This window comes from Planotetraspora thailandica (assembly GCF_016863335.1).
Taxonomy (GTDB): domain Bacteria; phylum Actinomycetota; class Actinomycetes; order Streptosporangiales; family Streptosporangiaceae; genus Planotetraspora; species Planotetraspora thailandica.
The window spans coordinates 1-112,167 of the sequence record NZ_BOOR01000004.1 but is presented as its reverse complement, the minus strand read 5'-3'; the positions used below and the strand labels follow the sequence as shown (position 1 = coordinate 112,167).

The window sequence follows — 112,167 nt, the reverse complement described above, 5'->3', positions numbered from 1 at the left end:
AGGTCGCGAAGCTCGGCGGCGGGCACGCCCAGCACGGCCGGTCCGGTGCCGGGGGAGAACCGGATGCCGACGTAGCGCGCCCCGCCGTCGCCGGAGGTCACGTGCGTTTCGGTGTCGGGCCCGGCGACGAGCAGTTCGCCGTCGGCCCAGATGAGGTCCATGCATCCGTCCGGAAGCACCCGCTGGGGCGCTCCCGACGCCGGTGCGGTGCGCGCCCAGACGGCCGCGCCGGGAACGAGCGAGACCCGTTCCCGGTAGCGGCCGTCGTCAGCCAGCTCGGCGGGCGGCACTGCGGCCGGCACTGTGGCCGTTTCCGTCATGGCGCCTGGAGGCGCGCGGCACGACGCGTCACTCGCACAGCATCTTCTCCACACGCCGTGAGGCCAGCCAGAGCCCGCCCACGGTCATGACCACCAGGTAGGCGGCGTTCACCAGGAGCCCAGGCCCGACGATCCCGGTGCACAGCCCCCGCACGAGCTCGACCGCGTGATAAAGCGGCGTGAGCTGGATGAGGACCTCGACGCCGACCGGGTAGTTCTGCACGGGGGAGAACGTGCCGGAGAACAGGAACATCGCGAACTGGCCCGTGCCCATCAGGTCGAAGTCCTGCCAGCCGCGCATGAGCGTGCTCACCCACATGCCGACGGCCCCGAAGGCCAGCCCGACGAGCACGGTGGCCGGGAAGGCGGCCAGCGCCCCCGCCACGCTGCTCAGCCCCAGCGCGACCATGAAACCCAGGAAGATCGCGGTGTACACCGAGCCGCGCACCACGGCCCAGACGAGCTCTCCCAGGGCGATCTCGAAGGGCCGCACGGGGGTCGCGAGGACCGCCTCGAACGTCTTCATGTACTTGAGCTTGAAGAAGAAGTTGAAGGTGGTCTCGGCCAGCGCGCCCGACATGGCGGACACGGCGAGCATCGCGGGAGCCACGAACGCCGCGTACGACATGGTGTGCCCGTCGACGGTCAGGTCACCGACGAGGGCGCCGACCCCGACGCCGATGGACAGCAGGTACAGCAGCGGCTCGAAGAACCCGGATATCAGGACGACCCAGTAGGCCGGGCCCGACCGCAGCGCGCCCACGTTCCGGTTGATGACGGCGCCCACCCGGCTCGGCGACAGCGAGACCCGGGCGGCCACCAGTGTGGTCATCATCAGTCTTCCAGCCTCCGTTTGAACGCCCGCCGGGCCAGCACCAGGCCGACCACCGCCCACAACACGAGATATCCGACGTGTGCCGCGATCGGCCAGGTCGGTTCACGGCCCAGCGTTGCGGCCCGGCACAACTCCACCGCGTGCCAGACCGGCGACGCGTACGCCACGGCGCGGATCACGACGGGAAGCTGCTCAACGGGGAAGAACACGCCGGAGAACAACGTCGCGGGGATCACGACGAACCGGAACAGCAGCGCGAAATAGCTGTCGCTTTCGATGGACGCCGCGAACGCGGTGACGGGCGTGACGACCGAGGCGACCAGGAGCGCGCAGACGAGCGGAGTGACCAGCGCCCACGGGGAGTGCAATCCGCCGAAGAAGAGGACCACGACCAGGAACGCGACGACGGACACCTCCACCCGCAAGATCAGGGCGATCAGGTGCCCGTGGACGATGTCGGCCGGGCGGATCGGCGCGGCACGCATGGCGTGGTAGGCCCGCACCCACTTGAAGTCGCCCAGGACCGGATAGGTCGACTCCCCGATGCAGATCTGGAACGCCGTCGAGACCAGCACGCCGGGCACGATCCACGACAGGTAGTCGACCCCTTCGATGGATCCGACGTATCCGCCCACGCCGAGACCGATGCTGATCAGGAACAGGATCGGCAGGAGGAACGACGAGAAGACCGACGCGTGCCACAGCCGGCGGTAGAGGAGCACGTATCGCTCGACGACGGCGAGGACGGGGTGCAGGGGGCGCATCGTTTCTGCGGCCATCGTCAGTCCACCAGCGTCCGGCCGGTCAGCTGGAGGAACACGTCTTCCAGGGTCGAGCGGCGCACCAGCACGCTGGCCGGCGCCAGGCCCCGCCGATGCACCTCGGACACGGCGTCGTCGCCGTCGTCGGCGTACAGCAGGATGCGATCGGGCAGCGGGTCGATCCGCTCGCCGATTCCGTCGAGCTTGGCCGCGTAGTCGGCGTTGGCGTCGAGCCCGTCGGCGAATCGCAGTTCGACGACCTCCGCCGTCGAATACGTCTGGATCAGGGACCGCGGGGAACCCTCAGCGACGATCTTGCCGGCGTCCATGACCACCAGCCGGTCGCACAGCTGCTCGGCCTCGTCCATGTAGTGGGTGGTCAGCACCAGGGTCGTGCCGCGCTGCTTCAACCGGAACAGCCGCTCCCACACCAGGTGCCGTGCCTGCGGGTCGAGGCCCGTCGTCGGCTCGTCCAGCAGCACCAGATCGGGATCGTTGACCATCGCCCTGGCGATCGTCAGCCGTCGTTTCATGCCGCCGGACAGCGGCTCGACCTTGCCTTCGGCGCGATCGGCCAGTTGCACGAACTCCAGAAGCTCGTCGGCGCGCTTGCGCGACTCGGCCCTCGACAGGCCGAAATAGCGCGCATACGTCGTGAGGTTCTCCCGCACGTTCAAATCGGGGTCGAGATTGTCGAGCTGCGGGCAGACCCCCAGGCGAGCGCGGATCCTGGTGCCGTCACGCACCGGATCCATGCCGAGAATCCGCAGCTCCCCTTGGGTCGGCGTCGAAACGCACCCGATCATGCGCATTGTCGAGGACTTGCCGGCGCCGTTGGGACCCAGGAAGCCGAACGCCTCACCGGGGGCCACGTCGAGATCGATGCCGGCGACGGCCGTGAAATCGCCAAAGCGCTTGACCAGGCCACGAGCGTGAATTAACGGTTGGTCAGCCACGTGTTGACACTAACCAAAGGTACTGACATTCCCGCAACCGGTTTATCCGCGGCGGCCGTCTCGAACTCACTCCCGACAAGCCATAGGCTCGCCTCATGAACGGCTTCGAGATCGGCACCGACGGCCCTCAGTCGATCGTCGTCGGGATCGACGGCTCCGACACCTCGCTCCGCGCCACCGCCTACGCGTGGGGCCTCGCCCGCCGCCAGGGCTCAAAGCTGATCTTCGTGTACGCCCCGGGCACCGGCAGCACGATCTCCCCGTTCGTGCCGGACGCGACCATCTCGGCCATGTCGGCGGCCGATGAGGTCGCCGCCGATCTGCGCGACCGGATCGCCGGCGCCTCCGACACCATCCACCCTCCGGTCTCGTACACCTTCCGGGTCGAGCCCGGCGACGCCGCCTCGGTCCTCATCCGCGTGGCCGACGAGGTGAGGGCGGACGCCGTGGTGGTGGGCTCGTCGGCGCAGGCCGGCCATCGCCTGATCGGCTCGGTGGCGATCCGCCTCGTCCGCGCCGGTCGCTGGCCGGTCACCGTCGTCCCGTAGCCCGTAGCCCGTAGGCCCGTCGTCCCGTAGGCCCGCAGGCCCGTTGGCCCTCTGGACCGTCCTGGCGGGACTCCGGGGAAATCCTCCGGGCCCCGCCAGGCCCCCAATAATCACGCAGTGTAGTTCAAAGAACACGGAAAGCTTACGCAAAAACACGGGAAAGGCGAAACGCGGGCAAGCATCGGCCGGATCACCCCTCCGATCAGCCCCTGATTATTCCGTGTCGAGGCCGCGCAGCCCGTCGAGCACCCGCAGCAGCGTCGCCTCGTCCGGCCCCTGGGCGCGTGGCGCACACGGGTGATGCCTGACCCGCCGCGGCAGGCCCCGGTGCTGCTCCTCCGTACCGGAGGCCGGTCCCCGGCCGAAAGGGCCGACGGAGACCTGGCTGACCGAGACCGGGACGCGGGACACCCGGGCGGCGGGAAGCGGCGGGGGAGCGAGCGGGGGGAGCGGGATCTCGCACCAGACGATCTTGCCCCGGTCCGGCGCGGTGTAATGCCCCCAGTTCCTGGCCAGGCTGCCGACGAGGGCCAGGCCACGGCCACCCTCGTCGTCGTCGTCGCTCTGCCCGGCCACCGGCTCACGGTCGCTGACGTCCCACACCTCGATGAACAGGCTGCGCGGGCCGGAGGAGACGCGCAGTCGCAACGCCACCATGCGCAACGCGACGGGGAACATCGACGAGGTGATCGGGGCGTTGCGCACGGCGTTGGTCGCGTGCACGGCGTTGGTGACCAGCTCCGACACCAGCAGCTCGGCCGTGTCGAGCAGGGTGGGCAGCTCCCAGGCGCCGAGCTGGTGCCGTACGAACACCCTGGCCTGTTTCGGCGCGGTCAGGGCGGAACCGAAGACCCTGTCGGCGACCCGGCGGTCGTCGTGCGGGTCGACAGGGCGGCGGAAGGGCGGGTTCAGCATGTGCCGGCCCGGTCGGGAAGGGCCCGGCTGCCGCGAACGGCCGTGGGGGACGCGGCCCTGGCGGGCGGCCGAGCAAAACACATGCCTCAGATCATCTGTCATGCAACGCAGTGAAGTGACCCGGTTTTCAGTATTCAGATAAGTTTCTTGTCGGATGCCCCAAAGATGTCACCGTAAAGGGCGCAGGCCGTCGAACATGATGGCGAGAGTCCGATTCCGCACGTCCGGGCCCACCCGTTCCGCCGCCCGAGACGCGCCGATCAGCAGCGCCATGAGCTCCGGCGCGCCGATGTCGGACCGCACGGCTCCCGCCCGCTGGGCGCGCTCGAGCAGCGCCTCGAGCGCCGACGCCAGTTCCGCTCCGACCGGAGAGGCCCCCGGTTCCCGTGGCGACCCTTCGCCGGCAGGCGCGGCGGCTGACGCGGCTTCGGCGAGCACGTCGGCGTAGGCGTTCTGGGTGGCCGCCTGCTCGACCGCGTAGGCGAAGAACGCGAACAACGCCGGGCCCGCCTCGGCCTCCGACAGGGCTTCGGCCTTGGCCGCCAGCGTGCGGACACGCCCCAGGAAGACCGCCTCGATGAGCGCGTCCTTGGTCGGGAAGTGCCGGAAGACGGTGCCGATCCCCACGCCGGCCCGCCGCGCCACGTCCTCGGTGGAGGCCGACAGCCCCTGTGCGGCGAAGACCGCCTCTGCCGCGTCGAGGATCTTCGCCCGGTTGCGCAGGGCGTCGGCGCGCGGCGGCCTCTCCTCAGCCATTGACAAACGGAGTCGCCGCTCCGTATTTTCTAATCGGAGTCACGACTCCGATTATATGCGCCCGCGGCACCTCCCACGGAAGGAAACCGGGACCCATGACCCTCACCCCTCGCGACGCGTTCACGCAATGGCAGCAGAGCATCTTGTCCGGCTCCGCCGGTACGGGCGGCGTCCCACTGGCCGACGACGTGGTCGTCGAATGGCCGTTCAACCCGCCGGAACGTCCCCGGCGGATCGACGGCCGCGCCGCGTTCGAAGCGGTCGCCCGCGCGGGACGCGCGGCGCTGCCCGTCAGATTCGAGGAGTTCAGCGACGTCGTCGTGCACGAGACGAGCGACCCCGAGGTCGTCGTCGCCGAATACCGGCTCGGCGGGACCGTCCTTGCCACCGGCCGCCGGGCGTCGGCCCCCTTCATCCTCGTGCTGAGGGTCCGGGACGGCCAGATCGTGCACGTCCGCGAATACCAGGACGTCGCGGCGATGGAGCGCGCCCTCGGCGGCCCACTGCCGAGCGGCCGAGCCTGAGGAGCACGCGCCCGTACCTGACGCCGGCTGGCAGGAACAGGCACGAGACTTCACGGCATGACCGACACGACCCGGCCCGGAAAGCTCCGCGCAGAAGGCGCGTTCGACCTCACCGAATGGACGGAGGTGGCCACGCACGACAAACCCGGCGCGACGATCAGCCGCGTCCTCATCGGCAAGACCTTCCACGGCGACCTGGACGGCACCAGCACCACCGAGATCATGACGGTGACCACCGCCGCCGGCCCTGCCGCATACGTGGGCGTCGAGCACGTCGACGGCACCCTCGACGGCCGCACGGGAACGTTCGTCCTCCAGCACATCGCGGGCGACGACGGCGAACCGTGGATGCGCTGGCTGATCGTCCCCACCTCCGGCACGGGCCAACTCGAAGGGCTGCGCGGCGAAGGCCGCATCGTCAACCAGGACGGCCACCACACCTACACCCTCGACTACGACCTCGACTGAGAACGCCCGGAAGGGGGGTGCCTGCCCGGAGACAAACACCTACGTCCACGAAAAGAGCTTTACTCGGGGTTGTGACGCTCGAGGTATCTCGTCCTCGAACACCCAGCGTAGCCTGACGACTACCGTCAAGGAGCGTCACCATGCCCGTCGCATCGATGCAGCAACTCGCACGTGAGGCCTTCGCCCGCAGGCAGACCGCGGGCGTCGCCGTCATGCGCGACGCGGCGCTCATCACCCGCGCCGCCGCCGACATGGCGGCGCGCTTCCGCGCGGGCGGCAAGCTCGTCGTCTTCGGCGGCGGGGCGGCGGGCACCGACGCCGCGCACGTCGCCGTCGAGTTCATGCACCCCGTCATCGTCGGCAAGGCCGCCCTGCCCGCGGTGGCGCTCAGCAACGACGCCGCCACCGTCGCGGCGATCGGCTCCGGCGACGGACCCGACGAGACCTTCGCCCACCAGGTGCGCCACTGGGCGGGCCCCGCCGACATCGCCATGGGCGTCTGCCGCGACGGCCGCTGCTCCTCCGTGGCCCGCGCCCTGCAGACCGCACACGAGCTCGGCCTGCTCACCGTGGCACTCACCGGCGCCCTCACCGGAACGGCGTCCCCCGCACAGGCTCTCCCCGCGGCCGACCATCTCATCGCCGTCGCCTCGGCCGACCCCCGGCTGGTCAAGGAAGTCCACGTCACCACCTATCACCTGCTGTGGGAACTGGTCCACGTCTTTCTCGACCAGGCCGGGGAGGGCCTCACATGAACGAGCCGACCGACGGCTGCCACGCCTCCGACACGTGCGTGACATGCTCCGACGAGGCCGTGCCCGTCACGGTCATACGACTGCTGTACCGGGACATGGCCGTGGTGGACGTCGGCGGCCAATCCGAAGAGGTCAGCGTCGCCCTGGTGGAGACCGCCATCGGCGACCGCATCCTCGTCCACGCCAAGGAGGCGATCGCCGTACTCCCGAAGGAGGACGGCGATGGGCGTCCGTGACGAGCCGGCACGGGACGGGCCGCGCCACGCGGGGCTGCGGGGCCTGTACCCGTTCCTGTACGAGGCGCCGCCCGGGGGAACCGGCATGGAGCCCGCGGTGTTCGCCGGCGCGGCACGCTCCTCGGAAGAAAAAGCCATGCAGATCGTACGGCTGCGCCAGGAGATGGCCGAGCTGTCGTGCGAGCGGATCGCCGACTGCGCCGAGGAGATGGCCGCCAGGTTCGCCGAAGGGGCCCGGCTGTTCACCTTCGGCAACGGGGGGAGCAGCACCGACGCCCAGGAGGTGGCCACCACCTTCCTCAGCCCGTGCGCCGGCGACGGCCTGCCGCTGCCCGCCCTGTCCCTGACCAGCGACGTCGCCGTCGTCACCGCGCTGTCCAACGACGTGAGCTTCGACGTCGTGTTCGCCCGCCAGCTCGCCGCGCTCGGCCGCGCCGGCGACATCGCGCTCGGCCTGTCCACCAGCGGCGGTTCCGCCAACGTCGTGCGCGCCTTCGAGGAGGCGTCACGCCGCGGCATGCTCACCGTCGGCCTGGCCGGAGGGCAGGGCGGAAGGCTCACCGAGCTCGCCGAGACCGGCGTGCTCGACCACCTGTTCGTCGTCCCGTCGTCATCGGTGCACCGCATCCAGGAAACCCAGACGACGGTCTACCACGTGCTGTGGGAGCTCGTTCAGCACGCGCTCGAACCCTGGCATCGAGATGGGGAGGCGGCATGACAGCGCCGACGAAATCAGGAGCCGGCAAGACGCGCAAGCAGGAAGAGCCGGTCGTCCACATCCTCTGGATCAACGCCGGCATGAGCTGCGACGGCGACTCCGTGGCCCTCACCGCCGCGACCCAGCCGAGCATCGAAGACATCGTGCTCGGCGCGTTTCCCGGCCTGCCCAAGGTGGCCGTGCACTGGCCGCTGATCGACTTCGAGTCCGGCCCCATGCAGGGCGCCGACGTCTTCATCGAGTGGTTCTTCAAAGGCGCGCGCGGCGAGCTCGACCCGTTCGTCCTGGTCGTCGAGGGGTCGATCCCTAACGAGGCGCTCAAGCGCGAGGGCTACTGGAGCGGTTTCGGCAACAACCCCGACACCGGCCAGCCCATGACGACCCCCGAATGGCTCGACCGGCTCGCGCCCAACGCCACCGCGATCATCGCGGCCGGCACCTGCGCCACCTACGGCGGCATCCACGCCATGGCGGGCAACCCGACCGGCTGCATGGGCGTGGCCGACTACCTCGGCTGGGACTGGCGCTCCAAGGCCGGACTGCCCATCGTCAACGTGCCCGGCTGCCCCATCCAGCCGGACAACCTGTCGGAGACCCTGCTCTACCTGCTCTACCAGCTCGCCGGCCAGGCCCCGATGATCCCGCTGGACCAGGCACTGCGCCCCACCTGGCTGTTCGGCCAGACCGTCCACGAGGGATGCGACCGCGCCGGCTACTACGAGCAGGGCCAGTTCGCCACCGAGTACGGCACGAACGAATGCCTCGTCAAGATCGGCTGCTGGGGCCCGGTCGTCAAGTGCAACGTCCCCAAACGCGGATGGATGGCCGGCCTGGGCGGCTGCCCCAACGTCGGCGGCATTTGCATCGCCTGCACAATGCCCGGCTTCCCGGACAAGTTCATGCCCTTCATGGACGAACCTCCCGGAGCGCTCGTCTCCTCCACCATCAGCGAGGCGTACGGCTCGGTCATCCGCACGCTGCGCGGCATCACCTTCAGAACCGTCGACAAGGAGCCCAAGTGGCGCAAGAAGGGCCGCGAGCTCCTCACCGGATACAAGGCGCCCTGGAGCTGACATGACGACTTCATCGGAGCAAGGCCGCGAACTCGTCGAGATGGCCTGGGATCCCATCACCAGGATCGTCGGAAGCCTCGGCGTCTACTGCAAGATCGACTTCGCGAACCGGCAGGTCGCCGAGTGCTACAGCACCTCGTCCATCTTCCGCGGCTACAGCATCTTCATGAAGGGCAAGGACCCGCGCGACGCCCACTTCATCACCAGCAGGATCTGCGGCATCTGCGGCGACAACCACGCCACCTGCTCGGTCTACAACCAGAACATGGCCTACGGCGTGCGCCCGCCCGCCCTCGCCGAATGGATCATCAACTGCGGCGAAGCCGCCGAATACATGTTCGACCACAACATCTACCAGGAGAACCTGGTCGGGGTCGACTACTGCGAAAAAATGGTCCGCGAGACCAACCCCGGCGTCCTGGCCCAGGCCGAACGCACCGAGGCGCCCCACGCCGCCGACCACGGCTACAAGACCATCGCCGACATCATGCGCTCGCTCAACCCCCTCGAAGGGGACTTCTACCGCGAAGCGCTCGTCATGAGCCGCCTCACCCGCGAGATGTTCTGCCTCATGGAAGGCCGGCACGTCCACCCCTCCACCCTCTACCCGGGCGGCGTCGGCACGGTCGCCACCGTACAGCTGTTCACCGACTACATGACGCGGCTCATGCGCTACATCGAGTTCATGAAACGGGTCGTCCCCATGCATGACGACCTGTTCGACTTCTTCTACGAAGCCCTGCCGGGCTACGAGGAAGTGGGCAGACGCCGCGTCCTGCTCGGCTGCTGGGGCAGCCTCAACGACCCCGAGCACTGCGACTTCACCTACGAGAACATGAGCGACTGGGGTCGCAAGATGTTCATCAGCCCCGGCGTGATCGTCGACGGCCGGCTCGTCACCAACGACCTCGTCGACATCAACCTCGGCATCCGCATCCTGCTCGGCAGCTCCTACTACGACGACTGGGCCGGCGCCACCGAGCCGTTCGTCACCCACGACCCGCTCGGCAACCCCGTCGACGTCCGCCACCCGTGGAACCAGCACACCATCCCGCGGCCGCAAAAACGCGACTTCACCGACAAGTACAGCTGGGTCATGTCACCCCGCTGGTTCGACGGCACCGACATGCTGCCCCTCGACACCGGCGGCGGCCCCCTCGCGCGGATGTGGTCCACCGCGCTCAACGGGCTCGTCGACATCGGCTACGTCAAGGCCACCGGCGACAGCGTGCTCATCAACCTGCCGCGCACGGCCACCAAGCCGGAGACCACGTTCGAGTGGAAGATCCCGCACCACAAGGGCCAGCCCCTGTCCAACGCCATCGAACGCAACCGCGCCCGCTCCTACTTCCAGGCCTACGTCGCCGCCTGCGCGCTCTACTTCGCCGAGCAGGGCCTGGGCGAGGTACGGCAGGGCCACACCCAGACATGGGAACCGTTCACCGTGCCCGACGAGGCCATCAGCTGCGGCTTCTCCGAGGCCGTACGCGGCGTCCTGTCCCACCACATGGTCATCAGGAACGGCAAGATCGCCAACTACCACCCGTACCCGCCGACCCCGTGGAACGCCAGCGTGCGCGACAGCAACGGCACGCCCGGGCCGTACGAGGACGCGGTGCAGAACACGCCGATCTTCGAGGAGAACACCCCGGAGAACTTCAAGGGCATCGACATCATGCGGACGATCCGCAGCTTCGACCCCTGCCTGCCCTGCGGCGTCCACATGTTCCTCGGCGAGGGAAAGCTGCTGCGCACCCTGCACAGCCCCCACGCCTTCAACGGGCGGTGACCGGCACGCGGTGAAAGAAAGGACCACGCGGCACATGCCCGAAGTCAGCGACGCCTCCACGCCGGGAGGCATCCCAGGGACCGACCAGGGTACGGACGTCGACGCCACCGCGGCCCGCGTCGAGGGGCTCATCGCCGACCTCGGCACCCACGCCGCCCGCGCCAAGGCCGAAGAGCTCGTCCGCGTCCTGGTCGGCCTGTACGGCCAGGCCCTGGAACAGGTCATGCGGATCGTCACCGACGCCGGCGCGGCCGAGGTGCTGCGCCGCATGACCGACGACGAACTCGTCTCCGGCCTGCTCATCGTGCACGACCTGCACCCGCTCGGCACGGCCGAACGCGTGCACGCCGCCCTCGAGCAGGTCAGGCCGCACCTCGGGCTGCACGACGGCGGGGTGGAGCTGATCGGCGTCGACCCCGCCGGAGTGGTCAGGCTCCGCCTCGAAGGCACCTGCCACGGCTGCCCCTCATCACGCCTCACCGTCACGGGCGCGATCGAGCGGGCGGTCACCCGCGCCGCACCCGAAGTCACCCGCGTCGATGTCGAAGGCCTCGACCCCGCGCCTGCGGCCGGGCCGCTCCTGCAGATTCAGCGGAGGCCGCCCGGCCCCTGCCCCGCCGACGAGCAGGCCGCGCCGACCGCGATCCGCGACGGCAGCGCGGCGACGGAGGGCATCGCATGACGGCCAAAGGACTGCGCCGGTTCCGCCAACCACCAGGCCAACCAGGCGCCGCACCGGCGTCCGTGTCGACCCCCGCGGACGCACGGTGCGAGTTGTGCGCCGGGCCCGCGGGGGAGGACCACCCCCACGTCGTCGACGTCGAAACCCGAGCGCTCCTGTGCGCCTGCCGCGGCTGCCACCTGCTGTTCGACCCCGCCGCCCAAGGCCGCTACCGCGCCGTGCCGCGCCGCCACCTCCACGCCGCACGCTTCCGGATGACCGCCGCCGACTGGGAGGACCTGCAGATCCCCGTCCGCACGGCGTTCTTCTTCCACAACTCCACGCTCGGCCGCACCGTCGTTTTCTATCCAAGCCCCGCCGGAGCCACCCAGTCGCTGCTCCCGCTCCCGGCGTGGGAACGCGTGCTCGCCGCCAACCCCGAACTGCCCCCGGCCGAACCCGACGTCGAAGCCCTGCTCGTCGACCGCGGCGCCGACGGCTTCACCTGCCACCTCGTGCCCATCTCCACGTGTTACGAACTCGTCGGCCTCGTCCGCCGCCACTGGAAGGGATTCAGCGGAGGCCAGGAAGCCTGGGCCGCCATCGACGGCTTCTTCGCCGACCTCGCCCGCCGCGGCACGCCCACCCCCACCGGCCAGGGAGGCGCGCCCGCATGAACTCCTGCGACCCCACACCCGCCCACGAGCCCGCCTTCGAATGCCTCAACGCACAGCCCGAGCCGTATGCCGCCTCACCCACCATGACCTTCCGGCTGCGCGTCACCGACCCCGAACCCGTCCACGGCATCCTGCTGCACTGCCAGATCCGCATCGAACCCCAACGCCGCAGATACGGCCCCGACGAGGCCCGGCTGCTCAGCGACCTGTTCGGCGAACCGTCCCGCTGGGGGGAGACCCTCAAACCCCTCCAGCTCGCCGCCGTCTCCGTCATGGTGCCCGCCTTCACCGGATCCACCGAGATCGACGTGCCCGTCCCGCTCAGCTACGACCTGGAGGTCGCCGCCGGCAAATACTTCGCCGCACTCGACGACGGCGAAATCCCCCTCCTCCTGCTGTTCAGCGGCACCGTCTTCACCCGCACCCCCGGAGGCTTCGCCGTACGGCAGGTGCCGTGGCACTGCGAGACCCGCCACCGGCTGCCCGTCGCCGCCTGGCGCGAACTCATGGACCGCTACTTTCCGGGCACCGGCTGGCTGATGCTGCGCCGCGACACCCTGCGCGCCCTCCACCGCTACAAAACCGACCACGCCGCCCCGACCTGGGACGACACCATCACCATGCTCCTCAACGAGGCGCGCGGACTCAGGGAGGCCGGCAAATGAGCGTCCCCATGGACATCGCCAGGCGCGTGGCCGACGCCGTCCTCTACGAGGGCTACCTCCTCTACCCCTACCGCGCCTCCGCGGCCAAGAACCAGCTGCGCTGGCAGTTCGGCGTGCTCGTCCCACCCGGATACACCGCCACCTCCGAACCATCCAAAAGCGTCACCGAATGCCTCCTCGAAAACGCCGGCGACGCCGACCTCCACCTGCGGCTGCGCTTCCTCCACCTCAGGTCACGCCAGGTCGAGCAGCACACCGGCGGGGGAGCCCACCAGCCCGTCCACGAACTCACCGACGGCGAGACCGTCTACCTGAGCTTCGACGACGCCACCGAACGCGAAGCCGAAACCGTCCTGCCGATGCGCGACCTGCTCGCCCAGGAACACTCCGTCGACGTCCAGGTCGCCGGAGAACACGCCACCGAACCCATTCCCGCCATGCCCGTCGACCTCGCCGCCGAATACCTCGGCCGCGTCGTCACCGACCAGCAACCCCTCCAGGCACGGCTGCGCGTATCCGCGGCCGAGCAGGCCGGGCCGTACGGACTGATCAAACTCCGCGTCGAGGTCAGGAACGCCACCCGCTGGGACCACCCCGGCGCATCCCGCGACCAGGCCCTGCACCGCTCCCTGATCGCCACACACCTGATCCTCGGCACCACGCACGGCGGCTTCGTCTCCCTGATCGACCCGCCCGAATGGGCCCGCCACGCCGCCGAAACCTGCCACAACCAGCACGTCTGGCCCGTCCTCGTCGGCAACCCCGGCGAACACGACCTCATGTTGTCCTCGCCGATCATCCTCTACGACTACCCCGACATCGCGCCGGAGAGCCAAGGCGACATGTTCGACGCGACCGAGATCGACGAGATGCTCCACCTGCGCGCGATCACGCTCACCGACGCCGAGACCCGCGAGGCCGCCGCGACCGACCCGCGCGCCGCCGAGATCCTCCGCAGAGCTCGCGATCTGCCCCCAGAACTCGTCGAACGCCTCCACGGCGCCATCCGCAGCCTCGGCACACCGCCGACCGGGGGAGTCCTCGCCGGCTTCCCCGGATTCCGCGACCCGCCCGACGGCACTCCCGGCACCCCCTGGTGGGACCCCGGCGCCGACGCCCGCACCTCACCGGAGACCGACACCGTCACCGTCTCCGGAGTGCCCGTCGCCAAAGGCAGCCGCGTCAGGCTCAACCCCGGCGAACGCCGCGCCGACGCCCACGACATGTTCCTCACCGGCAAGGTCGCCCACGTCGAAGCGGTCTTCCTCGACGTCGACGGCTCCCGCCACCTCGCCGTCACCCTCGCCGACGACCCCGCCGCCGACCTGCAGCGCACCCAGGGCCGCTTCCTCTACTTCGCACCCGACGAGGTCGAACCACTCGACGACGAAACCGAGGAGACGACCGCATGAAGATCCTGGTCGCCGGCGTCGGCAACATCTTCCTTCGCGACGACGGCTTCGGCGTCGCCGTCGCCCGCCACCTCGACGGCGCCGACCTTCCCGAACAGGCCACGGTCGCCGACTTCGGCATCCGCGGCATCCACCTCGCCTACGAACTCACCGGCGGCGGCTACGACCTCACCATCCTCGTCGACGCCACCACCCGAGGCGGCCCGCCCGGCACCCTCTACGTCCTCGAACCCGACACCGGAACCCCCGGCCCGGCACCCGGCGCCTCCCACGCCGCCGCCCTGCCCGACGCCCACGCCCTCACCCCCGAGACCGTCCTGGCCCTCGCCGGCACCTTCGGCGACGGAACCGCCGCCAAAGTGCTCATCGTCGGCTGCGAACCCGCCGACATCTCACCCGGCATGGACCTCACCGCCACCGTCGCCCAAGCCGTGCCCAAAGCGGCCGACATGGTCACCGAGCTCATCCACCAGCACCTCGCAGAAACCGGGCCCGTCCACCAGGAGAACCCATGATGAAACGCCTCATCGTCGGAGCCGTCCTCGTCAGCGCCGGCATCCTCATTTACCGCGCCATACCCGACCTCAGGCGCTACATGGTCATCCGCAAGATGTGACCCCGTCACCCGGAAGAAGGCACCCATGCACGAATACGGAATCGCCGAGGCCATCCTGTCCGCGATCGAACACCGCGCCGCCGGCCGCCCCGTACGGCGGGCCCGCGTCCGCGCGGGAGCGCTCCTGCGCGTCACCGAACCCGCGATCAACCAGGCCTTCACCCTGGTCGCCGAAGGGTCGCCCGCCGAAGGCGCCCACGTCGACCTGGTCATCGTGCCCGCACAGCTGACCTGCCGATCCTGCGGCAGCACCACCACGTCACCCGACCCGTACGTCACCTGCCCCAGCTGCGGCGGCACCGACATCGACGTCGACGGCGGCGACGACCTCATCCTCGAATCCATCCAGATGGCGGAGGCCACCCATGTGCCTGGGGATCCCCGGCGAGATCGTGGAAATCCTGCCTGACCGGCCCGACCTCGCCATGGTCGCCGTCAGCGGCGTCCGGCGCGCGATCAACATCGGCCTGCTCGACAAGGAGACCGTCGCCCCCGGCGACTGGATCCTCATCCACGTCGGCTTCGCCCTGTCCAAAATCGACGAAACCGAGGCCAAAGCCGCACTCGACTTCCTCGAAAGCATCGGCCAGGCCTACGACGACGAAATCGCGGCCCTACGCCAATCCATGATCGAACAGGGGTGACGACCATCATGCGATTCGTCGACGAATACCGCGACGCCGACACCGCCAGGGCCCTCGCCGCCCGCATCACCGCACTGTGCGAACCCGGCCGCGCCTACAAATTCATGGAGGTCTGCGGCGGCCACACCCACACCATCTACAAACACGGCCTCGAGGACTACCTGCCGCCCGAAGTCACCCTCGTCCACGGCCCCGGATGCCCCGTCTGCGTCATCCCGATGGGCCGCGTCGACGACGCCATCCACATCGCCCACCAGCCCGGCGTCATCATGACCTCCTTCGGCGACATGATGCGCGTCCCCGGCGGCGACGGATCCTTCCTCGACGCCAAAGCACGCGGAGCCGACATCCGCATGGTCTACTCACCCCTCGACGCCCTGAAGATCGCCAAAGAGAACCCCGGCAAACAGGTCGTCTTCATGGCCATCGGCTTCGAGACCACCGCCCCCTCCACCGCCATGACCGTGCTACGCGCCCACGCCGAAGGCATCACCAACTTCTCGGTCTTCTGCAACCACGTCACGATCATCCCGGCCATCAAGGCCATCCTCGACTCGCCCGACCTGCGGCTCGACGCCTTCATCGGCCCCGGCCACGTCTCCACCGTCATCGGCTGCCGGCCGTACGAGTTCATCGCCCGCGACTACGGCAAACCCCTCGTCGTCACCGGATTCGAACCCCTCGACATCCTCCACTCCGTGCTCCAGATCCTCGAACAACTCGCCCAGGGCCGATCCGAAGTGGAAAACCAGTACGCGCGCGTCGTCCCCTGGGACGGCAATCCCAAAGCCCTGGCCGCCATCGACGAGGTCATGGAGCTGCGACCCCACTTCGAATGGCGCGGCCTCGGATTCATCTCCCACTCCGCACTAAAAGTGGGGGACAGGTACGCCCGCTACGACGCGGAACAGATCTTCGAGATCCCAGGCGGCCGCGTCGCCGACCCCACCTCCTGCCAGTGCGGAGAGGTGCTCAAAGGCGTACTCAAGCCGTGGGAGTGCAAAGTCTTCGGCACCGCCTGCACGCCGGAGACCCCGATCGGCACCTGCATGGTCTCCTCCGAAGGGGCATGCGCCGCCTACTACAACTTCGGGCGCTTCACCCGCGAACGCGTCAAGGAGGCGACCCGGCGATGACCGAGCCGACCCGCACCAGCCTGGAAGAGCAGGTCCTGCTGCGCATCGAACGCACCCGCCGCAGCAGGCCCCGCGTGCGCGACGAGCACATCACCCTCGCCCACGGGGCCGGCGGAAAGGCCACCCACAGCCTCATCGACGCGGTCTTCCTCGACGCCTTCCGCAACCCGCTGCTCGAACCCCTCGGCGACGGCGCGCACATCGGCGAAACGGCCTTCACGACCGACTCCTTCGTCGTCACCCCGCTGTTCTTCCCGGGCGGCGACATCGGCGACCTCGCCGTCAACGGCACCGTCAACGACCTGGCCATGTGCGGCGCCCGGCCCCGGCACCTGTCCGCGGCCTTCATCCTCGAAGAAGGCTTCCCCGTCGCGCACCTGCGCCGCATCACCGCCTCCATGGCCGCCGCCGCCCAGGCCGCCGGCGTGCAGATCGTCACCGGCGACACCAAGGTCGTCGAGAGGGGCAAGGCCGACGGCTGCTACATCATCACCTCCGGCGTCGGCACGCTCGACCGCCCCGCCCGCCTCAGCGCCGCCGCTGCCCGGCCCGGCGACGCGGTCATCGTGTCGGGCCCCATCGGCGAACACGGCATCACGATCATGCTCGCCAGGGGAGAGCTCGACATCGAAGCCGATCTCACCTCCGACACCGCACCCCTGGCCGACCTGGCCGCCGGCCTCCTCGACGCCTGCGACGACGGGCAGGTCCGCTGCCTGCGCGACGCCACCCGCGGGGGAGTGGCCACCGTGCTCAACGAGATCGCCGAGGCATCGAAAGTGGCGATCATCGTTAATGAGGACATAATTCCGGTTCGTCCGGATGTGCGGGGGGCATGTGAACTCCTAGGCATCGACCCGCTCTACGTCGCCTGCGAAGGCCGGATGGTCGCCGTGGTGGCCCGCGAATGCGCGGAGACGGCACTCGCCGCACTGCACGAACACCCGCTCGGCCGCGACGCCGCCATCGTCGGCCAGGTCAACGACGACCCGCCCGGCCTCGTCCTGCTGAAGACCACCTTCGGCGGCACCCGCATCGTCGACCTGCTGGTCGGTGACCCGCTACCGCGGATCTGCTGAGGTAGATCCGCCGACCCGGGGGAGTAGGACATGAAGGACACCAGCAAGCCCGGCCGATTCGAAGGCGAACACCAGCACGGATTCTCACCCGACGTCGGCAGGGCCAGCGAAGAAGTCGTCCGCGCGGGCAACCGCGCCTTCCGTAAACCGCCCCCGGACCAGGGGCCAGGCCGCGAAGTCTCCGACGTGGAACGCCACGGAGTGCCCTCCACCGACCTCACCGCCTCGTCACCCCTCGGCGTCGGCATCAGCACGACCCACCGCGCCGAAGAACTCGCCCTCAAGAAGGAACCCGCGCACGAGCGGGTCGGGCTCCACCGCAGGACCGGCCGGCCGTACGGCAGGCGCAGGTCCGGCCACGGAACCGGCGTCGGCGGACAGAGTTCCGCCATCCCGCCGGGAGACCAGGCCGGATGACACCGGAAGACCACACGAGGAGAGGGCCCCGCGGCGAACCGCGAGGCCCTCTCGAGCATCAACCCTCCACCCGCGTTGCCACCGCTCGGCGACGGCCCGCACTCACCGCGTGGTGAACGCGCCGCCGTTGACATGAATCGTCTGCCCGGTGATGTGCCGCGCCCCCGCCGAGGCAAGAAAGAACGCCGTCTCGGCGACGTCGCCGGTCGAACCCGCCCGCTTGTTGTGCGTCTCCGCCACCAGCGCATCCCTGCGCTCCTCGGTCAGCCCCCCACGGAAGAAGCCAGTGCCGGCGATGTAACCCGCAGCGATGACGTTGCTGGTGATCCCGCGCGGGCCCAGTTCGGCTGACACGAAGGCGTTCCAAGCCCCCAGAGCCGCCTTCGCTGCGCCGTACGAGCCCCCTCGGCGCTCGGCCCCGATCGACCCGACACTGATGATCGAGCCGCCCCGAACCAGCCTGTCCTGCACCGACGCGGTGGTCAGGACCGCGCTGAGCAGGTTCGAATCCAGGTCCGACCGCCACCGCGCCAGCAGCGCCTCCAGCGGCGCCCCTCCCGCCGGCGCAACACCCAGCCCGCCGGCCGCGTTGACAAGGACGTCCAACCTGTCATCCAGCCGCTCCGCGAGCGCCCCGACCTGCGCCGGATCGGTCGCGTCACAGACGGCACCGCGCACACTCAACTCCTTCGCCGTGCTCTGCACGGTGTCGACGTGGCGGCCGGTGACGACCACCTCCGCACCTTCGGCCGCGAACCGCGCGGCGATGGCGCGCCCGATCCCGCTGGTCCCTCCGGTGACGAGCACAATGCGAGTCACAAACCCTCCCGATGGTAATATTTAGCGCTAAATATAGCTGAGGGTGACGAGAGGTCTGCGCCATGGCCGAATCAACCCCCGAGGGGGACACCCCTCCGACGTACCGCGCCGCCGAAATCGCGGCGGCCTGGCGACGGGAACGCCCGCAGACCCCGACCGACTCGATCGAGATCGTCACCCCCATCTGGCAGCTCGCCAAGCTCTTCGCCGACGACCGCGGCCGCGTCCTGCGCGCCGCAGGCATCGACGCGGCCACCCTCGACCTGCTGTCGGTCATCCGCCGCTCCGGCCCGCCGTACACGCTCAGCACGCGTGAGATAGCGCGCCGGACGCTGGTGACCGCAGGCGCCATCTCGCAGCGCGTCGCCAGGGCCGAGCAGCAGGGGCTCGTACGGCGAGCACCCGGGGGAGCGGCACCCCGAACCGTCCTGGTCTCACTGACCCCCGAGGGCCACGCGCTCATCGAGCGCTCGGTCGACCAGGTGCTCGGCCGCGAGGCCACGCTCGTCGAAGGCCTGTCCCAGCCCGAACGCGCCACACTCAGCGCCCTGCTCGACAAACTGCTCACCGACCTCCAGCGGCGCTGCCCACCACCCGGGTCACCCGCCCAGCCCTGACGGCCGCCTCGGCCACCCAGCCGGCACGTGACGCCGGGCGGTTCCCAGGAAGACGAGCGTCACCCGTCCGCTTGCTGAGAATCCTCCGTGCGCGCCTGGCCGGTCATCCCCTCCGGGGCCGCATGCCGGACGTACGCTCCCGCGCGCGCCGCGGCGGCGGCCGCCTCGGCGGCGCGGTCGGCGGCGGCCTGGTCGAGGGGATCGCCGCTGGCGAGTAGGCGGTAGTAGAGGGGAGCGGACACGGCCCGGATCACCTCGTGCGGGTCGGTTCCAGCAGGCACCTCGCCTCGCCCGACGGCCTGGCGCACGCACGGCGCCCATTCCTCGATCCGAGTTCGGTAGAAGTGGTGCAGGGCGTCGGCCGTCCGGGTGTCGCAGGTCGCGGCCGCGATCAGCGCCTTGAACAGCTCTCCCTGGCGAGGGTCGGTCAGCGTGCGATGCACGAGCCGGGCGTTGGCCTTCAGATCGCCGAGCAGGGAGCCCGTCTCCGTTCGCGGCAGCGACTGCTCGGCCATGTCTTTCAGCAGGTCGGCCACCAGGCCGGTCACCGTTCCCCAGCGGCGGTAGACCGTCGTCTTGCCCACGTCCGCGCGCCGCGCGACGTCGGCGAGGTCCAGGTGGGCGAAGCCCTGTTCGGCCAGGGCGTCCCCGGCCGCGCGCAGAACCGCCTCCCGTACCCGCGCGGTGCGCCCTCCGGGCCGCGTGGTCCCAGGCTCCGCACTCTCAACGGCCATAACGGGACTCCAGTTTCATTTAGCGGCTTGCTCTGTTACACTGCGGACCATCTTAACGGGACTGCGGAACCGTTAGTGTCACACAGGAGAGGGTTCGCGATGGAATTCCGACGATTGGGCGTATCCGGGCTCAAGGTCCCCGTGCTGAGCTTCGGCGCCGGCACCTTTGCCGGCCGCGGAGACCTCTTCGGCAACTGGGGGAACACGGATGGCCGCGAGGCGCGCCGCCTCGTGGACATCTGCCTGGACGCCGGCGTCACCATGTTCGATACGGCCGACGTCTACTCGAACGGCGCGTCCGAGGAGGTGCTGGGCGAGGCGATCAGGGGACGGCGCGACCAGGTGATCGTGTCCACCAAGACCGGCCTGCCGATGGGGGAGGGCCCTGATGACGCGGGCGCTTCACGCTCTCGCCTCGTCAGGACGTGCGAGGCCGCCCTCCGCCGGCTGGGCACCGACTACATCGACCTGTTCCAGCTGCACGCCTTCGACGCCGGAACGCCGGTCGAGGAGGTCGTGTCCGCGCTCGACGATCTGGTGCGGGCGGGCAAGGTGCGTTACGTCGGCGCCTCCAACTTCTCCGGCTGGGAGCTGATGAAGTCGCTCGCGATCGCGGATGAGCGCGGCCGCCCCCGTTACATCTCCCATCAGGTCTACTACTCCCTGGTCGGCCGGGACTACGAGTGGGAGCTGATGCCGCTCGGCCTCGACCAAGGCGTCGGCGCGGTTGTCTGGAGCCCCCTCGGGTGGGGGAGGCTCACCGGCAAGGTGCGCCGCGGCAGCGCGCTCCCGGCTCAGAGCCGGCTGCACCGGACCGCCGACTACGGCCCACCGATTGAGGACGAGCACCTCTACCAGGTCGTCGACGCGCTCGATGAGATCGCGGAGGAGACGGGCAAGGCCGTTCCCCAGATCGCGATCAACTGGCTGCTCCAGCGGCCCACGGTGTCGTCCGTCATCATCGGGGCCAGGAACGAGGAGCAGCTCCGCCAGAATCTGGGGTCCGTCGGCTGGAGGCTCACACCCAGCCAGATGGCCAAGCTCGACACGGCAAGCGTCAGGACGGCGCCTTACCCGTACTTCCCGTATCGCCGGCAGGAAGGATTCGCCCGCCTCAATCGGCCGGTGACCGACCACGCGGTCGCGTGATCCGCCTTCCCTCGTGAACGAAGCGTCCTGAGAGCTCAGGAGTCGGGCTGGGGTTCGACCGGGGCGAGCGCTGTCATCGCGGCGTCGAGGCATGCCGCGAAGGCCTGTCTTCCACTGTCGGCCAGCCAGGAGTGCTGCGCGGCGAGAAGGCAGGAGAACGCGGCGCCGACGACGGCACGCGGCCGTGGGTCGGCGGGCGCCACCGGAGCGCCTCGCGCGGCGGCTCGGTCGCGAAGAACGTGGTCACACGCGATCTGTATGCGTTCCAGCTTCTCCAAATAACTGGCGAGCAGGGCCGGCGAGGCAAAAACAATGCGTTGCATGGACTCGGCCATGTCTTGCTTGTCTGGGTCGTCAACGTACGGCACGAGTACGTCGAGCCCCAGCCGCAGTGACCGCCAGACCGCCTCGTCCAGGGGGCGGTCGCGCAGGATGGCAACGATGGTCTCACCGATGAATGCGAACTTGCCGACGATGATGTCTTCCTTGCTGGAGAAGTAGCGGAAGACGCTGCGTCGCGACAGCCCGGCGGCCTCGGCGATGTCGTCGATCGTCGTCGCCTCGTAGCCGCGGTCGACGAACAGCTGCTGCGCGGCCTCGGTGATCTCTTTCTGGATCGCCCGGCGTGCGCGCTCACGGAGACCGGGCTGGGAATCGACCATAACGCCGCAATGGTAATGCACGATGCCGATGTTGGCATTCAGTGCCAACTCTGGCGTATGGTGTCACGCGCGCTTGCCGCATCCGACAGGCGGCGCTTCCCCGAAAGGCCACCCATCCACCATGTCCCGGACCATCGTCATCACCGGCTCCAGCGACGGCATCGGCGCCGCTGGAGCTCGCCAGCTCCACATGGACGGCAACCGCGTCGTCATCGTCGGCCGTTCGCCCGAGAAGACCGCCGCCGTGGCCGCCGAGCTCGGCGCCGACCACTTCATCGCCGACTTCACCCGCCTCGACGACGTCCGCAAACTGGCCGAGGACCTCGACTCGGCCTGCCCGCACATCGACGTACTCGTCAACAACGCCGGGGGAGTGTTCGGCGACCGCGACAAGACCGTCGACGGATTCGAGAAGACTCTGCAGATCAATCATCTGGCGCCGTTTCTGCTGACCAACCTGCTCATGGAGAAGCTCCTGGCCTGCAAGGCGTCCGTCATCCAGACCTCGAGCTCAGGCGCCCGGCTGTTCGGGCAACTCGACATCGACGACCTGGACCACGATGCCCGCTACACGCCGCACAAGGCCTACGGCACCGCCAAGCTGGAGAACATCCTGTTCACCAAGGAGTTGCACACCCGCTTCCACTCCCACGGCCTTTCCGCGGCGGCGTTCCACCCCGGCGCGGTCGCGACCAGCTTCGCGTCCGGCAGCACCAGTTTCATGCGTGCCGTCTACACCAGCCGGGCCGGCCGGCTTTTCATGGCCAGCCCGGAGAAGGGCGCCCGCCAGATGGTCTGGCTCGCCGAGGGAACCCCCGGCAGGGACTGGCAGTCCGGTGTCTACTACGAGGGCGGCAAGCCGGCCCGCCGCAACAACCCCCAAGCCGACGACGCCGACCTCGCGCGCCGGCTCTGGGACCGGACCGCGGAGCTGGTCGTCAAGCGAGCGGCCTGACAGTGCTAACTTGACATAATGTCCCTTATCAAGCATTCCACTATGACCCCCTGGCCATGATCACAATCACGATCACAGGCCACCCACCCCCTTTGGCGTGATCATGCAGAAGTTCGCCGGAGGATGCCCCGAGCTGGCCGTACGCGTTTCGTGATCATGCAGAAGTTCGGCGAAACCCGCGCCGAGCTGGTCACATGTACATCGTGATCATGCACGGCCGGACGACGGCAGGGCTTCGCGATGTGCATGATCACGAAACGCATTCATGCAGGCAGACAGGGTTACATCCGAACTACTGCATGATCACGATACGAGTTTCCGCAGGTCACACGGCATGTCGCCGAACTTCTGCATGATCACGCCCAGGGGGGTTAACGAATGTACGATCACGGCATGTTCGCCCTCGGCTGGCCAGAGATGATGATTTTTCTTCTCATCGCCCTTCTCGTTGTGATCCTGCTCGTAGTTCTGGTCGCCGCCGCCCGGACCGGTGCCCGGCCCGACACCTCGCTCGGCTGGCGTTCGCCCGGCCTGGCCCCGGCCATCTCCGCGGACTTGCAGAAACGGGTACGCGAGCTCCAGGCGGCGGGCAAGAAGATCGAAGCGATCAAAATCATCCGGGCGGAGACCGGAATCGGCCTCAAGGAGGCCAAAGCCGTCGCCGACTCACTGGCCGCCGGCCGCCCCGTCCCGGAGGCCACCCCCTCCCGGCTCGACCTCGCCTCCCGCGTCCGCGAACTCAAGGCGGCCGGCCGTACGGAACAGGCGATCTTCCTCGTGCGCGGCGAAACCGGAATGGGACAAGAAGAGGCAGAAGCCTTCATCAATGCCTTATAGATACCGATACCGGACAGAAGGTGAATTCTGTCCGGTATCGGTACGAGAAGTCGGGAAGCCCGTAGACACGGCATGAGACTTCTGAGCGCCCTCGGAATCGGAGCCGTATCCGGCGCCGCCACCTCGCTGATCAACGGCGTGTCCTCCCCCTACGCCCCCGAACGGTGCCCGCCGGCGCGGTCGTCCAATCGTCACGCGTTTCGTCTTCACGGAACGACGCCGGACGGCGCAGGATTCGTCCGGTCGGTGATCGGTGACGCCCACGGCGGGATGTGCGCGACCGGGGTGAGCGAGGCTCCGGATGTCGGTGGGCGGCGATACGGTTTCGATCATGCTGCCCCCTCAGGTGAACCGGTTGTCCGTGGAGGAGGCCGCCGACCGTTACGTGGATCTGGTCCGGGCCAAGACCGTGACGGGGGGCCTGTCCCCCGCCACCGCCGAGGTCTACGCCCGCGATGTCACCACCTTCGTACGGCTGGCGGGCCCGGGCCGGGTGCTCGACGACCTCACGGGTGAGGACGTGGACGCGGTGTTGCTGGCCTTCGCCCGCAAGCCGGACGAGCGGCGCAGGCAAGATGCCGGTTCGGGGGGCCAGGCCACGCAGAGCGCGGCATCGCAGGCGCGTTTCCGCCGGTCGGTGTCGGCGTTGTTCAAGCATGCGGCGTCGGCGGGGTGGGTGCAGCTGAACCCGATGGCGTCGTCGTCGGTGACGGCCAGAGAGCGGGGCGGGCTGCGGGCCGAGCGGCGGGCGTTGACCAAGGAGCAGGCGGAGGGGCTGATCGGGGCGGCCCGCTCCCCCGTCGCCGCACCGGCGGGCAGGAGGGATCAGCGTACGGATGTGCGTGACGCGCTGGTCGTCTTGTTGCTGGCGACGCTGGGGCCGCGGGTATCGGAGCTGGTCAGGGCCAATGTGGAGGATTTCTACACCAATGACGGGGTGCGTTATTGGCGGATCTTCGGCAAGGGCGGCAAGACGAGGGACGTGCCGCTCCCCCGTGATGTGACCGAGGTACTCGACGCCTACCTCGTCGTACGGCGGGGTGTCGCGCCGAAGGCGCAGGGCGAGAAGGCGCTGTTGTTGTCGTGGCGGGGTCGCCGGCTGGCGCGGGGCGACGTGCAGGCGGTGATCGACCGGGTGCAGGAGCGGGTGGAGGCGGGTCGCAGGCGCAGTGTGACGCCGCATGGGCTGCGGCACACGACGGCCACGCATCTGCTGGCAGACGGGACCGACATGGACGCGGTGCGGCGGGTACTGGGGCACAGCGATCTGTCGACGTTGGGGCGTTATCGCGATGAGCTGCCGGGCGAGCTGGAGGTGGCGATGCGTTCCCATCCGCTGCTGCGGGATCAGGTGGAGCGGGATGAATGATGAATCCGCGAACTGATCCACTCGCGCGTGCGGCGGGCCGTCCCAGGCCGGGTGTCGGTAAGACCGCTCCGCAGGACTCAGCCGCGGGTTCGAAGGCGGTGTTGTCACCGGGCTGGAGGCCGACAGGCTCCAAGCCGTCCTTGCCGAACTGGCCGCCTGAGCCTCGCCCACACCACTCGCCGCGGTGAGTAGGGCGGCGCGGTTCAGAAGTCGTCAGAAGTGACGTCACCCATCGATGTCAAGCGTCCGCCGACTGGGGATACCGGGCGTCGAGAATGGTGGTGACGCGTCCGGTGCCGATGTCATACACGTGGCCGGAGACACTCACTGTGGGCGAGAGCAGAGGCGACGCGAGAAGCCGCTCGACGTCGGTCCTCACGGTGGCCTGTGGGTCGGCGACCTCGGTGGCTCCCAGCGTCGCCTCGGATATGCCAGTCGCCTGCGCGGCGTCACGCCGAAAGGCAGGGTCGGCCAGAAAGCCCGTTCCGCATTGTGTGTGGTGGACGACGGCCACCTCGAAAAGCCTGCCAGTCATGCCGAACACCTTCTCGGCCAGGAAAGCGAGGTAGGCGATGTCCTCAATCACGGCGCGGGTGACGCGTCCGCCCGCGTTGCGGATGACGGGAGCGTCTCCGAGCCGAAGCCCGAGGACGATCGCGGGGTCGACTCGGTGGTCGAGGCAGGTGACGACAAGCAGCTGGGCGGTCGGCGGTGCGAGCGGCACCGGGGTGTGGTCGTGAGCGAATTGCTCGTTGCGTTCAAGCAGCAAGGTCATCCTGGTCATGGTGATGTCCGTTCGGGTGCAAGTGGTCGTCTCATCGTCATGGCCCTGCCGCGACCATGCGCTGGAAGACCCGAAACGCTCCGGGTATCGCGGCGGCCTCACGTCCGTCCGCCCTCTGCCGACTTAGTGGACACCGTCCACTTTAGCTCGGCTGGTGGACACTGTCCACATTGCTATCGTGGCCGAGTGAACACGGGCCGACCAACAGCGGAAAGACCCCCGGCAGGGCGACGGCGACCCCGGGGCGCCGTCCGCGATGGCCTGATCGCCGCAGGGTTCGAACTGGCCCGCACCGGCGGTCCCGACGCCGTGGTGCTTCGCGAAGCGACCCGGATCGTCGGCGTCGTGCCCAACACCGCTTACCGCCACTTCGCAGACCGCGACGAACTCCTCGCCGCGGTCTGCACCGCGGCCATGGCCGAGTTGGGCGACCGCATGGCCGCCGACGTCGCCCGCGTGCCCGGCGAGTACGGCGACCCCATCGCGGCCCGCCATCGTCTCGGCGCGATCGGAGCGGCCTACCTCCATTTCGCTCACGATGAACCAGGCCTGTTCGCAACCGCGTTCGCCCTGCCGCAGCAACACGCCTACAGCGCTACCGGCAACGACACCAGCGAGCCGGACCGCAGCCCTCTCGGCCAACTGCGCACCGCACTGGACGAACTGGTCGCCGCCGGCGTACTCGACCTGCGACGCCGCAACGGCATCGAATATCCCATCTGGTCCGCCGTCCATGGCATGGCGGTCCTCACCGGAAAAGGCCCGCTACGCGACGTCCCCGGCTCCGACCGCCGCAGGTTGGAAGAACTCACCCTCGCCTTCATCAGCGACTGCCTCACGTAGCGCTTTCTCGTGTACCTGCGTGCACGAGTCTTTCTTGACCCTCACGCGACGGGAGGCTCCACGCTGGGTCCTGGAAGGAGGGGTGAGCCGATGAGCTACTCGGTGGGTCAGGTCGCCGCGTTCGCCGGGGTGACCGTGCGGACGTTGCATCATTACGACGAGATCGGGCTGTTGTCGCCGAGCGAGCGGACGAGCGCGGGATACCGGCGGTACACCGAGCCTGATCTCGACCGGTTGCAGCGGGTGCTGTTCTATCGGGAGCTCGGGTTCCCCCTCGAAGAGATCGCGGCCATCGTGGACGAGCCCGGGTTGAACCCGATGACGCATCTGCGGCGCCAGCACGAGTTGCTGCTGCGGCGGATCGACAGGCTCCGGGCGATGGTGGCTGCGGTGGAGACGGCCATGGAGGCGCACACGATGGGAATCTCACTGACCCCGCAGGAGCGGTTCGAGGTGTTCGGAGACTTCGACCCCGACGAGCACGCGCAGGAGGCCGAGGAGCGGTGGGGCGGCACGGAGGCGTTCGAGCAGAGCCGCCGCCGGACGGCCTCCTACACGAAGGAGGACTGGCAGGCCATCGGCGAGGAGGCCGGTGCGGTGTTGCGTGACTTCGCTGCGGCGTTCGCGGCCGGCGTTCCCGCGAGCGGTGAGCCGGCGATGGACGTGGCCGAGCGGCATCGCCTGCACATCACCCGGTGGTTCTACGACTGCTCGCCGGAGATGCACAAGGGCCTGGGCGACATGTACGTGGCCGATCCCCGGTTCGCGGTCCACTACGAGAAGGTGGCCGAGGGGCTGGCCGTCTATGTGCGGGACGCCGTGCACGCGAACGCGGGTCGCCGGCCCTGACAGGGGTTGACGGCCCGGGTCGCGGGCTTTCATGCGCCGGAAATCTCGGCGAAACACCGGCTGGCGACCATGGCGTACGTGATCAGGGCCATTCTGTTCGACCTCGACGAGACCCTTTTCGATCATCGCCGGGCGGTCGCGTTCGCCGCGACGAGCTGGACGGAGTCGCTCTGTCCGGGGCATCCGCTGTCGATGGAGGCTCCGGCGTTGTGGCTGGATCTGGAGAACAAGCACCTCCCGGCCTGGCATGCCGGGGAGTGCTCGTTCTCCGAGCAGCGGCGGCGCAGGCTCAGGGAGTTCTGCGGCCGGATGCAGGTGCCGGTCCCCGCCGACCTCGACGCCGCGTATGCGCGGTTCCTCGTGTGGTACGAGGAGGCCTGGGCCGCATTTCCCGACGCCGGTGAGGCGATCGAGGCGTTGTCGGGGCGGGGGCTGACGCTGGGCGTGCTCACCAATGGCGTGCCCGTGCAGCAGGAGGCCAAGCTGCGCCGCATCGGGTTGATGGACCGCCTCGATCCGGTGCTGACGCCCGATTCGCTGGGCGGCTACTTCAAGCCGTGGGCCGAGTGCTACCTGCGGGCCGCGGCCAAGCTGGGGTTGCGGCCCGAGGAGATCGTGCTCGTCGGAGACAACCTCATGCTGGATGCGGTCGGCCCGGCGCGGGTCGGGATGCGCGGCGTCTGGCTGGACCGTTATTGCGCTGGGTCCGCCTCCCCTGGCGGGGTCGCGACGATCACGACGCTGTCCGAGTTGCCCGGCGTGGTGGACGCTTTCGACGCCCCGGCCGCGCGCGGGGCGCGAGCGCCGTACGGCCCGGCCCGTCAGGCGGAACCGGTGACGCCCGAGGCGGCGACCAGGCGGCGGCTGAACCCCAGGCGTGCGTAGAGGCTGAGCGCGGAGGGGTTCGCATCGTCGACCATGAGGGATGCCCGGTGGTGTTCGGCGAGCAGCGCCGCGGTGACGAACCGGCAGACCCGCTCCCCCAGCCCGCGCCCGCGTGCCTGTACGGCTGTTGCGACCCCGGCGAGCAGGCCGACGGTGGGGGCCGACCAGGCGTCGGCGGCGACGGCGAGAAGTTCGCCTGCGTCGTCGCGGATGCCGGCCCATCGGCGGACCTCCGGGATGCCGGGTACGGCGTAGGAGTCGGGGTTCGCCGTTTTGAGCAGGTCGGTGACGTCCGGGTCCTCGTCCGGGGACAACCATCCGGCTCCCGATCGAGCGCCTTCGGTCAGGCCGGTGGTCGTCATCCATGAGAAGCCGCCGGCGATCTCCAGCCCGTCGACGGCGCCGGTGACCTCGTGGAGGAGCGCGCGGTCGCCGAACGGCCGGAACGACGGCCCCACCTCCGCCAGGGCGTGCCGTACGAGCCGGGCGGCGCGGGCGGCGTCGCCGTGGACGGCGATCCGGTCGCGGCGGGAGGCCCGGGGGCTGGCCACGACCACCGCGTCGCCGTCGGCCCAGGCGCGCACGCCCGGTTTCATGCCTTGGGCGGTCCACACGATCAGGTCGTCGTCGGCGGAGGCGTCCACGACCTCCGCCGTACGGGTGAGTTCTCTCAAAGGATCGCGCCGGGGGCGTAGGCGGCGGCGCCGGGGTGGGCGGCGGCGATCCGGGCGATGTCGTCGGTGATCTGTGCGACCTGGTCGGGTGCGGCGCCGGTGAAGGAGATGCGGTCGGCCAGCAGGGCGTCGAGCTGGTCCCTGCCGAGCGGGAAGCGGGTGTCGGCGGCAAGGCGGTCGAGCAGGGCGTTGCCGGTCCCCTGGGTGCGCATGGCGAGCGCGGAGGCCACGGCGTGCTCCTTGATGATCTCGTGGGCGGTCTCGCGTCCCATCCCGGCGCGCACGGCGGCCATGAGCATCTTGGTCGTGGCGAGGAACGGCAGGTATCGGTCCAGCTCGGCCTCGATGACGGCGGGGAAGGCGCCGAACTCGTCCAGGACGGTCAGCATGGTCTCCACCAGGCCGTCGAAGGCGAAGAACGCGTCGGGCAGCGCGACTCGGCGAACCACCGAGCAGGACACGTCGCCCTCGTTCCACTGGTCGCCGGCCAGCTCGCCCGCCATCGAGGCGTAGCCGCGCAGGATCACGGCCAGGCCGTTGACCCGCTCGCAGGAGCGGGTGTTCATCTTGTGCGGCATGGCCGAGGAGCCGACCTGGCCCTCCTTGAAGCCTTCGGTGACGAGCTCGTGCCCGGCCATCAGGCGGATGGTCTTGGCCAGCGAGGACGGCGCGGCGGCCAGCTGCACGAGCGTGGTCAGCACGTCGTAGTCGAGGGAGCGGGGGTAGACCTGCCCGACGCTGGTGAACCGGCGGGAGAACCCGAGGTGGGCGGCGACGCGGTCTTCCAGCTCGGTGAGGCGTTCGGCGGAGCCGAGCAGGTCGAGCATGTCCTGGGCGGTGCCGACCGGGCCCTTGATGCCGCGCAGCGGGTACCGGTCCAGCAGGTTCTCCAGCCGCTCGTAGGCGGCGATCAGCTCGTCGGCGGCGGTCGCGAACCGCTTGCCGAGCGTGGTGGCCTGGGCGGCGACGTTGTGGGAGCGGCCCGCCATGACGGTGGAGGTGTGCTCGGCGGCCAACCGGCCGAGGCGGGCCAGCAGCGCCACGACACGCTCGCGGACCAGCAGGAGGCTGTCGCGGATCTGCAGCTGCTCGACGTTCTCGGTCAGGTCGCGGGAGGTCATGCCCTTGTGCACGTGCTCGTGGCCGGCCAGGGCGTTGAACTCCTCGATGCGGGCCTTGACGTCGTGACGGGTGACCCGCTCGCGCTCGGCGATGGAGGCCAGGTCGACGTGCTCGACAACCTTCTCGTAGTCGGCGGCCACGCCGTCCGGAACGTCGATCCCGAGGTCGGTCTGGGCCTTCAGCACGGCCAGCCAGAGCCTGCGCTCCAGCACGACCTTGTGCTCGGGGGACCACAGGCGGGCCAGCTCCGCCGAGGCGTAGCGGGCGGCCAGGACATTCGGGATTCGCGGCTTGGCACTCACGTCGGATCAGTCTATTTGCCGCGCCCGATCCCCCGTGCCGTGGACCCCCGGGGGCGAGTCTCCGCGGGCCTGTAAGGTGATCGCGGCACGACTGTTGCGAGGTGCCTCGCGTCGTCGAGGAGAATCGGGAAGCCGGTGAGAGTCCGGCACGGGCCCGCCGCGGTGACCAGGGAGCCGCCGCCCACGCGCGTGAGCGCAGCCACTGGCCGTACGGCTGGGAAGGCGGGCGGACAGGCGTAGATCTGGGAGTCCGAAGACCGGCCTCGCGTCCGTCGCCCCGGGCTGCATTGGGCTTCCCAAGCCACAAGGCCGCTTCGGGGCTTGATCGCAGCGGGAGCCTGCCCATGAACACCCAGTTCTACGACGTCATCCACCGCCGCCGCGACGTGCGCGGCCAGTTCACCGGCGCCCCCATCGCCGCCGACGCACTCACCCGGATCCTTTCCGCGGCCCACGCGGCACCCAGCGTGGGGCTGTCCCAGCCGTGGGACTTCATCGTCGTCCGTGACCGGGCGACCAGGGAGGCGTTCCACAGGCACGTCCAGCACGAGCGGGACACCTTCGCCGCCACGCTCGACGCCGGAGCCGCCGAGCGGTTCGCCGGTATCAAGATCGACGGGGTGCTGGAGTCGACGTTGTCGGTCGTGGTGACCTACGACGCCGATCGAGGCAGCCCCGCGGTGCTCGGCCGGCACGCCATCGCCGACACCGGTCTCTACTCGGTGTGCCTCGCCATTCAGAACCTGTGGCTGGCCGCCACCGCGGAGGGGCTGGGCGTCGGCTGGGTGTCGTTCTATCGGGAGCACTTCCTGCGGGAACTGCTCGGCATCCCGTCCACCGTCCGCCCCGTCGCCTGGTTGTGCCTGGGCCCGGTCACCCACCTGGAGAGGGTGCCCGACCTGGAACGGCACGGCTGGCGTCGCCGCCGGTCTCTCGACGACGCTGTTCACGAGGACCGGTGGACCCCCGGACGAGACCCCGAGGGCACACCCGCCGCGCGCTGAGCGGGCTCCCCCGATCACTGTTGTGGCAGCACCAAAGGACGCAGCCGCGGCCGAAACGGCCGCGGCTGCGTCACAGGATCGTCGGCCCGGTCACTTGGCCGGGGCCAATGCCTCCTTGTCGTACACCGTCACGTCCTCGCCGCCCTTGGGCGCCTTGGGCGTACGGCGCAGCCGCTCCTTGGTCCGCTCGACCATGGTGTAGAGGGTGGGCACCAGCACCAGGGTGAGCAGGGTCGAGGAGATCAGGCCGCCGATCACGACGATGGCCAGCGGCTGGGAGATGAACCCGCCCGAGCCGGTGACGCCCAGCGCCATCGGCGTGAGCGCGCAGATCGTCGCGATCGCCGTCATGAGGATGGGACGCAGCCGGCGCCGGCCGCCTTCGATGACGGCCTCGACGATGCCCAGCCCCTTGGCGCGGTACTGGTTGATCAGGTCGATCAGCACGATCGCGTTGGTGACCACGATGCCGATCAGCATCAGCATGCCGATCAGCGCCGGGACGCCGAGCGCGGTGTCGGTGGCCAGCAGGAGCCCGATCGCGCCGGTCGCCGCGAACGGGACGGACACGAGCAGGATCAGCGGCTGTACGAGGCTGCGGAACGTCGCCACCATGATCATGAAGACGATGGCGATCGCCAGGAGCATCGCCAGGCCGAGGCTGGAGAACGCCTCGTCCTGATCGGAGCTCGCTCCGCCGATCTCGTATTTCACCCCGGCCGGCAGGGTGAGCGTCTTCAGCTTGTCGGTGACCTTGGTGGTGATCGCGCCGAGGTCGGAGGCGTCGGCCGTCCCGGATACGGTCGCGGTCCGTTCGCCGTCCTGCCGGGTGATCTGCGTCGGCCCGTCGGTCCTGGCCACGTCGGCCACGTCGCTCAGCTTGATCAACCCGGTGGCCGTGGGGACCTTCAGGTTCTTGATCGCGTTGATGTCGTCGGGCGCGTCGCCGAGGCGCAGCACGATGTCGCTGGAGCGCTCGTCGATGTCGAGCGAGCCGACCGGGGTGCCCCGGAACGACTGAGCGACGAGCTGGCCGATGCCGGCCTCGTTGAGGCCCCTGGCGGCGGCCTTCTCCCGGTCGACGTGAACCTCGACGCGCGGAGCGCTGGCCTCGAGGTTGGACGACACGTCACGCAGGCCGCCGATCCCGGACATCGCGCCGCTGACGGCGTCGGCGGCCTTCTTCAGCTGGTCGGTGTCAGAACCCTGCAGGATCACCTGAAGCTGGTTGGAGTTGAGGCCACCGCCCCCTCCCCCGCCGACCGTGACGTCGCCCACGTCCGACAGGGTCTTGAGCCGGTCGCGCAGCTTCTGCTCCAGCGCCGGCGTGTCGACGCCGTCGGCGATCGTGATGGAGAAGGAGGCGCGGTCGGCCCCTCCCCCGACGCCCGCGATGAACTGGTTTCCGCCGCCGACGGTGACCTGGTAGGACTCGACGCCCTTGACCGACGAGACGACCGACTCCACCTTCTTGGCCGCGGCGTCGGTGGTGGCCAGGTCGGTGCCGACCGGCATGCGCTGGTTGATCTGGGTGGTGTTGTTGCCGGACGAGTCGAGGAAGTTGGTCCGCAGGTTGGGCGCCAGGCCCATCGTGCCGATGAAGACGACCACGCCGATCAGTACGGTGACCAGCCGCCGCCTGGTGGCGAACCGCAGTACCGGCAGGTAGATCCGCTGCAGCGGGCTGCGCAGCTCCTTGCGCTCGGCGTCCTCGCGGGCGGCCTCGGCCTCCTGCGGGGTCAGGGCGGGCGACTTGAGGAACCAGTACGCCAGGATCGGGATGACCGTCAGGGCGACCAGCAGCGAGGCGAGCAGCGCCACCGTCACGGTGATCGCGAACGGGCTGAACAGCTGGCCGACCAGACCGCCGACGAACGCGATGGGCAGGAAGACGGCCACCGTCGTCAGCGTGGAGGCCGTGACCGCGCCCGACACCTCGCGCACCGCGGCCACGATGGCCTGCCGCTTCGGCTCGCCGTACGTCAGATGTCGTTTGATGTTCTCCAGAACCACGATGGAGTCGTCGACGACCCGGCCGATGGCGATGGTCAGGGCGCCCAGGGTCAGCAGGTTGAGCGAGTAGTCGCCCACCCACAGGGCGATCAGGGCGATGACCACCGACAGCGGGATGGACACCGCCGTCACCAGCGTCGACCGTACCGACAGCAGGAACACCAAGATGATCAGTACGGCGAAGGCCAGGCCGAGCAGGCCCTCGGTGGTCAGGTCCTCGATCGAACGCTCCACATAGGGCGCCTGGTCGAACACCACCGTCATCTGGGAGACGTCGCCCAGGGAGTGGGTGAGCCCGGGCAGCGCGTCACGCACGTCGTGGGAGATCTGCACCGCGTTGCCGTCGGGGGTCATCGTGATGGACACGCCGAGGCTCGCCTTGCCGTTGGTGCGGGTCAGCGCGGTCGCGGGCGCGTCCTTGATGGCGATGGTGGCCACGTCGCCGAGCTTGACCGGCTGGGGCGGCCTGGGAGCCTTGACGGCGCGGGCCGCCCCACCGGGCAGCCGTCCCGCCGCGGCGCCCTGGGCGGCCTGCGGAGCCGGAGGGGCGGGCACGAGGTAGAGGTTCTTCAGGTCGTCGACGGTCTGGATGCGGTCGCCGGTCTGCACTGTGAGCGAGCGGCCGTCCTGGTTGAAGCTGCCCGCCGGGATGAGCGTGCCGTTGGCGCGCAGCAGGTCGGGGATCGCCGCCGCCGACAGACCGTGCCGAGCGAGCTTGTCCTGGTCGGGCGTGATCACGACCTGCTTCTCCGCGGCGCCGCTGACGGACACGTCGCGCACGCCGCTGATGCCCTGCAACTGGGGCACCATGACCTGCTCGAGCTTCTCGTAGGTGCCGTGCGGGTCACCGGCGTCGTCGACCGCGATGACCATCACCGGGATGTCGTCGGTGCTCCCGGCCACCACCTGCGGGTCCACACTGTCGGGCAGCTGCGGCTTGATCCGGGCGACGGCCTGCTGCATCTTGCTGACCATGTCGTCGACGTCGGTGCCGAACTCGTAGGACACCTGGATCTGCGCGGTGCCCTCCTTCGAGGTCGAGGTCACCGAGGTCACGCCGGGAAGGCCCTGGAAGCCGCTCTCGATGGGTTTGGTGACCTGCTCCTCGACGATCTCAGGCGAGGCGCCGGGATAGCTCGCCACAGCGAACGCCGCCGGGAACTCCAGCGAGGGGAAAAGCTGTTGTTTCAGCGAGGGAATCGCGAAGGCGCCTAAAGCACCGAGCACAAGCGCAATCATGATGACGAGACTGCGGTTGGCAAGGCTCAGCCTGGCCAGGGAGGTCATCTGGCAAGCTCCTTAACCGTACACATCGAAGTTGAGACGCTAAGTGTTTCGCCTAACCATAACACTTCGCATCGCACGAACATTTAGCGGGCCATTAACTTCTGGTAACCTCTCCAGGCGAGAGGTGAACGTGAGCGACTGTCGAACAGGGCGGCCCGGCGACGCAGCAGCCGACGTCGGCACGCCGAGCCCCGGTCCGGATCACACCGGCGACCAGACCCCGGCCGATGAGCGGGACGAGATCATCAGCCGCCTCGCCGAGCTGCAACGAGGACTCGGCCGGTTCTTCGCCCGCGACCGGTCGCTGCCCATCATCGCCTCCAACCTGACCATGCAGCAGCTCAAAGTCGTAATGTTCCTGGCATCCCACGGGTCCACAGCCGGCCAGGAGCTCGCCCGCCACCTCCACGTCGGCCTCGGCACCGTCACCGGCATCGTCGACCGCATCGTCGCCCAGGGCCTGGCCGCCCGCAGAGAAGACCCCAACGACCGGCGGATCCGCCGCGTCGAGCTCACCGACGCCGGCAAGAGGCTCACCGCCGAGATCATGGACGCCGGGGCCGCCGGCTACCGCCGGATCCTCCAACGGCTCGACACCGAGACGCTCCGCACCCTGGAGACCGTCATGCGGAAGATCCAGGCGGCGATGCGGGAGATGGCCGCCGAAGACGACGCCGCGCGCTGCCGCCCGCAAGAGACCTCACAACAGACGCCGCAGTAGACACCGCCGTAGACACCGCAACCGACGGCACGGACGGCAGCACGGACGACGACACACGAGGCCGCAGACACACGGCCACACGATTCAGCCGAACATCCCACCAATTCCGGCCCGGCGCCTGGTAACTTCCTGCGACATGTCGGCATATCTTGAGTCCTTGTTCGCCCTCCACGGCCGCGTCGCCCTGGTCACCGGCGGAAGCTCCGGCATCGGCCACGCCATCGCCGAGGCGCTCGGCAGGACCGGAGCCGCCGTGGTCATCGTGGCCCGCCGCGAAGAGGAACTGACCAAGGCCGTCGCCCGGCTCGAAGACCACGGCGTGCGCGCCGCCTCCATCGCCGCCGACCTCGCCGACCGCACGGCCGTCGCCCGCGTCTGCGAGCAGGCCGCCGGCTTCTTCGGCGACATCGACGTGCTCGTCAACAGCGCCGCCAACAACATCAGGCGCCCCATGGGAGAGCTCACCACCGAGGACTACGACCAGACCATCGCGCTCAACCTCACCGCCCCCTACCTGCTGGGCCAGCATTTCGGCCCCCTGATGGCCGAGCGCGGCTGGGGGCGCATCATCAACATCGGATCCCAGCAGTCGATCAGCGCCTTCGGCGACAGCGGCGTCTACGGCGCCTCCAAAGCGGGCATCTGCGGCCTGACCCGGTCGCAGGCAGAGGCCTGGTCGGCCTCCGGCGTCACCAGCAACACGATCATCCCCGGCTTCGTGCTCACTCCCCTGACCGCGTCCACCCAGGCCATCCCCGGACGCGTGGACGCGATGGCGGCGCGCCACATGATCGGCCGCAACGGCGAGCCCGCCGACTTCGCCTCCGCCACGGTCTTCCTCGCCGGGGACGCCTCAGCGTTCGTCACCGGGCAGGAGATCCGCGTCGACGGCGGCATGAGCGTGCACTGATCGCGCGATGCCCGCACTGCCCAAGAGCACCCGGCACCCGGCCCGGACGGCCCCCGCCCGTACAGGGACCTAGGGGCCACAGGCCTGAGGCCGCCCGCAACGAGCGAGGCTACGTGCGCTTCACCACGCGATGCCCGCCGTCCTCGTGCCACATCTCGACCACGAGATGTTTGCCCTCCTCGTCGACCTTCGTCAGCACGACCTCGGTGACGTCGATCCGGAAAAGGTGGAACTCCTGCCCCGGCGGACCCCCGAAGTTCCGCACGACCTCCGGATCGGTGACCTCGACCGCCCGGCCCGCCAGCTTCGCGTCGCCCATCCACGCCCCGGGATTCGACTCGTCCGGGTCGTCCGACTGCGCCTGGATCGCCACCCGCGGGTCGCGCAGCAGGTCGAGCGCCTTCACCGCCCGGGGCATCGAGCCCAGCCAGACCTCGCCGGCCTTGAACTCCACCTCGGTGCCGCTGATCCGCGGCGAACCGTCCTTGCGGACGGTCGCCATCGCCTTGTGCTTGCGCACCCCCATGACCGCCAGCACGCGGGCGGCCAACTCGGGGATCTCCTGCTCTATCTCCTGCCACGAAGCCATGACGCCATGGTGACCGACGCCACCGACAATTCCGCCGCGGCCCACTCCGGCCAGGTCAGGAGGCCCAGGCCGGCATCTCCGGAGAACTTCACGCGTCCGGCGAGCATCACACCTGATACGCGAACGCAAATGGGGCCATCGGGAAACAACAGGGTGACCCACTCGTCGCAACGACGACCTCTCCACATTCACGATTGGAACCGGCCATGACTCACGTCTCCATGCTCAACGCCTGGGCCCCCATGTCCGAAGCTGAGCGGGAGCAGTTCAACAGGGACGGCTACCTGCTCATCCCCGGCGTCCTGAGCCCGCAGGAGGTGGACTTCTACCGCGGCGCGATCGACCGGGCGTACACGAGCTCACCTGAGGGCGCGGCAGGCGTCGCCCTGCACCAGTTGAGCGCCGTGACCCACTGCCCCGAACTGGCCGGACTCCTGGACCACCCTGTCGCCTTCTCCTACATCTGGTCCCTGCTCGGCTGGAACGTGCACGTCTACCACTCGCACTTCGACGTGCACCCCCGGCTGAGGACCGAACGGCCCTTCCGCTGGGAATGGCACCAGGACGGCGGCCGCCAGAACAGGGAGATCGAAACCGACCCGCGGCCCAGGATGTCGGCCAAGCTGGCCTTCTGGCTGTCGGACGTGTCCCAGCCCGGCCGCGGCAACCTGACCGTCATCCCGGGAAGCCACACCACCAACTGGCTGCCCGGCCCGCCCAAGCGCACGATGACCTTCCCCCAGCCCGCGGACGCCGTCGAGCTCACCGTCAACCCCGGCGACGTGCTGCTGTTCGACCGCCGCCTGTGGCACGCGCGCTCGGACAACTACTCCGACTTCACGCGCAAGGTCGTCTTCATCGGCTACACCTACCGGTGGATCACCATCCGCGACGAGGTCGCCGCCCTGCCCGAGCAGGACTGGTTCGCCCACCTGACCCCCGTGCAGCGCCAACTCCTCGGGCACGCGGGCGACGGCTCCGGCGACCACACCTGGGGCCACCACCCCGAGACGACCCCCCTGTACGGCGCGCTCTCCGAGCGTGGCCTGCTCGACTCTTCCCGGCCCTACCTGATCCCCTGAAATGGGCGGCGTCTCCCCCGGGACGGCCCCGGACCACTACGATCCGGGGCCGCTTGACTTGGAGTGCACTCCAAGGAGAAGACTGGACATGTCGATCACCCCGCACCCCGCGTCCCGCGCCGCGAAACCGGCGGACAAGCGGCGATGCGTGACCTTTTCGATCGGCGCCACGACACCACGATGGGGGAGCAATGAAGCAGCGCGCGCTCGGCCAAGATCTGCGCACGTCCGCGCTCGGCCTGGGCTGCATGGGAATGAGCGACTTCTACGGCCCCGCCGACGACGCCCAGTCCACCGCCACGATCCACCGCGCCCTCGACCTCGGCATCACCTTCCTCGACACGTCCGACGCGTACGGGCCGTTCACCAACGAACGGCTCGTCGGCAAGGCCGTCGCCGGCCGCCGCGACGAGGTCGTGATCGCCACCAAGTTCGGCATCGAGCGACTGCCCGACGGCACCCGGCTCGGATCCAACGGCCGCCCCGACTACCTGCGCAAGGCCTGCGACGCCTCGCTCGAACGGCTCGGCGTCGACCACATCGACCTCTACTACCAGCACCGCGTCGATCCCGACGTCCCGATCGAGGAGACCTGGGGAGCGCTCAAGGAGCTGGTCGAGGCCGGCAAGGTGCTCCACCTGGGCGTCTCGGAGGCCGCGCCCGCGACCGTACGGCGGGCCCACGCCGTCCACCCGATCAGCGCGGGACAGTACGAGTACTCGCTGTTCACCCGCGACATCGAAAGCGAGCTCCTGCGGACGTTGCGGGAGCTCGGCATCGGCCTGGTCCCCTACAGCCCGCTCGGCCGCGGTTTCCTGACCGGCGCGGCGGGCGACCTCACCGCCGGCGACGTCCGCCACACCCACCCGCGCTGGCAGGGGGAGAACTTCGCCGCCAACCAGGCGCTCGCCGGCAAGATCGGCGAGATCGCCGCGGGCATCGGCGCCACCCCTGCCCAGGTGGCGCTCGCCTGGGTGCTCGCCCAGGGAGACGACGTCGTGCCGATCCCCGGGACGCGACGCGTCGACCGCCTGGAGGAGAACGCCGCCGCCCTGGAGGTCACACTCGGCGCAGCGGAATTCGCCGCGCTCGAGTCGCTGGCCGCGCAGGTCTCCGGCGGACGCTACAACGCCCAGCAGATGGGCACCGTCAACATCTGATCCCGGCCGGCGGGGTGGCCGACGAGAGGCCACCCCGCCCACCCGGTCACCGGCCCCCCAGCACCGCGTCCAGCCACGGCCGCAGCACGGGAAGCACGTTGGCGGGCTGCATCGCCAGGGTGTGGTCGAGCCCGTCCAGCACCCGCACCTCCCAGCCCAGCGACTCCAGCTCGGCGCGGCCGCTCGTGACCGAGCCCGCCATGCTGACGTCCACGCCTCCCCAGCGCTCGCCGTAGGAGATCTCGTCGGCGGAGCCGACGAAGCACAGCCGCGGGCAGGTGATCCGCCCCTGGACGGCGCGGTCGTCGAAGCCCTGCAGCGCCTCGTACAGGGTGACGAACTGCCGGGTCTGCGGCTCGGTCAGCGTCACCTCCACCGTCGACCAGTCGACCTCCTCTCCCGCCGCCCGCGTGGTCTCGCCGCCCCCGCTCCCGGACGCCGCCAGCTCGTAGGTCGCCTTCGTGACGGCCAGCATCTGGGCGTAGGGCCCGCCGACGGGCGGGAACCCGCCCATGACCAGGGCGGACAGCCGGTCGGTGCGGATCGCCAGTTGCAGCCCGCTCAGAGCCAGCCACGAATACCCGTAGTAGGCGAAACGTTCGGCGCCGACGGCGTCGGCGACGGCCAGCAGGTCGTGAACCACGTTCTCCGGGGTCAGCGTGCCGGGCTTGGGAACGGCGAAGACGTGGGCCTCGTAGGGGAACGCGACCACCTGATACGCGTCGCGCAGGCCCTCGATGAGGGATCGGCCGAGCGCCGGATCCATCCCCCATCGGCGCAGCTCGTCGGCTTTCGTGCCTTCGGCGGGCCGGGAGTCGACCGGGAGCAGCACGGTGGGGCCCGTACCGTCGATCTCGAGGTCGATCGTGCTTCCGTCGTGTAGTTTCGCTGACACCATGCAGATCTCCGTACACTGTAAGGCAATTGGGTCCGGACAATAGCTTATGCCGTAAGGAGATGACCGGTGAACGTCTTCGCGGGACAAGGTGACGCTGCACGCGTGATGACCCTGCTGTGGGCCTCACCCGAGCACGACGGCGAACACCCCGCCCCAGGACCGAAGGCGGCAGCCAGACCCGGGCCCAAACAGGGGTTGAGCGTGGACGTGATCGTGCGCACGGCCATCCAGATCGCCGACGAGGGCGGCATCACCGCCCTGTCCATGCGATCGGTCGGCGAACGGCTCGGCCGCTCCTCCATGGCCCTGTACACCTACATCCCCGGCAAGGGCGAACTGCTCGACCTCATGTACGACACGGCCCACGCCGAGCTCGACTCCGGCCACGACCCGGCCGGCGGATGGCGGGCGGCGATCACCTCATGGGCTTACCGGCTGCGCGCCTTCTACCTGCGCCACCCCTGGGTGTTGCAGGTCTCCTACGCCCGCCCGGTGCTCGGCCCCCATGAACAGGCCGTCCTGGAGACGGTGCTGCGTCTGCTCGACGAGGCCAGACTGCCCGCCCCCACCCTGCGCAGCGTGGTCAGCGCGTTGTTCCACTTCATACGCGGCACCGCCCAGACCGCCGCCGAGTCGCGTCAGGCCGCGGAAGCCACCGGCACGACCGACCAGGAGTGGTGGTCCGGCCGCGCCGCGCTGCTGGCCGCCGTCGCCCCCGACTTCGCCGAACGGTTCCCCCACTCCGTACGGCTCAGCCGCTCCGGGCAGAGCGGCGACACGTCCCCCGAGCGCTTCGAAATGGAGGCGGACGACGCCTTCGCCGAGGGGTTGGACCTGCTCCTCGACGGTGTGGAGGCGGCCCGGGCGAGAGCCGCGGTCTCGGACAGGTGAGGGTTTGTTTGCTGTGATCGGCGATTACGTCGCAACAAGCCCCCGCCTGTACAAAGTAAATCAGGACGTCAGCATTCCGGAGGAGTCCCGTACATGCCCGACAGCTCGGCGACGGCCTCGGCCATGAGCGCCCGCAACTCGGGCGGCCCCATCACCTCCACCGACGCCCCCAGCCGCAGGAGCTGCCACCTGCCATGGGTGACCGACTCGATCGGCAGGCGGATGGTCGTCCACCCGTCCGCGCCGGCCACCCCGTCGGCCAGCGCCTTGTCGGTCACGTCGGCGCCCATGGTGTAGCGCAGCAGGTCCTCGATTCCCGGCGAGACCCGTACGACGGCTTCGGCCTTGTACATGCGCGCGGCGAAGCCGGCGGCGAACGTCTGCCAGAACGCGGCCAGGTCGAAGCCGGGGTCGCGTTCGAACCTCTCCTCCAGCACCTCGGCCTCGATGATGCGGCCCACCCGGTAGGTCCTGACGGAGCCGTCGCACGCCGCCGCCAGATACCACGAGCCCCCCTTCAGGATGAGTCCGTACGGGTGCACGATCCGATCCACCTCCGCCGGACCCCACCGGCGGTAGCGCAGCCGTACGACGCGTTCGTCCCACACCGCCGCGGCCACGTCCATGAGGAACGGCGCCTCGTCACTCCCCCGGTACCACCCGGGCACGTCGAGGTGGAACCGTTCACGCATGCGGGCCGCCTGCGAGCGCGAGTCGGGGGGAAGCGCGGCGAGCACCTTCAGCTCGGCGGCCGCCGCCAGGTCGGCGCGGCCCAGCTCGGCGGCGGGCCCGGGCAGCCCGGCGAGGAACAGCGCGGACGCCTCCTCGGCGGTGAGCCCGTTCAGCCGGGTGCGGTAGCCGTCCAGCAGCCGGTATCCGCCCAGCGGCCCCCGGTCGGCGTACACCGGCACGCCGGCCGCCGACAACGCCTCCACGTCGCGATAGACGGTGCGGACCGACACCTCGAGCTCGGCGGCCAGCTCGGGTGCCGTCATCCTGCCGCGGGTCTGCAGGAGCAGGAGGAGGGATAACAACCGGCTCGCGCGCATGCGAACCAGTCTGCCACCTTTACATTGTAGATTTATTTGCTATCGCACATCTGCCGTGTTCAAATGAACGCGTGGAAAGTGCCGACAGAATCCGCGCCATCATGAACGAGCTCAGGTCGTCCGACAGCGTCTCGGTGACCGAGCTCGCCTCCCTGCACGGCGTCTCGGAGATGACCATCCGCCGCGACCTCGACGAACTCGCCCAGCAAGGCGTCGTGCGGCGCGTGCGCGGCGGGGCCATCAGCCTGCTGCTGCGCGGCGAGGAACCGCCTTTCGGCGTTCGCGAGCGTGAAGCGGTCGAGGCCAAGCAGCGCATCGGCGCCGAGGTGGCAAGCCTGCTCGCCGACGGCGAGGCCGTCCTGCTCGACGGCGGCACGACCGCCCTGGAAGTCGCCCGGGCGGTGCGCGACCGCCGCCTGACCGTGCTCCCGCTGGCCCTTCAGGCGGCGCAGGAACTGGCGGGCGCCCCCAGGATCCGCCTCGTCCTACCTGGAGGCGAGGTGCGGCAAGGGGAGATGAACTTCGTCGGCCCGCTCACCGAGACCTCCATCAGGGCGCTGCGTTTCGACACCGCCGTCATCGGCTGCTGCGGCCTTTCCGCCGAGCACGGCCTGACCGCCCACGACCTGCCGGAGGTCGCCATCAAGCAGGCGGCCATCGCCTCCGCCCGGAGGGTCGTGGTGGCCTGCGACTCCGGCAAGTTCACCCGCACCGCCTTCGGCGCGGTCTGCGCGCTCGACCGCCTCGACATGGTCGTCACCGACGACGGCATCCCCCGCGACCAGTTCGACGCCCTGACCGCCGCAGGTGTGACCGTCCGCACCACCCGCTGACCCCTCCGCGCGATCATGCAGAACCTCGCCCGCCCCCCTTGTTCGTGATCATGCAGAAGTTCGCCGAAACGCCCGCCCACCTGCACCGCTGCCCTCCGTGATCATGCAGAAGTTCGCGGACATCCCCGCCTACCTGCACGAGCCCGCCGCGTGATCATGCACTCTCGCTTGGAGCCCGCCCCATGGCGACACTCGCCCCCGCCCCGCCGTCCCTGCGCCATGCACGTCTCGCCGTCTTCGGCATGTTCCTCCTGTCCGGCATGGCCCTCGGCACCTGGACGGCCCGCATCCCCGCCCTCAAGGAAAGCCTCGGACTCACCGACGGCCTCCTGAGCCTGGCCCTGCTCGGCATCGCCGCGGGCGCCATCACCGGCATGCAGGTCGTCGGCCGCCTCGTCGACACCTACGGCAGCGACCGCATCATGATCCCGATGGGCATCGCGCAGGGAATCGTCCTGGTGATCCCCGCGTTCGCGCCCAATCTGGTCACGCTCGCGCTGGCCCTGTTCCTGTTCGGCGCCGTCCACGGCACGCTCGACGTCGCGATGAACGCCAACGCGGTCACGGTCGAGCGCGCGTACGGCAGGCCGATCATGTCCGGCTTCCACGCCGTCTTCAGCCTCGGCGGTTTCGCCGGGTCGGCGATCGGCGGCCTGTTCGCCCACTTCGCGGTCGGCCCCGCCGTCACGTTCGCCGCGGCCGGCGCGGTCATCCTGGCAATCTCACTGCTGTCGGCACACTGGACCATGCGCGACCCCCGCGAGGCGCACCGACCACAGACCACTGCGCAACGCACCCGCAAGCTCCCCCAAGGCGCCCTGTTCCTCGGCATCCTCGCCTTCTGCTGCCTGGTCGGCGAGGGCGCCTCGGCCGACTGGAGCTCGGTCTACCTCCGCGACAACCTCGGCTCCTCCGCCGGGTTCGCCGCGGCCGCCTACGCCGCCTTCTCGATCATGATGACCGCCGGGCGGGTGGCCGGCGACCGGCTCGCCGCCCGGTTCGGCCCGGTCACCCTCGTCCGCTGCTGCGGAGGTCTTGCCGCCGCCGGGCTGGCCGTCAACCTCCTGATCGGCGCGCCCGTGGCGGGCGTCATCGGGTTCGGGCTGTTCGGCGCGGGCCTTTCCTGCATCATTCCGCAGGTCTTCTCCGCCGCGGGCCATCGCGACCCCGCGCAGTCCGGACGCGCGCTGGCCGTCGTGGCGAGCCTCGGCTACACCGGGCTGCTCACCGGCCCGGTCCTCATCGGCGGCCTGGCGGAACTGGTCACGCTCCCCCGTGCGCTGTTGCTGCCCGCGCTGCTGGCCCTGCTGGTCGCGCTCGCCGCTCCCGCCGTACGGCCGCGCACGCACGAGGCGACGACGGCCGTGCGGGAGGAAGCTCAGCCGAACTGCCCGTAACCGAGCTTGGCGACCAGCGCCACCACCACGCACAGCAACACGATCCGCACGAACCCGGCGCCCCGTTTCAGTGCCATCCGCACACCGAGCTGGGCGCCGGCGATGTTGCACACGGCCATGCTGAGCCCGAGCGCCCACCACACGTGCCCCTGGACGCCGAACACGATCAGCGCACCCAGGTTCGTCCCCGTGTTGATCACCTTGGCCGTGGCCGAGGCGTTCACGAAGTCCATGCCGAGCAGCGAGGTGAACGCGATGAGCAGGAACGTGCCCGTCCCCGGGCCGAGGATGCCGTCGTAGAACGCGATCCCCACCCCCGCGACCGCCACGCCCGCAACGACCCGGCCCCGGGTGCGCAGATGCGGCTGCGGCGTCCGCCCGAACGCGGGCCGCAACGTGACGAATGCGGCGACTCCGAGCAGCACCACCATCACCAGCGGGTTGAGGACCGACGCGTCCAGCAACGCGGCCGACGCCGCCCCGATCCCCGCGAACAGCACGGCCAAGGCTCCCGCCGGTACGGCCACGCCCTTGTCGAGCTTGGTGCCCCGCACATACGTGACCGCGGCGGAGGCGGTGCCGAAGATGGCGGCCGACTTGTTGGTCGCCAGCGCCTGCACGGGCGACAGCCCGGCCAGGATCAGCACGGGAAGCTGCAGCAGGCCTCCGCCTCCCACCACGGCGTCCACCCAGCCGGCGGCCAGCGCGGCGACGAGCAGGAGCACGATGTCCCCGGCATGCATGTGGTGCGTCCCCTCGAAGTCACGATTGGCAACGCCGAGGGTATCGGCCCGGCAAATGCGGAAAGTCACCGCATTGTGCGTCAGATGGCTCCGTTGGGGTCCTCACCGAACGGCGGCATCGGCGTCCCGCTTCCCGACCCCCCGCCGGACGGCGAGGGGGACGGCGACGGTTCGCGCGGTTCCGGCGACGTCGGCACGGGGGGCGGCGTCGGCACGAAGTTGGTGGCAGGAAGCGGCCGCGCCGGCGTCTGCTCGTCGTCCTCGCGGAACGCCAGCAGCCATGCCATGACCAGGAGCAACAGGGTCAGCGTGGCCAGCAGCGCCGAGGCCAGCACCACAGAGCGGCGCGTGCCCAGCGGCGGAGGCGCGGGCGGAGGCGGAGCGGGAAGCGCCGGGTTGCGGTCGCCCAGCCAGTGCGGCACGAACTCCGGCCCGAGCCGCTCGCCGATGAGCGTGCCCGACACCATGACCGGCTCGAGGAAGCGTTCCGCGCCGGGCCCGCCAGGCACGTACGGCACGGCCACCCACGGCGCGCGCCCGTCGTGCAACGCCAGAACCGGAGGGGCGTCGACGACGACCCTCCCGCGCACCCGGTGGAGCAGTGAGGATCCCCAGCCGAAGAACCCGCCGCGCTGCTGCTCGGCATCCCTGATGGCGGTGACGAACCGGTCCCTGGCCGCGGCGTCGAGCGCCGCCCCGCTGGTGAGCACGGCCACCGAGACCGCACGGCCGTCCGGCGCCTGCCCGAGGTAGACGAGCCCGGCCGGCGCCGTGCCCAGACGCGCCTGCAACACGAAGGGCCCCAGACGGGGCGGGTCGCCGTACTGCAGAGGAGTGGCCATCACCCACATGAAAACACACGGGCCCGTCGGGAACGTCGCTCCACGCGCGGACGGGCAAATCGGGGAGAAGAGTTCATCAAGGCCGCCGCGGGGAGTTCGGCCAGTCGATCGGCGGCCTCAGAACGGCCACGGGATCTAGGCTCACCGGCGAGACGAGTTCACCTCAACCCCCGAGAAGAGATGAATCAACACATTCACCGGCATCCGTCCCCCTTTCTCCGCCGAACAGCTCTCGGCGCCGCCGCCCTGACAATCTCCACGCTGGCCGGCGGAGCGGGCTGCGCGGCGACGTCGCCGCGCACCGCTCCCGGAACCGCCGAGGAGCGTACGGCGTCGGGCGTCGCAAGCCCCACGCCCCAGGCGGACGCCCCTGGCGTGACGGCTCAACCGGACCCCGAGCCGCAGGTCGTCGTCCGCGACGACCTGCGGTCACTCTTCCGCAAGGCGGGCGTCGAGGGGACGTTCGCGCTGCTCGACGTGGAGGGAGGCCGGATGACGGTCGTCGATCGGCGACGCGCGGAGCGGCGCATGCTCCCGGCCTCCACATTCAAGGTCGCTCACAGCCTGATCGCGCTGGAGACCGGCGCAGCGGCCGACGCCGACGAGGTGATCCCATACGGCGGCAAGCCGCAGCGGATCAAGGAGTGGGAACACGACATGAACCTGCGCGACGCCGTCCGGGTGTCCAACGTGGCCGTCTTCCAGACGCTCGCCCGCCGTATCGGCCCGAAACGGGAGAAGCAGTGGCTCGACCGGCTGGACTACGGCAACAGGCGCATGGGTCCGTCCGTCCAGCAATTCTGGCTGGACGGATCTCTGCGCATCTCCGCCGCCGAGCAGGTCGGCTTCCTCAGCCGGCTCGCCCAGGACCTGCTCCCCGCCTCGCCGGAGGCCATGCGGACCACCCGGGATCTGCTCAAGATCGAGCAGAAGAACGGCTACACGTTGTACGCCAAGACCGGCTGGGGAGACGCCGTCCGGCCCGCCGTGGGCTGGTGGGTCGGTTGGGTGGAGCGCGGCGGACACGTGTACGCCTTCGCTCTGAACATCGACATCAAGGCCGGCAACCGGGACGCCGACCAGCGCATCCCCCTCACCAGAACCCTGCTGCACACCCTCGGCGTACTGCCCGCCGCGTGAGGCCGCCGCAGGGAAGGCATCCATGGCCTTACGCACCCGATCCCCGGATTTGGGGTGAGGCTCCGGAGAGAAATGGATTCTCCCGCCGAGTCACGATTGAATAACGTGCATGAGCGTTGCCGATGAACTCAGTGACCCGGAGCCGGGCAAGGCGGTGGCGGCCCAGCCGGACGCCGGAACGGCGGGCGGCGAGCTGGGGCTTCTCCACGAGGCCCTCGACGAGGTCCGGCGGGTGATCGTGGGCCAGGACCACATGGTCGAGCGGCTCCTCGTGGCCCTGCTGGCCCGCGGGCACTGCCTTCTCGAAGGTGTGCCCGGCGTGGCCAAGACCCTGGCCGCCTCCACCCTGGCCACCGTGGTCGGCGGCACCTTCGCCCGCATCCAGTTCACCCCCGACCTCGTGCCGAGCGACATCGTCGGCACCCGGGTCTATCACCCCAGCTCCGAACGGTTCGACGTCGAGCTCGGCCCGGTGTTCGTCAACTTCCTGCTCGCCGACGAGATCAACCGCGCCCCCGCCAAGGTGCAGTCGGCGCTGCTCGAGGTCATGGCCGAGCGCCAGGTCACCCTCGCCGGGCGCACGCATCCGCTCCCGAAGCCGTTCATCGTGCTGGCGACGCAGAACCCCATCGAGTCCGAAGGCGTCTACCCGCTGCCCGAGGTGCAGCGCGACCGCTTCCTGTTCAAAATCCGGGTGGCCCACCCCAGCGCACACGAGGAGCTGGAGATCCTCCAGCGCATGAGCGTGCGCCCTCCGGTGCCCCGGCCCGTGCTCGACCCCGTGCGGCTCCTGCGGCTGCAGGAAAGGGCCGAGACCGTGTCCGTCCACCAGCTCGTCGCCGACTACGTCGTACGGCTGGTCATGGCCACGCGCAACCCCGCCGAGTACGGCCTGCGCGACCTGGAGGAGACGATCGAGATCGGCGTCAGCCCGCGGGCGACGCTCGGGCTGGTCGCGGCCGGTCGCGCGCTGGCGCTGCTGCGGGGACGCGACTACCTGCTGCCCGACGACGTGCGCGACGTGGCCGTCGACGTGATGTCGCACCGGTTGATGCTCACCTTCGACGCGCTGGCCGACGAGGTCGAGGCGGAGAACGTCGTCAGGCACATCCTGCAGGCCGTGCCGCCGCCCCTGGTCGTGTGGAACAACCAGGGGCCCCGGTGAGCGGCGGCACGCCGGAACACGCGCTGCGGCGCCTGGAGCTCACCGTGGTGCGACGCCTCGACGGGCTGCTCCACGGCGCCCACCAGGGGCTCATCCCGGGGCCGGGCAGCGAGCTCGGAGACACGCGGGTCTACGTGCCGGGTGAGGACGACGTGCGTCGCATGGACTGGGCCGTCACCGCGCGCACGACCACCCCGCACGTGCGCGACCTCGTCGCCGACCGGGAGCTGGAGACGTGGGCGCTGGCCGACCTGTCGGCCAGCATGGAGTTCGGCACCGCCGACGTGTCCAAGCGTGATCTGGTCATCGCGGCGCTGGGCGCCATCGGGTTCCTGGCCAGCCGGGTCGGCGACCGTTTCGGCGCGTACATCCTGCACGGGGAGGACGTCCACCGTTATCCGGCCCGCCCTGGCCGGCCGCCGCTCTACGGCCTGCTCCAGTCGCTAATCAACGCCCCGCCGTCCACCGGCTCGGTCGAGCTCGGCCCGGCGATCGAGATGATGGCCGCCGCGCACCGGCGGCGCGGGCTGCGGGTGGTGGTCTCCGACTTCATCGACGACCCCTACGTCTGGGAGCCCGCCCTGCGGCGGCTCGCCTCACGCCACCAGGTGCTGGCCGTGGAGATCGTCGACCCGCGCGAACTGGACCTGCCCGACGTCGGCCTGGTCACGCTCACCGACCCCGAGACGGGGCGCACCCGCGACATCCGGCTGTCGCGCGAGGTGCGCGAGCGGTATGCCCGGGCGGCGGCGGCCCAGCGCGAGTCGAACAGGATCGCCCTGCGCCGCAGCGGCGCGGCGCACCTGATCCTGCGCACCGACCGTGACTGGGTGTACGACCTGGCCCAGTTCGTGCTCCGCCAGCGGCGCACCTCACATCTGATGCGGCGCATGGCTTCCAGAGGGGCGGCAAAGTGATCTTCATGTCACCGGGCTGGTTGTGGCTGTTCACGCTGGTCGTGGCGCTGGTCGCCGGTTATGTCGCGGTGCAGTTCACCCGCCGCCGTTACACCGTGCGCTTCACCAATCTGGCGCTGCTGTCGCTGGTCGTGCCTGAACGTCCCGCGTGGCGGCGGCACATTCCCGCGGCGTTGTTCCTGGTCATGATGATCCTGCTCGTGTTCGGCGCCGCGCGGCCTGCCGACGCCGTCCGGGTGCCGCGCGACCGAGCGACGATCATGATCGCGGTCGACGTGTCGTTGTCGATGGAGTCGGCCGACGTGCCGCCCACCCGCCTGATCGCGGCCAAGCAGGCGGCCCAGCAGTTCGTCAACGACCTGCCCGAGCGGTTCAACGTCGGCGTGGTCGCCTTCGCCCGCTCGGCGGCCGTGGTCATCTCTCCGACGACCGACCACGTCGCGGTCACCACGGCGATCTCCAACCTGTCCACCAGGCCGGGCACGGCGATCGGCGAGGCCGTGTTCAACTCGCTCGACTCGATCCGGTCCTTCGACCAGCGGGCCGTCACCGATCCGCCGCCCTCGGCGGTCGTGCTGCTGTCCGACGGCGACAACACCTCCGGCAGGTCGGTCAACGAGGCCATCGAGGCGGCCGTGGGCGCCAGGGTGCCGATCTCGACCATCGCGTACGGCACGCCGGACGGCACGGTGAACATCGACAACCGGCCCGTCCAGGTGCCGGTGAACAAGACCACGCTGAAGTCGTTGTCGGACGGCACCGGAGGCCGGGCCTACGAGGCGGAGTCGGGCAGCGAACTGCGGGACGTCTACGCCCAGATCGGCACATCCCTCGGCTACCGGGTCGTCCATCAGGAGATCACGCAGTGGTTCCTCATCGGCGCGGTCGTCATGGGGCTGCTGGTCGCGGCGTCGGCGATGCTCCTGGGCTCGCGCATCCCCTGACCTCCGTCCACAGGTTGTCCACACGTCTGTGGAAAACCTGTGGACGGTGATCACCACACTCAGGCGTTGGTACGTTTGGGCACGTGGCACATTACTTCGAGGACAGCCCTCAGGCGGCCAGCCGTCCCGGCGTGGTCGCCCTGGTCCTCCCGGATCTGCACCTGCGCCTGGAGACCGACCGGGGCGTGTTCTCCCCCGACCACGTCGACGCCGGCACCCGGGTGCTGCTGGAGACCGTGCCCGCCCCTCCGGCCGAGGGCGACCTGCTCGACCTCGGCTGCGGATACGGACCGATCGCGTTGACCATGGCCACCCGGGCGCCGCGGGCGACCGTCTGGGCCGTCGACGTCAACCGCCGCTCGATCGAGTTGTGCGAGCGCAACGCCAAGAGCGCCGGCCTTGACAAAGTAAGGCCGGTTCACGTCGACGATGTGCCCGGCGACGTGCGCTTCTCTGCCATCTGGTCCAACCCGGCGATCCGCATCGGCAAGACCGCACTCCACGAGATGCTCAGCCGGTGGCTGACCCGGCTCGCCCCCGGCGGATCGGCCTACCTGGTCGTCCAGAAGCACCTCGGCTCCGACTCCCTGCAGCGCTGGCTGAACGACCAGGGCCTGCCGGCCACCCGGCTCGCATCCCGCGCCGCCTACCGAATCCTGAAAGTGGACGCACGATGACCACCCCCAACCCGCGCAGGCAGCTGCGGCCGACCGACGTCAAGCGGCTCAACCGCACCTGGCGCCGCAACACCGAGGGCAGGCTCGCGCTGATCCTGGAGTCGGTGACCAGCCCGTTCAACGTCGGCTCGATCTTCCGCACGGCCGCCGCCTTCGGCGTCGACACCGTACGGCTGGCCGGCAACGCCACCCCGCCCAGCAACCCCCGGGTGCAGAAGACCGCCCTCGGCACCGACCGGCTGGTCGAATGGCACGAGCCGGTCCCCGTCACCGAAGCCGTCAAGGCGGCCAAGCAGCAGGGGTTCACCGTCGTCGCAGTCGAGCTGACCGCGGACGCCGTCCCGCTGCACGAGGCGCGGCTCACCGGCGACGTCTGCCTGCTGGTCGGCAGCGAGGACCACGGCTGCTCCCCCGCCGCGCTGGAGGCGGCCGACGCCGTCGTCTACATCCCGCAGGTCGGCAGGGTCGGCTCGTTCAACGTGTCGGTGGCCGCCGCGATCGTCGTCGCCGAGACCAGACGCCAGGAATGGGCGTCAATGGACGAGTCGTGACGCAAATGTTCATCTACGCTCGCTGACGGTCCGCCTCCGTAACCGGCATACTCCTCCTCGTGCAGCACCGCTTCCCGTTCCTCGACCACCCAGGACCGCTCGCGTTCGCGCACCGCGGCGGAGCGGCCGAGGGCCGGGAGAACACCATGGCCGCCTTCTCCCGGGCGGTCGAGCTGGGCTACACCTACCTGGAGACCGACGCCCACGCAACCTCCGACGGCGTGCTGCTGGCCTTCCACGACCACACCCTCGACCGGGTCACCGACCGCACCGGGCGGATCTCGCAGCTCCCCTACCGCGAGGTCGGCAAGGCCCGCATCGGCGGCGTCGACGAGATCCCCCTCATCGAGGACCTGCTCGGCGCATGGCCGGACGTCCGGGTCAACATCGACGTCAAGGAGAGCACGGCCATCGGGCCGCTGGCCCGCGTGATCCGCAGGACCAACGCCTACGACCGGATCTGCCTCACCTCCTTCTCCGACCTCCGGCTCGCCGGGGCCCGCAGAGCCGTCGGCCGCGAGATCTGCTCGGCGCTCGGCCCGCGCGGCATCGCCGCCCTGCGCACCGCCGCGATCAGCGGCGGGTACGGCAGACTGCTCGCGGGCCTGGCCCGCGCCGGCGTCCCCTGCGCCCAGGTCCCCATAGGTTTTCGCGGGCTGCGCGTCACCACGCGTCCCTTCATCCGTACGGCTCACGCCATCGGCATGCAGGTGCACGTCTGGACGATCGACGACCCCGTGACGATGGAGAACCTGCTCGACCTCGGCGTCGACGGGATCATGACCGACAACATCACCGGCCTGCGCGACGTGCTCGGCAGGCGCGGGCAGTGGCACCCCGGCACGGCCAACGGCTAGCCGCGACAAGGCGAGGAGAGACCATTGACCTCCCCCCAGGTCATCCAGCGGGAGACCCCTGAGGCGCGCAGGCGCGAGAGGCGTGGCTGGTACTGGTACGACTGGGCGAACTCCGCCTTCTACACCACGGTCATCTCGGTCTTCCTCGGGCCCTACCTGATCCCGATCGCCAAGACCGCCGCCTGCGAGTCCGACTTCCCCTCGGTGCCGGTCGACAGGTGCGTCTCCGACTTCGACACCCTCGTGACCGGCCGGCTCGGCTACGTCGACGTGCTCGGCGCCGACATCAGGCCCGCCGCCTACTTCGGGCTGATCCTCACCGTCTCCACCCTGGTGCAGATTCTCCTGCTCCCGGTCGTCGGCGCGCTGGCCGACCACACCGGGCGCAAGCGGGAGTTGCTCGGCGGGTTCGCCTATTTCGGCGCACTGGCGACCATGGGTCTGTTCTTCCTCGAAGGCGACCGCTACGTGCTCGGCGGCGTCCTGTTCATCGTGGCCAACGTCTCCTACGGCGCCTCCGTGGTCGTCTACGACTCCTTCCTGCCGCAGATCTCCACCCCCGACGAACGGGACGCGGTCTCCTCACGCGGGTGGGCCATCGGCTACTTCGGCGGATTCCTGCTGCTCGCGCTGAACCTGGTGCTCTATGTCCGCCACGACTCCTTCGGGGTCGCCGAGGGCATGGCCGTACGGATCTGCATGATGTCGGCGGGCCTGTGGTGGGCCATCTTCACGATCATCCCGTTGCTCGCCCTGCGCAACCGGCCGGTGCCCGCGCACGAGACGACCGCGCTGGGCTCGGTCGGCGGGAGCTTCCGCCAGCTGGGCCGTACGATCAGCGAGCTGCGCCGCTACCCCGGCACGCTGCTCTTCCTCGTCGCCTACCTGATCTACAACGACGGCGTGCAGACCGTGATCGGCAACTCGGCCGTCTACGCCTCCGAGGCCCTCAAACTCGGCCAGACAACACAGATCATCGCCATCTTGATGGTCCAGATCGTCGCGTTCGGCGGCGCATTGCTGCTCGGCGTGCTCGCCCGCCGGTTAGGCACCAAGCGGGTCGTCCTGGCCAGCCTGGTCGTCTGGATCGCGATCGTCGTGGTCGCGGTGTTCCTCCAGGAGGGCGCCGCCGGGCAGTTCTTCGCCCTGGCCTTCGCGATCGCGATCGTGCTGGGCGGCACGCAGGCGTTGTCGCGCTCGCTGTATTCGCAGGTCATCCCGAGCGGCAGGGAGGCGGAGTATTTCAGCCTCCTGCAGATCAGCGACAAGGGATCGGCCTTCATCGGCTCACTGACGATCACGCTGGCCGTGCAGTTCACCAACAGCTACCGGATCGCGATCGTCTCGCTCGTCGTCTTCTTCGTGGCCGGCTTCCTGATGCTGCTGGCCGTAAACCTGCCCAAGGCCATCCGTCAAGCGGGCAATGAGGTGCCAGCACGCCTCTGAGACGGGAGAGCCGGAAAAAGCGCGATTGGATCACGCCTCTCCTGGGAATCCACACACGGTATCAAGCGTTGTACGCGGTGGAGACAAACCCCTCTCCGGCGGGGACCTCAGGAGGCTTAGAACATGGGCGAGCGTGCACTTCGCGGTACCCGGCTCGGGGCGACCAGCTACGAGAACGACCGCAACACCGATCTGGCTCCGCGCCAGGAGGTGTCTTACACCTGCCCCAAGGGTCATCACACCACCGTGCCCCTCGCCGCCGAGGCCGAGATCCCGACGAACTGGGAGTGCCGCAGCTGCGGCGCCCCCGCTCTGAGGGTCGACGCCGAGCAGCCCCAGCAGAAGAAGTCCAAGGCGCCGCGTACGCACTGGGACATGCTGCTGGAGCGCCGCACGATCGAGGACCTGGAAGAGGTGCTCAACGAGCGCCTCGCGATCCTCCGGGCTCAGCGACGCAAGAGCGCGTAGACGACAACACGAACGACGCCCCCGGCGGCCCGAGCCGCCGGGGGCGTCGTCTTTTTCTCCCGCCCGTTTTTCTCCCGCCTGCGCGGGTTCACACGTCCCGGGGACGCCGCTCCACGACCTCCCCGTCGATCACCTGATCGTCGACAACTTCGCCGTGCACGACCTTGCCGCGGCCGGGGTCCTGAGACCCCGGTTGAAAGAGCGGCCCGTAGGGCGAGCGGGCGGCCAGCACCTGGACCCGGCGGCGCAGGAACCACGCCAGGACGCGCCGGGCCAGCGGCCGGGTGAACGGCAGGATGAGGACGAAGCCCACGACGTCGGTCAGGAATCCCGGGGTCAGCAGCAGCGCCCCGCCGGCGACGACCATGCCGCCGTCGGCGAGTTCACGATCCGGCATCCGGCCCGACTGCACGGCGCTCTGCAGCGCCGCCCACGCGCGCCTGCCCTCACGGCGCACCAGCCACGCCCCGAGGACGCTGTCGGCGATCAGCAGCGCCACCGTCTGCCACCCGCCGATCACCGACCCGATCTGGATCAGCACCCAGATCTCCAGGACGGGGACGACCAGGAAGGCCAGGAACAGCCCGATACGCAGCATCACTCGCCTCACTCACGCGGCAGCCGTACAAATCAGTCAACGCTCGCACGGCGGCTCGGGTTCCTAGCGCCTGCGGCGGCGGCGCAGCCGCTCCGGGAACCCCTGAACGCCCCACAGCGCGACCCGCCAGAAGGCCTCCAGGATGATGGCGCGGCTCATCTTGCTCGCACCGATCTGCCGCTCCACGAACGTGATCGGCACCTCGACGATCCGCAGGTCCTCCCGCACCGTCCGCAAGGTGAGGTCCACCTGGAAGCAGTACCCCTGGGACGCGACGTGGTCGATGCCGATCTTCCCGAGGGTGGCGGCCCGGTAGGCGCGGTAGCCGGCCGTCGCGTCGCGGACCGGGATGCCCAGCACCCGGCGCACGTAGATGTTCGCGCCGCGGGAGAGGATCTCACGGGACGCGGGCCAGTTGACGACCTTGCCCCCCTTCACCCAACGGGAGCCGATCGCCAGGTCGGCTCCGCGGGCGATCCGGTCGAGCAGCTTGTGCAGTTCCTCCGGCTGGTGGGAGCCGTCGGCGTCCATCTCGACCAGAACGTCGTAGCCCTCGGCCAGCCCCCACCGGAAACCGGCGAGATAGGCCGAGCCGAGCCCCTGCTTGCCCGGCCGGTGCATGACGTGGACGTGGTCGTCCTGCTCGGCCAGCTTGTCGGCGATCTCGCCGGTGCCGTCCGGGCTGTTGTCGTCGGCGACCAGGAGGTGCACGTCCGGCAGGGCCTCACGCAGCCGGCGGGTGATCAGCGGAAGGTTCTCGCGCTCGTTGTAGGTGGGGACGATCACGAGCACGCGACCGGGGGTCCGCTCCATCAGCTCTGCCTCCGCGCCGCGTAGATCGCCATCGCCACCGCTCCGGCCCCCATCAGTATCAAAATCCACTCCGGAATCGCGCCTACCTTGCTTGCCAAGGTGTTTCCCGTCCGTACGGGAACCTTTACGACATTCATTCCCGGGACGAGCTCGCCGGTCCGCCACTCCACCTTGCCAGTCGGTGCGACGTATGCGGATATGCCGGTTGTGGCAGCGGTGACGACGGCACGGTTGAATTCGACCGCACGCAGCTGCGACATGGCGAGCTGCTGTGGCGGCAGGTTGGTCAGGGCGTAGGTCGCGTTGTTGGTCTGCACGACCAGCGGCGTTCCCCCCGCGTCGACGGCGTCCCTGACGACGCCGTCGAAGGCCACCTCATAACACTCGACCGCACCGATGGTCACCGGCCCGATCTTCAGCGCGCCCGGGACGTTCCCGGCGACCGACTGACGGCCGACCAGGTTCGCCCGCTTCGACAGGGCCAGCACGATGCTCTTGAACGGGGTGTACTCCCCGAACGGCACCAGCTTGCGCTTGTCGTAGTAGGCGCCGGGGCCGGTGACCGGGTCCCACACCAGGCCGCGCGTCGCCCGGTTCGCGTCCCCGACGTTCACGACCGCGCCGACGAGGATGGGCACCCCGATGTCCTTGGCCGCCGAGTCGATGACCTCGCGGGCGAACTCGCTCTGGTACGGGTCGAGGTCGGTCGAGTTCTCCGGCCACACGACGATGTCCGGCTTGGCCAGCTTGCCCGCCCGCACGGCCTCGGCCATCTTGTGCGTCTCGTCGGCGTGGTTCTGCAACACGACGGACGGCTGGTTGCCGAGGAAGTCCATCCCCCGGCCGGGCACGTTGCCCTGGATGATGCCGATGCTCACCGTCTTGCCCTCGTCGCCCGGCCGCGGCACCGCGAAGCCCAGCAGGGGGACCGCTATCGCGCCGGCCAGCGCCACGGCGACCACGCGGTTCCACCGCGCCCCCTGCGCGAGCCGGATGACCACGTAACACAGCAGCGCACCCGACAGAGCGACCATGAAGCCGACGAAGGGCGCGCCCCCGAGGGAGGCGAAGGGCGTGAACGGCGACTGTCCCTGGCTGAAGGCCAGCCGTACCCAAGGGAAGCCGCCGATCGGGAAGGTGCCCCGCGCCCACTCCTGTGCGACCCACAGGCACGCGAGCCACAACGGCCACAGGCGCAGGCGCATCACCAGTACGGTCAGACAGGCCAGCGCGGCCCAGAACAGGCTCTCAATCGCGACCAGGGCCGTCCAGGCGTCGTCGCCGATGGGACGCACCCAGGCCAGCGCCGGGAGCAGGAAGGCCAGCCCTCCGGCGAAGCCCAGCCAGGCCGCCCGGCGCAGGCGCGTGCCGTGCACGGCGAGGGCGAGCAGCGCGACACCCAGCGGCGCGCAGAACCACAGGCCGATCGGGGGAAACGCGAGATAAAGGACGAGGCCGCCCGCGACCGAGACGGCGAGACGGAGCAGCGGATGCCCCCACGGCCGGCGATGCTCCACGGGAGCGGCCGGCGACGTCTCATCTTTGACTTCGAGTGCCACGGGCGATGTCTCCTCGGGTGTGCCATGCCCTCCCGGCGCCGGTCACGCGTGACATCACGCCATGGACCGAGTGGTCCGCTCAGCTTCCCAGATCCCAGGGGACGGCGCGAATTTAGGGTGGCGAATGCCGAGGATTCGGGTGGGAGCCGCGGCGGCCCCCGATGTGATCCTTGAGCCCCTCGCGGAGGACCCAAGGATCACCTGGCGTGTCCCCACGCGCCGGTTCACCGCGCACGGGGCGGAAGGGGGCCCGGACGGCCCTTCGGACCGGTTTCCGTCCCGTCGGCGGCGGGCGCGGAGCTCCGTTGTCTACTGGGTGCCCGGACCCCTCCCCGGGTCCAACCCCCCGGCTGGTTGGGGTGCCCCGACTCGACGGAACGCCGACCTGCGCCTGGCTGTGCAGACGGAGTCACGCTCCGTCACGGACGCAGAATCCGGTGATGTCTTGAGACGGCCAACCAGTCAGTCCCGTGCTGGACTGCGCAGCAAACTACCGACCTCAGCGCAGATGTCAACCGTGTCCCGATCAGCGGAAATACCAAGTTTTCGCAGCTAGGACAGGCTACGTGAGCGATATCGATGATGGGCGTTCCAGCGATCTCCCCAACATCGCGCGAAAAGAGGATATAGCCTCATCACAGGGCCCGCTCATCCAGGCCCGTCAAAACGGCTGGCAGTCCTCCGGTGTGGATCACGCCAAGCCGCCGCGTAGCCCGGGTCAGCGCCACATAAAGATCGCTTGGGCCTCTCGGCGACTCTGTCAAAATCCTGCCCGGTTCGACGACGATCACCGAGTCGAACTCCAGGCCCTTGGCGTCCGCCACCGACAGCACCGCCACGGAGGCGTCCAGAGTGGCGGGGCCCGCGCCCGTCGCCGCGCCGGGGACCTCGGCCGCGATGACCGCCCCGAGCCGCTCGGCGTCGCGTGCGGGCACGATCACGACCAGGCGGCCTCCTTCGACGATCTCTTCCCGGACAACCGGGGCCAGCCGGCCGGCCATGTCGTCGACTTTGAGAGCCCACGGCCGCTCACCGGTCTGCCGTACCGACTCCGGGGCCTTCAGATCCGGCCCCACCAGCTCGAGGACCTGCGACGCGACGGCCATGAGCTCGGCCGGCGTGCGGTAGTTGACGGTGAGCCCCGCCTCCCGCCACCGGTCCTGGAGGTACGGGCCGAGCATGCGGCCCCAGCTCGCGGCACCCGCCGCCGTGCCCGTCTGGGCGATGTCGCCGACGATGGTCATCGACCGGCTCGGGCAGCGGCGCATGACCGTGCGCCACGCCATCTCCGACAGTTCCTGCGCCTCGTCGACGATCACATGGCCGAACGCCCATGTGCGGTCACGCGCGGCGCGCTCCGCCGTCGTCAGGTAGAGGTCGTCGGCCTGCTGCCGCTCCGCGAACCTCTCGGCGTCCATGATGTCGGCCATGCCGGTCAGCTCCAGGACCTCCTTGGCGTAGGCGATCCGCTCCGCACGCTCCTCCTCGGCCCGGCGCGCCGCGCGGAGCACACCCTCGTCGATGTCGCCGAGCAACTCGGCGGCCTCGTCCAGCAGCGGCACGTCGGCCTCGCTCCACCAGCTCTCCCCCGCGCGCGGCGGCTCGCGCAGCAGGAGATCCTGCTCGCGCGGCGAAAGGCCCGCGGCCGCCATGCGCTCCTTGGACGTGTAGAGACCGATGAGCAGTTGCTGCGGCGTCAGGTATGGCCAGAGCCGGTTGAGCGCGGCGCGCACCGGCTCCTCGGTCCTGATGTCCTCCCGCAGGTCGGCGAAGTCGTCGTCGTCGAGCATGCCGCGGCCGAGATGACGGGCGGCCTGCCGGGTCAAGACGTTGAGAAGGTGCCGGACGAAAACCGCCCGCGCCTGGTTGTGCGGTTTGCGCGACCGCATGGCACGTGATCGCGCGGCGTCGAAGGTCTGCCGGTCGAGCCGGAGCGTGAACTTGTCGAGCCGGATCTCCAGGGGCTTGCCCGGCACCCGCTGCCGGTCGCGCACGGCTCTGGCGACGACCTCGGCCATCCGGGCCGCACCCTTGACGACCGCCACCTCCGGCTCCTCGCGCCGCGTCGCCGTGAGGCCCGGGTAGAGTTCCCCCACCGTGGACAGCAGCACGTCGGTCTCGCCCAGCGAGGGCAGCACCTGCTCGATGTAGCGCAGGAAGGTGAGGTTAGGCCCGATGATCAGGACTCCTCTCCTCTCCAGGCGCTCCCGGTAGGTGTAAAGGAGATAGGCCGCCCGGTGCAACGCCACCACCGTCTTGCCGGTGCCCGGGCCGCCCTGGACGACGAGCACGCCGTTCAGGTCACTACGGATGATCTTGTCCTGCTCGGACTGGATCGTCGCCACGATGTCGCGCATGCGGCCGGTGCGCTTCTCGTCCAGCGCCGCCAGCAGCGCCGCCTCGCCGTTCAGGGAGGCCCTGTCCTCCTCGCTCAGGCTGTCGAGGTCGAGGAGGTCGTCGTCGACGCCCGTGACCGTACGGCCCCGCGTGTGCAGGTGGCGCCGGCGGGTCACGCCCATCGGGGCGGCGGGGGTGGCCCGGTAGAACGGCTGGGCCACGGGGGCCCGCCAGTCGATCAGCAGGCGGTGCTGGTCGTCGTCGGACAACCCCAGGCGGCCGATGTACAGCCTCGTCTCGTCGGCGTGGTCAAGGCGGCCGAAGCACAGGCTGTTCTCGACCGCCCACAGCCGCGCCAGCCGCTGGGCGTACATGCCGGCGAAGGAGTCGCGCTCCGACCGGTTCTGGTGCGTACCCGTCGCTCCCTGGGCCAGCACGTCGTCGAGCTGCCCGCGCGTGCGTTCCCGCAGCACGTCGAGGCGCTCGTACAGCGCGGCCACGTACTTCTGCTCCCGGGCGAGCTCGCCCGCCGTTGACTCAGACATAGGCCGCCAGATTCTACGTCCCCTCCCCAACCACCTGCCGAATGATCATGCCATTTCACGCGTGATCATGAGCACGATAGGGCGTGACCTGCCCCAACCCTGGGCGCGATCATGCAGAAGTTCGCCGATCCCCCGCGTGACCCGTCCCAACCTTGGGTGTGATCATGCAGAAGTTCGGCGACGGTATGCGCGACCTGCGCGTTCGCTTGTCGTGATCATGCAGAAGTTCGAGAAAACAGCCGTTCACCTGTGCAGACGGTTTTCGTGATCATGCAGTTACAACGAGCGGCTCCGCACCCCCCGGCCCCGCGCAGTGACGGCGTGGCGGGCCAACGGGAGACCCCCGAGCAGTCCACATCGGCCGGGCCGTACAGGCGAACAAAGGGGACCTGGCGCCAATAGCGAAGCAGTGCATGATCACGAAATGCATCGCCGCAGGTGGCGGTGCACATCGTCGAATTTCTGCATGATCACGAACGGAGAAGGCGCAGGTCGCGCATTGCCGCCGCCGAACTTCTGCATGATCACACCCAGGGTTGGGGCAGGTCACCCGGGGGATCGGCGAGCTTCTGCATGATCACGCACAAGGGGCGGGGGTAGCGGTGGGGGTGGGGGCGCGCGGGGCTGGGGTGGGGTCGGGCGCGGTGGGGTGGGCAACGAATGGGGAGTGAATCAGGTCACAGGTCGATTTCGGGGGCATTCGGGCACTTGACGTGCGCAAAGGCAACTACTTACCGTCTCTCCCCAAGTTAGGAAACTTTCCTAACTCCCCCCTTCGAAGGACGAGACGTGAGCCAGCCGACCCCCGGGACGCCCAGCCTCCTCCGCGCCATCAACGACCGCGCGGCGCTGATGGTCCTGCTGGAGCGCGGCCCGCTCACCCGTCCCGAACTGGGGGCCCTCACCGGCCTGTCCAAGCCGACCGCCTCGCAGCTGCTTGCCCGCCTCCAGGAGGCGGGCCTGGTCGTGCTCGACGGCATCCGCGAGGGCCTGCCCGGCCGTACGGCCGAGCTGTACCGGATCAACCCCAGGGCCGCACATGTGGCGGCGCTGGACGTGACCCCGGCCCGGATCGCCGTGACCGTCGCCGACATCGCCGGAGCCGCCGTCGCGGAACACCGCCTGGCCACTCCCGGCAGGGCGGGCGGCGACGTCGTCGAGAAGGTGCGTGCCGCGCTCGCGGGGGCGTGCGCGGACGCCGGGGTGGATCCCGCAGGCCTGAGCCGGGTCATCATCGGCATCGGCGGCGCGATCGACCCCTCGACCGGCAGGCTCGGATATGCCGCGCACATCCCCGGGTGGCACATCCCTGACCTGGTCGGAACGCTCAGGGACGGCCTCGGTGTGCCGGTCGACATCGAGAACGACGTGAACCTGGTCGCCCAGGCCGAGCAGACCCGGGGAGCCGCCAGGGGCCACCAGGACTACGTGCTCCTGTGGGCCGACCAAGGCCTCGGCTCGGCCCTGGTGCTGGGCGGCAGGCTGCACAGAGGCGCCACAGGCGGCGCGGGCGAGATCGGATACATGCCCGTCATCGGCGCACCGACCGCCCGTGACGTCGGCAAACGCTCCGATCACGGGTTCCAGGCGCTTTCCGGGGGCCCTGCCGTACTCAAGCTTCTCCGCGCGCACGGGCTGCGCGGGTCGACGCCCTCCGCTGCCGTGCAGAACGCGATCAAGGCCGTCGACGGCGGAGGCCCGCAGGCCGGCAGCGCACGCGAGGCGTTGCGCGAGCTCGCCCGGCGCCTGGCGCTCGGGCTGGCCGCGATCACGGCGGTCGTCGATCCGGAGATCGTCGTGTTGTCCGGCGAGGTGCTGCTGTCCGGCGGGGAGGCCCTGCGCGCGCTCATCGAGCAGGAGTTGCACGCGCTGACCATCCCCCGGCCGGCGTTGCGCCTTTCCTCGGTCGACGGCAACCCCGTCATCGCCGGCGGGCTCGACCTCGCGCTCGCCGCCGCACGAGACGAACTGTTCGGCGCCGTCAACCGGCGCGACCGCATGAACTCTGTCCCCTCCTGAAACCCACCATGCACATAGGAGGCACCCCTGTGAAACGACTGCTGGCCCTGTCCGCCGCGGCCGGTCTGTTCCTGGTGACCGGCTGTACGGCCGGCACCGAGTCGAGCGCGCCGAACGTCGGCGCGAGCTCCACCAACCACGATCCGGTCACGATCGAGTTCTGGCACGGTTTCAGCGCCGACAACGAGCTCAAGGCCTTCCAGGACACCCTCGAAGGCTTCAAGAAGCAGTACCCCTGGATCACCGTCAACGCCACCAAGGCCGTCCAGGACGACCAGATCATCCAGTCGGTCCGCGGCGGCAACCCGCCCGACGTGGCCCTGTCGTTCACGACCGACAGCGTGGCCCAGTTCTGCAAGGCCAACATCTTCCAGGACCTCAACCCGTACCTGACCGCCAGCAAGATCAACCCGAGCACGCTCTTCCCCAAGGTCATCGACGAATACACGCAATACGCGGGTAAGCGGTGCGTGCTGCCGATGCTGGCCGACACCTACGGCCTCTACTACAACAAGAAGCTGATGAAGGGGAACCAGCCTCCCAAGACCCTGAGCGAGCTGGCCGATCTCGCCAAGAAGCTCACGGTCAAGGACTCCAGCGGCAACATCAAGGTCGCCGGGTTCGTCCCGACCAGCCAGATGTACGAGAACGCGCCCATCCACACGGGCGTGATGGTCGGCGCGAAGTGGACCAACCCGGACGGCACCTCCGCGATCGGCTCCGACCCCGCCTGGAAGTCCCTGCTGACCTGGCAGAAGGACCTGACCGACTGGTACGGCTACGACAAGATCGAGAAGTTCCGCAAGAGCTTCGGCGACGAATGGTCGGCCGACAACCCGTTCAACAAGGGTCAGGTCGCGATGGCCATCGACGGCGAGTGGCGCAACGCCATGCTCGCCGCCGACGCGCCCGACCTGGACTACGGCACCGCCCCCATGCCGGTCGCCGACGACCAGGCGCAGCGGTACGGCGCGGGCTTCATCGCGGGCACGGTCATCGGCATCCCGCGGGGCGCCAAGAACCCCGAGGCGGCCTGGGACCTGGTCAAGTACCTCAGCACCGACACCGACGCGCTGGTGACGCTGTCCAACGCGATCCGCAACGTGCCGAGCACGCTGCCCGCGCTGCAGTCGCCCAACCTGAAGAAGGACCCGAACTTCCAGACCTTCCTCGACATCTTCGCCAACCCGAACAGCACCACGCTGCCGGCCCACATCAACTCGGCCTTCAACCAGCAGACGCTGCAGGAGGCTCAGATCAAGTGGGAGGCCGGCCGGGCGCCCGATGTGAACGCCCTGCTCGCCGACGTGGACAAGAAGATCAACGACAAGCTGAAGCTGACCGCGGGCGGCTGATCCGATGGCAACTGCGACGCTCGGGCGACGCGGGAAGGCGGTGCCGTTCCAGAGGAGGGAACGGCGCCGCGCCAACCTCCGCGCCCTGCTCTACCTGTCCCCGTGGATCATCGGCTTCTCGATCTTCTTCATCTATCCGCTGATCTCCACGGTGTACTTCTCCTTCCAGCGCTACGACATGTTCACCCTGGAACCGGTGGGCCTGCTCAACTGGAAGTACTTCCTGCACGACGACGCCGCCTGGACCTCGATCAAGAACACGCTCTGGCTCGTCGTGGTGATGGTCCCGCTGCGGGTCCTCTTCGGCCTCGGCGTGGCCCAGCTGGTCACCAAGCTCAAGGCCGGCGCCGGGGTCTTCCGCACCATCTTCTACCTGCCGTCGCTCGTGCCGGTGGTGGCCGGGACGCTCGGGTTCGTCTACCTGCTCAACCCCGGCACCGGCCCGGTCCAGGCGATCTTGGGCGCGGTCGGCATCCCGTCGCCGGACTGGTTCGGCGACCCCGCGTGGTCGAAGTGGGGCCTCACCCTGCTCGCGCTGTGGTCCGTGGGCGACCTGATGGTCATCTTCATGGCCGCCCTGCTGGACGTGCCGAAACAGCTCTACGAGGCCGCCGCGCTCGACGGGGCCGGCGCGTGGCAGCAGTTCACGCGGATCACCCTGCCGGTCATCCGCCCGGTGGTGATGTTCTCCGCCGTGACCGGGGTCATCCAGACCCTGCAGTACTTCACCCAGGCGATGGTGGCGGCGCGAGTCGCCTCGGGCGCCACCGACTCGGCGGGCTCGGTGTTCACCCCCGGCTACCCCGACGGGTCGACGCTGACCTTCCCCGAATGGCTGTTCCAGGAGGGCTTCCGGGACTTCGCCATGGGGTACGCCTGTGTCCTCGCGCTGATCCTGTTCGCCGTCTCGATGATCTTCACCCTGATCCTGCTGCGGCAGTTCCGGGGCTTCTCGGAGGAGGAGGCATGACCGCGACGCTCGCTCCCGAGACGATCGCCCGGCGACCCGCGGCGAGCACGCGCTCCCCCCGGGGCCGCGCGCTGCTCTACTGGATCGCCAAGCACGCGATCGCCGTGGCTTTGTCGATCATGTTCCTGGGGCCGCTGGTCTTCATCATCCTGACGGCGTTCATGAGCAACCGTCAGGCGCTCACGTCGCAGCTGTGGCCCCAGACCTGGAACTGGAGCAACTTCGCGGACATCTTCGAGAAGGCGCCGCTGCTGACCTGGATCAGCAACACGATCATGTACTCGGTGCTGGCCACCGTGTTCATGCTCGTGTCGTCGATCCCCGTGGCGTACGCGCTGGCGAAGTTCCGCTTCCGCGGCAGGAAGCTGGCCTTCCTGCTCGTCATCACGACGATGATGCTGCCGCCCCAGGTCGTCGCCGTGCCCATCTATCTGATCTGGGCGCGCTTCCACCTGACCGGCACGCTGTGGCCGCTGATCATCCCGATGCTCCTCGGGGACGCGTTCTCGATCTTCCTGCTGCGCCAGTTCCTGGTGACGATCCCGCGGGAGTACTCCGACGCGGCCAGGGTCGACGGGTGCAGCGAGTTCCGGACGCTCATCAGGGTGATCCTCCCGATGGCGCGGCCGGCCATCGCCGCAGTGGGCCTGTTCCAGTTCTTCTTCTGCTGGAACGACTACTACGGCCCCCTCCTGTACGCAGGAACCGACCAGAGTCATTGGACCCTGTCCCTGGGGCTGGCGGCTTTCAAATCGCAGCACAGCACCCAGTGGAACCTCACCATGGCCGCCACCATCCTGGCGATGGCACCCGTGATCATCGTCTTCTTCTTCGCCCAGAAGGTCTTCATCGAAGGGGTGAAGCTGACCGGGGTGAAGTAGGCCGTTAAAGAGATCAACGTATCGTCAAGCTGTGAATCTTGAAGGGAGGATGGCGCGCCCGGCCGTCACACCGGCCCGCGCGCCATACGCATCATGAAACTCGCCGTTGTCGGGGGCGGTTCCACCTACACGCCGGAACTGATCGACGGGTTCGCCCGCCTGCGCGACGAACTGCCCCTGTCGGAGATCACTCTCGTCGACCCGGACGTGCGCCGCCTGGAGCTCGTCGGCGGGATGGCCGAGCGCATGCTCGCCCGGGCCGGCCACCCGGCCAAGGTCCGCACCACCACCGTGGTCGAGGAAGGAGTCGCGGGAGCGGGAGCCGTACTGCTGCAGCTGCGCGTCGGCGGGCAGGCCGCCAGGAACGTCGACGAGACGCTCCCCCTCGAATGCGGATGCATCGGGCAGGAGACGACCGGTGCGGGCGGCCTGGCCAAGGCGTTGCGCACCGTCCCGGTGGTGCTCGACATCGCCGAGAAGGTACGCAAGCACGCGCCCGGCGCCTGGATCGTCGACTTCACCAACCCCGTCGGCATCGTCACCAAGGCCCTGCTCGACGCGGGTCACCGCGCCATCGGGCTGTGCAACGTGGCGATCGGCTTCCAGCGCCGCTTCGCCGCCGGGCTCGGGGTCTCCCCCGACCGGATCCAGCTCGGGCACGTCGGGCTCAACCACCTCACCTGGGAGCGCTCGGTGCTGCTCGACGGCGAGGACGTGCTGCCGCGGATCCTCGCCGAGCACGGTGAGGAGATCGCCCCCAGCGTCGGGCTGCCGGTCGAGCTGATCCGCCACCTCGGCGTGGTGCCGTCGTACTACCTGCGGTACTTCTACGAGCACGACCTCGTGGTCGAGGAGGAGCGATCCAAGCCGTCCCGCGCGGCCGAGGTCGCGGCCATGGAGGCCACCCTTCTGGAGATGTACGGCGACCCCTCCGTCGACACCAAGCCCGCGCTGCTGGAAAAGCGCGGGGGCGCGTTCTACTCCGAGGCCGCCGTCGCCCTGATCGCCTCCCTGGTCAACGACCGGGGCGACGTCCAGGTCGTCAACACCCTCAACAACGGCACGCTGCCGTTCCTCGACGACGACGCCGTGATCGAGGTGCCCGCGACCGTCGGCGCCGGCGGTGCCACCCCCCTCCCCGTCGACCCGGTCGAGCCGCTCTACCGGGGCCTCATCGCCCACGTCTCCGCCTACGAGACGCTGGCCATCGACGCGGCGCTGCGGGGCGGCGAGGAGCGCGTCAAGGACGCCCTGCTGTGCCACCCGCTGATCGGCCAAGCCTCGCTGTCGGGTGAGCTGGCCCGCCGCCTGATCGAGGCCAACCGAACGTTCCTGCCGTGGGCGGGTTCGCTGTGACCGCTGCCGAGGGGCCGGGACTGCGCACGATCCTCGCGGTGGACGGCGGCAACAGCAAGACCGACGTCGCCCTGGTACGCGAGGACGGCACGGTCCTGGCGACCGGGCGCGGTCCCGCCTTCATGCCGCAGAGCGCGGGCGTGGCGGCGGCGATCGACGTGATCGGCGACACCGTACGGCAGGCCCTGCCCGAAGCCGGCACGCCGTACGCCGACCACATCGCCGCCTATGTCGCGGGGGCGGACCTGCCGATCGAGGAGGACCGGCTCCGCGACGAGCTCCTCGCCCGCGGCTACGGGCGCGATGTCGTCGTGAGCAACGACACCTTCGCCCTGCTGCGGGCCGGGGCGAGCTCGTCGTGGGGCGTGGCGGTGGTCTGCGGCGCCGGCATCAACGCGGTGGGCGTCTCCCCCGCCGGGGAGGTCGCGCGTTTCCCCGCGCTCGGCCGCATCAGCGGCGACTGGGGCGGCGGCTACGGGCTCGGCGAGGAGGCCCTGTGGCACGCCGCGCGGGCCGAGGACGGCCGGGGGCCCGCCACGGCCCTGACAAACGTCGTCCGCGACTGCTTCGGCACAGCGACGGTCGAGGAGGCGATCGTCGCGCTGCACTTCGGCGAGCAGCCCGTCGCGCGCCTGCACGAACTGGTCGCCCCGCTGCTGGCGGCGGCCTACCACGACGCCATCGCCCGTTCGCTCGTCGAACGGCTGGCGGAGGAGATCGCCGTCCTCGGCGTCGTCCCGATGCGGCGGCTCGGCCTGCTCGGCGGCCCGTGCGAGGTCGTGCTCGGCGGCGGCGTGCTTACGGCGGGCGACGACCAGCTCATGTCGCTGATCGAGCGGCGATACGCCGCCGCGGCTCCCCACGCGCGGCTGATCGTCACCGCCTTGCCCCCGATCGTGGGCGCCGCCCTGCTCGGGCTCGACCGCCTGGGCGCTCCCCCGGAGGCCTACGACCGGGTTCGGGCACACCTCGGGTCCCCGGACGCGGTCCCCGCCCCGGCGGGCTGACCGTCCCGGACCCGCCGGGCACTGGCGCCGTCAGTCAGTCAGTGCCCGGCGTCGCCGCCTTCGGGCTCCCCGGCGTCCGCCGTTCCCGGCGACCGGTAGTCGTAGGGCGTGCTGAGGACGACCGTGGTGCGCGTGCTGACGTTGGCCGAGGCCCTGATCTGCTGCAGAAGCTCCTCGAGGGCGAGCGGTGAGGCGACGCGTACCTTGAGGATGTAGCTCTCCTCGCCGGCCACGCTGTGGCACGCCTCGATGGCCGGCAGATGGCTGAGCCGTTCCGGCGCGTCGTCGGGCGCGGCGGTGTCGTTCGGCTTGATCGATACGAACGCCGTCAGAGGCAGGCCGATCTCGTCGTAGTCGACGAGCGCGGTGTAACCACGGATGACCCCGCGCTTCTCCAGCCGGCGCACCCGCTGGTGTACGGCCGAGACCGACAACCCGGTCTCCTTGGCCAGATCCGTGAAGCTCATCCGGCCGTCCTTCGCCAGCAGCGTCACGATTCGACGATCGATCTCTTCCACCCCTGTAACGGTAGTGCCGCCCAAACCACGCCGTGTCCGGAAGTGGTCACGGCATGATTCCATCCAATCCCAGCCATGACGCCGAAAGCGGAACCCGTGGCGACCATAAATACGCGAACGGCACCATGAAGGCATGCACGTAGTGGAAGTGAACGGAATCCGGCTGGCCTATGACAGCGCGGGAGATGCCGCCTCGCCTCCCGTGGTGCTCCTCCACGGACGCGGATACGACCACACCCACTGGGCGGGCGTCAGCGGGCCCCTGTCGCGCTCGTGGCGCGTTCACGCGGTCGACCTGCGCGGCCACGGCCGCAGCGACTGGCCGGGCGCCTACGGCCTTGACGCGATACGCGACGACGTCATCGGCCTGCTCGGGCACCTCGGATCCCGGCCCGCCGCGGTGATCGGCCACTCCCTCGGCGGCATGGTCGCGTGCCTGGTCGCCCGCCGGCGTCCCGATCTCGTCGATCGCCTCGTGCTCGTGGACGTGCCGGTGCCGCTGCCCGCCGACGTCCAGGTGCCCGACCGGCCCGCCGGCGCCCTGCCGTACGACTGGGCGATGGTCGAGCAGACGACCCGCCACCGCCGGGAGCCCGACCCGACATGGGCGGGCGAGCTGGGCTTGATCACGTCCCCGACGCTGATGCTGGCCGGAGGGCCGGAAAGCCACATCCCGCAGGATCATGTCGCCGATCTCGCCGCCCGCATCCCCGGCGCCCGGCTCCTCACCGTCGGCGGCGGGCACGACGTCCACACCGCCCGCCCGCAGGAGTTCCTGTCGGCCGTCACCACCTTCCTGCGCGAATAGGCCGAATCGCCGCTACGACCGGTCGTCTTTAGCGATGGTGCGGCCGATGACCAGGCGCTGGATCTGGTTGGTGCCCTCGACGATCTGCAGCACCTTCGCCTCGCGCATGTGCCGTTCTACCGGGAAGTCCTCCACGTACCCGTACCCGCCGAGCACCTGTACGGCGTCCGTCGTGACCTTCATGCACATGTCGGAGGCCAGCAGCTTGGCCATCGCCGCCTTCGTCCCGTACGGCCGGCCGGCGTCGCGCAGCCTCGCCGCCTCCAGATAGAGCGCCCGCGCCGCCGCGATGGACGTCGCCATGTCGGCGAGCATGAAGGCCACGCCCTGGTGGTCGACGAGCCGGACCCCGAACTGGCGGCGTTCGCGGGCATAGGCGGAGGCGACGTCGAAGGCGGCCTGGGCGACACCGACGGCGCACGCCGCGATGCCGAGCCTGCCGCCGTCGAGGGCGGCCAGCGCGATCCGGAAGCCGTCGCCCTCCGAGCCGATCAGCGACCCGTGTAAGGGAAGGCGTACGCCGTCGAAACGCACCTGGGCCGTCGGCGACGACCGCATGCCCATCTTCCGCTCCGGCGTCCCGAAGCTGAGACCCTCGAGGCCGGCCGGGACGTGGAAGCAGGAGACGCCGCGCGGGCCGTCTCCCGACGTGCGCGCCATCAGCGTGTAGAAGTCCGCGACCCCGCCGTGGGTGATCCACGCCTTGACCCCGTCGACCCGATACCCGTCGGCGTCGGGGACGGCCCGCGTCGACAGTGCGGCCGCGTCCGAACCCGACTGGGGCTCCGACAGGCAGTAGGCCCCCAGGAGCTCTCCCCCGATCAGTGAGGGCAGGAGCTCGGCCCGCTGGGCGGCGTCGCCGTACGCGGAGACGGGGAAGCAGGACAGGGTGTGCACCGAGACGCCGAGCCCGACCGCCAGCCACGCCCCGGCGAGCTCCTCGACGACCTGCAGATACACCTCGTACGGCTGGCCGGCGCCGCCGTACTCCTCGGGATAGGGCAGGCCCAGCAACCCGGACGACCCCAGCAGCGTGAACAGGTCGCGGGGGAACCGGCCCGCCGCCTCGTCGGCCGCCGCCCGTGGCGCGACCTCCTTGGCGGCCAGCTCGCGGACGAGATCGAGCAGGTCATGGGCTTCAGGCGTAGGCAGAACTCGGTCGACGGTCATCGCAATGCACTCCTACCCGGTGGGGTACGGCTCTCGCAGGACAGGCCGGAAAACAAAAGGCGGCCGGGATCGCCGGCCGCCAAGATTGTTACATTCGCCTACGGGCTTTGCCCAGGCCTGTCACACGATTACAAGATCGTGCGTGGTGTTGTTGAGCCGCTCGCCGGCAGTCTCACCGCAGATGACGATGTCCTCGATGCGGGCCCCGTGCCTGCCGGCCATGTAGATGCCGGGCTCGACGGAGAAGGCGAATCCCGGCTCGACCAGTTCTGAGTTGCCCGCGACGATGTAGGGCTCCTCATGGGTCTCCAGGCCGATGCCGTGGCCGGTCCGGTGGATGAAGTAGTCGCCGAAGCCGGCCTCCGCGATCACCTCGCGCGCCGCGGCGTCGATGGACTCGCAGGTCACGCCGGGGCGCACGTGCGCGCACGCCGCCTCCTGCGCCTGCTTGAGCACCTCGTAGTAGGCCGCGAACTCGGCCGGCGGCTCGCCCACGGAGTAGACCCGGGTCGAGTCCGAGCAGTAGCCGGACGGCATCATCCCGCCGATGTCGACGACGACGGGCTCACCCGTCTGGATCATCCGGTCGGACAGCTCGTGGTGCGGGCTCGCGCCGTTGGGCCCGGAGCCGACGATCACGAAGTCGACGGTGGCGTGGCCCGCGGCCATGATGGCCTCGGCGATGTCCCTGCCCACTTCGCGCTCGGTCCGGCCGGCCTTGAGGAACTGCGGCACCAGCTCGTGGACGGCGTCGATGGCCGCCCCCGCCTCGGCGAGCGCGGCGGCCTCGGCCGGCGACTTGCGCATACGCAGCTCACGCATCACACCGCCGGCGAGCTTCTGCTCGGCCCCGGGCATGGCCTCGCGGAACCGCAGCGACTGCATCGCCCACATCCGGTCGGCCAGCCCGACGGAGCCGACCGCGCCCAGCCGCTCGGCGACCAGAGCGTGCGGGTCGTCCGTCTCGTCCCAGGGCACGAACTCGATGCCGAGCCTCGACGCCGGGGAGTGCTCGGCGGCGGGAAGCTCCAGACGCGGGACGACCAGGAAGGGCTCCCCCGCGGCCGGCACGACCAGGCAGGTGAGCCGCTCCAACGGCATCGCCTCGTATCCGGTCACGTACCGCAGATCCGGCCCCGGAGTGAGCAGCAGGGCGCCGAGGCCCGAGCGCAGCGTGGCCTCCTTGACCTCGGCGAGCCGGGTCACGGGATACAGGTCAGAGGACATGGTTTTCACGGGCCCAATCTAACGACGAGCCGCCCGCGGCGCCGTTCCGGGTGGCACGACACGACACACGGTCGGCCCGCCGCGCACTCGCCGCATCCGCCGGGCGCCCTCCACGAGCCGCACGGCTCTTTCTCCTCCCGCGTAGGGAAAAACCCATCCCGAGTGACAAAGACTACTGCTACGCTCCGCGCAAGGACGCTTACTGTCCGCATCTAATATGTCCTAAATTAAGCATCTTTGAGAGCGAGATACATGGTCGGCGTAGCGGGTGGCCCACAGCCGCCCCTCCCTCCCGCGGACGGCCGCGACACCGGTGCGCTACCCTGCACCATCCCCGACAACACCATCACCGCAACCCTTGTGAACCCCGGCGACCCACCGGGCGGGTCCGTCCCGGTCCCCACGCCGTCCCGGGAAACACGATCGGAGCACCGGCAGCCCCGTGTTCCGGTGCCGGGCCCCTTCGACGACGGCCTCCTCATGCTCGCGCAGCGCGAGAGCGAGATGGGCTGGGGGCACTGGGACCTGACCACAGGCGAGGCCTCCTGGTCCGAGCACATGTACACGATCTTCGGCAGGGACGCCGGAGATGGCCCCATCAGCCTCCTCGACCTGCCCGCGCACGCCGATCCCGACGACCGGGCCCCGCTCGACCGCGCGCTCGCCCAGATCGTCCGGCTCAACGGCGACGGCGCCGAGCCGGTGCGGGCCGAGTTCCGGATCCACAGGGGCGACGACGTCAGAGACCTGAGTGCCGTCCTCGAGCCCGCCGCCGCAGGCGTGCGCGGCGTCATCAGGGACGTGACCGTCCGGCGCCGGGCTGAGCGGGTGCTGGAGGAGTCCACGCGGGCGCTGCTCGAGGTCAGCAGGCAGGCCGCTCAGGAGCAGCAAATCATGGCCGCGCTGCGCGACGCGATCCTCCCGGGCCATGGCACCTCGATCACCCTGCCCTACGCGAGCATCGCCGTACGGTATGTCCCGGCCGAGAAGGCGGCCAGCCTCGGCGGTGACTGGTACGAGGCGACCCGGCTTCCCGGTGGCCGGATGTTCCTGGCCGTCGGCGACGTCTCCGGCCACGGCCTGCCCGCCATCGCGGAGATGGCCCAGCTCCGGCACGCGCTCGTCGGCCTCACCATGACGGGCGCCACCCCCGGCCTCCTGCTGGCCTGGCTCAACGCCCTGGTGCTCAACCGGCTCGACGACACGACCGCGACCGTCGTCTGCGGCTACTACGACCCGCCGACCCGGGTGTTCACCTGGGCTCAGGCCGGCCATCTGGCCCCCATCCTCGTACGGCACGGCCAGGCCGAGCAGTTGGCCGCCCCGCACGGGGTTGTGCTGGGGGCGACCTCGGGCCAGCCGTACTCGGTGGCGGAGATCCGGCTGGAGCCCGGCGACCTGCTGCTGATGTTCACCGACGGGCTGATCGAACGGCGTTGCCGCGACATCGGGGAGGGCCTGGAGCTCACCCTCCAGGCGGCGGGGGAGATCTGGGAGCACGGGGAGGGGCTGGAGGGGAGCCTCGACCGGCTGATCGAGGAGATCGGCGGCCCCAACCCGGAGGACGACACCTGTCTCCTGGCGGTGAGCGTTCTCGGTTCCTGACTCGCCCCGTGACGTGGCGCCGGGCGCGACAATGGACGGGTGCTGATGCTTCTCGACACCCCGTCTCTCTACTTCCGCGCCTACTACGGCGTGCCCGAGTCGATGACCGCGCCGGACGGCATGCCGGTCAACGCGGTGCGCGGGCTGATCGACATGATCGCGACGCTGGTGCGGCAACACTCCCCCGCCGAGCTGGTGGCCTGTATGGACGCCGACTGGCGGCCGGCCTTCCGGGTGGCGGCCATCCCGACGTACAAGGCGCACCGGGTCGCCACGGGCAATGAGGAGGAGGTGCCCGACACCCTGGTGCCGCAGGTGCCCGTCATCGAGGCCGTGCTCGACGCGCTGGGCATCGCCCGCATCGGCGTGGCCGGGTACGAGGCGGACGACGTGATCGGAACGCTCGCCACCCGGGCGTCCGGCGCCGTCGACATCGTCACCGGTGACCGGGATCTTTTTCAGCTCGTCGACGACGCGAAACCCTGCCGGGCCCTTTACACAGTAAGGGGGATTCGTAACCTTCAAGTGGTCGATGAGGCATTCGTCGCGCAGAAGTACGGCATTCCCGGCCGGACGTACGCCGACTTCGCGACGCTGCGCGGCGACCCCAGCGACGGCCTGCCCGGTGTCGCCGGCATCGGCGAGAAGACCGCCGCCGCTCTGATCACGCGGTTCGGCTCCCTCTCGGCGCTGCTGACCGCGCTCGACGAGGGCGTCACCGACGGGTTCCCCGCGGGGGCACGGGCCAAGCTCCTGGCGGCGCGCGACTATCTCGCCGTGGCGCCCGCCGTCGTCGAGGTGGCCCCCGACGCGCCCGTGCCGGACGTCGACCTCACCTGTCCCGCCAAACCCCGCGACCCCGAGGGCCTGGTCGCCCTGGCCGACCGCTACGGCCTCGACGGCCCGCTCAACCGGCTGCTGTCCGCCCTCGCCGACCGCTGACCGAGGACAGTAGGTTGGGCGAATGCCCCACCCGACCATCCGCCTCCCGCGGCGGCACGAGGACGACTTCGCCGCCGGCCTGGCCCGCGTCCGCCACGAATATCACCTGCCGGACGCCTTCCCGCCCGGCGTGCTGGACGAGGCGGAGCGGGTCGCCCGGGGGCCTGTGACGCCCGCTGAGGACCGCACCGACCTGCCGCTGCTCACCATCGATCCGCCCGGGTCCATGGACCTCGACCAGGCCCTGTGCATCGAGAGCCGGGCGGGCGGCTACCGCGTCTGGTACGCCATCGCCGACGTCGCCGCGTTCGTGCGTCCCGGCGGGGCGATCGACGAGGAGGCCGGGAAGCGCGGCGAGACCGTCTATCTTCCCGACTCCCGCGTTCCGCTCCACCCCCCTGTGCTCTCGGAGGGCGCGGCCAGCCTGCTGCCGGGCCAGGCCCGCCCCGCCGCGCTGTGGTGCATCGATCTCGACTCCGGCGGTCAGACGGTCGGCGTCGATCTCCGCAGAGCGCTGGTCCGCAGCCGCGAACGGCTCGACTACGAGACCGTCCAGGCCGCCGTCGACTCGGGCGGAGCCGAGGGCACGCTGAAGCTCCTCGCCGAGGTCGGACCGCTGCGGATCGCCCTGGAGCGGGAAAGAGGCGGGGTGAGCCTGCCGACCCCCGAGCAGGAGGTCGTCCACGACGGCGCGGGATACGCCGTCGAGCTGCGCACCGGGCTCGCGTCCGAGTCGTGGAACGCACAGATCTCGCTGCTCACGGGCATGGCGGCGGCGCAGCTGATGCTCGACGCGGGCGTCGGCGTGCTGCGCGTGCTTCCGCAGGCCTCACCGCGTGACACCCTCAAGGCCCACCGCGTCGCCACGGCGCTCGGCGTGCCCTGGCCGGCGGGCCGGCCGTACGGAGACGTCGTGCACGGGCTCGATCCCACGATCCCGGGCCACGCGGCCTTCCTCCGCGAGTCACGCGTCCTGCTCAGGGGAGCGGCATACGCCGCCTTCGACGGGGCGGCGCCGCGCGTCACCACGCATGCCGCCGTGGCTGCGCCGTACGCGCACGTGACGGCGCCCCTGCGGCGCCTGGTCGACCGCTACGCGACCGAGGTGTGCCTCGCGGTCACGGCGGGCGAGCCCGTCCCGGAACCGATCAGAAGGGCGCTCGCCCTCCTGCCCGGCCAGATGGAGGCCGCGAACAGGAGGACCGGCGGCGTCGAACGCGCCTGCGTCGACCTGGTCGAGGCCACGGTATTGCGGCATCGGGTGGGCGAGTCGTTCGACGCCGTGGTCATCGACGTCGACGAGGGGCGACCCGGCGGCCAGGTGCAGGTGACCGACCCCGCGGTGATCGCACGCTGCGACGGCGACCGCCTGCCTCTCGGCGAGCGGGTCCGGGTACGGCTCACGCGAGCCGACCCGGCCACCCGCGAGGTGCGGTTCGCCCTCGCCTGAGCGGGGCCGAGCCGCTCAGGCGACGGACGAGTAGGCCACCACGCCCCGGCGCATGGCGTCGATCGCCTTGTTCGCGCTGTCCCTGACCTTGCTGCCCTTGGGCGCGGCGTCCTTGATCTGCCCGAGCAGGTCGAGCAGCTGCTTGACCCAGCGCACGAAGTCACCTGCGGCCATGTCGCCGTCGGTCAGCACCGCGTCGAGGGTGTGACCCCGCGCCCAGCGGAACGCCACCCAGGCGAAGCCCAGATCGGGCTCCCTGATGAACGACAACCCGTGGTCCTGCTCGACGGCTTCCAGCTCGCCCCACAGGCGCGTCATGGAGGCGAGCGCCTCACGCACGCCCCCCGCGGGGATCTTGGGGCTGCGCGCGTCGTCGGACTGCCGCGCCTCGAACACCAGGGACGACACGCACGCGGCCAGCTCGGCCGGGTCGAGGCCCTCCCACACGCCGGCGCGCAGACACTCCGAAGTGAGCAGGTCCAGCTCGGTGTAGAGCTGGGCCAGCCGCCTGCCCTCCTGGGTGACGTGCTCCCCGTCCAGATATCCGAGCTGGTCGAGCACGCCGCACACCTTGTCGAAGGTGCGGGCGATCACATGGGAGCGGCTCTCCACCCGGCGGCGCAGCGCCTCGGTCTCCCGGTACAGCTTGTGGTAGCGCTCTCCCCAGCGCGCGTGGTCCTCACGCTCGTCGCAGCCGTGGCACGGATGCCGGCGGAGCTCCACCCGCAGGCGGCTGATCTCGTCGTCCTCGGTCGTGTGGTCCCGCGCCCTGACGGGCTTGCCGAGGTCGCGGTCGCCGAGCTTGGCGTGCATGGTGGCGACCAGGTTGGCCCTCTCCTTGGGCGACCTGGCGTTGAAGTTCTTCGGGATCCTGATCGTCTCGACCGGCTCGACGGGCACCGGAAAGTCCGCGGGCGATAAACGCTTCACCTGCCTGCCGATGGTCAGCACGAGAGGCGAGGGACCCTCGCCGCCGCGGACGTTGACCCCGGGGTCGAGCACGACGGCCAAGCCGGCGCGCCGCCCGCCCGGCACCCGGATCACGTCGCCGGGCTTGAGCGCCTCCAGCGACTGGGCGGCCTGCGCCCGCCGGGCCGAGCCCCGCTGGCGCGACAGCTCGGCCTCCCGGTCCGACAGCCGCCGGCGCAGCGCCGCGTACTCCGGGAAGTCGCCCAGATGGCACGTCATGGCGTCGGCGTATCCCTCGAGCGCCTGCTCGGCCTTCCTCAGCTGCCTGGCCAGGCCGACGACGGCACGGTCCGCCTGGAACTGGGCGAAGGAGTCCTCAAGGAGGGTTCGCGCCCGCTCCCGGCCGACCTGGCCGACCAGGTTGACCGCCATGTTGTAGGACGGCTGGAAGCTGGAGCGCAGCGGGTAGGTGCGGGTGCTGGCGAGGCCGGCGACGCTCAGCGGGTCCATGCCCGGTTGCCAGACGACGACGGCGTGGCCCTCCACGTCGATGCCGCGCCGCCCCGCCCGGCCGGTCAGCTGGGTGTACTCGCCCGGCGTCAGGTCGGCGTGGGTCTCGCCGTTCCACTTGTCGAGCTTCTCGATCACGACCGACCTCGCGGGCATGTTGATGCCCAGGGCGAGCGTCTCGGTCGCGAAGACCGCCTTCACCAGGCCCCTGGTGAACAGCTCCTCCACGACCTCCTTGAAGGCGGGCAGCATGCCGGCGTGGTGGGCCGCCAGGCCGCGCTCCAGGCAGTCGCGCCATTCCAGGTAGCCGAGCACCGCCAGATCCTCGTCCGGCAGGTGGGCGGTGCGCTCGTCCACGATCTGGCGGATCTCGTGGCGTTCGCTGTCGGTGGTCAGCCGCAGACCGGCGTGCAGGCACTGCATGACCGCGGCGTCGCAGCCCGCCCGGGAGAAGATGAACGTGATCGCGGGCAGCAGGCCCTCGGTGTCGAGTTTCTCGATCACGTCGGCCCTGTTGGAGCCGTTGACCCTGCCGGGCCGGTTGTAGCCCCGCTTGCCGCGCGCCTGGGCGAGCCGCATCTCGTCGCGGGAGATCCGCATCAGCGTGGGGTTGATCCGCAGGGTGTCGTCGCCCTCGTTGACGAACAGGTCGTACATCCGGTGCCCCACCAGCATGTGCTGCCACAGCGGCACCGGACGGACCTCGTCGACGATGACCGTGGTGTCGCCCCTGACCGCTCCGAGCCACTCGCCGAACTCCTCGGCGTTGCTGACGGTCGCCGACAGTGCCGCCACGCGAACCGACTCGGGAAGGTGGATGATCACCTCTTCCCATACCGCCCCGCGGAACCGGTCGGCGAGGTAGTGCACCTCGTCCATGACGACGTAGCCGAGGCCGGCGAGCGTGCCCGACCCGGCGTAGAGCATGTTGCGCAGGACCTCGGTGGTCATGACCACGATCGGGGCCTCGCCGTTGACGCTGTTGTCGCCCGTCAGCAGGCCCACCTTGGCCGCGCCGTAGCGTTTGACGAGGTCGTTGAACTTCTGGTTCGACAACGCCTTGATCGGCGTCGTGTAGAAGCACTTGCGGCCCTGCTCGAGGGCGAGGTGGACGGCGAACTCGCCGACCACCGTCTTGCCCGACCCCGTGGGAGCGGCGACCAGGACTCCGTCGCCCGCTTCGAGCGCCTGGCAGGCGTCGAGCTGGAACTCGTCGAGGTCGAAGTCGTACAGGCCGCGGAACGAGGCCAGAGCGGGCCCATGCCCGGTCTGCTCACTCCGGAAAGCGGCGTAGCGTTCCGCCGGCGTGCTCATGCTCTCTCCCCGCTTACCGGCTCGCCGGAGCATTCATGGACGTGTCAGGCCTGCTACCCCATTCGCTCCGCTCGCTCATGGGGTCAACCCTACCGATAACCGGATTCCGGACCGTCCGTCCGCGCAGGGGCCATCATGCGAAGCGCCCCTGGGACGATCACGCACGACAGCGGAGCAGGTCCGACGCGCTCCCCGTCGGCGTAGGCGATCACGCCGGCGGCCTCCAGCGTCACGCTCCGCGCCCGCCGTACGGTCACACCGGGATGGCCGACGTGCGCGCCCCGGTAGACCCGCGGGAACACGCGGAGGAACTCCGACCGGGGCATCGCGCCCAGGATCAGCACGTCGAGGAGGCCGTCGTCCGGCCGGGCGTCCGGGCAGACCCGCATGCCCGCGCCGTAGGAGGAGGTGTTGGCCACGGCCGCCAGCACGGCCTCCTGCTCGACGGCCTCGCCGTCGAGGGTGATCGTGAAGGGGATCGGCGCGTACGACCGCAGTTCCCGCATCAGGGCCACCAGATACCTGGCCATCCCCGGGGGCCAGGTCATCGTGTTGGCCCGCTCGTTGACCTTGGAGTCGAACCCGCAGGCCATGACGCCTGCGAACCACTCACCGGAGCCGGGGTCGCCGCCGAGCCTGGCGGCGTCGATCGCGCGGGTCGTCCCGTCGGCCACCATGCCGGCCACGATGCCCGCCGCCGAGAGAGGATCCCTGCGTGGAATGCCGAGCGCTGCGGCGATGTCGTTGCCGGTGCCCGCAGGGATGATCCCGAACGGCACGGGCGTCCCCGCGACCGCCTGGAGCGCCAGATGGACCAGCCCGTCACCGCCGAATGCGACGAGCGCGCCGGGGGCCTCGGCGACGGCGGAGACGGCCCGTTCACGGGCGTCCTCCGCCGACGTGCCGACGATCACCGACACGCGCCGCCCGCTCTGTTCGAGCCGCCGGATGACGGGATCGAGGATCCGCATCGTGCGGCCGCCGCGGGCGGCGGGATTCACCAGGACGACGATCTCACCGGGCACATCCGGAACCTATTGCGGAATCCCGGTGCGATCTAGTCACTCCGTGGGACCGACATGGGCCGACGGGCCGTCGAGTTCCTCTTCGAGAGCCTGTGCCCGCGCGGCCTCGACCGCGTCCTTCCTGCGGTCGTGGAAGTACATGAAGATTTCCGCGACGAAGAACAGCAAAACCATGGGGGCGGCCAGGGCCAGCATCGTGAACGGATCCTGGCTCGGCGTCGCCACGGCGGCGAACACGAAGAGCAAGAAGACGATCATCCGCTGGTGCTTGGACACCACCGAGAAACGCAGCACACCGATGACGTTGAGGAACACCATCAGCAGCGGCATCAGGAACGACACGCCGAAGACGACCAGCATCAGGATGAGGAACCCGAGGTAGTCGTCCACGTTGATCAGCGGGATGGCGTTGTTGGGCACGAAGCTCAACAGGAGCGCCAGCCCCCGGTCCATCGTGAGGTAGGCCAAGGCGGCCCCGGCGCCGAACAGCGGGACGGCCAGGCCCAGGAACCCGAGAGAGTAGCGCCTCTCGTTCCGGTAGAGGCCGGGCGTGATGAAGGCCCAGACCTGGTAAAGCCAGATCGGCGCGCTGACGACCGCCCCGAAGATGAGGGCCACCTTCAGGTTGATGAAGAAACCGTCGAGCACACCGTTGACGACCAGGGAGCAACTGCTGCCACCGGTGATCTTGTACGCCGCGGGCAGGCGACAGAACGGGCCCGTCATGAACTTCCAGATCGGGTCGAAGAAGACGAACCCGATCGCCGTGCCCGCGACGAGGCCCAAGATCATCTTGAACACGCGGTTCCGGAGCTCACGGATGTGATCCATGAGCGACATCCGGCCGTCGTCATCCGTGGGAGCCTGCGAGCTCGACCGCTTCAGCAGCGCCATCTCAGTGAACCTGCTCCGGGGGTGGGGGCCATGTCAGGGCCCGGACGATCAGCTGGACCTCTGGTCGTTCTGCGTCTGCGACAGCGGAACACCGTTGACCGTGGTCTCGGAGGTGGCCTTGAGGCGGCGGTTCTCCTCCTCGAGAGTGCGCAGGCGCTCCTCGACCGACGGGGTCGCCGCGTTCACCTGCTGCGGGGCAACGGGCTCGGCCTGCGTCCTGACGACCGTAGGAGCCTCGCTGTCCTCCTTCAGGTTGCTGGTCTCCTTCTTGAACAGCCGCAGCGACTGCCCAAGAGCCCTGGCGGTGTCGGGAAGCCTCTTGGCCCCGAACAACAGCAGCACAACCACAGCGATGATGATCAGCTCAGTCGGACCGAGGTTCGACATCATAGTTTCCTTAGAACGCAGGGGTCGTTTCTCTCATCGATCGTACGCGCACCTGGCACCGCTGTTACCCTCGCCCTTCCCTGTTCGCACCGATTGCCACACGCTGTTCATCGGAGCGTTCACCGGAAAACTCACCGGAGAAAGGCGCCAGGCGCTGCCGTGCGCGGTCGATCTCGAGGCCCAGCCCTCGTGCCGCCACGAAGACCCGGGCGGACAGGAACCCCAGTACAGAGAGCCCTGCCATGGCCAGGCCCACCGCCACGAAGATCCATGTCATGCCCGACATGCTAACCGCCCGCGCGGCCCGGCTCCATAGTCACCCGGTCAGGCCACCGAGTCGTAATTGGCCAAAGCCGCCTTCGCCGTCTCCGCGACGCGGTCCGCCAGCGACGCCGGCGACAGCACCCTGCCGCTGTCGCCTAGCCGGAGCGCGAGCCGTACGAGCCAGGACTGATCCCGGGCGCGCAGCGACACCCGGAGCCTGCCCTCACCGAGCTCGACGATCTCCTCGCAGGGGTAGTACTCGGCCACCCACCTGCCCGCCGCGGTGACCTCGAGCTCGACGAGCTCGTCACTGTCGGAAGGCCGGAAGACGCCCTCGGTGACGTCCATGGGCTCGGCCTCCGCCGGCGGGTTCGCGGCCACGTCGAGCACGTCGACCTCGACGATCCTGTCGAGGCGGAACATGCGCATCGCCTCAGCCCGGTAGCACCACCCCTCCAGGTAGTGCCGCCCGTCCACCACGACGACGCGCATCGGGTCGACCTCGCGCGGCGTGATCTCGTCGCGGCCCGGCACGTAGTAGTGCAGGGACAGCCGCCTGCGCCTGCGCGTCGCGTCCGTGATCACCGAGTGGGCGCCGGGAGCCGCGCCGACCTCCACTTGAACCTGGCTGCTCACCGCCGCCGCGCCGTCTCCGGCCGCCTGCTCCAGCTTCGCGATCACACGCGACAGCACGTCGCGGCCCTCGAACTCGGGCAGCTCGTCCAGCATGCGCAGGGCGACGAGCAGGGCGCTGGCCTCGTCGACGCCCAGTTTCAGGGGCCTGGCGATCGTCTCGGCGTTCTCGATCGTGATCTCGCCGCCGTCCCACGACACGTCGATCAGATCGCCGGGGGTGTGCCCGGGCAGGCCGCACATCCACACGAGCTGGAGATCGTCGACGAGCTGCTTCTCGGACAGCCCGAACAGCTGCGCCACCTCGGGCACCTGGGCGCCCGGATGCGACATCAGGTACGGCACGAGCGCGAGCAGCCGGGGCAGCCGGTCGGAACTCATCTGGCGGTCACCTTTCACATCCGTGGTCGCCCGACGTCTGAAGCGCACCCTTCAGCCTGCGGATCACGGCCTCACGGGCGTCCGGGGGATCCAGCACCTCCACGTCGGCCCCGAGGCTGGCGATCCAGCCCGCGAGCCGCTCGGGGTCGGCGAAGGTGACCTCCACCTCGTCCCACCCGCCGGACCCGGTCCGTTCGGCCACGGCGGCGTGCCGCAGGCCCAGGCCGGTGCCCTGCCGGACCTTGATCAGGGCGATCCTCTCGTTGGGCGCCTCCTGGAAGCCCACCATGGACCGCAGGTCGACGTCCTCGGGCACGGTGACGGCGCCGGGACGGCCGACCGTCGAGACGGGGCCGGCGATCCGGCTCAGGCGGAAGACCCGGGGAGCGCCGCGATCCCGGTCATGGCCGACGGTGTACCACCGGCCGCCTCTGCTCACCACGCCCCACGGCTCGACCGTCCGGGTGAGCACCGACTCGCTGCCCGCCGACCGGTAGGGGAACGTCACCGCGCGACGGTCGCGGACCGCCTCCCACAGTGCGGGGAAGGCGGCGTCCCGGGTGTCCACCCGCAGTTCCAGAGGGCTGTCGGCGAGATCGGTCCGCACTCCCCCGGCCTGGAGCTTCAGCAGCGCGCCGCTGGCCGCCTCCGCCAGGCTGGCCCGCTGCCACACCTGGGCGGCGAGTCCGATGACCGCGGCCTCGTCGGGCTCCAGAATGATCTCGGGAAGCTCGTAGGCCTGCCGGACGATCCGGTAGCCGGGATCGTCCTCCCAGGGGTCCCTCTGGACGTCGATGGGAATGCCGATCTCACGAAGCTCGTTCTTGTCGCGCTCGAACATGCGCTGGAACGCCTCGTCGTTGTCCGGGTCGTACCCGGGAACGGCCTGCCTGATCTGCTCGGCGCTCAGCGGCCGCTGCGTCGCGAGCAGGCAGATCACCAGATTGAGCAGCCGCTCGGTCTTCCGCCGCGACATCGGGCCTCCCCTCCAATCGAGAACGCTACCCTTTTCGGCGTGATCAGATGGCGCAAGGGCGAGGTGACCAGAGTCCGGCGGGAATGGCCCGGGGCGGTGGAGCTCGACGTCTCCCTCGCCGAGGGCGAGTTCCGGGCGCTTGCCTACCCCTCGCTGGTGGGACGCCCGGAGCCGGGCGACATCGTGCTGCTCAACACGACCGCGCTCGCCATGGGCCTCGGTACGGGAGGCTACGCCATGGTGGTGGCCGTTCCGGACCGTTTGCCGGAAGATCCCTCCGGCCCGGGCCACCTGGTCAAGGCGCGCTACACCCCGCTGCAGGCCACGGTGCTCGGCGCCGACGAGCAGGACTCCCCTCACCACGAGGTGTTGAGAGACGCCGACTCGATCGACGGCATGCCGGTGGTCGTCGCCGACCTCCACTCGGCCCTCCCCGCGATCCTGTGCGGCCTGTACTCCTCCCGGCCGGGCCTGCGGGTCGCCTACGTCATGCTGGACGGTGGAGCGCTCCCCGCCTGGTTCTCCATGTCCTGCGCCCAGCTGCGCTCGCACGACTGGCTGTGCGGCGTGGTCACGGTGGGGCAGTCCTTCGGCGGCGACGTCGAGGCCGTCACGCTCCACACCGGCCTCCTGGCCGCCCGGCACGTGCTGAACGCCGACGTCGCCGTCGTCACCCAGGGACCGGGTAACCTCGGCACCGGCACACGATGGGGCTTCTCGGGAGTTTCCGCCGGTGAGGCCGTCAACGCCGCCTCCGTCCTGTCGGGACGCCCCGTGGCGGCCCTCAGGGTCAGCGAAGGCGACAAACGGGAACGGCACGTCGGGGTCTCGCACCACTCCCTCACCGCATACGGACGGGTCGCGCTGGCGCCTGCCCAGGTCGTCGTCCCCGACCTTCCCGGGCCTTTCGGCGCGAAGGTGCGCGAGCAGGCCGAGGCCCTGGCCGTACGGCACGAACTGGTGCACGTCCCGGTCGACGGGCTGTATGAGGCCCTGCGCGAGTCGCCCGTGCGCCTGTCCACCATGGGCCGCGGCCTCGACGAGGATCTCGCGTACTTCCTGACCTCCGCGGCGGCGGGACGCCACACCGCATCCCTGCCGGCCTCCTCCGATCCCGGCGCCTGACGCGTTTCCGAGGCCGCGGGTCATGACGACGTTGACAGGGGCACCCGCTTACGCTTTATTAGGAAACCTTCCTAACTAACCCCCCGAACCCGCCACCCCCCTTCTCGACCGCTCCCCCGCAGTCTCCGTGGCCGCTCGCGGCGAGAAACGGCGGAGAACGGAGCGACGTCCGTGACGGACCCGCGCACCCGTACCCCCTGGCGAGCCCCCCGGCGAGGCGCTCTAATGCTCGCTGCGAGCCTCGCCGTACTGCCCCAGGCAGCTTGTTCGGCGGTCGAGGCCGCCCCGGCCACGGTGGCCCCTGTCACGACCGTCTCACCAAGCGGTACGGCCGAGCCGGGTGTGGCGAGCCCCGTCTCGGCCACCCGTGAGCCCGTCCGCGCGACGAAGAGCCCGGGCGGCACGAAGGACACTGGAGACACCAAGACCACGGCCGACAAGAGCACGGGTGGCGCCACGAGCAGGGCGAACACGCGCGCACCGAAGAGCGGCGCCGGCACGAAGGCCGCGTCCGACCTGGCCGACCCGGACAAGAAGGAGATCGCGATGGAGCTCGTCTCCAGCGCGGAGAACTCCTCGCTGGACTGGAAGGCGCAGTACAAGTACATCGAGGACATCGACGACGGCCGTGGCTACACCGGCGGGATCATCGGCTTCTGCTCCGGCACCGGCGACATGCTGGACCTCGTCGAGTTGTACGCCCGGCGCAAGCCCGGCAACGTGCTCGCGCCCTACCTGCCCGCGTTGCGCAAGGTGAACGGCACCGACTCGCACAAGGGCCTGGATCCGAACTTCACCAAGGACTGGCGCAAGGCCGCCGCCGACCCCGCCTTCCAGCAGGCGCAGAACGACGAACGCGACCGCGTCTACTTCAACCCGGCCGTCGGGCAGGCCAAGGCCGACGGCCTGCGCGCGCTGGGCCAGTTCATCTATTACGACGGGATCGTCATGCACGGGCCCGGCGACGACGCCGTCAGCTTCGGCGGCATCCGCAGGACGGCGATGAAGAAGGCCAGGACGCCGGCGCAGGGCGGCGACGAGGTCGCCTACCTCAACGCCTTCCTGGACGCGCGGAAGGCGGCGATGAAGACCGAGGAGGCGCACAGTGACACCAGCAGGGTCGACACCGCGCAACGTGTCTTCCTCAAGGCCGGCAACCTCGACCTCGACCCGCCGCTGACCTGGAAGGTCTACGGCGACAGCTACCACATCGGCGGCTGACCGCCCGCCGGCCCCGCAACGACGAAGAGGCCCTCCGGAAGGGAGGGCCTCTTCGTGGTCCGACCGGTCAGACGGCGCCGAGCACGTCGACCAGGAAGACCAGGGTGTCGGTGCCCTTGATGCCGCCCTGCGGGTTGCCCTGGGAGCCGTAGCCGAGGTCCGGCGGAACGGAGATCAGCACCCGGCTGCCCACCGGGACGCCGGTGAGGCCCTGCGACCAGCCCTTGATGACCTGGTTGAGGGGGAAGGTGGCCGGCGTGTTCCGCGCCCAGCTGGAGTCGAACTCCTTGTCGGTGCCCCAGATCTTGCCCGTGTAGTGGGCGAGGACCATCTGGTCGGCCTTGACGGCCGGGCCGGAGCCCTTGATCAGCGTCTTGACGACGAGGTCCTTCGGCGGCTTCGCGTCGGTCTTGGTCGTCAGCGTCGGAGCCTTTTCGCCGCCGGGGCTGTCCACCTTCACACCGTCGATCGACGAGTCGACGGCCGTGCCCGAGGCGGCCTTCGGCATGGACGACTCCACATCGATGACCAGCACCTGGGACGAGGTGTTGAAGTCGGTTCCCTGGGACTGCGCCTGGGTGATCTGCTCGGGCGACAGGTTGTCCTTGCTGACCACCGCGAGCACGCGGCCGCCCGGCTTGGCTCCCTGCAGCGCCTGGAACAGCGCCTTCGGCAGCTGGGCGGAGCTGACGGTCACGAACTCCGAGTGGCCCTGGTCGTAGTCGGAGCTCGACGCCTTGTTCTGCTTGCCGTCCCAGTCGTAGATGGTCACCTTGGCCTTGAGGATGTCGCCGTCCTTCACGGCCTGCCCGGTGCCCGCGAGGATGATCTTCGACGAGGAGGTGAGCGGAGGCTTGCCCGCCGGGAACGCGACGACCGGCTTGGCGCCCGCCGCTCCCGTCACCTTGATGCCGTCGGCTGACGCCGTCGCCGCGTTCGCGGCAGAGCTCGGGCTGGCAGTGGTGCTCGTCTGGCTGCCACACGCCGCGGCGAGCAGCAACGGAAGAGCAGCGGCGGCTATTGCCGTACGGCGGCGCATGTGAAATCCCTCAGAAAGACAGCAAGGCTCGGGTAACCCTACCCGAACCCGCTGTCTGAACCACGTAAGGGATCACATCCCGGCGATGAGCTTGTCAACCCTTTCATCGACGCTACGGAAGGGATCCTTGCAGAGCACCGTGCGCTGGGCCTGGTCGTTCAGCTTGAGGTGCACCCAGTCCACGGTGAAGTCGCGCCGCTTCTCCTGGGCCCTGCGGATGAACTCCCCGCGGAGCCTGGCCCTGGTGGTCTGCGGCGGCACCGACTTCGCCTCGAAGATCTTGACGTCGCTGGCCACCCGCTCGACGGCTCCGCGCTTCTGCAGCAGGTAGAACAGGCCGCGCTTGCGGTGGACGTCGTGGTAGGCCAGGTCGAGCTGCGCCACCCTCGGCGACGACAGCGGAAGGTCGTACTTCTGCCGGTAGCGTTCGATCATCTGATACTTGGTGACCCAGTCGATCTCCCGCGAGACCAGGTCGAGGTCGCCCGTGTCCACCGCACGGAGCGTGCGCTCCCAAAGCTCCAGGACCCGCTTGCTGGTCTCGTCGCCGCCGCGGCGGTCGACGAAGTCCCGCGCCTTGGTGAGGTATTCCTGCTGGATCTCCAGGGACGAGGCCTCGCGGCCGTTTGCCAGGCGCACCCGGCGGCGGCCCGTCATGTCGTGGGAGACCTCGCGGATCGCCCTGATCGGGTTCTCCAGCGACAGGTCGCGCATCACCACGCCGGCCTCGATCATGCGCAGCACGAGGTCGGTCGCGCCGACCTTGAGCAGCATGGTCGTCTCGCTCATGTTGGAGTCGCCGACGATCACGTGCAGCCGGCGGAACCGCTCGGCGTCGGCGTGCGGCTCGTCACGCGTGTTGATGATCGGGCGGGAGCGGGTCGTGGCCGAGGAGACCCCTTCCCAGATGTGCTCGGCCCGCTGCGACACGCAGTAGACGGCGCCGCGCGGCGTCTGCAGCACCTTGCCGGCTCCGCAGATGATCTGCCGGGTGACGAGATAGGGGATCAACACGTCGGCCAGCCGGCCGAACTCCCCGTGGCGGCCGACGAGGTAGTTCTCATGGCAGCCGTAGGAGTTGCCGGCCGAGTCGGTGTTGTTCTTGAACAGGTAGATGTCTCCGGCGATGCCCTCTTCGCGCAGCCGCTTCTCGGCGTCGACCAGGAGACCTTCGAGGATTCGCTCCCCCGCCTTGTCGTGGGTCACCAGCTCCACGACGTTGTCGCATTCAGGGGTGGCGTATTCGGGATGGCTGCCCACGTCCAGGTACAGGCGCGCGCCGTTGCGGAGGAAGACGTTGCTCGATCGGCCCCAGGACACCACTCGCCGGAACAGATACCGGGCCACCTCGTCCGGCGACAACCTGCGCTGCCCGCGGAACGTGCAGGTCACGCCGTACTCGTTCTCCAGCCCGAAGATGCGTCGATCCATCACCTCACCCTATTCCCCAAAAGTGACAACCGGATAGGGATCACCTGGTAATTACCCCGTTTCGCGGGAAGCCGCACCACCGCACGTCAGAGGCATTGATGACGCGTGATCGAAAAACGCGGCCGTCCCGGCGGGGAAATACGCCGGTACGGCCGCGCGGAAAAGCACTGCCGGAAAAAACGGTTACTCGGCCGAACCGGTGTCGATGTCGCCGTCCGGCCCGGTGGGCGGCCCCGTGGGAGCCTCACCCTCCGGTTCCTCGGCGGGGGCCGCGCCCTCCGGCGTCCCGCCGGGGGGCGCGGCCTCGAGCAGGCGCTCGAGCCGGGGCCCCGTCAGGCGCTGGAACTTGCGGTGCTCCCGGCCGCGGTCGAGCACCGCCACCTCGAGCTGGGCCGCCGGCGGCCGCTCGCCGCCCGGCTCGGTCAGGGCGGCCAGGGCCGCGTCGAGCGCCTCGGGGAGCGGCAGGTTGTCGCGGTAGCGCTCCTTGAGGCGTCCGCCGACGGCCTCCGCCTGACCGCCGATGACGGCCATGCCCTGCTCGTCGAAGACGGAGCCGTCGAAGGTCAGCCGATAGATCTGGTCCTCGGCGGGGCTGTCGCCGACCTCCGCGACGACGATCTCGACCTCGAGGGACTTGATCGACTCGGTGAAGATCATGCCGAGCTGCTGGGCGTACAGGTTGGCCAGGCCCCGGCCGGTGACGTCGCTGCGGTTGAAGGTGTAGCCGTTGATGTCGGCGTAGCGGATGCCCGCCAGGCGCAGCGACTCGAACTCGTTGTACCGCCCCACCGCGGCGAAGCCGATCCGGTCGTAGATCTCACTGATCTTGTGGAGCGCCTTGGACGGGTTGGGGGCCACGAACAGGATGCCGTCGGCGTACTGCATGACCACCACGCTGCGGCCTCGCGCGATGCCCTTGCGCGCATACTCCGCCCTGTCCCGCATGATCTGCTCGGGTGAGGCATATCCAAAGGGCATGGACACGGGGGTTTTCCTCTCTTCGCGTTAGCGCAGCGGTGCGGTCGGTCCGTCGGGGTCGGTCATCCGCAGATCCAGCATGGACTGCACGAGCTCGGCGACCTCGGCGTCGGGCATGCGGCGGAAGCCGTCCGCGGTGATCACCGCGATCACCGGCCAGATCTTCCGCGTCACATCGGGGCCGCCGGTCGCCGAGTCGTCGTCGGCCGCGTCGTAGAGCGCGTTGAGGCAGACCTTGACGGTGTCCTCAGGGCTGGCGTCCTCCCGGTACAGCTTCTTCAGCGAGCCCCGCGCGAAGATCGAGCCCGAGCCGATCGCGTGGTAGTTGCGCTGCTCGTACGGCCCGCCGCCCACGTCGTAGCCGAAGATCCGGCCGGCGTCCGTGGCGGGGTCGTAGGCCGCGAACAGCGGGACGACCACCAGGCCCTGCATGGCCATGGGAAGGTTGCCGCGAATCATGGTGGCCAGGCGGTTGGCCTTGCCCTCGGTCGACAGCGAGCGACCCTCGGTCTTCTCGTAGTGCTCCAGCTCCACACGGTACAGCCGGGCCATCTCGATGCCGGTGCTGGCCGTGCCGGCGATGCCCATGCACGAGTAGTCGTCGGTGCGGAAGACCTTCTCGATGTCCCGCTGGGAGATGATGTTGCCCGAGGTGGCCCGCCGGTCGCCGGCCATCACCACGCCTCCGGCGCAGGTGGCCGCGACGATCGTGGTCGCGTGCGGGATCTCGTCACTCACCCGGGCGGCCGGCGCCTGGGCGCGGGCCGGCAGCAGATCGGGCGCGTGCACGTTCAGGAACTCCGTGAACGACGAGGATCCCGTATATGTGAAGAGGTTGTTCATCCAGGCCTGCTGAGATGCCACGCGACTCCCTCCAAGCGTGCGTTGTCACGCACGACCCTACTCATGTCTCCGCACTGGTTGCACTCTTCCCGATCAGCTCAGCGCGAACCGTACTTCTTGATCGCTTTCCCGGCGTTCCTCGCACGGGCATCGCGGGCCGGGCCTGACCCGTTCACCAAACCGTTTCTTTACACGTTCTTTACGCCTCAGTAGTCGCGTGCGACTGTCGATTTGTCTGTACGTCATGACTTCGACGGGGAGGTCTCATGAGACGCGGACTCGCGGCGCTGGCAGGAGCCGTACTCGTCCTGGCGGCCTGCGGCACCGGAAACGAATCCTCTGACGGCGTCACCCTCGTCATCGCGGCGAACGCGATCTCCGGGGGCAAGAACGCGGAGACGGCCGACTGGACCGAGAAGTGGGTCATCCCCCGGTTCGAGGCCGAGCAGAAGGCGAAAGGCCGCGTGGTCCACGTGGTGTTCCAGCCGAGCGGGGTCGACGACGAGCAGTACAAGACGAAGATCGCCCTCGACCTCAAGTCGCGCGCCGGAGCCGACGTGATCGACCTGGACGGCATCTGGGTGGGCGAGTTCGCCCAGGCGGGGTACATCAAGCCGCTGCCCGACGTCGCGGGACCCGAGGCCGAGTCCTGGGAGGGCTGGAGCCGGATCCCGCAGGCCGTACAGGGGCTGGGCGTCTTCGAGGGCAAGAAGTACGGCCTGCCGGAGGGCACCGACGGGCGGGTCCTGTACTTCAACAAGGACCTGTTCGCGAAGGCGGGGTTGCCGGCCGACTGGCAGCCGAAGAGCTGGCAGGAGATCATCGACGCCGGGAACGCGCTCAAGAGGGCGGGCGTGCCGGTGCCGATCCAGCTCAACGCGGGCACCGCGATGGGTGAGGCGACGACCATGCAGGGGGCGCTGCCGCTGCTCGCCGGGGCGGGGGCGCAGATCTGGGCCGACGGCAAGTGGACGGGCGGCTCCCAGGCGCTCAAGGACGTGCTGGGCTTCTACCGGCAGATCTACACGACCGGGCTGGGCGACCCCAGGCTCCAGCAGGAGGTGCAGGGCAGGGACAAGTCGTTCGCCCAGTTCGCCGAAGGCAAGATCGGCATCCTCGCCGAGGGCGACTACTTCTGGCGGGCGGTCGTCGAGCCGAAGGCAGGGGTCGCGCCGATGCCGAACAGGGACGCGGCCGTCGGTTACGCCCTCATCCCCGCCAAACGCCCCGGCGCCGGCATCCGGGGGCAGGACTTCGTGAGCATGTCGGGCGGCGCCGTACGGGTGCTGAACCCCAACTCGAAGAACCCGAAGCTCGCGTGGGAGCTGCTCGCGTTCATGCACTCGGCCGAGGCCACCACGTCGCAGCTCGCCGGGGCGGCGCGCATCACCTCGCGCACCGACGTCAACGACCAGGTGCTGTCGGCCGACCCGATGTTGAAGTTCGTGTCGGACAAGGTGCTGCCGATCACCGCGTACCGGCCGCCTCTGGCCGTCTATCCGCAGGTCTCGACCGCCCTGCAGGAAGCCACCGCCGCCGTCGTGTCGGGCGGGTCGGTCGACGAGGCGGCCGCCGCCTACCAGCGCAAGGTCGAGGCCGTCGTCGGCGGCCCCGCCAATGTCGCCGGCTGACCCTGCGGGGCTCGGGCGGGCGCGGGCCGCCGGATTCGTGCTGCCCGCGCTCGTCCTCATCGGGGTCTTCCTCGTCTTCCCCGCGCTCTGGACGATCTATCTGGGCCTGACCGACTACCGGCTCACCGGGCTGGCCGCGGCCGACCCGCAGGTGGTGGGGCTCGGCAACTACACCTCCGCCCTGGAGGACGAGCGGTTCCGCAACTCGCTCTGGCTCACCGTGCAGTACGTCCTGGGGTCGGCGGTGGTGGGCCAGGCGGTGCTGGGGTTCGCCCTCGCGTGGGTGCTGCGGAACCGCCCGGGGCCGGTCAAGCGGGTCGTCGAGGGCCTGGTGCTGCTCGCGTGGATCCTGCCGTCGTCCGTGGTCGCCTTCCTGTGGATCGCGCTGCTCGACCGGGACGCGGGCACGCTCAACGCGCTGCTCCACACCCCCGGTTTCGCGTGGCTGCTCGACCACCCCATGCCGTCGATCATCGTGTTCAACGTCTGGAGGGGAACCGCGTTCTCGATGATGCTGTACGGCGCGGCCCTGGAGAACGTGCCGCCCTCCCACCTGGAGACGGCCAGGCTCGCGGGGGCGTCGACGTTTCAGCAGCTCAGAGATGTGGTGTTGCCGAGAATCAAGGGTCACGTGCTGACGAACCTGCTGCTGATCAGCCTGTGGACCTTCAACGACTTCACGTCGTTCCAGATCACCGCGGGCGGCCCCGAGGGCCGTTCGGAGATCCTGCCGGTGTACATCTACAACGTCGCCCTCAGCGGCGGGCAGCTCGGATTCGGCGCGGCGATCTCGTTCCTGGTGCTGCTGGTCAACCTCGTCTTCGCGTTCGTGTATCTGCGCCTGCTGCGCGGCCGCCGCGAGGCGGTGTCCCCATGACCCGCGAGGAGCCCGACCAACACCACCCGCCGCCACGGAGCGAGGGGCGCGGCCGCTTCTGGACTGAGGAGCGCCCGCAGCGAGGAACGAGCGAGGACGCGACGAGGGAAGACGCGGCCTCCAGGCGCCCCGAGCCGCGCGAGCGAAGCGAGCGCAATCAAACACGCCATGCGCTGGCGACGATCGGGAGGGCGACGTTTCTCGCGGTGGTGCTGGGGTTCTTCTCGTTGCCTCTGCTGTGGCTGGCGTCGGCGCCGTTCGACGCGCACCCGTCGATCACCACGTCGGTTCCGGAGTTCACCCTGGCCAACTTCCGCTCTCTTCTGGACAATCCGTACGCGCTGAGCTCGCTCGGCAACTCGGTCATCCAGGCGGGCGGCAGCGCGGCCCTGGTGGTGGTGCTGGCGGCCCTGGCGGCGTACGCCTTGTCCCGCGTCAGGGTGCCGGGCCGCGACGCCCTGCTGTACCTGCTGCTCCTGCTGTCGTCGGTGGTCACGGGGACGGCGGCGATGGTGCCGCTGTTCGAGCTGGCCACCCGCCTCAACCTGATCGACACCCATCTCGGCGTGGTACTCACCCTGTCCGGGGGCCTGCTACCGGCGGCGATCTTCATCCTGAAGGACTTCATGGACGGCACACCCGCGTCCTACGAGGAGTCGGCCCGGGTGTTCGGCGCCTCGCCGCTGCAGATCCTGCGGCACATCGTGATCCCCCTCGTACGGCCGGGCCTGGCGACGATCGCGGTGTGGGCGGTCGCCAACGTGTGGGGCAGCTTCCTGCAACCGTTCATTCTGCTGCGCGACCCCGGCAAGTCGCCGGGCGCGGTGATCCTCTACACCCTCTACACCGAGGGCGGTGCGCCGCGCCTCGACCTGATCTCGACGTTCTCGCTGCTCTATTCGCTGCCGGTGGTCGTGATGTACGTCTTCGTGAGCCGCAGGTACGGCTTCCGCTTCCACGGAGGGATCAAGCGGTGATCTCGCTCAGCGGTCTGACCAAGGAGTTCCCGGGCGGGGTCCGGGCGATCGACTCCCTCGACCTGGAGATCGCCGACGGGGAGTTCTTCGCCCTGCTCGGGCCGTCCGGTTGCGGGAAGACGACACTGCTGCGCACGATCGCCGGCCTGGAAGCCCCCACATCCGGAAATGTCAGTATCGGTGGCGTCGACGTCACCGGGACGCCCCCGGGGCGGCGGGACGTCGCGATGGTCTTCCAGGACTACGCGCTGTTCCCCCACATGGACGTCACGGCCAACATCGCCTACCCCCTGCGGATCAAGAAGGTGCCCCGGGCGCGGCGAGAGGCGCGGGCAGCCGAGACGGCCTCCCGCCTCAGCCTGTCCGGACTGCTCGCCCGCAGGCCCGGCCAGCTGTCCGGCGGCCAGCAGCAGCGGGTCGCCCTGGCCAGGGCGGTCGCGAGCCACCCCAAGGTGTTCCTGTTCGACGAGCCGCTGTCCAACCTCGACGCCCGGCTGCGCCTGGAGGCCCGCACGTTCCTCAAGCGCCTGCAGCGCGAGCTCGCCGTGACCACGGTCTTCGTGACGCACGACCAGGGTGAGGCGCTCGCGCTCGCCGACCGGATCGCAGTGATGGACGCCGGCCGGATAGTGCAGGTCGGCACGCCGCCGGAGGTCTTTCACCGGCCGGCCGGCACGTTCGTGGCCTCCTTCATCGGCTCCACTCCGATGAACCTGCTTCCCGGGGCGGCCCAGGGCGGCGCGCTTCACGTGGCCGGCGTGGTGCTCCCCCTCCCTCCCGGCGTCGAGGACGGCCCGCTCGTGTACGGCTTGCGCCCGGAGTATGCGGATCTATCACAATCCGCTCCGCCGGAGAGGAACGCGTCCTTCGCGGGGAAGGTAGCGGTCGTGGAGAACCTCGGCACCTCCTATCTCGTCACCCTCGACACCGGTGACGCCCTGGTGCAGGTCGTCGTGCCCGAGGGCCCGCCGGGTACGGGCGCACCCGAACCCGGCGCTCCCGCCTGGGCCGTGCCCCGGCCCGGCCGCGCACTGCTCTACCGCGACGACGCACTGCTGGCCCACATCTGAGCGAAGGAGTGACCGCGCATGGCCGTACCAGCCGAGCGACGCAGGCGCACGCCGCGGCGGTCCACGACGATCCGGGGCACGTGGACCCTCGACGACCGACTGACCGGCCCGGTCAGGGAGGTCGAGGTCGAGATCCCGGCGGGCACCGCCGCCCTGACCGTGCGGCTCGCCTACGACCGCTCGGCCGGCGTCCTCGACCTCGGGTGCTCCGGGCCGTACGGCTTCCGCGGCTGGTCGGGCGGGGCTCGCACCGAGTTCACCGTCGCGCCTCAGTGGGCCACACCCGGCTACCTGCCGGGCGAGATCGAGGCGGGGGTCTGGCGGGTGTGGCTCGGCCTGCACCGCGTGCCCCTCGACGGCCTGCCGTACGAGGTGACGGTGATCACGCACGTGCGGCCGCCGGCCATGCCGCGTGACCATCCGAGCCGCCGCGGGCGGGCGCCGCGGTCGTTCCACCCGGTGCCCGCGGCCACCCGCAGAGACCTGCCCACGCTCGACGGGTTCGGCTGGATGGCCGGCGACCTGCACGCCCACACGCACCATTCGGACGGCTCGCTCAGCGTCTACGAGCTGGCGTGCCTGGCCGCCGACCGCGGGCTGGACTTCCTGGCCGTCACCGACCACAACACGACCAGCCACCACGCCGAGTTGCCCGCCGCCGGCGCGCTGGCCGGAATCATGCTGGTTCCCGGGCAGGAGGTCACCACCGACCTCGGGCACGCCAACGCCCTGGGAAGCCTGGACTGGATCGACTTCCGCCGCCCGGCGCGCGAGTGGGCGAAAGCCGTACAGGACCAGGGCGGGGTGTTGTCGGTCAATCACCCGCTGGCGGCCGACTGCGCCTGGCGGCACCCGGCGGACGTGCGCCCGCGCACGGCCGAGCTGTGGCACTGGAGCTGGTGGGACCGCACGTGGGGCGCCCCGCTCGCATGGGCGCAGACGTGGGCCGACGACCTCGTCGTCGTGGGCGGCGGGGACTTCCACCGGCCCGAGGAGGGACATCCGCCGGGCGCCCCGACGACGTGGGTGCTCGCCGACCGGGCGTGCGACGGCCCGGAGGCGGTCGTGCGCGCGGTCGAGGACGGGCGGACGGCGGTGTCGGCCTCTCCTGACGGGCCGCTGCTGCTGCGCCACGGGGAGGTGTTCCTGGTCGTGGGAGGGGACGGACTGATCTTGTGGGGGCCGGAGACGCGGACCGTGGTGCGCGGAGACCGCGTGATTCTGCCCGCCCGGCCCGGCGTGCACCGGTTGGAGACGCCCTCCAACGAGGTGATGGCCCTGTGCGGATGACCGTGTGGCCGGGCGGCACTGTGGGAAGGTCAGGGGGCATTCGGCGAATCCGCGCGTGACCACGCTCAGACGTGAGGGGTTGGTGGACGTGGACGTGGTGAAAGTGGCCGTCGTGGGGCTGGGGGTCGCGGCCCAGGTCGTCTACCTGCCGTTGCTCGCCCGGCGCCGCGACGTCTTCCGGGTCACAGCCGTCTGCGACCTGGACGGCGGCCACGCCGAGGCGATCGGGCGCGAGATCGGCGCCGCCGCCTTCGACGACCCGATCGCCACGCTCGACGCCGGCATGTCGGGCGCCTTCGACGCGGTGATCATCCTGACGAGCGGCTCCCACGGGCCGCTGGTGCGGGCGGCCCTCGACCGGGGCCTCCCGGTCCTGTGCGAGAAGCCGCTCGCCTACAGCCTGGCCGAGCTGAAGGGCATCCCGAGGGACGCCCGGCTCATGGTGGGCTACATGAAGCAGTACGACCCGGCCGCCCAGCGCATGCTCGACACCCTGCACGAAGTGGGCGGGGCCATGGCCGTGCGCCACCTGGACGTCACCGTGCTGCACCCGTCGGACGAGTCGCAACTGCTGTTCGCGAGGGTCCGCGCGGCCAAACCCGCGCCGGAGCGGGTCGCCCCCTACCTGGAGGCCGACGACCAGGCGCTCGCCACCGCGCTCGGCACCTCGTCGGAGCGGCTGCGGCGGCTGTACTCCCGGGTCGTGCTGGGGAGCATGTGCCACGACCTGTCCCTCATGCGGTTGTTCACCGGGTCGGCCGACACCGTCGACCACGCCGCGGTCTGGCCCGCCGACGCCTTCCCGCCGTCGGTCGAGGTGAGCGGGACGCTGCGCGGCGACGGCGCGGGCCGGTACGGCCTGCGCTGGCACTATCTGCCCGGCTACCCCGCTTACCACGAGACGGTCGCGGTCCACCACGACCACGGGTCGATGGAGCTGCGCTTCCCCTCCCCCTATCTGATGAACGCGCCCACGACGCTCACCTGCCTGTCACGGGTCGGCACCACCGAGCGGCGCACGGTCCACCGCGACGTCGCCGAGGCGTTCGAACGCCAGCTCGTCGCCTTCCACCGGTTCGTCACCCAGGGGGAACCCCCGCTGACCGGGCTGCAGGGCGCGCTGGAGGACATCGTCACCGCCCAGCGGATCGTGCGCCGCTACGCCGAATGGGCCGGACATCCCCTGGGCGGCGAATGCGTCGAGGAGAGCGACAGTGACCCCACAGCCGCAGAACAGCCCGCAGAACGGCTCTCAGAACTGCTCTGAGCAGCCGCAGGTCGTCGTCGTCCCGCACACCCACTGGGACCGGGAGTGGTACCTCCCGTTCCAGCGTTTCCGGATGGGCCTGGTCCGGATGCTCGACGACGTGCTGGCCGCGATGGCCGCCGACCCCGCCTACCGGTTCACCATGGACGGGCAGCTCGCGGCCGTCGAGGACTACCTGGAGATCCGGCCCTCCCGCCGCGACGACCTGGTGCGGTTCGTCGCCGAGGGCCGTTTCGCCGTCGGCCCCTGGCTGATCCTCGCCGACGAGTTCCTCTGCTCGGGCGAGACCCTCATCCGCAACCTCGAGTACGGCATGCGCGGCTCGGACGCGCTCGGCGGAGCGATGCGCGTCGGCTACCTGCCCGACCAGTTCGGGCACTGCGCACAGATGCCGCAGATCCTCGCGCTGGCCGGGCTGCGCCGGGCCTGCCTGTGGCGCGGGGTGCCCGCGCACGTCGACCGCGACACCTTCGTCTGGACGGGCGCCGACGGCACCTCGGTCACCACCCGCTACCTCCCCGGCGGGTACGGCAACGCCGTCGCGCTGCTCAGCGGCCCGCCCGAGGGGCAGGCCGAGCGCTCGGCCGCGTTCGTCTCGGCCGCCGAAGGCTGGAGCTCGGGCGGCCCCCTGCTCGCGATGTACGGAGCCGACCACACGGCCCCCGACCGGGCGATCACGTCGGCCGGGCTCGCCGTGGCCACCCTCGGCGAGTTCATGGACATGCTCATGGACACGGCGGACCCCGCCGATCCCGTGCCCGAGGTGCGCGGGGAGTTGCGCTCGCACGCCCGGGCCAACGTGCTGCCCGGCGTGATCTCAGCCCGAGTGCCGCTGAAGCAGGCGATGGCCCGGGCGGAACGGGTGATCGCCCGCTACGCCGAACCGCTGGCGGCCCTGTGGCCGGTCGACGGGACCGTCGCCTCCCGGCTGCTCGACATGGCCTGGAGGCGCGTCATCGCCTGCAGCGGGCATGATTCCGTCACCGGGTGCGGATCCGACGAGACCGCTCAGCAGGTGGCCGCGCGCATCGCCGAGGCCGAGCAGATCGGCCAGGCCGTCGTCGACCTCGTGGGGGCGACGCTGGCCGCGGGGGCCGCCAGAGACTCGATCGTGGTGGTCAACCCGTCGCCGTTCGAACGCTCCGGGCTCGTGCTGGCCGACGTGCCCGAGCATCGGGCGGCGCTGGTGACCGGCGACGGCCTGGCCGTACCGGTGCAGCGGCTGGAGCACGCCCCCACCCTGCTCGACGAGACCCTCATGGACGATCTGAGCCGGCTGCTCGGCCGGGTGCACGACCGGGAGCTGTTCGGCCGGGAGATCGTGTCCTGGGCGGCGGAGCCCGGCCGTGACGGGGGTGGCGGCGGCGTGTTCACGATCACGGTGAGCCGCCACGCCTCCGGCGCCTACGACCACGAGGAGCTGCGCCGCGCGCTCCTGGAGGCGCGGCCGGGGCCGTGGCTGGTCCGCACGGTGGCCGAGCCCGTGGTCACCGTGGCCGCGCACGTCACCGTCCCGCCGCTCGGGCGGACGGTGCTGACCGCGTCCGTGCCCCGCTTCGGCGGCCCGCGCCCGGCGCTCGGGTCCGCCCCAGTAAGGGGGCCCGTTCACGGAGCCGGCACCCACACGCTGGACAACGGGCTGCTCAGCGTGCGGGTCGCCGCGGACGGCACGCTGTCGCTGCGGGGCCTCGACGGGACCGAGGTCCACGGCGTCGGCCGCATCGCCCATGGCGGGGACGCGGGCGACACGTACAACTACGCCCCTCCCCCTGACGACGTGGTCATGGACGCGCCCGTGCGGGTGACCGTGGAGGAGATCCATTCGGGACCCCTCGTGTCCGTGCTCGACGTGGTCAGAACCTACGAATGGCCCGCGCGGACGGAGGTGCGCACCCGGGTGGAGCTGCGGACCGGCGAGCCGTACGTGCGGCTGGACGTCTCGATGGACGTACGCTGCCGCGACCATCGCATCAGGTGGCACGCTCCCCTGCCGTACGCCGCCGGGGAGTCGTTCGCCGAGGGGCAGTTGGCGGTCGTGCGCCGCGGCCTGACCGCCGAGGGCGGATGCGGCGAGGAGCCCGTGCCGACCTTCCCGGCGGAGTCGTTCGCCGCCGCCGGCGGGCTCGCGGTGCTGCTCGAGCACGTCACCGAATACGAGGTCGTGGACCGGTCGGAGCTGGCGCTCACGCTGGTCAGGTCGGTCGGCCTGCTGTCACGCGACCGCAACCCCTACCGGGACGAGCCGGCGGGCCCGCAGCTCGCCACCCCGCGCGCCCAGTGTCAGGGGCCGTGGTCGGCGAGTCTCGCGGTGCTCCCGTACGGGGGGACCTGGCACGAGGCGGCACTGCCGCGCCTGGCGGAGGAATTCAGGCACGGCATGCCGGCTTTCCCCGGCACCGGGGCCGGGGCCCCGCCGGTCCCCTCATGGGAAGGACTCGCCGTCTCTGGCGACGGCGTCTTGATGACGGCGTTGCGGGAGAGGGACGGATGGCTGGAGATCCGGCTGGTGGCCGAGTGGCCCGCGGCCACCGAAGCCGTGATCCACGGGGGTTTCACCCACGCGCGCCTCGCCGGCGCGCTCGGCACCCCCGCCGCCCCGCTGGAGGTCGCCGAAGGCGCGGTACGGCTTCCGCTCCGCCCCTTCGAGATCGCGACCGTTCAGCTGTCCTGAACGCAGGCGAACCCCCGCACGGCCAGGCCGGCAGGAGCTCACCCCCGGGATCGCCCTACTCGCCGCCCTTTTGCACGTAGCTCCGCACGAACTCCTCGGCGTTCTCCTCGAGGACCTCGTCGATCTCGTCGAGGATCGCGTCGACGTCGTCGGTGAGCTTCTCCTGGCGCTCCTGAACGTCGGTCGGCGTCTGCGCCTCGACCTCTTCGACTTCGTTCTCCTGGCGGCCGGTCTGCTTCTGGCCGCCGGTGTCCTTGGTCGCCATGCCTGCTACCTCCGCTGCTCGGGGGATGTCCCTCTCCTCCTATTTTCCCCGAACCGGACGACAATTCGCGCGCAGAGCCTCGCGATCTTTCTCCCCCGGCACCGGGCCACCCGGCCAGACAACCCTGCTCACCGCTGCGGCGCAACCCCTGGCCGGATGCCTGGAGATCGGATCGTTATCCCCAGCGGGCCACCCGCCGTCACTGCTCACCGCCGGACCGGACGACAATGTGGTTGCTCAGCCCGGGGGCGGCTGCAGTGTGAATCGGGGAGTTGATGGCAACGGATCGGCGGCACCTGCTCGGAGACCGGTACAGGCTCGTGTCACCGCTCCGCCAGGAGGACGGCGGCGTCATGTGGCAGGCCCATGACCTCCGGCTCAAGCGCGACGTCGTGGTCAAGGAGGTGCGCCCGCCCGCCGGGACGGGCGCGGACGACCTCGCGGCGGCCCGGCAGCAGGCCCTGCGTGAGGCCCGGTCGGCAGCCAGGCTGACCCATCCGTCCGTCGTGACGGTGCACGACCTCCTGGAAGACCAGGGGCGCCTGTGGATGGTGACCGAGCTGCTGCGCGGCCTCACGCTCGACGAGACGGTGCGGCATCTTGGCCGGCTTCCCGTCCACTGGGCGGCCTGGGTCGGCTTCCAGCTCCTGGCGGGCGTCCAGCACGCGCACGTGGAGTCGATCGTGCACGGCGACGTCAACCCCTCCAACGTCCTGCTGACCGAGGACCGGGTGGTTCTCACCGAATTCGTGTTCGCAGGGTCGGCCGGGACGCCCCGGCGGCCGGGCTCCCGCCTGTCGTACACGGCGCCGGAGCGGCTGCTCGGCGAAGCGGCCACCGCGGCCTCGGACCTGTGGTCGTTCGGTGCCACCCTGCACTTCGCCGTGGCGGGACGAGCGCCCGGCGAGCCCGCCGACGCCGCAGGCGACGACGACTCCTCCGACGCGGCCGGGCCCCTGCGGCCGGTGCTCGACGGCCTGCTGCGGGCCGATCCGGCCGAGCGCCTGTCGGCGGATGCCGCGTCCGCGTTGCTGGTCGACCTGCTCCGCAGGCAGGGCATCGCGGCGGCCCTTCCGGGACGGCGCGCCGAGGCGCTCCAGCCCGGCGCCTTTACAATGTAGATCAGGAGGATGGCCGGGCGGCGTCGACCAGCCGCGCGGCGAGCCGGGGGCTGCCGGCCCAGTGCAGATGCAGGTAGGAGGCCAGCACTGCCCCCCGGACGTGCCCGTCGGCGCCGTCCCGCCACCGGAAGACGGGCTCGCCCGGCGGCGTGCAGACCGTGCGGTGGAACTCGTGGCCGCGGAACCGCTCCCCCTCCCGGGTCAGCAGCGTGTCCCGCACGGCCACGGCGTCCCGGTAGCCGAGTGTGAGCCGCCGGGTCATCTGGGCGGTCGTGTCGAGCACGCCGCACATCTCCAGCCCGTCCAGCTCGCGGCCCAGATAGAGCAATCCGGCGCACTCGGCCGAGATCGGCCCCCGGAAGGCGGCCACCTGGCCGCGGAGCGGCACGTTGGCCGACAGGGCGCTCGCGTAGACCTCGGGGAACCCTCCGGGCAGGACCAGGCCCCCGGTGCCCTCGGGCAGCGCCTCGTCGTGCAGAGGGTCGAAGGTGACGACCTCTCCCCCGGCCGCCTCCAGCAGCTCCACGTGCTCGGCGTAGCCGAACGTGAAGGCCGCCCCGCCCGCCACGGCGATTCTGGGACGTTGCGCCGGCGCGGGCGTCCCGTCGCGGCCCACCGCCTCCTCAGCGCTCCACGCCGGCCCCGGCAGGGCCGGCGCCGACCGCGCGAGCCGTACGAGGCCGTCGAGGTCGCAGGACTCCGCGACGAGGGCCGCGAGGCGCTCGGCCGTACGGACGGCCTCGGCCCTGCGCTCCGCCACCGGGATCAGGCCGAGATGGCGCGACGGCGTCTCGATCTCGGCGGCCCTCCTGATCGCGCCGAAGACGGGCACGCCGGCGTCTTCGAGCGCGCCGCGGCAGATCTCCTCATGCCGCTCGGAGGCGAGCCTGTTGAGGATCACCCCGCCGAGCCGGATCCGCGTGTCGTAGGAGGCGAATCCGTGCACGAGAGCGGCCACGGACTGCCCCTGGCCCGCCGCGTCGACCACGAGCACGACGGGGGCGTCCAGCAGCCGGGCCACATGCGCCGTCGAGGCGTGATGGTCGTGCCGCCCGGCGGCGGGTGCTCCCGGACCGGGGGCGACACCGTCGAACAGCCCCATGACCCCCTCGATGACGGCGACGTCGGCGCCGGCCGAGCCGTGCAGGAAGAGCGGGGCGATCAGGTCCTCGCTCGTGAGCCAGGGGTCGAGGTTGCGGCCCGGCCGCCCGGTCGCCAATGCGTGGTAGCCGGGATCGATGTAGTCGGGCCCCACCTTGTGCGGCGACACCCGCATGCCCCGGCCGGCGAGGGCCGCCATGAGGCCGGTCGCGACGGTGGTCTTCCCCGTGCCCGACCCTGGGGCCGCGATCACGAGCCGGGGAACGCCGCTCATCGGTCTACCTCGTTTCCGCTGTGCGGCGGGCCCCCTGCCGCGCCGCCGCCCGAGTGTACGACGGCGGCACGCCTCCCTCGGCTCCGGCTTCCCTGCGGATCAGGCTCCGGCTCCCAGGCGGAGGTTCCAGCGGCCGTCTCTGCCGGTCAGCTCGACCCGGCCCAGCGGCCCGACGTCGACCCGCCAGAATGCCCCAGGAGGGGCGCCGAGGGCGTGCACGACGGCCGCGCGGATCACCGCCGGATGGGTGACCCCGACGGCCCGGCCGGGGGCCTGCTCGGCCAGCCAGGCGCGCACGCGTCCGATCAGGTCGTGCACCGACTCCCCTCCGTGGGGGGCCGCGCCGGGGTCGGCGAGCCAGCGGCCGACGCCCTCGGGGTCGTCCGCCTGCACATCCGCCAGCGTGCGGCCCCGCCAGCTCCCGAAGTCGCAGTCACGCAGCCCTTGAACCGACTCGGCCTCCAGGCCGAGCCACCGGGCCGTCTGCGCGCACCGCAGCTCCGGCCCCCTCAGCGCGGCCGTCGGGCCCTCCCAGGGGCCGCTCCGGCCCGTGAGCCTCCTGCCGTCGACGGGCTCGTCGGCGGGGAAGGCCGCAGCCACCATGGCCGCCGTGAGGGCATGGCTGACGAGCGTCAGGCGCGTGGTCACCGGGGTTCGGCGGGGAGCCTGCTCACCTTTCGCCGGTCAGGGCCGCCACCAGATCGGCGGCGGTCCGGCATCGGTCGAGGAGATCGCCGACGTGCGCTTTGGTGCCCCGGAGGGGTTCGAGGGTGGGCACCCGCTGCAGCGACTCCCTGCCGGGAATGTCGAAGATCACCGAGTCCCAGGAGGCGGCGGCCACCGAATCGCTGTACTGGCGCAGGCACCGGCCGCGGAAGTAGGCCCGCGTGTCGGTCGGCGGCATCTCGATCGCCCGACCCACCTCGTCCTCGTCCACGAGCCGCTGGATGCGGCCACGCGCGACGAGCCGGTTGTACAGTCCCCGCTCGGGCCGGATGTCGGAATACTGCAGGTCGACGAGCTGCAGGCGCGGGTGGCTCCACGACAGGCCGTCGCGGGTGCGGTAGCCCTCGAGCAGTTCCAGCTTGGCCACCCAGTCGAGCTCCCTGGACAGCTGCATCGGGTCCTCGGCGAGCCGGGTGAGCACCGACTCCCAGCGGTTGAGCACGTCCTTGGTCATCTCGTCGACGCTGGAGCCGTACCGGTCCTCGACGTACTTGCGGGCCTGCTCGAGGTACTCCATCTGGAGCTGGACGGCCGTCATCTTGCGGCCGTTGCGGAGGGCGATCTCGTACTTGCAGGTCGGGTCGTGGGACACGGCGCGCAGGGCCGCCACCGGCGACTCCGCCGACAGGTCGGTGGTGAGGAACCCGTCCTCGATCATGGCGAGGACGAGAGCCGTGGTTCCCAGCTTCAGATACGTCGAAATTTCCGACATGTTGGCATCGCCGATGATGACGTGCAGCCGGCGGTACTTCTCGGGGTCGGCGTGGGGCTCATCGCGGGTGTTGATGATCGGCCGCTTGAGCGTGGTCTCCAGGCCGACCTCCACCTCGAAGAAGTCGGCCCGCTGGCTGATCTGGAAACCCTCGCCCCGTGAATCCTGCCCGATGCCGACCTTCCCCGCCCCGCACACGACCTGCCGGGAGATGAAGAACGGCGTGAGGTGGCGGACGATGTCGGCGAACGGCGTCGCCCGGCGCATCAGGTAGTTCTCGTGGCACCCGTAGGAGGCGCCCTTGGCGTCGGTGTTGTTCTTGTAGAGCTGGATCGGGGCGTTGCCCGGCATCCCGGAGGCGCGGACGGCGGCGTCGTGCATGACACGCTCGCCCGCCTTGTCCCAGATCACCGCGGCACGCGGGTTGGTGCACTCCGGCGTGGAGTATTCGGGGTGGGCGTGGTCGACGTACAGCCGGGCGCCGTTGGTGAGGATGACGTTGGCCAGCCCCAGGTCCTCGTCGGTGAGCTGGCTCTGGTCGGCCACCTCGCGGGCGAGATCGAACCCACGCGCGTCGCGGAGCGGGTTCTCCTCCTCGAAGTCCCATCGAGCCCGCCTGGCGCGGGCGGCCGAAGCCGCCAAATACGCGTTGACGACCTGCGAAGAGGTCACCATCGCGTTCGCCCCGGGCTGGCCGGGCACGGCAATGCCGTACTCGGTCTCGATGCCCATCACCCGCCGAACCGTCATGCGCACCCCGCCTGCTTCAGGCTGTCGTTCCGCCGTTATATCCCCGAGCCTAGCCCCTTCTCTATGCCCGGCTGCCAGACAGTTACGGCTCCGATCCCAAGGGACTTTGTGCAAGAACGTACGGCTGGGCCGGAGAAGCCACCACCTGGATGCCTTTGCGGGCATGCCGTCCCGGGACCAACGGCCCGTCCAACATGCCCGGGAAATGAGCACTGACCAGGTTTTATGCCTATCACCGCGATGGCCGTACAAAGCAAAACGAAAGCGGCACGATCCCTTCGGATCGTGCCGCTTTCCGACTTTCTTTATTTTCTCCAACCTCTTGAACATCCCGGGGGTTTAGCCCGCACCGGATGCCGCCGAGAGATCAGAGGTACTGTCCGGTGTTGGCCACCGTGTCGATCGACCGGCCGGCCTCCGTGCCCTGCTTGCCCTGCACGAGCGTGCGGATGTAGACGATCCGCTCACCCTTCTTGCCGGAGATGCGCGCCCAGTCGTCGGGGTTGGTGGTGTTGGGCAGGTCCTCGTTCTCCGAGAACTCGTCCACGCACGCGGCCAGCAGGTGCGCGATCCGCAGGCCCTTCTGCCCGGTCTCCAGGAACTCCTTGATGGCCATCTTCTTGCCGCGGTCGACGATGTTCTGGATCATCGCGCCGGAGTTGAAGTCCTTGAAGTACAGGACCTCCTTGTCGCCGTTGGCGTAGGTCACCTCGAGGAAGCGGTTCTCCTCGCTCTCGGTGTACATGCGCTCCACGACCCGCTGGATCATGCCCGCGATCGTGCCGTCACGGCTGTCGCCGTGCTCGGCCAGGTCGTCGGCGTGCAGCGGAAGATCGCTGATGATGTACTTCGAGAAGATGTCCTTGGCCGCCTCGGCGTCCGGCCGCTCGATCTTGATCTTGACGTCCAGGCGGCCGGGCCGCAGGATCGCCGGGTCGATCATGTCCTCGCGGTTGGAGGCGCCGATCACGATGACGTTCTCCAGGCCCTCGACTCCGTCGATCTCCGACAGCAGCTGGGGGACGATGGTGTTCTCCACGTCGGAGGAGACGCCGGACCCACGCGTCCGGAAGATCGAGTCCATCTCGTCGAAGAACACGATCACCGGGGTGCCCTCGGACGCCTTCTCGCGCGCCCGCTGGAAGACCAGGCGGATGTGCCGCTCGGTCTCGCCGACGTACTTGTTCAGGAGCTCGGGGCCCTTGATGTTGAGGAAGAAGCTCTTACCGGACTGGCCGGTCTTCTCCGCGACCTGCTTGGCGAGGGAATTGGCGACGGCCTTGGCGATGAGGGTCTTGCCGCAGCCGGGCGGGCCGTACAGGAGCACGCCCTTGGGCGGGCGCAGCTTGTGCTCACGGAACAGGTCGGCGTGCAGGTAGGGCAGCTCGATGGCGTCCCTGATCTGCTCGATCTGCCGACTCAGGCCGCCGATCTCCTGGTAGGAGATGTCGGGGACCTCTTCGAGCACGAGCTCTTCGACCTCGGACTTGGGGATCCGCTCGTACACGTAGTTGGAACGGGGCTCCAGCAGGAGCGAGTCACCGGCGCGGATCGGCTGGTCGAGAAGGGACTCGGCCAGCTTGACGACACGCTCCTCGTCCGCGTGCGAGATGACGAGCGCACGCTGCCCGTCCTCCAGGAGCTCCTTCAACATCACGATCTCGCCGACGTCTTCGAAGCCGAGGGCTTCGACCACGTTGAGCGCCTCGTTGAGCATGACCTCCTGGCCACGCTTGAGCGAGTCGACGTCGACGGCCGGGCTCACGTTCACCCGCAGCTTGCGGCCGCCGGTGAACACCTCGATCGTGCCGTCTTCCCTGGCTTCGAGGAACACTCCGAAACCCGACGGCGGCTGGGCCAGCCGGTCGACCTCTTCCTTGAGTGCGACGATCTGGTCTCTGGCCTCCTTGAGGGTGGAGACCAGCCGCTCGTTCTGGCTCGTGAGGGCGGCCACCTGCGCCTGCACCTCGTGGAGACGTTCTTCGATGACTCTGGCCTGCCGGGGAGATTCCGCCAGCTTCCGGCGCAACGCGGTGATCTCCTCTTGCAGGAAGGAGACCTGTGTTGTGAGATCCGCGACCTCCCTTTCGCGCTGCGCGGCTCGAGCCTCAGCGTCGTCGCGAGCTGCCACGCCCCGTCACCTCCTTCCCCGTCGAGAACGACTACTCAAGACCCTACCTATCTTGGCGCTGTACGTAACCTGGCCGGGCAGTGTTCGTGTAGTTACATTGGGTGTCCGCCGTTTGATGCCATATGGAACGTTTATTCTCGCAGCATAAGGAACACACCCATTTGTTCCCTTGTCACCTGGCTTTGCCGGTTTGTAGCTGAATCGTCACTCTGTTTCGGTGCCCTCCCCATACGCCCCCTTCGCTGGACGCCGGCGCCTCGGCGGGGGCGTGACGCCGTCCGCCATGCGACGAGCGGTGACGAGAAAGCCGGTGTGGCCGACCATCCGGTGGTCCGGCCGTACGGCCAGGCCCTCGACATGCCAGTCGCGAACCAAGGTCTCCCACGCGTGGGGCTCGGTGAAACTCCCGTGTTCTCTGAGGGTCTCCACCGTTCTGGACAACTGAGTCGTCGTCGCCACATAGCAGCAGATAACACCGCCGGGGGTCATCGCCTTGGCGGCCGCGTCGACGCACTCCCAGGGGGCGAGCATGTCGAGGATCACGCGGTCGACGTCGGTCTCGTCGAGCGCGTCGACGAAGTCGCCGACGACCAGCCGCCACTGGTCCACGGGCCCGCCGTAGAACTTCTCGACGTTCTTGGTGGCCGTCTCGGCGAAGTCGGGGCGGCGCTCGTAGGAGGTGACCGAACCCTCCGTCCCCACCGCGCGCAGCAGGAAGCAGGTGAGGGCGCCCGACCCCACCCCGGCCTCCACGACCCGGGCGCCGGGGAAGATGTCGGCCATGCCGACGATCTGCGCGGCGTCCTTGGGATAGATCACCGCCGCGCCGCGCGGCATGGAGACGGCGTAGTCGTGCAGCAGGTGCCGGAACGCCAGATACGCCGTGCCCCCGGAGGACCTGACCACGGACCCCTCAGGCTGACCGATCAGCTCGTCGTGCGGGATCGACCCCTTGTGCGTGTGGAAGACGCCGCCCTCTTTGAGCGTCACCGTGTGCCGCTTGTTCTTCGGGTCGGTGAGCTGAACCTGATCTCCGGCCTGGAAGGGGCCGTGCCTGCGAAAACCCATGGTGAAAAGGCTATCGGGCGCCGAGGGCGCACCCACCGCCCACGAGCCGGACAGAACGTTACAAGCCGGACACCTGGCACCTACTACTAACACAAATCTACTGGTGCATCAATGGTGGTACTGGTAGCAATTGGGCATGTTGCCCCGCGAACCCCTCACCGCCGGCCCCGTGATCCTCCGCATTCCCGAAGACAAGGACCTCGACCCGCTCATCCGCGCCTACGCCGACCCGGCCGTCACCAGGTTCATCCCGTTCGTGCCCGAGGAGTACGGGAAAGACGACGCCCTGGCCTGGTTCGCGAAGGCGCAGGACGCCTGGGAGGGCGGCGGAGCCCAGTTCGTGATCGCCGACGCGGGCACCGGCGAGTTCCTGGGCGCCTCGCTGCTGAAGCCGCCGGACAGGTTCGGCAACAGTGAGATCGGCTACATGCTCGCGCGGTGGGCCCGGGGCCGCGGCGTGGCGACGGCCGCAGTCCGCTCGCTCACCGATTGGGGCTTCTCCCACGGCATGCCGCGCATCGAGTTGCTGACCGGCGTGGAGAACATCGCCAGCCAGCGGGTGGCCTACCGGTCCGGGTACACGCGAGAGGGCGTGCTTCGCGAGGAGTACGCCACGCTGGACGGCGTCCGCCACGACTCGATCGCCTTCTCCAGGCTGGCGGGCGACCCCAGTGATCCGATCGAGCCCTTCCTGCCGTTCTTCCCCGGCGGCTTCCCCTCCGGGTCGCTGACCGACGGCGTCGTACGGCTCTCGCCGCTGGTCCCCGGAGACGCCGACGACTACCACGCGATGCAGTCCGACCCCGAGTCGTACAAGTACAGCGTTCCGCCGCAGGCGCCCTCCTACGCCGACAGCGTGATGCGGTGCCGGCACGCAGGCATGTGGTGGTTGTCCGGCCAGCGCGTGGAGCTCGCCATCCGCCGGGCCGGGACGGGCGCGTTCGCGGGGCACATCCAGCTGGCCAACGTCGTCGCGCCGCTGGAGCAGGCCATGGTCGGCTACAGCCTCCACCGCGACCATCGGGGGCACGGCCTGATGACGCGCGCGGTGAACCTGCTGGTCGAGTGGGCCTTCGAGCACACCGCGCTGCACCGGATCATCGCGGGCACCGCCCTGGAGAACACGGCCTCACAGCGGGTGCTCGAACGGGCCGGATTCACCCGCGAGTTCATCGTGAAGGGCCTGCTCCCCCGTCCGGACGGCACCCGCGTGGACGATCTCCAGTGGGCGCGGCACCGCTGACGGCGGTCAGTCGGCTCCGAACGCGGCCCGCAGCTTCGCGAAGGCCGCGTCGGTGCCCTGGAGCGCCCGGTCGATCTCCTCGTCGGTGTGGGCGGCCGAGAGGAACCAGTTGTGCCAGGCATGAAGGAAGACGCCCTCGTCCAGGCAGGAACCCGCCCAGTGGAGCGCCTTCTCCAGGGTCTCGTCGCCTTCGAACGACAACCAGGGCACCTGGACGGGCCCCGTCTGGTTGACGACGAACCCGTGCGAGGTCGCCTGGGCGGCCAGGCCCTCGCGCAGCCGGGTGCCCGCACGGCGCATCAGCGCCACTCCGTCCTCCTCGCGAAGGATCTCGATGGTCGCCTTCGCGGCGGCCATCGCGGTCGCGGAGAACCAGAAGGAGCCGGTCGAATAGAGCGACTGCGCCGCGCAGCGCAGCGCGTCCGCGCCGGTGACCGCGGCGATGGGGAAGCCGTTGGCCATGGCCTTGCTCCAGGCCGTCAGGTCGGGGCGCACGCCCAGCGGCTCCCAGGAGCCGCGCAGGTCCAGCCGCCAGCCGGCCCGCACGTCGTCGATCACCAGGGCGGCGCCGAGCCGGTCGGCCAGGGCGCGCACCCCGCGGGCGAACGCGGTCTCGGCCAACTCCTGGTCCTCGAAGGAGTCGTGCTTGAACGGCGTGACGAGGATGGCCGCCACGTCGCCCTCGGCCTGGGCCGCCGCGGCCTCGGCCGACGCCAGGTCGTTGTAGGTGAACTCGATGGTGTCGGCCCGCTGGTTGGGGGTCACGCCGGACAGGCCGGGGGTGCACCACGGGTCGGCGCCGTGGTAGGCGCCGTGGGCGACCAGCACCTTGGTCCTGCCCGTGGCCGCCCTGGCCACCATCAGCGCCTGCGTGGTCGCGTCCGTGCCGTTCTTGGAGAACATCGCCCAGTCGGCGGACGGGATGAGGTCCACCAGCAACTCGGCGAGCTCCACCATGATCGGGCCGGGCCCGTTGAGGCAGTCGCCCGCCGCCTGCTGGGCGGCGGCGGCCGCCTCCACCCGCGGATTGCGGTGCCCGACGATCACCGGACCCCAGCTGCACATCAGGTCGACGTACTCCCGGCCGTCGGCGTCCCACTGCCGGGCCCCTTCGCCCCTGACGAAGAATTGGGGGTACTTCTCGCCGTGCAGCGCGGCGTTCAGGTGGCCGTACATGCCTCCGGGGATCACCTTGGCGGCGCGGCTGCGCAGTGAGGCGTCACCGGTGGTCGGTACGTCGCTCATATGACGGGCTCCTGTTCCCGAATTCACGAAAAGAGAGGGCGAGGACCTTCACCGGTCCCCGTACGGCTAGGCGTCGGTGACCGGCCCGTCCAGCCCGGCGTCCGAGCCGAGACCGCCCGCGACCCGGGCGGCGACGGCCGTGCCGAGCCTCGCGGCCCCCACGACATCCCTGCCCTCGATGAGCCCGGCTACGAACCCGGCGCAGTAGGCGTCGCCGCATCCCGTGGTGTCGACCACGGGCACGTCGAGCGCGGGCACCCGCGTCAGGCCTTCTTCTGTGGCGACCAGGCTGCCCTCTGCGCCGAGCGTGATGAGGACGCCGCGCGGCCCCTCGGCCAGCAGCGCCGCGGCCGCCTCCTCGACGGTGGCGGCCCCGGTGAGCAGGAGCGCCTGCTCCTCATTGGGAAGGAAGTAGTCGACGTGCGGCAGGAAGGCCCGCACCGCCGGCATGAGGTCGGCCATGTTGGACAGGAGGTCCATGGTGACCGCCGTACCGCCCTCCCGCGCCTTGTCGACGAGGTCGAAGAACGCCGGGTCGTGGAGTCCCCACGTCACGTCCATGCCGCCGAGGTGGACGACCTGGGCCGCGGTGACGCGCTCCTGGTCGATGTCGGCGAGCGACAACCCCAGGTTGGCGCCGGGGACGTGGAACGACGGCCGCCCGCCGTCCGGGCGGATCGGCAGGATGGAGGCCGCGGTCTGCTCGCCGGGCTTGCGGACGATTCCGGCGACGTCGACCCCTCGGTTGCGCATGACCATGATCAGGAAGTCGCCGAGCTCGTCGTCGCCCACCGCGCCGAGCGAGGCCACGGGGACGCCGATCTTCGCGAGGTCGACCGCGGTGCCCGCCGCCGCCCCCGCGGCGGTGATGCGCATCTGCTCGACCAGGTGGGTGTCCTGGCCCTCGGGGATGGATTCCACCGGGCGCGCCAGCACGTCCACAATGTGAACGCCAAGTGTGACAACCGACATGTGCGGATAATAGACGGGCGACCGACTAAAGGAACAGAGGGCAATGCCGAAGATCGTGAATCACGAGGAACGCCGTGACGAGGTGGTCGAGGCCACCCGCCGGATCATCCTGCGCGACGGCCTCGAGGCCGCGACCACGCGGGCCATCGCGAAAGAGGCCGGCTATTCCAATGGGGTGCTGACCCACTACTTCGCCGACAAGGACGACATCCTGGTCTCGGCGCTGGAGGCGTCACACCGGCGCATCGCCGAACGCCTGGCCCGCAGGCTGTCGGGCCGCAGCGGCGTCGACGCACTGCGGGAGGTGCTCATCGACAACGTGCCGCTCGACGACGAGCGCGCCGCGGAGACCGGCTTGGAGATCGGCTTCTGGGGGCGCAGCCTCACCAGCCCGGGCCTGCTGGAGGTCCAGCGGCGCGAAGCCGCCGACCTCCGCTATCTCGTGGGCAGCCTCCTGCGGGCCGCCGCCGAAGCAGGGCAGATCCGCACGGACGAGGACCTCGACGATGTGGCCGAGCGGCTGCTCGCGCTGGTCGACGGGCTGAGCGTGCACCGGCTGCTCTATCCGGACCGGCTCACCGGGGAACGCCTCGAACGGCTGATCCTCGGCGAGCTCGACCGACTGCGCCCCTGACGGCCGCCTCTACGGCAGCCGTGCCTCACCCCTGCCGCTGGGGCTCGTAACGCATCGTCCGGGACACCCCGACGCGTACGGCCGTGCCGGGGGTGATCACGACGTGCTCGTCCGGCGGGATGTCGTAGAAGTTCGGATCGCCCGGCGGCTGGATCTGCGTGCCGTTGACCGAGCCGAGATCGATGAGGTTGACGTCCCAGTCCTCCAGGGCGACCCGCAGGTGACGCCGGGACACCGAGCCGTCGGGGCTGGTCACCCGGACGGGCCGGGCCTTGCCCGCCTGCACCTCCGCGGCCCGCTCGGGGTCGCGGCCGAGCACGTAGTCGCCGTCCAGCGGCAGCGTCACCCCGTCGTCGAGTACGAGAGCCCCGAGCAACGGCCTCGGTCCCTGGTATTTGATCGCGGCCAGCTGGTCGATCGCGATGCCGCAGACCGCGCAGAAGGACGCGCGCGGGTCGTTGAAGTGGTCGTTGGTGCAGTCGACGCCCAAGACCAGCGGCCCCTGCGCCGCCGCGGAATCAGACCCCGTGTCGAACTGGGTCGCCTCCTCCTGGTCGGAGGGCTGAGGCTGGTCGAACGGGGGCTGGTCGAAGGGGGGCGGCTGATCGAAGGAGGGCTGATCGAACGGGCCTGAGGGCGGGCCGAGGGGGTCGTCCTGGCGGCTGTCCGCGTGGTTGTCAGCACGGTTGTCCGGGCGATTATCGGGGCGGTTGTCAGCGCGGTCGTCGGGGCGCTGGCCGAGCAGCGGGTCCTCTCCGGGAGGCAGCTGGTCGAAGAACGGACGCTGGTCCCGGAAGGGCTGCTCGCCGAACGCCTGCTCACCGAAAGGCGGCGGCGTTCCGTGCTCTCCGAAAGGCGGCGGCGTTCCGTGCTCTCCGAAAGGCGGCGGCGTTCCGTGCTCTCCGA

At 70.0% G+C, this 112,167-nt stretch carries 111 protein-coding genes and 1 riboswitch (1 of these 112 only partly in view); of the genes, 66 read left to right on the top strand and 45 right to left on the bottom strand.

Features of this window, described 5'->3' with window-relative positions:
- The 4 genes in view from Pth03_RS01445 to Pth03_RS01430 are tightly spaced (at most 28 nt apart) and all read right to left on the bottom strand, a layout consistent with a single transcriptional unit that may run on beyond the window.
- Positions 1–320: the 5' end (the start) of a helix-turn-helix domain-containing protein gene (locus tag Pth03_RS01445; protein ID WP_203942228.1), read on the bottom strand. Its footprint begins 436 nt before the window's first position; 320 of the gene's 756 nt are visible here — the first part of the coding sequence; its start codon is at positions 318–320; its stop codon lies off the left edge, out of view.
- Positions 321–348: 28 nt separating this feature from the next.
- Positions 349–1,155, bottom strand: a complete 807-nt coding sequence (locus Pth03_RS01440; RefSeq protein WP_203942227.1) for an ABC transporter permease — start codon at positions 1,153–1,155, stop codon at positions 349–351.
- The gene (locus Pth03_RS01435; RefSeq protein WP_203942226.1) at positions 1,155–1,934 is read right to left on the bottom strand and encodes an ABC transporter permease; all 780 of its coding nucleotides are present in this window, start codon (positions 1,932–1,934) and stop codon (positions 1,155–1,157) included. Before Pth03_RS01435 ends, Pth03_RS01440 begins: the two co-directional genes overlap by 1 nt.
- Positions 1,935–1,936: 2 nt before the next feature.
- Positions 1,937–2,872 (bottom strand): ABC transporter ATP-binding protein, encoded by a 936-nt coding sequence (locus tag Pth03_RS01430; protein ID WP_203942225.1) that lies wholly within the window; start codon positions 2,870–2,872, stop codon positions 1,937–1,939.
- A gap of 95 nt (positions 2,873–2,967) precedes the next feature.
- Between Pth03_RS01430 and Pth03_RS01425 the strand changes: the two genes are divergently transcribed.
- On the top strand, positions 2,968–3,420 hold the full coding sequence (locus Pth03_RS01425; protein WP_203942224.1) for a universal stress protein: 453 nt from the start codon (positions 2,968–2,970) through the stop codon (positions 3,418–3,420).
- Between the two features lie 213 nt (positions 3,421–3,633).
- Here Pth03_RS01425 and Pth03_RS01420 read toward each other — a convergent pair whose 3' ends face one another.
- Positions 3,634–4,335, bottom strand: a complete 702-nt coding sequence (locus Pth03_RS01420; RefSeq protein WP_203942223.1) for an ATP-binding protein — start codon at positions 4,333–4,335, stop codon at positions 3,634–3,636.
- A gap of 168 nt (positions 4,336–4,503) precedes the next feature.
- Complete coding sequence (locus Pth03_RS01415; RefSeq protein WP_203942222.1) at positions 4,504–5,091, bottom strand: TetR/AcrR family transcriptional regulator; 588 nt, start codon at positions 5,089–5,091, stop codon at positions 4,504–4,506.
- A 95-nt stretch (positions 5,092–5,186) separates the two neighbouring features.
- Here Pth03_RS01415 and Pth03_RS01410 point away from each other — a divergent pair, with 95 nt between their 5' ends.
- The 18 genes from Pth03_RS01410 to Pth03_RS01330 all read left to right on the top strand — a co-directional run bounded on the left by Pth03_RS01410 (position 5,187) and on the right by Pth03_RS01330 (position 17,961).
- Positions 5,187–5,615, top strand: a complete 429-nt coding sequence (locus Pth03_RS01410; protein WP_203942221.1) for a nuclear transport factor 2 family protein — start codon at positions 5,187–5,189, stop codon at positions 5,613–5,615.
- A 57-nt stretch (positions 5,616–5,672) separates the two neighbouring features.
- On the top strand, positions 5,673–6,083 hold the full coding sequence (locus tag Pth03_RS01405; protein ID WP_203942220.1) for a DUF3224 domain-containing protein: 411 nt from the start codon (positions 5,673–5,675) through the stop codon (positions 6,081–6,083).
- Between the two features lie 140 nt (positions 6,084–6,223).
- Entirely contained in the window at positions 6,224–6,838 is a 615-nt protein-coding gene (locus Pth03_RS01400) for a D-sedoheptulose-7-phosphate isomerase (RefSeq protein ID WP_203942219.1), read from the top strand.
- Entirely contained in the window at positions 6,835–7,074 is a 240-nt protein-coding gene (locus tag Pth03_RS01395) for a HypC/HybG/HupF family hydrogenase formation chaperone (RefSeq protein WP_203942218.1), read from the top strand. Before Pth03_RS01400 ends, Pth03_RS01395 begins: the two co-directional genes overlap by 4 nt.
- The gene (locus Pth03_RS01390; RefSeq protein WP_203942217.1) at positions 7,061–7,792 is read left to right on the top strand and encodes a D-sedoheptulose-7-phosphate isomerase; all 732 of its coding nucleotides are present in this window, start codon (positions 7,061–7,063) and stop codon (positions 7,790–7,792) included. Before Pth03_RS01395 ends, Pth03_RS01390 begins: the two co-directional genes overlap by 14 nt.
- Positions 7,789–8,865, top strand: coding sequence for an NADH-quinone oxidoreductase subunit B family protein (locus tag Pth03_RS01385; RefSeq protein ID WP_203942216.1), 1,077 nt, complete (start codon positions 7,789–7,791; stop codon positions 8,863–8,865). The genes Pth03_RS01390 and Pth03_RS01385 overlap by 4 nt, the downstream gene beginning before the upstream one ends.
- 1 nt (position 8,866) lies before the next feature.
- Positions 8,867–10,654: a nickel-dependent hydrogenase large subunit gene (locus tag Pth03_RS01380; protein ID WP_203942215.1), complete on the top strand. Its 1,788-nt coding sequence runs from the start codon at positions 8,867–8,869 to the stop codon at positions 10,652–10,654.
- Positions 10,655–10,688: 34 nt separating this feature from the next.
- On the top strand, positions 10,689–11,336 hold the full coding sequence (locus tag Pth03_RS01375) for a NifU family protein (RefSeq protein WP_203942214.1): 648 nt from the start codon (positions 10,689–10,691) through the stop codon (positions 11,334–11,336).
- The gene (locus Pth03_RS01370; protein ID WP_203942213.1) at positions 11,333–11,992 is read left to right on the top strand and encodes a DUF5947 family protein; all 660 of its coding nucleotides are present in this window, start codon (positions 11,333–11,335) and stop codon (positions 11,990–11,992) included. Before Pth03_RS01375 ends, Pth03_RS01370 begins: the two co-directional genes overlap by 4 nt.
- On the top strand, positions 11,989–12,657 hold the full coding sequence (locus Pth03_RS01365; protein ID WP_203942212.1) for a DUF6084 family protein: 669 nt from the start codon (positions 11,989–11,991) through the stop codon (positions 12,655–12,657). Before Pth03_RS01370 ends, Pth03_RS01365 begins: the two co-directional genes overlap by 4 nt.
- Positions 12,654–14,069: a hypothetical protein gene (locus tag Pth03_RS01360; protein WP_203942211.1), complete on the top strand. Its 1,416-nt coding sequence runs from the start codon at positions 12,654–12,656 to the stop codon at positions 14,067–14,069. Before Pth03_RS01365 ends, Pth03_RS01360 begins: the two co-directional genes overlap by 4 nt.
- Positions 14,066–14,584: a hydrogenase maturation protease gene (locus Pth03_RS01355; protein WP_203942210.1), complete on the top strand. Its 519-nt coding sequence runs from the start codon at positions 14,066–14,068 to the stop codon at positions 14,582–14,584. Before Pth03_RS01360 ends, Pth03_RS01355 begins: the two co-directional genes overlap by 4 nt.
- The gene (locus tag Pth03_RS42405) at positions 14,581–14,685 is read left to right on the top strand and encodes a DUF6893 family small protein (protein WP_373318474.1); all 105 of its coding nucleotides are present in this window, start codon (positions 14,581–14,583) and stop codon (positions 14,683–14,685) included. The genes Pth03_RS01355 and Pth03_RS42405 overlap by 4 nt, the downstream gene beginning before the upstream one ends.
- Before the next feature lie 25 nt (positions 14,686–14,710).
- Positions 14,711–15,094 (top strand): hydrogenase maturation nickel metallochaperone HypA, encoded by a 384-nt coding sequence (locus Pth03_RS01350; RefSeq protein ID WP_203942209.1) that lies wholly within the window; start codon positions 14,711–14,713, stop codon positions 15,092–15,094.
- Entirely contained in the window at positions 15,078–15,329 is a 252-nt protein-coding gene (locus Pth03_RS01345; protein ID WP_308442326.1) for a HypC/HybG/HupF family hydrogenase formation chaperone, read from the top strand. Before Pth03_RS01350 ends, Pth03_RS01345 begins: the two co-directional genes overlap by 17 nt.
- Before the next feature lie 8 nt (positions 15,330–15,337).
- Positions 15,338–16,465, top strand: coding sequence for a hydrogenase formation protein HypD (gene hypD / locus Pth03_RS01340; protein ID WP_203942207.1), 1,128 nt, complete (start codon positions 15,338–15,340; stop codon positions 16,463–16,465).
- Complete coding sequence (gene hypE, locus Pth03_RS01335) at positions 16,462–17,544, top strand: hydrogenase expression/formation protein HypE (protein WP_203942206.1); 1,083 nt, start codon at positions 16,462–16,464, stop codon at positions 17,542–17,544. The genes hypD and hypE overlap by 4 nt, the downstream gene beginning before the upstream one ends.
- Positions 17,545–17,574: 30 nt before the next feature.
- The gene (locus tag Pth03_RS01330) at positions 17,575–17,961 is read left to right on the top strand and encodes a hypothetical protein (protein WP_203942205.1); all 387 of its coding nucleotides are present in this window, start codon (positions 17,575–17,577) and stop codon (positions 17,959–17,961) included.
- Between the two features lie 102 nt (positions 17,962–18,063).
- Here Pth03_RS01330 and Pth03_RS01325 read toward each other — a convergent pair whose 3' ends face one another.
- A complete protein-coding gene (locus Pth03_RS01325; RefSeq protein WP_203942204.1) occupies positions 18,064–18,780 on the bottom strand; it encodes an SDR family NAD(P)-dependent oxidoreductase in 717 nt (238 codons plus the stop codon).
- Positions 18,781–18,842: 62 nt separating this feature from the next.
- Here Pth03_RS01325 and Pth03_RS01320 point away from each other — a divergent pair, with 62 nt between their 5' ends.
- Positions 18,843–19,397, top strand: a complete 555-nt coding sequence (locus Pth03_RS01320) for a MarR family winged helix-turn-helix transcriptional regulator (protein ID WP_203942203.1) — start codon at positions 18,843–18,845, stop codon at positions 19,395–19,397.
- 59 nt (positions 19,398–19,456) lie between these two features.
- Here Pth03_RS01320 and Pth03_RS01315 read toward each other — a convergent pair whose 3' ends face one another.
- A complete protein-coding gene (locus tag Pth03_RS01315; protein ID WP_203942202.1) occupies positions 19,457–20,131 on the bottom strand; it encodes a TetR/AcrR family transcriptional regulator in 675 nt (224 codons plus the stop codon).
- 99 nt (positions 20,132–20,230) lie between these two features.
- Here Pth03_RS01315 and Pth03_RS01310 point away from each other — a divergent pair, with 99 nt between their 5' ends.
- Positions 20,231–21,280, top strand: coding sequence for an aldo/keto reductase (locus Pth03_RS01310; RefSeq protein ID WP_203942201.1), 1,050 nt, complete (start codon positions 20,231–20,233; stop codon positions 21,278–21,280).
- Positions 21,281–21,315: 35 nt separating this feature from the next.
- Here the strand turns inward: Pth03_RS01310 and Pth03_RS01305 are convergent, their stop codons facing one another.
- The gene (locus tag Pth03_RS01305) at positions 21,316–21,990 is read right to left on the bottom strand and encodes a TetR/AcrR family transcriptional regulator (RefSeq protein ID WP_203942200.1); all 675 of its coding nucleotides are present in this window, start codon (positions 21,988–21,990) and stop codon (positions 21,316–21,318) included.
- A gap of 73 nt (positions 21,991–22,063) precedes the next feature.
- On the opposite strand from Pth03_RS01305, the gene Pth03_RS01300 reads away from it, so the two are divergent.
- From Pth03_RS01300 to Pth03_RS01290, 3 genes are all read left to right on the top strand, one after another.
- Complete coding sequence (locus tag Pth03_RS01300; RefSeq protein WP_203942199.1) at positions 22,064–22,897, top strand: SDR family NAD(P)-dependent oxidoreductase; 834 nt, start codon at positions 22,064–22,066, stop codon at positions 22,895–22,897.
- Between the two features lie 393 nt (positions 22,898–23,290).
- Entirely contained in the window at positions 23,291–23,734 is a 444-nt protein-coding gene (locus tag Pth03_RS42400; protein WP_373318473.1) for a ribosomal protein L7/L12, read from the top strand.
- Between the two features lie 331 nt (positions 23,735–24,065).
- Positions 24,066–25,103: a tyrosine-type recombinase/integrase gene (locus Pth03_RS01290; protein ID WP_203942198.1), complete on the top strand. Its 1,038-nt coding sequence runs from the start codon at positions 24,066–24,068 to the stop codon at positions 25,101–25,103.
- A gap of 238 nt (positions 25,104–25,341) precedes the next feature.
- On the opposite strand, the gene Pth03_RS01285 is transcribed toward Pth03_RS01290, so the two are convergent.
- Positions 25,342–25,878 carry a carbonic anhydrase gene (locus Pth03_RS01285; RefSeq protein ID WP_203942197.1) on the bottom strand — a complete coding sequence of 179 codons (537 nt, stop codon included), beginning with the start codon at positions 25,876–25,878 and terminating at the stop codon, positions 25,342–25,344.
- Between the two features lie 195 nt (positions 25,879–26,073).
- On the opposite strand from Pth03_RS01285, the gene Pth03_RS01280 reads away from it, so the two are divergent.
- From Pth03_RS01280 to Pth03_RS01270, 3 genes are all read left to right on the top strand, one after another.
- Complete coding sequence (locus tag Pth03_RS01280) at positions 26,074–26,730, top strand: TetR/AcrR family transcriptional regulator (RefSeq protein ID WP_203942196.1); 657 nt, start codon at positions 26,074–26,076, stop codon at positions 26,728–26,730.
- Positions 26,731–26,820: 90 nt separating this feature from the next.
- Entirely contained in the window at positions 26,821–27,579 is a 759-nt protein-coding gene (locus Pth03_RS01275) for a MerR family transcriptional regulator (RefSeq protein ID WP_203942195.1), read from the top strand.
- Positions 27,580–27,657: 78 nt separating this feature from the next.
- A complete protein-coding gene (locus tag Pth03_RS01270; protein WP_203942194.1) occupies positions 27,658–28,464 on the top strand; it encodes an HAD family hydrolase in 807 nt (268 codons plus the stop codon).
- Here Pth03_RS01270 and Pth03_RS01265 read toward each other — a convergent pair.
- Both Pth03_RS01265 and purB read right to left on the bottom strand, forming a co-directional pair.
- Positions 28,401–29,138 carry a GNAT family N-acetyltransferase gene (locus tag Pth03_RS01265; RefSeq protein WP_203942193.1) on the bottom strand — a complete coding sequence of 246 codons (738 nt, stop codon included), beginning with the start codon at positions 29,136–29,138 and terminating at the stop codon, positions 28,401–28,403. The two genes, Pth03_RS01270 and Pth03_RS01265, sit on opposite strands and share 64 nt — an antisense overlap.
- Positions 29,135–30,562, bottom strand: a complete 1,428-nt coding sequence (purB, locus tag Pth03_RS01260) for an adenylosuccinate lyase (RefSeq protein WP_203942192.1) — start codon at positions 30,560–30,562, stop codon at positions 29,135–29,137. Before purB ends, Pth03_RS01265 begins: the two co-directional genes overlap by 4 nt.
- Positions 30,563–30,644: 82 nt before the next feature.
- A riboswitch (cobalamin riboswitch) is annotated at positions 30,645–30,842 on the top strand.
- Positions 30,843–30,906: 64 nt separating this feature from the next.
- Between purB and bluB the strand changes: the two genes are divergently transcribed.
- Positions 30,907–31,566: a 5,6-dimethylbenzimidazole synthase gene (gene bluB / locus Pth03_RS01255; RefSeq protein ID WP_203942191.1), complete on the top strand. Its 660-nt coding sequence runs from the start codon at positions 30,907–30,909 to the stop codon at positions 31,564–31,566.
- A gap of 90 nt (positions 31,567–31,656) precedes the next feature.
- Here the strand turns inward: bluB and Pth03_RS01250 are convergent, their stop codons facing one another.
- The gene (locus Pth03_RS01250) at positions 31,657–34,866 is read right to left on the bottom strand and encodes an efflux RND transporter permease subunit (RefSeq protein WP_203942190.1); all 3,210 of its coding nucleotides are present in this window, start codon (positions 34,864–34,866) and stop codon (positions 31,657–31,659) included.
- Between the two features lie 130 nt (positions 34,867–34,996).
- Here Pth03_RS01250 and Pth03_RS01245 point away from each other — a divergent pair, with 130 nt between their 5' ends.
- Positions 34,997–35,587 carry a MarR family winged helix-turn-helix transcriptional regulator gene (locus Pth03_RS01245; protein WP_203942189.1) on the top strand — a complete coding sequence of 197 codons (591 nt, stop codon included), beginning with the start codon at positions 34,997–34,999 and terminating at the stop codon, positions 35,585–35,587.
- 136 nt (positions 35,588–35,723) lie between these two features.
- A complete protein-coding gene (locus tag Pth03_RS01240; RefSeq protein ID WP_203942188.1) occupies positions 35,724–36,497 on the top strand; it encodes an SDR family NAD(P)-dependent oxidoreductase in 774 nt (257 codons plus the stop codon).
- A 109-nt stretch (positions 36,498–36,606) separates the two neighbouring features.
- On the opposite strand, the gene Pth03_RS01235 is transcribed toward Pth03_RS01240, so the two are convergent.
- Positions 36,607–37,086 (bottom strand): pyridoxamine 5'-phosphate oxidase family protein, encoded by a 480-nt coding sequence (locus tag Pth03_RS01235; RefSeq protein ID WP_203942187.1) that lies wholly within the window; start codon positions 37,084–37,086, stop codon positions 36,607–36,609.
- Positions 37,087–37,292: 206 nt separating this feature from the next.
- Here Pth03_RS01235 and Pth03_RS01230 point away from each other — a divergent pair, with 206 nt between their 5' ends.
- Entirely contained in the window at positions 37,293–38,168 is an 876-nt protein-coding gene (locus Pth03_RS01230) for a phytanoyl-CoA dioxygenase family protein (protein WP_203942186.1), read from the top strand.
- Positions 38,169–38,359: 191 nt separating this feature from the next.
- Positions 38,360–39,328: an aldo/keto reductase gene (locus tag Pth03_RS01225; protein WP_203942185.1), complete on the top strand. Its 969-nt coding sequence runs from the start codon at positions 38,360–38,362 to the stop codon at positions 39,326–39,328.
- A gap of 46 nt (positions 39,329–39,374) precedes the next feature.
- On the opposite strand, the gene Pth03_RS01220 is transcribed toward Pth03_RS01225, so the two are convergent.
- Positions 39,375–40,226: an alpha/beta fold hydrolase gene (locus tag Pth03_RS01220; protein ID WP_203942184.1), complete on the bottom strand. Its 852-nt coding sequence runs from the start codon at positions 40,224–40,226 to the stop codon at positions 39,375–39,377.
- A 66-nt stretch (positions 40,227–40,292) separates the two neighbouring features.
- On the opposite strand from Pth03_RS01220, the gene Pth03_RS01215 reads away from it, so the two are divergent.
- On the top strand, positions 40,293–41,117 hold the full coding sequence (locus tag Pth03_RS01215; RefSeq protein ID WP_203942183.1) for a TetR/AcrR family transcriptional regulator: 825 nt from the start codon (positions 40,293–40,295) through the stop codon (positions 41,115–41,117).
- A 68-nt stretch (positions 41,118–41,185) separates the two neighbouring features.
- On the opposite strand, the gene Pth03_RS01210 is transcribed toward Pth03_RS01215, so the two are convergent.
- Positions 41,186–42,166, bottom strand: a complete 981-nt coding sequence (locus tag Pth03_RS01210; RefSeq protein WP_203942182.1) for a helix-turn-helix transcriptional regulator — start codon at positions 42,164–42,166, stop codon at positions 41,186–41,188.
- Between the two features lie 71 nt (positions 42,167–42,237).
- Here Pth03_RS01210 and Pth03_RS01205 point away from each other — a divergent pair, with 71 nt between their 5' ends.
- Both Pth03_RS01205 and Pth03_RS01200 read left to right on the top strand, forming a co-directional pair.
- Complete coding sequence (locus Pth03_RS01205; RefSeq protein ID WP_275413004.1) at positions 42,238–42,999, top strand: DeoR/GlpR family DNA-binding transcription regulator; 762 nt, start codon at positions 42,238–42,240, stop codon at positions 42,997–42,999.
- A 182-nt stretch (positions 43,000–43,181) separates the two neighbouring features.
- Positions 43,182–44,396 (top strand): MFS transporter, encoded by a 1,215-nt coding sequence (locus Pth03_RS01200; protein ID WP_203942180.1) that lies wholly within the window; start codon positions 43,182–43,184, stop codon positions 44,394–44,396.
- Here Pth03_RS01200 and Pth03_RS01195 read toward each other — a convergent pair.
- Both Pth03_RS01195 and Pth03_RS01190 read right to left on the bottom strand, forming a co-directional pair.
- Positions 44,378–45,139, bottom strand: coding sequence for a sulfite exporter TauE/SafE family protein (locus tag Pth03_RS01195; RefSeq protein WP_203942179.1), 762 nt, complete (start codon positions 45,137–45,139; stop codon positions 44,378–44,380). The genes Pth03_RS01200 and Pth03_RS01195 overlap by 19 nt on opposite strands.
- Before the next feature lie 80 nt (positions 45,140–45,219).
- Positions 45,220–45,981, bottom strand: coding sequence for a hypothetical protein (locus Pth03_RS01190; RefSeq protein ID WP_239118678.1), 762 nt, complete (start codon positions 45,979–45,981; stop codon positions 45,220–45,222).
- A 180-nt stretch (positions 45,982–46,161) separates the two neighbouring features.
- Here Pth03_RS01190 and blaOXA point away from each other — a divergent pair, with 180 nt between their 5' ends.
- The 9 genes from blaOXA to Pth03_RS01145 all read left to right on the top strand — a co-directional run bounded on the left by blaOXA (position 46,162) and on the right by Pth03_RS01145 (position 54,146).
- A complete protein-coding gene (gene blaOXA / locus Pth03_RS01185; protein WP_203942177.1) occupies positions 46,162–47,121 on the top strand; it encodes a class D beta-lactamase in 960 nt (319 codons plus the stop codon).
- Positions 47,122–47,230: 109 nt separating this feature from the next.
- Entirely contained in the window at positions 47,231–48,286 is a 1,056-nt protein-coding gene (locus tag Pth03_RS01180) for an AAA family ATPase (RefSeq protein ID WP_203942176.1), read from the top strand.
- Positions 48,283–49,203, top strand: coding sequence for a DUF58 domain-containing protein (locus Pth03_RS01175; RefSeq protein WP_203942175.1), 921 nt, complete (start codon positions 48,283–48,285; stop codon positions 49,201–49,203). The genes Pth03_RS01180 and Pth03_RS01175 overlap by 4 nt, the downstream gene beginning before the upstream one ends.
- On the top strand, positions 49,200–50,147 hold the full coding sequence (locus Pth03_RS01170) for a VWA domain-containing protein (RefSeq protein ID WP_203942174.1): 948 nt from the start codon (positions 49,200–49,202) through the stop codon (positions 50,145–50,147). Before Pth03_RS01175 ends, Pth03_RS01170 begins: the two co-directional genes overlap by 4 nt.
- An 83-nt stretch (positions 50,148–50,230) precedes the next feature.
- Positions 50,231–50,824 carry a class I SAM-dependent methyltransferase gene (locus Pth03_RS01165; protein ID WP_203942173.1) on the top strand — a complete coding sequence of 198 codons (594 nt, stop codon included), beginning with the start codon at positions 50,231–50,233 and terminating at the stop codon, positions 50,822–50,824.
- Complete coding sequence (locus Pth03_RS01160; RefSeq protein WP_203942172.1) at positions 50,821–51,375, top strand: TrmH family RNA methyltransferase; 555 nt, start codon at positions 50,821–50,823, stop codon at positions 51,373–51,375. The genes Pth03_RS01165 and Pth03_RS01160 overlap by 4 nt, the downstream gene beginning before the upstream one ends.
- A gap of 59 nt (positions 51,376–51,434) precedes the next feature.
- Positions 51,435–52,232 carry a glycerophosphodiester phosphodiesterase family protein gene (locus Pth03_RS01155; RefSeq protein WP_203942171.1) on the top strand — a complete coding sequence of 266 codons (798 nt, stop codon included), beginning with the start codon at positions 51,435–51,437 and terminating at the stop codon, positions 52,230–52,232.
- A 24-nt stretch (positions 52,233–52,256) separates the two neighbouring features.
- Positions 52,257–53,678 carry an MFS transporter gene (locus tag Pth03_RS01150; protein WP_203942170.1) on the top strand — a complete coding sequence of 474 codons (1,422 nt, stop codon included), beginning with the start codon at positions 52,257–52,259 and terminating at the stop codon, positions 53,676–53,678.
- 123 nt (positions 53,679–53,801) lie between these two features.
- Positions 53,802–54,146: an RNA polymerase-binding protein RbpA gene (locus Pth03_RS01145; protein ID WP_203942169.1), complete on the top strand. Its 345-nt coding sequence runs from the start codon at positions 53,802–53,804 to the stop codon at positions 54,144–54,146.
- 88 nt (positions 54,147–54,234) lie between these two features.
- Here the strand turns inward: Pth03_RS01145 and Pth03_RS01140 are convergent, their stop codons facing one another.
- The 4 genes from Pth03_RS01140 to Pth03_RS01125 all read right to left on the bottom strand — a co-directional run bounded on the left by Pth03_RS01140 (position 54,235) and on the right by Pth03_RS01125 (position 59,998).
- Complete coding sequence (locus tag Pth03_RS01140) at positions 54,235–54,744, bottom strand: FxsA family protein (protein ID WP_239118677.1); 510 nt, start codon at positions 54,742–54,744, stop codon at positions 54,235–54,237.
- 63 nt (positions 54,745–54,807) lie between these two features.
- Positions 54,808–55,557 carry a polyprenol monophosphomannose synthase gene (locus tag Pth03_RS01135; RefSeq protein ID WP_203942168.1) on the bottom strand — a complete coding sequence of 250 codons (750 nt, stop codon included), beginning with the start codon at positions 55,555–55,557 and terminating at the stop codon, positions 54,808–54,810.
- Entirely contained in the window at positions 55,557–57,116 is a 1,560-nt protein-coding gene (gene lnt / locus Pth03_RS01130) for an apolipoprotein N-acyltransferase (protein WP_203942167.1), read from the bottom strand. Before lnt ends, Pth03_RS01135 begins: the two co-directional genes overlap by 1 nt.
- Before the next feature lie 635 nt (positions 57,117–57,751).
- Positions 57,752–59,998 (bottom strand): HelD family protein, encoded by a 2,247-nt coding sequence (locus Pth03_RS01125; RefSeq protein WP_203942166.1) that lies wholly within the window; start codon positions 59,996–59,998, stop codon positions 57,752–57,754.
- A 789-nt stretch (positions 59,999–60,787) separates the two neighbouring features.
- Here Pth03_RS01125 and Pth03_RS01120 point away from each other — a divergent pair.
- The 6 genes from Pth03_RS01120 to Pth03_RS01095 all read left to right on the top strand — a co-directional run bounded on the left by Pth03_RS01120 (position 60,788) and on the right by Pth03_RS01095 (position 67,586).
- Positions 60,788–62,017, top strand: coding sequence for an ROK family transcriptional regulator (locus Pth03_RS01120; RefSeq protein WP_203942165.1), 1,230 nt, complete (start codon positions 60,788–60,790; stop codon positions 62,015–62,017).
- A 29-nt stretch (positions 62,018–62,046) separates the two neighbouring features.
- Positions 62,047–63,372 (top strand): extracellular solute-binding protein, encoded by a 1,326-nt coding sequence (locus Pth03_RS01115; RefSeq protein WP_239118676.1) that lies wholly within the window; start codon positions 62,047–62,049, stop codon positions 63,370–63,372.
- 4 nt (positions 63,373–63,376) lie between these two features.
- On the top strand, positions 63,377–64,342 hold the full coding sequence (locus tag Pth03_RS01110) for a carbohydrate ABC transporter permease (RefSeq protein WP_203942163.1): 966 nt from the start codon (positions 63,377–63,379) through the stop codon (positions 64,340–64,342).
- Complete coding sequence (locus Pth03_RS01105) at positions 64,339–65,223, top strand: carbohydrate ABC transporter permease (protein WP_203942162.1); 885 nt, start codon at positions 64,339–64,341, stop codon at positions 65,221–65,223. The genes Pth03_RS01110 and Pth03_RS01105 overlap by 4 nt, the downstream gene beginning before the upstream one ends.
- 93 nt (positions 65,224–65,316) lie before the next feature.
- Positions 65,317–66,579 carry a 6-phospho-beta-glucosidase gene (locus tag Pth03_RS01100; protein ID WP_203942161.1) on the top strand — a complete coding sequence of 421 codons (1,263 nt, stop codon included), beginning with the start codon at positions 65,317–65,319 and terminating at the stop codon, positions 66,577–66,579.
- Positions 66,561–67,586, top strand: a complete 1,026-nt coding sequence (locus tag Pth03_RS01095) for an N-acetylglucosamine kinase (protein ID WP_239118675.1) — start codon at positions 66,561–66,563, stop codon at positions 67,584–67,586. Before Pth03_RS01100 ends, Pth03_RS01095 begins: the two co-directional genes overlap by 19 nt.
- A 38-nt stretch (positions 67,587–67,624) precedes the next feature.
- Here the strand turns inward: Pth03_RS01095 and Pth03_RS01090 are convergent, their stop codons facing one another.
- Positions 67,625–68,104 carry an Lrp/AsnC family transcriptional regulator gene (locus Pth03_RS01090; RefSeq protein ID WP_203942160.1) on the bottom strand — a complete coding sequence of 160 codons (480 nt, stop codon included), beginning with the start codon at positions 68,102–68,104 and terminating at the stop codon, positions 67,625–67,627.
- 133 nt (positions 68,105–68,237) lie between these two features.
- Between Pth03_RS01090 and Pth03_RS01085 the strand changes: the two genes are divergently transcribed.
- Positions 68,238–68,912, top strand: coding sequence for an alpha/beta fold hydrolase (locus Pth03_RS01085; protein ID WP_203942159.1), 675 nt, complete (start codon positions 68,238–68,240; stop codon positions 68,910–68,912).
- A gap of 12 nt (positions 68,913–68,924) precedes the next feature.
- Here Pth03_RS01085 and Pth03_RS01080 read toward each other — a convergent pair whose 3' ends face one another.
- Both Pth03_RS01080 and Pth03_RS01075 read right to left on the bottom strand, forming a co-directional pair.
- Entirely contained in the window at positions 68,925–70,082 is a 1,158-nt protein-coding gene (locus tag Pth03_RS01080; protein WP_203942158.1) for an acyl-CoA dehydrogenase family protein, read from the bottom strand.
- A gap of 120 nt (positions 70,083–70,202) precedes the next feature.
- Positions 70,203–71,309 carry a M24 family metallopeptidase gene (locus Pth03_RS01075; protein WP_203942471.1) on the bottom strand — a complete coding sequence of 369 codons (1,107 nt, stop codon included), beginning with the start codon at positions 71,307–71,309 and terminating at the stop codon, positions 70,203–70,205.
- 450 nt (positions 71,310–71,759) lie between these two features.
- On the opposite strand from Pth03_RS01075, the gene Pth03_RS01070 reads away from it, so the two are divergent.
- Genes Pth03_RS01070 through Pth03_RS01060 form a run of 3 tightly spaced genes read left to right on the top strand, consistent with a single transcriptional unit; the run spans position 71,760 to position 75,306 of the window.
- Positions 71,760–72,914: a PP2C family protein-serine/threonine phosphatase gene (locus tag Pth03_RS01070; protein WP_239118674.1), complete on the top strand. Its 1,155-nt coding sequence runs from the start codon at positions 71,760–71,762 to the stop codon at positions 72,912–72,914.
- A gap of 45 nt (positions 72,915–72,959) precedes the next feature.
- Entirely contained in the window at positions 72,960–73,856 is an 897-nt protein-coding gene (locus tag Pth03_RS01065; RefSeq protein ID WP_203942469.1) for a 5'-3' exonuclease, read from the top strand.
- Positions 73,857–73,878: 22 nt separating this feature from the next.
- Positions 73,879–75,306, top strand: coding sequence for an RNB domain-containing ribonuclease (locus Pth03_RS01060; RefSeq protein WP_203942157.1), 1,428 nt, complete (start codon positions 73,879–73,881; stop codon positions 75,304–75,306).
- A 15-nt stretch (positions 75,307–75,321) separates the two neighbouring features.
- Here Pth03_RS01060 and Pth03_RS01055 read toward each other — a convergent pair whose 3' ends face one another.
- From Pth03_RS01055 to Pth03_RS01025, 7 genes are all read right to left on the bottom strand, one after another.
- Positions 75,322–78,039: a DEAD/DEAH box helicase gene (locus tag Pth03_RS01055; protein WP_203942156.1), complete on the bottom strand. Its 2,718-nt coding sequence runs from the start codon at positions 78,037–78,039 to the stop codon at positions 75,322–75,324.
- A gap of 89 nt (positions 78,040–78,128) precedes the next feature.
- A complete protein-coding gene (locus Pth03_RS01050) occupies positions 78,129–79,064 on the bottom strand; it encodes a diacylglycerol kinase (RefSeq protein WP_203942155.1) in 936 nt (311 codons plus the stop codon).
- A 36-nt stretch (positions 79,065–79,100) separates the two neighbouring features.
- The gene (tatC, locus tag Pth03_RS01045; RefSeq protein ID WP_203942154.1) at positions 79,101–79,958 is read right to left on the bottom strand and encodes a twin-arginine translocase subunit TatC; all 858 of its coding nucleotides are present in this window, start codon (positions 79,956–79,958) and stop codon (positions 79,101–79,103) included.
- 48 nt (positions 79,959–80,006) lie between these two features.
- Complete coding sequence (gene tatA, locus Pth03_RS01040; protein ID WP_203942153.1) at positions 80,007–80,345, bottom strand: Sec-independent protein translocase subunit TatA; 339 nt, start codon at positions 80,343–80,345, stop codon at positions 80,007–80,009.
- A 64-nt stretch (positions 80,346–80,409) separates the two neighbouring features.
- Positions 80,410–80,622, bottom strand: coding sequence for a hypothetical protein (locus Pth03_RS01035; protein WP_203942152.1), 213 nt, complete (start codon positions 80,620–80,622; stop codon positions 80,410–80,412).
- 47 nt (positions 80,623–80,669) lie between these two features.
- Entirely contained in the window at positions 80,670–81,623 is a 954-nt protein-coding gene (locus Pth03_RS01030; RefSeq protein ID WP_203942151.1) for a helix-turn-helix transcriptional regulator, read from the bottom strand.
- A gap of 7 nt (positions 81,624–81,630) precedes the next feature.
- Entirely contained in the window at positions 81,631–82,599 is a 969-nt protein-coding gene (locus Pth03_RS01025; protein ID WP_203942150.1) for a helix-turn-helix transcriptional regulator, read from the bottom strand.
- Between the two features lie 39 nt (positions 82,600–82,638).
- On the opposite strand from Pth03_RS01025, the gene Pth03_RS01020 reads away from it, so the two are divergent.
- Together Pth03_RS01020 and Pth03_RS01015 are read left to right on the top strand one after the other, a co-directional pair.
- Positions 82,639–83,724, top strand: coding sequence for a DUF3866 family protein (locus tag Pth03_RS01020; RefSeq protein WP_203942149.1), 1,086 nt, complete (start codon positions 82,639–82,641; stop codon positions 83,722–83,724).
- A gap of 225 nt (positions 83,725–83,949) precedes the next feature.
- Positions 83,950–84,945, top strand: coding sequence for a chitosanase (locus Pth03_RS01015; protein ID WP_275413003.1), 996 nt, complete (start codon positions 83,950–83,952; stop codon positions 84,943–84,945).
- Positions 84,946–85,012: 67 nt separating this feature from the next.
- Here Pth03_RS01015 and Pth03_RS01010 read toward each other — a convergent pair whose 3' ends face one another.
- From Pth03_RS01010 to prcB, 4 genes are all read right to left on the bottom strand, one after another.
- Entirely contained in the window at positions 85,013–85,984 is a 972-nt protein-coding gene (locus Pth03_RS01010; RefSeq protein ID WP_203942148.1) for an FKBP-type peptidyl-prolyl cis-trans isomerase, read from the bottom strand.
- 72 nt (positions 85,985–86,056) lie between these two features.
- Entirely contained in the window at positions 86,057–87,415 is a 1,359-nt protein-coding gene (pafA, locus tag Pth03_RS01005) for a Pup--protein ligase (protein ID WP_203942147.1), read from the bottom strand.
- Positions 87,416–87,598: 183 nt separating this feature from the next.
- A complete protein-coding gene (prcA, locus tag Pth03_RS01000) occupies positions 87,599–88,393 on the bottom strand; it encodes a proteasome subunit alpha (protein ID WP_203942467.1) in 795 nt (264 codons plus the stop codon).
- Positions 88,394–88,420: 27 nt separating this feature from the next.
- Complete coding sequence (prcB, locus tag Pth03_RS00995) at positions 88,421–89,236, bottom strand: proteasome subunit beta (RefSeq protein ID WP_203942466.1); 816 nt, start codon at positions 89,234–89,236, stop codon at positions 88,421–88,423.
- Between the two features lie 266 nt (positions 89,237–89,502).
- On the opposite strand from prcB, the gene Pth03_RS00990 reads away from it, so the two are divergent.
- The 7 genes from Pth03_RS00990 to Pth03_RS00960 are packed head-to-tail and all read left to right on the top strand — an operon-like array spanning position 89,503 to position 99,019.
- Entirely contained in the window at positions 89,503–90,867 is a 1,365-nt protein-coding gene (locus Pth03_RS00990; protein WP_203942146.1) for an extracellular solute-binding protein, read from the top strand.
- Positions 90,854–91,744 carry a carbohydrate ABC transporter permease gene (locus tag Pth03_RS00985; protein WP_203942145.1) on the top strand — a complete coding sequence of 297 codons (891 nt, stop codon included), beginning with the start codon at positions 90,854–90,856 and terminating at the stop codon, positions 91,742–91,744. The genes Pth03_RS00990 and Pth03_RS00985 overlap by 14 nt, the downstream gene beginning before the upstream one ends.
- Positions 91,741–92,721 carry a carbohydrate ABC transporter permease gene (locus Pth03_RS00980; RefSeq protein ID WP_239118673.1) on the top strand — a complete coding sequence of 327 codons (981 nt, stop codon included), beginning with the start codon at positions 91,741–91,743 and terminating at the stop codon, positions 92,719–92,721. The genes Pth03_RS00985 and Pth03_RS00980 overlap by 4 nt, the downstream gene beginning before the upstream one ends.
- Positions 92,718–93,791, top strand: a complete 1,074-nt coding sequence (locus Pth03_RS00975) for an ABC transporter ATP-binding protein (protein ID WP_203942144.1) — start codon at positions 92,718–92,720, stop codon at positions 93,789–93,791. Before Pth03_RS00980 ends, Pth03_RS00975 begins: the two co-directional genes overlap by 4 nt.
- A gap of 18 nt (positions 93,792–93,809) precedes the next feature.
- Positions 93,810–95,081 carry a CehA/McbA family metallohydrolase gene (locus Pth03_RS00970; RefSeq protein ID WP_203942143.1) on the top strand — a complete coding sequence of 424 codons (1,272 nt, stop codon included), beginning with the start codon at positions 93,810–93,812 and terminating at the stop codon, positions 95,079–95,081.
- A gap of 55 nt (positions 95,082–95,136) precedes the next feature.
- Positions 95,137–96,348, top strand: coding sequence for a Gfo/Idh/MocA family protein (locus Pth03_RS00965; protein ID WP_239118672.1), 1,212 nt, complete (start codon positions 95,137–95,139; stop codon positions 96,346–96,348).
- Positions 96,296–99,019: a glycoside hydrolase family 38 N-terminal domain-containing protein gene (locus tag Pth03_RS00960; RefSeq protein ID WP_239118671.1), complete on the top strand. Its 2,724-nt coding sequence runs from the start codon at positions 96,296–96,298 to the stop codon at positions 99,017–99,019. Before Pth03_RS00965 ends, Pth03_RS00960 begins: the two co-directional genes overlap by 53 nt.
- Positions 99,020–99,074: 55 nt before the next feature.
- On the opposite strand, the gene Pth03_RS00955 is transcribed toward Pth03_RS00960, so the two are convergent.
- On the bottom strand, positions 99,075–99,284 hold the full coding sequence (locus Pth03_RS00955) for a ubiquitin-like protein Pup (RefSeq protein WP_203942142.1): 210 nt from the start codon (positions 99,282–99,284) through the stop codon (positions 99,075–99,077).
- Positions 99,285–99,559: 275 nt separating this feature from the next.
- Between Pth03_RS00955 and Pth03_RS00950 the strand changes: the two genes are divergently transcribed.
- Positions 99,560–100,405, top strand: coding sequence for a serine/threonine-protein kinase (locus Pth03_RS00950; RefSeq protein ID WP_203942141.1), 846 nt, complete (start codon positions 99,560–99,562; stop codon positions 100,403–100,405).
- Position 100,406: 1 nt separating this feature from the next.
- Here the strand turns inward: Pth03_RS00950 and Pth03_RS00945 are convergent, their stop codons facing one another.
- The 5 genes from Pth03_RS00945 to Pth03_RS00925 all read right to left on the bottom strand — a co-directional run bounded on the left by Pth03_RS00945 (position 100,407) and on the right by Pth03_RS00925 (position 107,167).
- Positions 100,407–101,780 (bottom strand): cobyrinic acid a,c-diamide synthase CobB, encoded by a 1,374-nt coding sequence (locus Pth03_RS00945; protein ID WP_203942140.1) that lies wholly within the window; start codon positions 101,778–101,780, stop codon positions 100,407–100,409.
- A 99-nt stretch (positions 101,781–101,879) separates the two neighbouring features.
- Positions 101,880–102,428 (bottom strand): histidine phosphatase family protein, encoded by a 549-nt coding sequence (locus Pth03_RS00940; RefSeq protein ID WP_239118670.1) that lies wholly within the window; start codon positions 102,426–102,428, stop codon positions 101,880–101,882.
- A 22-nt stretch (positions 102,429–102,450) separates the two neighbouring features.
- On the bottom strand, positions 102,451–103,968 hold the full coding sequence (gene dop / locus Pth03_RS00935) for a depupylase/deamidase Dop (protein WP_203942139.1): 1,518 nt from the start codon (positions 103,966–103,968) through the stop codon (positions 102,451–102,453).
- 367 nt (positions 103,969–104,335) lie between these two features.
- The gene (arc, locus tag Pth03_RS00930) at positions 104,336–106,099 is read right to left on the bottom strand and encodes a proteasome ATPase (RefSeq protein WP_203942138.1); all 1,764 of its coding nucleotides are present in this window, start codon (positions 106,097–106,099) and stop codon (positions 104,336–104,338) included.
- Between the two features lie 204 nt (positions 106,100–106,303).
- Positions 106,304–107,167 carry a tRNA (adenine-N1)-methyltransferase gene (locus Pth03_RS00925; RefSeq protein ID WP_203942137.1) on the bottom strand — a complete coding sequence of 288 codons (864 nt, stop codon included), beginning with the start codon at positions 107,165–107,167 and terminating at the stop codon, positions 106,304–106,306.
- Between the two features lie 136 nt (positions 107,168–107,303).
- On the opposite strand from Pth03_RS00925, the gene Pth03_RS00920 reads away from it, so the two are divergent.
- Complete coding sequence (locus Pth03_RS00920) at positions 107,304–108,410, top strand: GNAT family N-acetyltransferase (protein WP_203942136.1); 1,107 nt, start codon at positions 107,304–107,306, stop codon at positions 108,408–108,410.
- Between the two features lie 6 nt (positions 108,411–108,416).
- Here the strand turns inward: Pth03_RS00920 and Pth03_RS00915 are convergent, their stop codons facing one another.
- Positions 108,417–109,655: an aminotransferase class III-fold pyridoxal phosphate-dependent enzyme gene (locus Pth03_RS00915; protein ID WP_203942135.1), complete on the bottom strand. Its 1,239-nt coding sequence runs from the start codon at positions 109,653–109,655 to the stop codon at positions 108,417–108,419.
- 66 nt (positions 109,656–109,721) lie between these two features.
- A complete protein-coding gene (locus tag Pth03_RS00910; RefSeq protein ID WP_203942134.1) occupies positions 109,722–110,627 on the bottom strand; it encodes a carbohydrate kinase family protein in 906 nt (301 codons plus the stop codon).
- Positions 110,628–110,670: 43 nt separating this feature from the next.
- Between Pth03_RS00910 and Pth03_RS00905 the strand changes: the two genes are divergently transcribed.
- Positions 110,671–111,261 carry a TetR/AcrR family transcriptional regulator gene (locus Pth03_RS00905; protein ID WP_203942133.1) on the top strand — a complete coding sequence of 197 codons (591 nt, stop codon included), beginning with the start codon at positions 110,671–110,673 and terminating at the stop codon, positions 111,259–111,261.
- A 25-nt stretch (positions 111,262–111,286) separates the two neighbouring features.
- Here the strand turns inward: Pth03_RS00905 and Pth03_RS00900 are convergent.
- The coding region (locus tag Pth03_RS00900; RefSeq protein ID WP_203942132.1) for an FHA domain-containing protein at positions 111,287–112,167 on the bottom strand (881 nt) is incomplete at its 5' end.

What these genes read in the sequence shown, in the direction of transcription:
- Pth03_RS01440 (WP_203942227.1), bottom strand. Translation starts at nt 1,155, where the DNA reads ATGATGACCACACTGGTGGCCGCCCGGGTCTCGCTGTCGCCGAGCCGG.
- Pth03_RS01435 (WP_203942226.1), bottom strand. Translation starts at nt 1,934, where the DNA reads ATGGCCGCAGAAACGATGCGCCCCCTGCACCCCGTCCTCGCCGTCGTC.
- Pth03_RS01425 (WP_203942224.1), top strand. Translation starts at nt 2,968, where the DNA reads ATGAACGGCTTCGAGATCGGCACCGACGGCCCTCAGTCGATCGTCGTC.
- Pth03_RS01420 (WP_203942223.1), bottom strand. Translation starts at nt 4,335, where the DNA reads ATGCTGAACCCGCCCTTCCGCCGCCCTGTCGACCCGCACGACGACCGC.
- Pth03_RS01415 (WP_203942222.1), bottom strand. Translation starts at nt 5,091, where the DNA reads ATGGCTGAGGAGAGGCCGCCGCGCGCCGACGCCCTGCGCAACCGGGCG.
- Pth03_RS01410 (WP_203942221.1), top strand. Translation starts at nt 5,187, where the DNA reads ATGACCCTCACCCCTCGCGACGCGTTCACGCAATGGCAGCAGAGCATC.
- Pth03_RS01405 (WP_203942220.1), top strand. Translation starts at nt 5,673, where the DNA reads ATGACCGACACGACCCGGCCCGGAAAGCTCCGCGCAGAAGGCGCGTTC.
- Pth03_RS01400 (WP_203942219.1), top strand. Translation starts at nt 6,224, where the DNA reads ATGCCCGTCGCATCGATGCAGCAACTCGCACGTGAGGCCTTCGCCCGC.
- Pth03_RS01395 (WP_203942218.1), top strand. Translation starts at nt 6,835, where the DNA reads ATGAACGAGCCGACCGACGGCTGCCACGCCTCCGACACGTGCGTGACA.
- Pth03_RS01390 (WP_203942217.1), top strand. Translation starts at nt 7,061, where the DNA reads ATGGGCGTCCGTGACGAGCCGGCACGGGACGGGCCGCGCCACGCGGGG.
- Pth03_RS01385 (WP_203942216.1), top strand. Translation starts at nt 7,789, where the DNA reads ATGACAGCGCCGACGAAATCAGGAGCCGGCAAGACGCGCAAGCAGGAA.
- Pth03_RS01380 (WP_203942215.1), top strand. Translation starts at nt 8,867, where the DNA reads ATGACGACTTCATCGGAGCAAGGCCGCGAACTCGTCGAGATGGCCTGG.
- Pth03_RS01375 (WP_203942214.1), top strand. Translation starts at nt 10,689, where the DNA reads ATGCCCGAAGTCAGCGACGCCTCCACGCCGGGAGGCATCCCAGGGACC.
- Pth03_RS01370 (WP_203942213.1), top strand. Translation starts at nt 11,333, where the DNA reads ATGACGGCCAAAGGACTGCGCCGGTTCCGCCAACCACCAGGCCAACCA.
- Pth03_RS01365 (WP_203942212.1), top strand. Translation starts at nt 11,989, where the DNA reads ATGAACTCCTGCGACCCCACACCCGCCCACGAGCCCGCCTTCGAATGC.
- Pth03_RS01360 (WP_203942211.1), top strand. Translation starts at nt 12,654, where the DNA reads ATGAGCGTCCCCATGGACATCGCCAGGCGCGTGGCCGACGCCGTCCTC.
- Pth03_RS01355 (WP_203942210.1), top strand. Translation starts at nt 14,066, where the DNA reads ATGAAGATCCTGGTCGCCGGCGTCGGCAACATCTTCCTTCGCGACGAC.
- Pth03_RS42405 (WP_373318474.1), top strand. Translation starts at nt 14,581, where the DNA reads ATGATGAAACGCCTCATCGTCGGAGCCGTCCTCGTCAGCGCCGGCATC.
- Pth03_RS01350 (WP_203942209.1), top strand. Translation starts at nt 14,711, where the DNA reads ATGCACGAATACGGAATCGCCGAGGCCATCCTGTCCGCGATCGAACAC.
- hypD (WP_203942207.1), top strand. Translation starts at nt 15,338, where the DNA reads ATGCGATTCGTCGACGAATACCGCGACGCCGACACCGCCAGGGCCCTC.
- hypE (WP_203942206.1), top strand. Translation starts at nt 16,462, where the DNA reads ATGACCGAGCCGACCCGCACCAGCCTGGAAGAGCAGGTCCTGCTGCGC.
- Pth03_RS01330 (WP_203942205.1), top strand. Translation starts at nt 17,575, where the DNA reads ATGAAGGACACCAGCAAGCCCGGCCGATTCGAAGGCGAACACCAGCAC.
- Pth03_RS01320 (WP_203942203.1), top strand. Translation starts at nt 18,843, where the DNA reads ATGGCCGAATCAACCCCCGAGGGGGACACCCCTCCGACGTACCGCGCC.
- Pth03_RS01315 (WP_203942202.1), bottom strand. Translation starts at nt 20,131, where the DNA reads ATGGCCGTTGAGAGTGCGGAGCCTGGGACCACGCGGCCCGGAGGGCGC.
- Pth03_RS01310 (WP_203942201.1), top strand. Translation starts at nt 20,231, where the DNA reads ATGGAATTCCGACGATTGGGCGTATCCGGGCTCAAGGTCCCCGTGCTG.
- Pth03_RS01300 (WP_203942199.1), top strand. Translation starts at nt 22,064, where the DNA reads ATGTCCCGGACCATCGTCATCACCGGCTCCAGCGACGGCATCGGCGCC.
- Pth03_RS42400 (WP_373318473.1), top strand. Translation starts at nt 23,291, where the DNA reads ATGTTCGCCCTCGGCTGGCCAGAGATGATGATTTTTCTTCTCATCGCC.
- Pth03_RS01290 (WP_203942198.1), top strand. Translation starts at nt 24,066, where the DNA reads ATGCTGCCCCCTCAGGTGAACCGGTTGTCCGTGGAGGAGGCCGCCGAC.
- Pth03_RS01285 (WP_203942197.1), bottom strand. Translation starts at nt 25,878, where the DNA reads ATGACCTTGCTGCTTGAACGCAACGAGCAATTCGCTCACGACCACACC.
- Pth03_RS01275 (WP_203942195.1), top strand. Translation starts at nt 26,821, where the DNA reads ATGAGCTACTCGGTGGGTCAGGTCGCCGCGTTCGCCGGGGTGACCGTG.
- bluB (WP_203942191.1), top strand. Translation starts at nt 30,907, where the DNA reads ATGAACACCCAGTTCTACGACGTCATCCACCGCCGCCGCGACGTGCGC.
- Pth03_RS01250 (WP_203942190.1), bottom strand. Translation starts at nt 34,866, where the DNA reads ATGACCTCCCTGGCCAGGCTGAGCCTTGCCAACCGCAGTCTCGTCATC.
- Pth03_RS01240 (WP_203942188.1), top strand. Translation starts at nt 35,724, where the DNA reads ATGTCGGCATATCTTGAGTCCTTGTTCGCCCTCCACGGCCGCGTCGCC.
- Pth03_RS01235 (WP_203942187.1), bottom strand. Translation starts at nt 37,086, where the DNA reads ATGGCTTCGTGGCAGGAGATAGAGCAGGAGATCCCCGAGTTGGCCGCC.
- Pth03_RS01230 (WP_203942186.1), top strand. Translation starts at nt 37,293, where the DNA reads ATGACTCACGTCTCCATGCTCAACGCCTGGGCCCCCATGTCCGAAGCT.
- Pth03_RS01225 (WP_203942185.1), top strand. Translation starts at nt 38,360, where the DNA reads ATGAAGCAGCGCGCGCTCGGCCAAGATCTGCGCACGTCCGCGCTCGGC.
- Pth03_RS01220 (WP_203942184.1), bottom strand. Translation starts at nt 40,226, where the DNA reads ATGGTGTCAGCGAAACTACACGACGGAAGCACGATCGACCTCGAGATC.
- Pth03_RS01210 (WP_203942182.1), bottom strand. Translation starts at nt 42,166, where the DNA reads ATGCGCGCGAGCCGGTTGTTATCCCTCCTCCTGCTCCTGCAGACCCGC.
- Pth03_RS01200 (WP_203942180.1), top strand. Translation starts at nt 43,182, where the DNA reads ATGGCGACACTCGCCCCCGCCCCGCCGTCCCTGCGCCATGCACGTCTC.
- Pth03_RS01195 (WP_203942179.1), bottom strand. Translation starts at nt 45,139, where the DNA reads ATGCATGCCGGGGACATCGTGCTCCTGCTCGTCGCCGCGCTGGCCGCC.
- Pth03_RS01190 (WP_239118678.1), bottom strand. Translation starts at nt 45,981, where the DNA reads ATGGCCACTCCTCTGCAGTACGGCGACCCGCCCCGTCTGGGGCCCTTC.
- blaOXA (WP_203942177.1), top strand. Translation starts at nt 46,162, where the DNA reads ATGAATCAACACATTCACCGGCATCCGTCCCCCTTTCTCCGCCGAACA.
- Pth03_RS01180 (WP_203942176.1), top strand. Translation starts at nt 47,231, where the DNA reads ATGAGCGTTGCCGATGAACTCAGTGACCCGGAGCCGGGCAAGGCGGTG.
- Pth03_RS01160 (WP_203942172.1), top strand. Translation starts at nt 50,821, where the DNA reads ATGACCACCCCCAACCCGCGCAGGCAGCTGCGGCCGACCGACGTCAAG.
- Pth03_RS01145 (WP_203942169.1), top strand. Translation starts at nt 53,802, where the DNA reads ATGGGCGAGCGTGCACTTCGCGGTACCCGGCTCGGGGCGACCAGCTAC.
- Pth03_RS01140 (WP_239118677.1), bottom strand. Translation starts at nt 54,744, where the DNA reads ATGCTGCGTATCGGGCTGTTCCTGGCCTTCCTGGTCGTCCCCGTCCTG.
- Pth03_RS01135 (WP_203942168.1), bottom strand. Translation starts at nt 55,557, where the DNA reads ATGGAGCGGACCCCCGGTCGCGTGCTCGTGATCGTCCCCACCTACAAC.
- Pth03_RS01125 (WP_203942166.1), bottom strand. Translation starts at nt 59,998, where the DNA reads ATGTCTGAGTCAACGGCGGGCGAGCTCGCCCGGGAGCAGAAGTACGTG.
- Pth03_RS01110 (WP_203942163.1), top strand. Translation starts at nt 63,377, where the DNA reads ATGGCAACTGCGACGCTCGGGCGACGCGGGAAGGCGGTGCCGTTCCAG.
- Pth03_RS01105 (WP_203942162.1), top strand. Translation starts at nt 64,339, where the DNA reads ATGACCGCGACGCTCGCTCCCGAGACGATCGCCCGGCGACCCGCGGCG.
- Pth03_RS01100 (WP_203942161.1), top strand. Translation starts at nt 65,317, where the DNA reads ATGAAACTCGCCGTTGTCGGGGGCGGTTCCACCTACACGCCGGAACTG.
- Pth03_RS01085 (WP_203942159.1), top strand. Translation starts at nt 68,238, where the DNA reads ATGCACGTAGTGGAAGTGAACGGAATCCGGCTGGCCTATGACAGCGCG.
- Pth03_RS01080 (WP_203942158.1), bottom strand. Translation starts at nt 70,082, where the DNA reads ATGACCGTCGACCGAGTTCTGCCTACGCCTGAAGCCCATGACCTGCTC.
- Pth03_RS01075 (WP_203942471.1), bottom strand. Translation starts at nt 71,309, where the DNA reads ATGTCCTCTGACCTGTATCCCGTGACCCGGCTCGCCGAGGTCAAGGAG.
- Pth03_RS01065 (WP_203942469.1), top strand. Translation starts at nt 72,960, where the DNA reads ATGCTTCTCGACACCCCGTCTCTCTACTTCCGCGCCTACTACGGCGTG.
- Pth03_RS01060 (WP_203942157.1), top strand. Translation starts at nt 73,879, where the DNA reads ATGCCCCACCCGACCATCCGCCTCCCGCGGCGGCACGAGGACGACTTC.
- Pth03_RS01055 (WP_203942156.1), bottom strand. Translation starts at nt 78,039, where the DNA reads ATGAGCACGCCGGCGGAACGCTACGCCGCTTTCCGGAGTGAGCAGACC.
- tatC (WP_203942154.1), bottom strand. Translation starts at nt 79,958, where the DNA reads ATGGCGCTGCTGAAGCGGTCGAGCTCGCAGGCTCCCACGGATGACGAC.
- tatA (WP_203942153.1), bottom strand. Translation starts at nt 80,345, where the DNA reads ATGTCGAACCTCGGTCCGACTGAGCTGATCATCATCGCTGTGGTTGTG.
- Pth03_RS01035 (WP_203942152.1), bottom strand. Translation starts at nt 80,622, where the DNA reads ATGACATGGATCTTCGTGGCGGTGGGCCTGGCCATGGCAGGGCTCTCT.
- Pth03_RS01030 (WP_203942151.1), bottom strand. Translation starts at nt 81,623, where the DNA reads ATGAGTTCCGACCGGCTGCCCCGGCTGCTCGCGCTCGTGCCGTACCTG.
- Pth03_RS01025 (WP_203942150.1), bottom strand. Translation starts at nt 82,599, where the DNA reads ATGTCGCGGCGGAAGACCGAGCGGCTGCTCAATCTGGTGATCTGCCTG.
- Pth03_RS01015 (WP_275413003.1), top strand. Translation starts at nt 83,950, where the DNA reads ATGCTCGCTGCGAGCCTCGCCGTACTGCCCCAGGCAGCTTGTTCGGCG.
- Pth03_RS01010 (WP_203942148.1), bottom strand. Translation starts at nt 85,984, where the DNA reads ATGCGCCGCCGTACGGCAATAGCCGCCGCTGCTCTTCCGTTGCTGCTC.
- pafA (WP_203942147.1), bottom strand. Translation starts at nt 87,415, where the DNA reads ATGGATCGACGCATCTTCGGGCTGGAGAACGAGTACGGCGTGACCTGC.
- prcA (WP_203942467.1), bottom strand. Translation starts at nt 88,393, where the DNA reads ATGCCCTTTGGATATGCCTCACCCGAGCAGATCATGCGGGACAGGGCG.
- prcB (WP_203942466.1), bottom strand. Translation starts at nt 89,236, where the DNA reads ATGAACAACCTCTTCACATATACGGGATCCTCGTCGTTCACGGAGTTC.
- Pth03_RS00990 (WP_203942146.1), top strand. Translation starts at nt 89,503, where the DNA reads ATGAGACGCGGACTCGCGGCGCTGGCAGGAGCCGTACTCGTCCTGGCG.
- Pth03_RS00985 (WP_203942145.1), top strand. Translation starts at nt 90,854, where the DNA reads ATGTCGCCGGCTGACCCTGCGGGGCTCGGGCGGGCGCGGGCCGCCGGA.
- Pth03_RS00980 (WP_239118673.1), top strand. Translation starts at nt 91,741, where the DNA reads ATGACCCGCGAGGAGCCCGACCAACACCACCCGCCGCCACGGAGCGAG.
- Pth03_RS00970 (WP_203942143.1), top strand. Translation starts at nt 93,810, where the DNA reads ATGGCCGTACCAGCCGAGCGACGCAGGCGCACGCCGCGGCGGTCCACG.
- Pth03_RS00955 (WP_203942142.1), bottom strand. Translation starts at nt 99,284, where the DNA reads ATGGCGACCAAGGACACCGGCGGCCAGAAGCAGACCGGCCGCCAGGAG.
- Pth03_RS00950 (WP_203942141.1), top strand. Translation starts at nt 99,560, where the DNA reads ATGGCAACGGATCGGCGGCACCTGCTCGGAGACCGGTACAGGCTCGTG.
- Pth03_RS00945 (WP_203942140.1), bottom strand. Translation starts at nt 101,780, where the DNA reads ATGAGCGGCGTTCCCCGGCTCGTGATCGCGGCCCCAGGGTCGGGCACG.
- dop (WP_203942139.1), bottom strand. Translation starts at nt 103,968, where the DNA reads ATGACGGTTCGGCGGGTGATGGGCATCGAGACCGAGTACGGCATTGCC.
- Pth03_RS00925 (WP_203942137.1), bottom strand. Translation starts at nt 107,167, where the DNA reads ATGGGTTTTCGCAGGCACGGCCCCTTCCAGGCCGGAGATCAGGTTCAG.
- Pth03_RS00920 (WP_203942136.1), top strand. Translation starts at nt 107,304, where the DNA reads ATGTTGCCCCGCGAACCCCTCACCGCCGGCCCCGTGATCCTCCGCATT.
- Pth03_RS00915 (WP_203942135.1), bottom strand. Translation starts at nt 109,655, where the DNA reads ATGAGCGACGTACCGACCACCGGTGACGCCTCACTGCGCAGCCGCGCC.
- Pth03_RS00910 (WP_203942134.1), bottom strand. Translation starts at nt 110,627, where the DNA reads ATGTCGGTTGTCACACTTGGCGTTCACATTGTGGACGTGCTGGCGCGC.
- Pth03_RS00905 (WP_203942133.1), top strand. Translation starts at nt 110,671, where the DNA reads ATGCCGAAGATCGTGAATCACGAGGAACGCCGTGACGAGGTGGTCGAG.